We start from the raw sequence: 115,343 nt of genomic DNA on the forward strand, positions 1-115,343 counted from the left end.
CAACAGTACCCGTTGGAGTTACCCACATTCCAACATCGGTTCAATAGTAATACTGACACAGTTTATTTTACAGACCCCACACATCTCAATTAATACTGAAAAATTCAATTTCCCAACGTCTCAAATACGCCGGGTTCTAAAGATTTGTGTGATGAAAATGTTTGTGTTCCAGTCAACTGCATGATTCCCCTGAAAACATTGCTAATAATCGAAAAAACTTTTTAACGAACGATCAATGTTTGCAACGTTCGAACTCAAAAGGTGAGAAACGAAAAAGCTATGTTTTTACTTGTTGCATGTTTACGGTAAGTAACAGCCGGCGCTTCAATAGATGCTATCGGCGAAGGCGTTGTTACGACACATAACCATAAACAGCGTAATCATTATGCCTAAAATCAGAAACAATCCAATTCTCCAAAAAGTCACAGGAACTTTGGGTGAGACCGTTGTCATACGTCAAACCAAAAACGGACCAGTAATGGCCAATGCGCCAAGTAAGCCGGAAAAATATCATCCGACACAGATAGCTTCACAAAACAGGTTCCGCCATGCGAAAAACTACGGCAACAATTCAAAGGTCAACGAAAGCTTGCGGGCGATGTACGCAACCGGCATAACCAAAAAGAAGAACTCTGTCTACCAGGTTGCATTAACCGACTACATGAAAGCTCCGGAGATACGCCGGATTGAAACAGACGAGTACCGAGGCCAACCGGGGAATGAAATATTTATCTATGCTATCGATGACTTCAGAGTTACGTCGGTGACCGTTGTAATCATCAGTGCCGCCGGCAAAGAAATCGAACGCGGAGAGGCGGTATTATCTGAACGCGTCCGCGACTTTTGGATTTACACGACCCGATCGGAAATTTCTTCGTTAGCAGGCACGGCTATAACTGCAACAGCTAAGGATACGCCTGGCAATTCAGCAACACGAACCTTTACGTTCGATATCTGAACAGGCAATTCCAGTAGTTTCGAACGCCTACTTAGCAGCGCGTGGGGATTCTTTCAGGTACTGGATGATGAGTGAAGCGGCGTTATCCGAGGCAGAGCCCGTGTCGAGAACTTTGATGATGTCGTCGTAGGCAGCCACCATTTCACGGCGATATTCAGGATCAGAAACAAGTCTGCTAACTTCAGTATACAGATACGCTGCGGTCATTTCTGACTGGATGAGTTCCTTTACGATTTCACGGCCGGCGATCAGGTTGACCAGAGAGATGTACCTAACCGTGATCATGAATTTTGCAAAGCCATAGGTGACCGGGTTGGCCTTATAGACGACTACCTGTGGCACGCGGAACAGCGCTGTCTCTAACGTTGCCGTTCCTGAGGTGACAACAGCAGCCTTGGCATGAAGCAACAGATTATAGGTGTCTTCGAACACCATGGTAACATTGGAGATGTATGGGAGCTCGCCGTATAGCGAGTTGTCGAGGTTATTGACAGCTGCCACACAGAATTGCTGATTGCTCATTCGCTGCACCATCTTTTCCAGTTCCGGAACGATGTACATAAGTTCCTGCTTCCGGCTTCCGGGCAGCAGAGCAACATACGGCTTGTCGACCAGTCCATGCTTCGTAAGGAAGTTGTCGCTTTCGACGTGCTCTTTAACGGCATCCAGGACAGGATTACCGACGTAGTGGGCTTCCCAGTTAAACTTTTTGTAAAACTCTTTCTCAAATGGGAGAATGGTGAAGAGCTTATCCACGTGAGGTTTCAGCCAGAGCGCTCTTCCCGGCCACCATGCCCAATACTTTGGCAGAATGTAAAAGTAGACCTTGTAGTGATGTTTCTTTCCGTACTTGGCGATTTGAAGGTTAAAGCCGCCATAATCCACCAGTATGATAACGTCCGGGTTATACGCGGCAATGTCTTCGCGGCATCGGCGGATGTAACGCTTGATCTTGAAGGCATTCGTCAGGAGTTCGGCGAAGCCCATGATCGCCAGTTCGCGATAATGAACCGCCAGGTCTACGCCCTGCATTTGCATGTAGTCGCCGCCGAAACCACGAAAGACTGCCTCAGGGTCCCGCTGTTTCAGGGCCTTTACCAGATTACTTGCATGCAGGTCTCCGGAACGCTCGCCGGCAACGATGTAATACCTCATTCTCCAAAATATTCGACGTAGTTCCTGGGCGTTTCATACAGCCGTATGCTATGCAGCTGCCCGTATCCTGTTACCGACGGCAGATGTGCTGCAAGTATCTTCCAGATTTCGACAACGAGGGTTTCACAGCTGGCGAGCTTTCCCTTCATGAACTCGACATCCAGATTAAGGTTTTTATGGTCCAGTTTGTCAATAACCTCCTGCCGTATGAGATTACTGAGCTTTTTTAAGTCCACTACAAATCCCGTGAGAGGATCTGGCTTTCCCTTGATTGTGACGATTAAGTCAAAATTGTGCCCATGCCAGTTCTCGTTCGCACAGGGACCAAATACTTCGACATTTTTCTCTGGTGTCCAGGCTGGGTTATACAGCTTGTGCGCGGCATTGAAATGTTCCTTTCGGCTGACGTAAATCATGCATTCAACTTCATTACAAATATAGAATCCCTCCTACCCCTTACCAAACAGATTGGGACGCAACCCTCAGGACGTACGCGGAGCACAACACCGCAGGTTGCTGCAGCTGCCCCTCCACGCCGTTGGTTTTGGAGATGCGTGGTCTCGGCAATATCGCGCGGAAAGCGTCACCTTTTTGATGCCGTTTATCCACAATATTGGAGGATAGTTCGCCGATTATTAGCAGTTTGAACCCTTATTTTATTGCTGAACGTTGGACGATGAGATGTTTCTTCTTTGTGCTGCTCACCTGCGCTATTAGCCAGGTTTCGGCCCAAGCCCTCAAGGACATTACGATAGATCAATCCTCGAATGGGAAGGTACTTTCTACCTTTCTCCAGGATCTGGAAAAGGTGCATGATATAGACTTCGTTGGCGATATGAATCGCCTTGAAGCACTGACCGTGCAGGGAATAGAGAAACCCATGCGGCTGCTTGAATACCTCGATAGTTTTTCCGGGATAATTGACGTCGTAAAGATCAGCGAAAAGGTTATTGTTCTTGCCGACAAGAATACACTCAAAAACACCTTAACCAATACCAAGCCCCAATACCTGGTATTGTCAGAGGGATCTCATGGGAGCATTACCGGAACTGTATCAGATGCTCATTCTCAATCCACCCTGACCGGGGCACAGCTGTATTTTCCTGTTTCAAAAAAAGGAACTGCCGCTGATGAAAACGGTCAATTCTCTATCTCCACGCCAAACACACCATTGGTTGTAGCGCAGGTGAAGTTTGCCGGCTACGATGCCGAAACGCTGATCATCGGCTGGAGTAAGTACGCGACAGAAACACGTCTCACCGTAAAGCTTTTTCAAACCTCTAAAGAACTGGAAGGCGTAACGGTTACGGCCGAACGCATCAACGAAAATGTGGTAAGTCAGATTTCGGGTGTTGAACACCTTAGCATTGAGACGATAAAAACCATTCCGACGTTTATGGGTGAAGTTGACCCCATCCGAAGTCTCACTACGCTTCCGGGTGTGTCTACTGCTGGTGAACTCGCGTCAGGCTTCAATGTGCGGGGCGGTGAGTCAGGACAAAACCTTGTGCTTCAGGACGGCGCAACGATCTACAATCCATCACATCTGTTTGGATTTTTTTCAGCGTTCAACCCGGATATGGTTAGCGACATTACGCTGTACAAGGGCGCCGGTCCTGCCAGCTTTGGAAGCAGGATCTCGTCTGTTCTGAATGTTTCGCTGAAGAAGGGTGATGCAACCAGGCATAGCGTGTCGGGAGGAGTTGGCCCCGTAACGTCAAGGCTAACCGTTCAGGGTCCACTTATCAAGAATAAGTCATCGTATATGATCGGTGGACGCATATCCTACGTGAACTGGCTGTTGCATGCAACCGACGACATTCGCCTCAAGCGCAGCGCTGCCAATTTTCATGATATTACCGCGAAGGTGCTTCACACTTTCAATGACAAGAACTTCATCACGCTATCTGTCTATAACAGCTATGATGATTTCAGATTGGAAACGGATTCGGTATTCAGCTGGCAGACTTTTAATGCCACGCTGAAATGGGACCATACTTTCTCCGACAAATGGTATTCAACGGTTGCAGTAACCAGCAGCAATTATCGCAGTGATGTAGAGAGCCAGGATGAGATTGAAAAATTCAGCTATTACAACGCTATCCAAAGTTTCGGCGGACGATTTGATCTGACTTACGCTCCGGTCGAAGAGACCAAGTTCGTAACGGGCCTTGAATCTACTATGAGCCGCCTTGAGCCTGGCAAGCTGACACCAGCAGAAGAATCTCACAACATTCCTTTTCAGGACATGCAGGATCAGCGAATGATCGAATCGGCATTGTTCATTCAGGGCGACGCTAAACTAACGGATCGGCTATCCGTCTCAGCAGGACTTCGGTATTCATACTTTGTCCGCCTGGGCAGAGAAGACATTTATACATACGACTACAACAACATGAACGGCCGATATCCTTCGGTTGTGGATACTGTTCATTACGCTTCGGGGGCGGTGATATCTACCTACGATGGGCTCGAGCCCCGTCTTTCTGTGCGTTTCCTGGTTACGCCCAGTGCTTCGATGAAGGCCAGCTATTATCGGGGGTATCAATATGTTCATCTTATTTCAAACACTACTTCAACAACTCCTCAGGACTATTGGGTGGCAAGTGGTCCAATGCTGAAACCTCAAATGGGCGACCAGTACTCACTTGGTTATTTCCAGAACTTTGCGGACAATCTCTTTGAGTTTTCACTTGAAGGATTTTACAAGACGATAGACAACGCGGTTGATTACATAGAAGGGGCAGACATTACACTGAATCCGATTCTCGAAGCAGGTTTGTCACAGGGAAAGGGTAAAGCCTACGGTGGGGAGCTGTTTCTTAAGAAAACACGGGGAAAATTCAACGGATGGCTTTCATACACATACAGCAGGAGCTTGAGAAAGTTCGATGGCCAGGAAGCCACAGATATCGTGATCAACGAAGGCAAGTATTACGCATCGGCATTTGATCAGCCTCATAATGTATCGCTGGTGCTGAATTACCGAGTAGGGGTGCGTGGATTCTTTGCCACGAACTTTCATTATAGCACCGGCCGGCCAATTACGATACCCGTTTCAAAGTTCAGCTATGACGTTTATCTATCAGTGCTAAACTATTCGCAACGTAACGAGTATCGCATTCCGGATTATCATCGTCTTGACATCTCATTCACGCTGAAGGACAGGCCACACAAGCTTTCGCGCTATCGCAGCGAATGGGTGTTTTCTGTTTTCAATGTATATGGAAGGAAGAACGCATACTCAATTTCATTCGACCGGTATGGCAAGGCGAAGAAGCTTTCGGTATTGGGCTCAGTATTCCCATCAATAACCTACAACTTCAGCTTTTGAACATGATGAAGAATATTCGATTTGCAATGGTTATGCTGCTGGTTGTGGGGTGCATCGAACCTTATCAGTTCAAGATCACGGACACGGATCCTGGAATTGTAATCGAGGCGACACTCTCCGACAAATCATTCAACGATACAAAGAGCTATCCTTCGGATGGCAGATACTTTACAGTCAAGCTCAGCAAGTCGGGTGACGTTACCAACGTGAGGCCGGTCACGCTGAGTTACGCAACAGTAATCCTGACCAGTGACCAGGGGGAACAGTGGACGTATACGGAGGAGGATCCTATCAAAAAGCCAGGCATCTATAAACTGTTCAATGATGACTTTAAGGCAGCAGCTGGTGTTCGTTACAAGTTATCGGTTACGTCACCTGATGATGTGTTCATAGAATCGGACTGGCAGGAAATGCCAGTCAACGCTCCGGCTATTGGCCCTGTAACATTTCAGGAGACCACGACGCAGCGTATTATCCTTAATGCCGTGAGTGACGTTAAAGGTGTGACGTCGAAATTGGCTATCCCTGTTAATGAAACCGGAGAGACCATTTACTATCGCTGGAAGTTCTTACCTACCTGGTTGTACGATGCGCCGCTGGCGTCAACAACGGATGCAATGGTAAAATTCTGCTGGGCAACTACCAGTCTTTATCTTCGTGATTACACACTACAGGCAGATAACGAGGGAGGATACAACAAAGATCTGTTCTTTATGGACGTTGAACAGAACGAGCGGGTGCTTCATGAGTTTTCGGCTTTGATCGAACAACAAGTGATGACAGAAGATTATTACTACTTCTGGAAAGAGATGCAGGAGCTCAATAAGGCCGATGGCGTTTTTGCCACACCTCCTTACAATCTGAAGAGCAACTTTACTTCATCAAAAGGAAAGGCGTACGGCTATTTTGGAGTAGTGCGTGAACAAGGCACGCGCTGGTATTTCAATAGAACAGACCTTTCTTATAGCATTCCCAACTGGCTGCCCGAACAATGCGCAAATCCTTGCGGACCTGGATGCCCGCCTCCACCATGTTATAATTGTCTTCGGTATGAGGGTGGGGATGTGACCAACGTGAGGCCTTCCTGGTGGGGCCGATAGATCGGACTCGAACCACAGAATGGTTTTAGAAGAACTTTAAGGTGGTCCACTGGTAACGAACCCAAGCCGGAAAGAAGCGCAATAGAAATCAGGCAACAGACAAAACATATCGCGATTGCCGTCCTGGTTTTAGAAAAATCACCTTCAACTTCGGTGCATACTAACTCAGCGCGTGCCGTTCCTTATATCCAAAAGACTATCCCATCTTCTGAGCACGTAACAAAAAAGGGCTGCCTTTTCAGGCAGCCCTTTTTAAACTATTAGGCTAGCTCTACGTGGACGACTTACTTAGTGTCCCAGAAAAGCTTAGCTGCTGGAGAATCAGAGTTGTAACGGCCAGCTGCAGTAGTCCACTGATCACCATTTACAGTCTGCTCTATCACAGGATAGATCATACGTGTAGGAATTGTGAGAGCGGTAGGAATGCTAGGTCCGCTTGGAGGAGACAGCTTTGGAAAATCAAGTCTTCTCCATTCTGTCCAGGACTCCCAACCGCGGTTGTTCAATGAAATCCACTTTTGGGTTCCGATTTTTTCCTGCCATGTTAATCCGGATTTGTCATTTGTATAGTTCACCAAATCCTGTGCAAGATAAGTAGTTACCTCAGAAGCTGTGCCACCCCAATACAGGATTGATGTTTCAATACCGTAGTTATAGAAATCCTGAGCTGTGCTAAGGGTTCTTCCAGGAGCAGGGCCGAAAGTCATCGCAGGTACATTGTAACCGCGTTCTTTTGCCTCAGCAAGGTAGAAGCTTACTTCCGATGCATCGATGAACAGAGCTTCAAATGTCGGCTCGATAATTTTCGCACTTACGTGTGAAAAATCAGCGTACGCATTTGAGAATCCGTAATTGCCACCTTTGTAATCCTTATCGAGGTTAGGATCGCCGTCGTCGACTTTAGTGAAGAAGAACTTTCTTCTAGGGTCAAAACGATCATTCATCTTGTCAATAATGGTGTTTGCCATTACAAAGTCCTCGCGGCTTGAAAACAGCGGATTCAGGTTTGCTGAAACCGGGTTGTTGTTTGGCGGTGCACTGATATAAGGGAATTTAGCATTATCAGAGCTCAACAAAATGAGAGAACTTCCGCCGCCGGCGATAGCTGCCTCAACTACAGAACGAGACTTCGCAGCATCAACGTCTGCCAGCAACATACCCATTCTGAGCTTCAGAGAGTTAGCAAACAGCTTCCACTTTGCAGCAGAACCACCATAGATAACATCATTACCGTTAGTAAACGTGCCTGCATTTGTATTCAGCATGCCGATGGCAGCATCCAAACGGGTAAGCAAATCAGCATAGATGGTTGCAGCATTGTCGTAAACTGGAAGCACATTGTTTGGATCCAGGGCCTCAGTGTAAGGCACGTCACCGAATGTATTGACAAGGAAATTCCAGCAATACACTTCTGCAATTTCAACCAGCGCGAGCTGATTGGCCTTTAAGTCAGGCGCGAGAGTTGCGTCTTCGTTGATCAATTCTTTTGCTTCTTTCAAGTCAACAAGCGCATCGCGATAAGCTGCGTACCACTGATTCTGAGAATAGAGACGCTGTGTCATGTTATAGCGTGGCTCATCCAAATAAGTAGTTGTTGCCCAATACTGGACGAACATGCGGAAGTTGTTTGTATTTACGTTCGGTGTTGTAACGACATCGATGATCCCCTTAAGGGCGTTGGTGAACAACGTACGAGGAGGAACACTTGTGGCCTTCTTCTGATCAACATTCCAATTGTCAAGGTTCTCCACACACGCCGTCATCAGCACAATCGGAAGAATGAAAATGATTAATCTTTTCATATTCGTTCAGCTTAGAAGGTTAGTTTAACATTAAATCCATAGGATCTCAACATCGGATAAGCACCGCTCTGGTAGCCAGTAACGTTGGTGTTTCCTGAGCTAAGACCATCTTCGGGATCTGCATACTTCATCTTCTTGTCGATGATCCACAAGTTGCGTCCGATCAAAGAAAGATCAATTGCCTTGAAGGCTTTGCCAAGGCCGAGAGCGGCAACTGGCAATGAATAAGTGATAGTAGCTTCACGAAGTTTCACGTAGCTCGCATCATACACATACCATGCATGAGGTGCTCCAGAGTAACCGTTGGCAGCATAACCGAAAGGAAGCTGACCATCGCCATCCTGTGCTTCACCATATACAGTGTTAGCAGATCCGTCAGCCTGTACACCAGGGAGGAGGATACCACCACCTTCATCAACAGGAGTACGCTTATCAACGCCACGGTCGTTCAGACCTACGCTGTTAGGATACAGACCTGTTGCTTCGCCATACCACTGGTCAAGTGACCATATGTTACCACCCTTGCGGATGTCAACGAGGAAGCTAAGCGCCACACCTTTATAAGAAAGTGAGTTGTTGATACCGCCGATCCAGTCAGGCATCGCGTTACCAATGATAACGTTAGAAGCTGTAGTAGTCTGATAGTATCCAGCTGAGTTAACAGTACGCTCGCCGTTAGTATAAACGAAATCCTTACCGCGGATTACACCGAAAGGATATCCTTTAGCTGCGTTAAATGAAACACCACCCTGCACTGAAGATACACCGAGAGGATAGTTTGTTACTTCGCCAGATCCTTCGCCATAGAGATCAACAACCATGTTACGGTTGCGGGTATAGTTAAAGTTGATTGTCCAGCTGAAGTCATTTGTCTGGATAGGAACAACGTAGAGAGATGCTTCTATACCTTTGTTAGTGATCTCACCAGAGTTCACCCACTTACCAGTATATCCGGTCGCGCCACTTACAGTAACGTTAAGGATCTGGTCGAGTGATTTTGCTTCATAGTAAGTCAGGTCAACACCTAAACGGTTGTCGAAGAAATCGGCTTCTGCACCCACTTCCCAGCTTTTCGTGCGCTCAGGTTTAAGATCGGCGTTGTTCTTCGTGTTCGGCAATGAGAACAGAGGAATAGATCCGATACCTGTTGGTTTGTCATAGACATCAAACACCGCCTGTGGCTGGCCGGCATTACCAACTTCGGCATAGTTTGCACGGAGTTTACCGTTTGACAACCAGTCAGCGTCAATTATTTCAGAGAACACGAAGTTTGCTGCTCCTGAATAATACCAATATGAATCATGTGCTGCAGGAAGAGCAGTTGACTGATCTCTACGCACAGTTCCTTCGATGTAAGCCAGCTCTTTGTAACCGAGTGTCAGGTCAGCAAATATACCGTCAACACCTTCGCGGATATACTCTTCAGTAGGAGGGTTGATCGGGCTAAGAGAGTTGGACAGTGAATACAGACGTGGCACAACCAAACCGCCGTTTGTTGAAGCGCGGATAGATTCAGTCTTTGTGCGGCGAAGGTTAGTACCGACCAAGCCGGTGAAAGCGAAGTCTTCAGCAAACTTCTTTTTCACGGTGAACATCAGATCATAGTTCTGCTCGCTGTAACCGCGGTTATAGCGTCCGTAAGAGCTGGTTCCAGCGCTACCCACGGCAACGCGTTCTTCCTGGAAGTCCTGAGTACCATCGTACGCGGCACGACCTAACACGCTCAACCATGGAGTGATTTCGTAATTCAAACTTGCATAACCGAAGAAGTGGTTACGTGAATCGTTTGAATAGTTTTCATAACGTGACCAGTATGGGTTATCTGCATACAGCGGACCAGTTGCTGCTGCGTTCCAGTTCCAGGTTACGTTCTGACGATTGCGGAAGTAAGCTTCACGTTGTTCTTTGATGTCAACGTTAGTCTGCCACCACTGGCGGAAACCCTGGTTAGGGTTACGGCCGTTGTAACCTGTTCCGTAGCGTCCGACACCTTTAATGTTGGTATAGTTCGCAGAAGTCGTAATCGTCATCTTCTTAATCAACTCAGTTGATGCTGTGAAGTTGAACATGTTACGATCGATCGTGCTGTTAGGGAGCATACCCTTTTCGTCAACACGGGTATAACCTACTTTGTAAGTAGTTTTATCGGTACCTGCGCTGATACCAACGCTCTGGCTAGACGTTACAGCAGTTTCGAAGTAGCTGTTAGTAGGATCGTTAGCAGCTGCTACCCAGGGACGTGACTTGTGGTAATACTGTGAGGAAGGATCGAGGGCATCCCAGTGATAAACTGGCTGACCGTCAAACTTAGGACCATAAGAGGCATCATCACCGTATACTGGTGTTGGAAGTGATCCGTCATCAAAAGTTTTGTTAGCACCGAAGCGGGGAATATAACCAGCTCCGTACTCTTTCTGATACTTGGTGTAAGTGGTTTTGTCGATCTGACCCCAGGTAAGACCTGAGTTAAGAACAACATCAAAAGAGTTTTTACGACCTTTCTTGGTCGTGATCATGATTACTCCGTTAGCGGCTCGGGAACCGTAAAGCGCTGTAGCAGCAGCACCTTTCAGTACGTTCACGGAAGCAATGTTGTCAGGGTTGATGTCTTGCGCGGCGTTACCGTAATCTACACCCACACCACCAGTTTGCTGTGCAGTGGTGTTTGTAGAGGCGTTTGTTACGGGGATACCATCAATTACAAACAAAGCCTGGTTGCTGTTTGTAAGTGACTTGTAACCACGAATAACCACGTTTGTCGACCCACCCATGGTGTTGCTCGCCTTGATGTCGACACCGGAAACTTTACCGGAAAGGGAATTAACGAAGTTAGTTCCACGCGCGGCAGTGATTTTGTCGCCGCTAACCTGCTGGGCAGCATAACCCAGCTCATTCTTGTTACGCTCGATACCAAGCGCAGTAACTACTACTTCGCTCAATTGCGTTACATCTGCTGCCAAATTTGCGTCTACCACTGCACGACCTGCAATGTCGATCTCCTGGCTTTTGAGACCGATGAAAGTAAACACCAACACATTTCCACCCTCTGGCACTGACAGCGAATAAGAACCATCCGCATCTGTCACTGTTCCTGAAGTGGAACCTTTCACAACAACGTTAACCCCCGGAAGACCAGATCCGTCTTCGGCGGAGGTTACGCGACCCGTAACGTTTCTTTGTGCCAGCACGTCAGCTGCGCAAAAAGTGAATAACGTTACAAGGCATCCCAGTAGAATTCTCCTCATAATTTAGTTTGGTTAATGATAAAATAGGTGCTTAAACCTTTGGAGTTTAAGCGTTCAAACTTAGATCATTTTGTGTTTCGGGAAAAATTCAGATACACCATTTGGTGGTATGGCAGGCGTTATATAATACCGCTTATTGCTGTATTTTATTTCCTCACCCCTCGAAATAACCACCAAAATAAGTTCTATAAAAAAGATGTGACGCCTCCGGGACGAGGGAAACATTCAGATAAACGACTGATAATTAAGAAGATGATGGATATTTCGCAGATCTGAACGAAGGATGTGAGTTCAATGTAAGATTCTGAACTCAATTCGTCTGTTTTGCTGTTTGCCGGCATCGTTTTCGTTAGATGCTACAGGGCGGTCCGGACCGTAACCTTTCGTAAAAAGACGTGCCTTGTCGATGCCATGCTGTACCATAAAGTCGTATACCGACCTGGCCCGTTTCTCGGAAAGCTCGCGGTTATAGGACGCTGATCCCGAATTGTCGGTGTGTCCGCCGATCTCCACTTTGACCCTGGGATTCTCCTTTAGAAACCGCAGGATCTTCTGCAACTCAGGGCTGGACTTTTCCTTCAGTTCATACTTGTCGACGTCAAAAAAGATATTGTTGAGAACGGCGACCGAACCCGCCATAACTTTCTCGAGGTCTATATCTATCGCAATGGGCTCAAAGTCTGTTATTTCAGAGTAGTTGAAATTATAACTCTTAAAGAGGTAGCCCGCCTTCGTAACGTATAAAGCATATTCGTCGCCCTGAGTTAAAATAATCAGGTATTCGCCCGTCACGGAGTCGGAGGACACGAGCGATACAACTTCATCAGTCTTAATGTTAAGCAGTTCGATCCTGGCGCTTAGCGGGGACCTGGAAACTTTATCACGTATAACGCCCTTGACATAATTGCTCCGGAACCGCACCTGATTTGTCGGAGGTATCAGCACCTCGTAGATCTTGCTGCGCGAGTGGCCTGAGCCCAAAGTTTCCTCATGAGAATAATATCCCTTCTGTCCATCTGCAGTTATATATAAAGAGAACTGCTCGCCATTGTCATTGATCGGCTGTCCCAGGTTTTTTGGTGTTGTCCAGCCTGAGGAATCGCGATCGCAATAAAAGATGTCGTAGCCACCGAAGCCCGGGCGGCCGTTGGTAGCAAAGAATAGTGTTCTGTTGTTTGCGTGGATGAATGGAGAGATCTCATCGTAGGCCGAATTGATCTGCGGACCGGCATTAACGGCCTTAGTCCACTCTCCTTTTGAATCCTGGGTTGACACCCAAATATCACGCAGCCCCAGTCCCGCTTTCCGGTCAGATACAAAGTACAGAGTTCTGCCATCCGCCGAGAGTGAGGGCTGTGACTCCCAGGCGCTGCTGTTCACATTGCGGCCCAGGTTCCGGGGCTCGGACCAGTCGTTCCCAACTTTAATGCTTTCATAAAGGTCGCAGCTTCCAATGCCATCGCGACCGGTACACGTGGTGAGGATAAGCTTCCTTCCATCAGCAGAAATACTGCAGGTGCCCTCATTGAGAGGTGTATTGATATTCTTTGAAATGCTTTCTGCTCTCAACCATCGACCGCGGCTGCTTTTACGGGACACCACCAGGTTTTCATCATCGTTGGGGTTATCAGAAATGCGACGCGTAAAAATCAGCTGCGACTGATCGGCTGTAAGTACAGGAAAGTACTGTAATTCAAATTCATTGACCGAATCACTGAGCAGCTTCCTGCTGTATGGATTGGGATTGGCTTTGCTCTCGAGAGCAAACTCCGCGCTTTTATAAAGCATGTTTGCCCTATCCAGTCTCTGCTTGCTGGTCCGCTCATTATCAATAAACGACTTCAGCACTTTCATGGCTTTTTCATATTCACCTGTAAGCAAGTAGGGCTCTCCCATGGAGTACCAAAATGCCTTTTGCCTGTTAATGTCATCGGTTAGGGCCAGACCTTTCTCGAATTGTCTAAGAGCGTTCTGATACTGTTTCATTGAAAAGTACGTGAGACCAAGCCTAAGGTATGCCTCAACAAATTTGGGATCTTTGGCAAGTGCCTGGTTCAGCAGATTAATGGCCTGGTCATACTCACCGCGTACCCGAAAGTTGTCCGCGACAGTATAAAGCTCAATGGCCTTTTTGGATTTTGTACTCAACACAGGTGCGGGTTGCTGAGCAAGGACTACGCTCCACGACAAAATACCGATGAGTAGAGTGATCAATCGCACCATCTTCAAAAATAGAACTAAAAGTTAATGTTGGACACTGGATATTCCACGGACGAAAAAGCTAATAATGCATTAATCAGTTTATACCCATCAAAAGAAGCAAGGTCCTTAACGGCGATGTCTGCCTCCGTAACCAAACCCTTTTCAATCAAATATGCTCTCATGGTTCCTTTTAACAGTGGTTCTGCCGGAGTAAGCCATTTATCGTTTCGACGGAACACAATGTTGGCGATGGAACTGTCGGTGATTCGTCCGTTCTTTACTATAAGAATATCGTCGCATGAGCCCTTCTGATCAAAAAGCCCATTAATGACTTTCCTGTCCGCAAATTTGAACGGATAATCAACATCATTGTTTTCAATCATCCTTAGACTCTTTATTGTGCGTGGAGTGTAAGGAGCAAACTGCACTTCGGTTATTTCGCGGTCATATAGCACGCGGCATTTGACGTTTCCGGGCTGTTGCGTTGCCTGGGCGTGGATGTGCGCGTATAGGTCTATGGTTGTGCCCTCATGATGGGCCTGCAATGTCCGGTTCACACGCTCCTGATGCCAGCGCAACCGTTGTATTTGTCCGTCAACTATGGCGATGGATTCAAGAAACCGGGACATATATTTTATCAATAACTTCCTGATACTCCTTTTGCATCTCGCTGCGGGCGGTGATACCGCCTCCGCTTCTATAATAGTAGTGTCCGCTTTGCTCCTCGATGAACCTGATCATTACGCCGCTGTCGATTTTGCCATCGTCATAAATTCCAAATATACCGCTGTAATAGCCACGAGGCTCACCCTCAGACTCTGCAATGATCTGCATGGTCTTCTTTTTCGGTGCACCTGACACGGAGCCGGCGGGAAGCAGTGCGACCAGCAGGTCTCCGGGGCGGGAGAAATAGGCACTGGCAACGGTACCCCTGATGCTTGAGCTGACCTGGAGGAGTTCCCGATCCAAACTGGTAATCTTCTCGATGTATCGAAATCGCTCGACAACAACATCCTCAGCTACAGTGCTGAGGTCATTTCGGATGAGGTCCACTATCGTTACATGCTCTGCTAATTCCTTTTGGTCCTGAATAATAATCTCCGCGGCACGGGGTATTGATGCATCGATAGTGCCCTTCATAGGATAGCTACGGATCTCGTTGTTTTCTACCTGCACGAAAATCTCCGGAGAGAAAACGAGAAACCGGTCCTTATAAAGCAACTTGTATCTCGCATGACTGGAGTAAAACAAATCGCGCAGGGTCGCCGAGATGAGTACTTCTGTCTTTACCGTGAGATTCGTTAAGTATGAATCTCCGTATAAAAGGTGATCGTACACTTGCCTGAATTTGGAGTCGTATGCCTCTCTGGAAAGGGGCATCGGATGGAGTGCAGACTGGATGGCTCGATTTGTTCTAGCCGGAGCGTTGGTTCGGCCATTAACTTCAAACAGAATTTCAGCGGGATCAATTTCGTGCAGCGGAAAAATCTCCGGCCGCTGCATTTCGAAATCTACCATGAAAAGAAAGGGCACGCGGGCGGTTGCCAGGGAATTCATTCTGTCACTGAACTCATCAATGCGCATGATCCTTAAGGGATATTCATGTACTTATGAATTTGCAGGGACACCTGCCATTGGGGATTCTCTTTAACGAAATCGATGATGAGGGGCAGGACTTCATCATGTTTCGACCATTCTGGCTGAAGAAATAACTGACAAGACGGTCTGAGGCGACTAACAAAACCAGCAGCCCATTCGATGTCTGACTTATGATAGACAACAACTTTTAGTTCATCGGCCTGTTCAAACACTGAAGGATGGGGAGCCTTAAACTTCTTCGGAGAAAAGCACACCCAATCCCACTCACCACTCATGGGATATGCGCCGGAAGTTTCGATGTGGGCCCTGAGACCCTGTTCACGAATGGTTCGGGTCAGACCGGTCAAATCGTACATGAGCGGCTCGCCACCTGTTACCACCACGATCTTTGTGCGGGATGAGGATGCACGCGAAACCATGTCATTGATTTCCACCATTGGGTGCGCCGAGGCATCCCATGATTCCTTTACGTCACACCAGACGCATCCCACGTCACAGCCGCCGAGTCGTATGAAGTAAGCGGCTGATCCCTGAAATGCACCTTCGCCCTGGACGGTATAAAAGTCCTCCATGAGCGGCAGCGCGCTGGTACTTATTAGTTCCTTCGTCATCATGACGGTGGATGAAAAATGATTACGGATTCCTCAACTCTGCGGCGCGCAGGGTATTCAGCAAGAGCGATGCGATGGTCATTGGACCGACGCCTCCGGGAACAGGTGTAATGAATGATGCTTTGGGCGCTACGTTCTTAAAGTCGACATCGCCTTTGATAGCCCAGCCTTTTGGATATTCAGGACCCTCAACTCTCGTTGTGCCGATGTCGATGACGACGGCACCTTCCTTAACCATATCCGCTGTTACCAGTCCCGGCTTGCCCACGGCAACGAGGAGGATATCCGCAGAGCGGGTAAAAGAAGCGAGGTCCTTTGTATACTTATGACATATCGTAACTGTGGCATGGCCCTGTTCGGTGAGCATCATGCTAAGCGGTGCGCCTGCAATCCGGCTGGCTCCGATAACGACCGCGTGCTTGCCTTCGGTTACAATCCTGTAACGTCGAAGAAGCTCCATAACGCCGAACGGAGTAGCTGGCATCAATAGCGGATTCTTGGAAATGATGCTTCCAAAGTTATGGTTCGTAAATCCATCGACGTCTTTATCGGAACGGATGTTCTCCGTAATGCGCTCGACGGAAATATGAGCCGGTAGTGGCAACTGAACGATGAATCCATCAACATCGTCGTCGTTGTTCACGTGATCGATGTGCTTCATCAGCCTGTCTTCACTGATGGTATCGGCAAACCTCATCATCGTGTAATGAAATCCAACACTCTTGCAGGCCTTTACTTTGTTGTCGACGTAAGTCTGACTTGCACCGTCGTCGCCAACGAGTATAATCGCCAGGTGAGGAGTTTTCTTTCCAAGTTGCTTCCGCTCGGCTACGCGCTGCGCAATCTCAGTCTTTACGTCGCTGGAGACCTTGCGGCCATCGATGAGCGTATATGAGGTCGTTGTTTCTACCATATCAGATGCTGACGATCATTCAATTTTCAATACAGCCATAAATGCCTCCTGAGGAATCTCTACGTTTCCTACCTGGCGCATTCTCTTCTTACCCTTCTTCTGCTTTTCGAGGAGTTTTCTCTTACGTGAAATATCACCTCCGTAACACTTCGCCAATACGTTCTTCCGGATGGCGCTGATGTTCTCGCGCGATACGATCTTTTGACCGATAGCCGCCTGGATGGCGATCTCGAACATCTGGCGTGGGATAAGCTCCTTCAGTTTTTCGCAGAGTTTGCGTCCCCAGTCCTGGGCCTTGCTCCTGTGTACGATCGCACTCAGGGCATCGACCTTTTCGCCGTTAAGCATGATGTCGAGCTTCACCATATCCGACTCGCGGAAACCGATCAGGTGATAATCGAGTGATGCATAGCCGCGCGAGATAGACTTCAACTTATCAAAGAAGTCGAAGACAATTTCCGACAGAGGCATTTCGAAAGAAAGCTCTACCCTATCCGTTGTTAAGTACTGTTGATTTTTGATGATGCCGCGCTTATCCATGCAAAGGCCGATGATCGGACCGATGTATTCTGCCTTGCTGATAATCTGCGCTTTTATGTAAGGCTCCTCGATGCGATCCACTCTCGTAGGATCCGGCATTTCAGAAGGTGCATTGATGGAATGTTGCGTTCCATCGGTAAGGTATGCCTGGAATTGTACTGAAGGCACCGTCGTGATGACGGTCATATTGAATTCGCGCTCCAGACGTTCCTGGATAATTTCCATGTGGAGCATCCCGAGGAAACCGCAGCGGAAACCGAATCCCAAAGCTGCCGATGTCTCGAGTTCCCAAACGAGCGATGCGTCGTTCAGCTGGAGCTTCTCCATAGAAGCGCGCAACTCTTCAAACTCCGTAGTATCAACCGGATAGATACCCGCAAATACCATCGGTTTTACCTGCTCATACCCTTTCAATGCCGCTCCGGGATTGACCGCATTGGTGATCGTATCGCCGACGTGCACTTCGCGGGCGACCTTGATACCTGAAATAAGATATCCTACGTTGCCTGCGCTTATTTCCTGGCGGGGATGTTTATCCAGCTTCAAAACGCCGATCTCATCTACGCCGTATTCACGGTCTGTACCCAAAAACTTGATCTTCTCTCCGCTGCGGATCGTTCCGTTAAAAACGCGGAAGTAGATTTCAATACCGCGGAATGAATTGAACACGGAGTCGAAAATCATCGCCTGCAGCGGTGCTTTTGGATCGCCTTTGGGTGGCTTGATCCGGCTCACAACCGCTTCGAGGATTTCAGCAATGCCCTTTCCTTCTTTGGCACTCGCGCGCAGCACATCTTCGCGACGGCATCCAACCAGGTCGACAATCTCGTCTGTTACCTCCTCAGGCATGGCGTGAGGGAGGTCGATCTTGTTCATGACCGGGATGATTTCCAGGTCGTGTTCCAATGCGAGATATAGATTGGAAATGGTTTGAGCTTCAATGCCCTGGCTGGCGTCAACGATCAACAATGCGCCTTCGCAGGCGGCAATGGAACGGGAAACTTCGTACGAGAAATCCACGTGGCCCGGCGTATCGATCAGATTCAGAATATACTCCTTGCCATCCAGCTTATAGTTCATCTGGATCGCGTGCGATTTTATCGTGATGCCCTTTTCTTTCTCCAGGTCCATGTTATCGAGAACCTGTGCCTCCATTTGGCGCTCATTCAGAGTGCCGGTGAATTCAAGCAGCCTGTCAGCCAGGGTACTTTTACCGTGGTCGATGTGGGCTATGATGCAAAAATTGCGGATGTTTTCCATTTCGGCGCCTCTGAGTCCAGTCAGTTTTTTTAAGACTGCAAAAGTAGTAATTAGTCCTGAGTCCTTAGTCCTTAGTATTGAGTATAGCGCCAATAAGTGGGAAATAATTCGATAAGCCTCAGTCGCAAGTACTAAGGACTAAGGACCAATACTAAGGACTAAAGACTCAGGACTAAGGACTAATTCTTGTACACCACTCCCTCCTTCATTACAAAACTCACCGTCTCCATGGTCCTGATGTTTTTAACTGGATTTTCGTCAGTGCCAACGATGTCGGCAATCATTCCAGGCGCGATCGTGCCAATCTTGTCTGCCATGCCCATAATACCTGCGGGAACGGATGTGGCAGATTTGATTGCCTCCATGGCAGGCATACCCGCTTCCACCATGTAAGTGAATTCTTTGCCGTTGTCGCCGTGCGGATAAACGCTGGCATCTGTGCCAAAGGCGATTTTTACTCCCCGCTTGTAGGCTTTGGCGAAGGTTGCCTGGATCTGAGGTCCGATTTCGAGTGCCTTGGGAACCACCAGCGGGTGATAATATCCGGGTACCTTAGCCTGCTCAGCAACAAACTTTCCGGCAGAAATCGTGGGGACAAAATAGGTGCCCTTTTTGATCATCAGGTCCATGATTTCTTCGGTCATTTTTGTGCCGTGTTCGATAGTAGTTACACCGGCTTCGACGGCGCGCTTCATACCTTCGGCACCGTGGGCATGGGCCGCCACGTGAAAGCCATAGTCTTTAGCAGTTTCAATTATTGCCTTCAGTTCCTCCAGTGTGAATTGCGGACCGGAACCATCCTTGGCGATACTTAACACACCGCCCGTTGCTGTAATCTTGATCAAGTCGGAGCCGTCTTTATAACGCTGGCGGACTGCCTGGCGGGCGTCCTCGGGAGAATTGATAACTCCTTCTTTAGGTCCTGGATCGCCCATCAGATCCTTACGATACCCGTTGGTAGGATCTGCATGGCCACCAGTTGTTGCGATAGATTTTCCTGCGGTGAATATCCTGGGACCAACAACGATTCCCTGATTGATCGCATTCCTCAAAGCGACGTTTACGCCGGAGCCTCCAAGATCGCGGACCGTGGTGAATCCCGCCATCAGCGTCTTCTTTGCATTAACTGTTGAGCGGAATGCAACGTCGGCTTCATTGAGCGTAAACCGTTGCAGGGCCTGGTCCTTATTGGTTTCGCCCTCCAGATGGACATGCATATCGATCAATCCGGGCATGACAGTTTTGGAGGACAGATCGATAAGTTTGTCTGTGCCTGAAGCAGGCTTGAAACCTTTTTCGACCGATGTGATCTTGTTGCCTTCGATCACGAGCGTTACCTGCGACTGAACATCGTTGCTCTTACCATCGATGAGAGTTCCACAATGAACGAGAGTTTTTTGGGCGTACACGCCCGGGGCGACCAGCAATAAGCTGATCAATAGACTGCGAATAAGCATATCAATAGTTTAGGTTAGGTCAGAACAATTGAAGACTAAAATATTCGCTGTCGGGCAGGGAAGCAAAAAGAAGTACTATTTTAAATACTTGCTTATTTCTTTTTTAAGCGCAAGCTGCTCTTCCGCGGTCATTTCTATTGATTTGACGTGAAGCAACATATCAAACAGCACCTGGGAGTCATAGCCAAGGTTCTCTGCCATCTTCTTACAAAACAGCAGTTCCTCTCTGAACATCTTTTCGTCTGCCTTCATCAGTTGGACCATTGAAAGCAAGTAATTGAAGCGGTCATCTTCTGACAGGTCGCTGGGTAGTACGAGCGCATGCACACGGTCAAATAGCGGTTCGATTTCTGCAGCTTGCAGACCATTCGATTTTCCAATGTTAATTATATACTGCGTCTCCTGTTCTGCGATCGCGCCATCGATCTGCGCCAGGCTAATCAGGAGTTTTAATTTTTTGAGCGCTGACGTGTGTGGGGTTTCCATATCTAACAACCTAATGAACGAAATGACAAATAACGATAACTTTGTGGTTGATGAACTTCCTCGCACATATTTTTTTGTCCGGAGACAATCCACAGGTGATGGTGGGAAACTTCATTGGTGATTTTGTTAAAGGGAAAAATCACCTGCAGCAATTTGATGACGAAGTCGTTTTTGGAATCGAGCTTCATCGGTCCATTGATCATTATACCGATCATCATCCAATAGTCAAACAAAGCAAGACCCGCCTATGGCAGGGTTATCGTCACTATGCCGCCGTGCTGATCGATGTGTTTTACGATCACTTCCTGTCGCGTTACTGGGAGAAGTTTTGCAGGACGCCACTCACGCAGTATTCGACGAATACATATGCCGTTCTGAAATCGTTTGATTCCATCCTGCCGCACGAAGTACGCCAACTGTTGCCCTACATGACGCGACAGAACTGGTTGCTGAATTATGGCAACTTCGACGGGCTCCAGCAAACATTGAATGGCATGTCGCGACGAGCAAGTCACGAATCAAGAATGGACCAGTCACTTGCCGACCTTGAAGAAAACTACGATGCCTTTCGGGCGGAGTTCGATCAATTTCTTCCAGACCTCATACAACATTGCAATGCGATCCTTATTCAGGCGCAAAAGAAACCAATTATCTATCCGATTTAGACATTCATGCATAACGATCCAGAGCTGAGCGGAAAATTTCTAGGAACCATCTCCGCTGATTTTGTTAAAGTATCTGACTCACTACGGGAGGCGTCGTACCAGATACGAAAGGCCGGTTTTGACTATCCTATATTTGCCATTTGTAAGGAGCCGCAGCCCATCGGACAACTTCTTTTTGACCCGCTGCGCAATGGAACGACGTGGTATTACTATGCCTCTTTTGCCAACGAGTTCCTTCAGCGCGACCTGATTGCCAGCGATAAAGAAACTGATTTCAAAGACGCGTTTAAGGACCCTGATGAGTTCTGCTGCTTATTCGTGATCGACCCAACGTTCACGAGGTTTGTGTTCATCCCGTATCCTGAGGACTGATCTTATCAGGACCTGAAATGATCCCATCCCTGGGCACGCAGAGGAACGATGTTTCCCTGCTTGGTCACCAGCACATTTTCATCTTTACGTTCGTGGGCGTATCCGATGAAGTGTATGTCCGGGTGATTCTTGATCTTTTCCTGGTCCTCTTTATTGATTGTAAACATCAGTTCGTAATCCTCACCTCCATTGAGCGCACAGGTGAGCGGATCAAGTTTGAATTCGATGGCCGTTTCGTAGGCAGCTGTGTCGATGGGAATTTTATCGTCGTAGATCCGGAAGCCTACGCCGGAGGCGCGCGACACATGGAAGATGTCGGAGGCGAGGCCATCGGAGAGGTCGATCATTGATGTTGGTTTCACTCCAGCATCGAGAAGTTCGCTGACAATATCAGTGCGTGCTTCTGCTTTCAGAAGACGTCCAACCAGGTACTCGTACTTTTCGAGATCTGGTTGCATGTTTGGATCTTCCATGAAGACCTGCTTCTCTCTTTCAAGCACCTGAAGTCCGAGGAAAGCGGCGCCCAGGTCACCCGTTACACAGAGGATGTCGTTGGGTTTTGCCCCGTTCCGATAGACGACTTTATCTTTAGGTACGCGGCCAACCGCCGTAATAGAAATCACCAGCCCTGAAGTTGACGATGTTGTATCGCCTCCTACGAGATCGACTCCATAGTTTGTACAGGCGGATTGAATACCCTGATACAAAGCATCTATCGCCTCAATTGAAAAACGGCTGCTGATCGCGATGCTCACGGTAATCTGTTCAGCCTTGCCGTTCATAGCGGCGATATCGGATACGTTGACAGCAACAGCCTTGTAGCCAACGTGCTGTATCGGTGAATACGACAGGTCAAAATGTATTCCTTCGACGAGCATATCGGTTGAAACAAGCATAAAGTCCAGGCCTGCATCAATTACTGCAGCATCGTCGCCGATGCCGACTACGGATGAAGTATTGGTAAGCTTGAAATTGTTGCTGATGCGATTAATAAGGCCGAATTCTCCCAGCTGACTGATCTCCGAACGTTCCTGATCCATGCGATTTTGCGGTTATGAAAATGTGGTTCGCCGGAGCAAGCTGCGGCTCGGGTGCAAAAGTAAGATTTGGTCGAATATGAATGGTTTCCTTTTGGTGATGGCCGTATCTATACGTGATTTTTTATTCCTATGAGGCATTACCTGACATTGATTTTCGTCCTCATTTTCTGCCTGACAGCCTGCGGACCGAAGCCTTATTACAAGACGGCAAAGGGCAAGAAAAAGCAGAAATACTATAACGCACTCCAGTATGGTGGAGGCACCCAGGAAATTAAGCATCAGCGTTGATCATTTTGCCGAAAGGCCTTGAGGAATTCGGACTTAAAAACCTATTTTCTCCAGGTTTCCCGATGGCCATTTACGGTGCCGGGAAACGAATTTCAAAGGTGCTATTGTGACACTTTGTCACATGCCTTTTGTCTCCCGGCGCTCAACCGACGCTCAATAAAAGGTCAATCGAAGGTCAATAAAACCTAGACAAACTCTTGATTGAAGTTGCAGCCTGTCGCAAAAAGGGTCCCGCAGGTGTGTTTTCCTTACTTCCTTAGATCCAACGTCGTCCCAAACTGACGTAACGTCATGCTAGCTCAGAGTCCAGTGCCGCGGGTGTGAAATCTAGATAATCCAAAGACTCAGGACTAAAGACTCAGGACTAAGGACTCAGGACTCAGGACTAAGGACTCACAATGTCCTGGCACAGTTCGATCAGCACGCCGCCCGTTTGGCGTGGATGGAGAAAGGAGATCAACTTATTGTCGGCCCCCCGTTTAGGCTCAGGGTTTATGGGCTGAAAACCGGCTTTCTGATGTTCTTGCAGGCTTTCGCGGACGTCAGAGACCGCAAATGCCAGATGGTGTATGCCTTCACCGCGCTTTTCGATGAATTTTTCGATGGCTGAACCCTCGCGGGTGGATTCGAGCAATTCGATCTTTATACCGGACACATCGAAAAAGGACGTCCGCACACCCTCTGATTCCACCTCCTCGGTTTTATAGGGTTCTCTGCCAAGAAGTCTCGCAAATACTTTGTTAGCCTCCTCGAGGTTCCGTACGGCGATTCCGATGTGCTCCAGTTTTTCCATTATTGACTATCTTTGTAAGCCAAAAACGAAACTTTTTGGCTAATTAGAAAGTTTGGAATTTGAATCTTTACCCAATGACTGAAACGCTCAGCGACATGCATGTCGAAGCCGCACGAATCCAGCAGGAAATCAAGGACTACCTCGGTTTGAGGACTTCCGACCTGGTTTTTGAATATTCAAACGTAGACGGCAAGGTGAAGCTGGACCTGATCACGATCAACCCGCGTCACAACCAGGCGTTCCTGTTTCACAGTGAGCATGGGGCTGACAAGGTTGATGCCTTGAAGAAGATGTTGAATTACGTCCAGAAGTACAAAGAGAAGGAAAATTCTTATACGATCCAGTGGGTTGCAAAGGGTGATACGGAATTGCACACGTCGTACTTTAAGGCCAGCAATATCCTGAACGCGTTGCAAAAACTTTATTACGGCAGGGATATGAACACGATCACAGTATTCAGCGTCGTGTTGAATCCCATCTCTTAACACATTAAGAACTATGATTACGGTTACTGATAAAGCGAAAGAAAAGATCATCTCACTTCGGAAGGAAGAGGGACATGCCAATTATAACAATGTGCGCGTAATGGTGAAAGGCGGCGGTTGCTCGGGATTGATGTACGATCTCAACTTCGACGACGAGATCAAGCCTGCGGATCAGGTGTTCGAAGACAAAGGCATCAAAATCCTTGTTGACAAGAAAAGCCTCCTTTATCTGGTCGGTACAGTACTGGACTTTTCGGATGGCCTTAATGGCAAGGGATTTCAATTCATCAATCCTAATGCAACCCGCACCTGCGGTTGCGGTGAAAGCTTCGCTGTATAGTTGAATCACTATCCTGATACGACCGGCGTTTCATAATTATTTAAACGTCTTTATCCTTTATTTACTGAGAGGCCATCTGCCGCTCATGTATCTCAGTTTTTCGTTGCCTTCCGATCAATTTAGCAGACCGAACCAAAATTCATTACCTTGGTTTCTACGGTCCATTTACTCCCCCCCGATCGGACGCCTACATGACACACCTATTCTCCGTCGTTCGAAGGAACGATCAGCTTCAGACATCTTTCTGTAAAGTAATCTTTTCTCTGCTCCTCTCCTGTATTGGAGTGCTGGCTTTTTCGCAGTCCAACCATTCGCTCATTTTGTACAACAAGAACGAGATGCTGCTTGAAAATGCCCGTGTGGTAGACGTGATAACCGGAACCGTACTGGAGCAGCAGGCGATATACATTTCGAATGGAAAGATCAAGGCAATTGCAACACGTAAGAAGATCAAGGTCCCCAAAGGAATCAGCACACTTGACCTACAAGGAAAAACTGTGTTGCCCGGATTGGTGATGTTGCACGAGCACATGAATTACAACAATGGTGCAGGGGTTTGGCTATTTCAACCCGCAAGCTTTCCGAAGCTTTACCTCGCTGCCGGCGTTACGACGCTGCGTACTGCGGGAGCAGAGAATCCCATGTATGATCTTAATCTTAAGAGGCGCATCGACAAAGGCCTTGCTATCGGGCCGAGGATGTTCGTGACAGGTCCGATGTTTAACGACCCCTCCGGGGGATTTCTGGGTGATTTCGTTATCACTACTTATGAAGAGGCCCGTAAAGCGACAGCCTTTTGGGCGGAACAGGGATGTACATCGTTCAAAGTATATTCCGATATAAGCCGCAATGCATTGATGGGTGTTATTGATGAGGCTCATGCCCGGGGGCTTATCGTAACAGGTCATCTTGGAAAGATGTCCTGTTCAGAAGCAACTGAACTCGGCATCGACAACATTGAACACGGGTTTGCTTCGTGTGTCTCTGATCTAAATCTGGCATGGGACTCGATATGGCACATCGATAATCAGCAGAAGAAAGTAACAGACCTCATTAACCGGTTAGTTGCCCGAAATGTTGTTTTGACGGTGACGCCTTTCTCTGACAGTGATTTCGGAAACGTCAGCCTGTTTGATTATCTCAGTACAGATGAGCGGAAGCGGATAGAGGGTTATGTCAAAGAAAGGCCGCCTTTTATTCCGAAGGAACAGAACGAAGTTCAGTTACGTCCACTGGAAAAAACTTTTGTCACGAAGGGCGGCCACATTGTGTTGGGAGCCGACGCCGCTGACTTTGGTATCCTTCCAGGGTTTCAGGACCACAACGCAATGGTTAGCATGGTAAAAGGGGGATGGAAACCGATGGATGTAATCAGGATGGCCACTATCGATGGAGCCCGATTCCTGAAAGCAGAGGGAGAGCTTGGAAGCATCGAGGTTGGAAAAAGCGCTGACCTTATCATTGTCTCCGGCAAGCCGGACCAGACGATGGAAGATATCCGTAATGTTGATATCGTTTTTGAAAAAGGTGTCGGGTACGATTCAAAGGCACTTCGTGAAAGAGCTAAAGGGCTGGTTGGAAGGCACTGAAAATAATCATGGCTATACGCCTTTTAATCATGGCACTTTCACAACGGTTGCTATACACTTCAACTCAATAGCAATCGGAGTGGGCAATGCATTCACTTCAACTGTGGTTCTGCACGGTTTGTTTGTTGTGAAGTACTTCGCGTAGATCCCGTTGAATGTATTGAAGTCAGACTTCATGTTTGTCAGAAATACGGTGACGTCTATTAGATTGTCCCAATGAGAGCCTGACGCCTCGAGGATGAGACGCACGTTTTCAAACACCGCGTGACATTGCTCTTCTATATCGTAGGCAATGATATTACCGCCGTCATCAAGCGTTACTCCCGGAATTTTGGAACTTCCCTTCTTTCGGGGACCAACTCCGGAAAGAAAAAGCAACTCGCCCACTATGCGCGCGTGAGGATAGGGACCCACTGGTTCCGGTGCCTGATCAGCGTTGATATTCATGGTTTCACAGCAAACACCAGGCTGCCCCAATAACTTCTCCAATCGGCCGCGGGATCTTTGGAAGGCACCATCTTCACAACGCTTACCATCCATGAACCTGGATTGCTGATTTGCATTTCGATCATGCCATCCTTTTGAGTGTAGGCATTCTGAATTGTTGTGCGATTGTCAAAGCGGTTCCAGATACGAACCTTTGCACCGAACAATGGCTGACCATTAAAGAGAACAAGGAACTGACATTTGTCCGCCCTTTTCAATTCATAAGGGTTGCGTTGTGGTATCAATTCAATTGGCATGCCGACAATTTTCTTATAGATGTCATCGCGTGTTTCGCCTACCTGTAAAAACAATTTAGTGTGCCGTGAATAGTGTTCGCGAGCCTTGTTCCCCAGAGCCTTGTTCTTCTCACGCGAGGCGTAGACGTCGTCAAGTCCATCCTCCTGCAGATATTCATTGAATAGTTTCGCTTCAAGTTCAATGTATGCAGGGTTGCTTTGCATGGCCAGGAGTTTCGTGCCTGGAGTATTAAACCGAACAGAGAGAGTGCTGTTTTCGCGGTTAACGCTGTCGGCAAGACTGCGCACGCCATCACTTTCAATTGCCTGCAATGATTCGACGCGATGCACTTTCAAATCCCAGGGTTCGCCCATGAAATTCTCGCCCACCATGAACTTCAGCTGCGCCTTTTCACCCGTTTTTAAAAAATAACGGTCGGCCTGGAGCCAGAATTCATGTGCCTGTGCGGCCAGCAATACCATCAACAGTGCAAAAGTTGTAATCCAATGACGCATTCTACCTAGGATTGCATGATAGATTCAATTTCATCGGCCTCTTCGGGAATGTTTCTCATCAGATCGAACACGCCATCGTCCATGATCACAACGTTGTTTTCGATGCGAATACCAAAGCCCTCCTCACGGATATAGATGCCTGGCTCTACTGTCCACACCTGACCGGCGCGCATCTTGTGATACATACTGCCAACGTCATGGACATCGAGGCCGAGCTGATGGCCGGTGCCGTGCATGAAGTACTTCTGAAATAGTGGTTTGCTCTTGTCCTGGTGTTTCACGTCGTTTCTGTCAAGAAGGCGAAGGTCTATCAACGCAGACTCCATGACCTTCTGTACCTCACGATGGTAGTCGTAATATTTTTCGCCCGGCTTCAGCATGTTTGTTGCTTCGCGTTTTACATGGAGTACAGCATCATATACCTCGCGCTGACGTGGTGTGAATTTACCATTCACCGGTATTGTGCGTGTAAGGTCGGCGTTGTAGTTGGCATATTCGGCGCCAACATCCAGCAGCAGGACTTCGCCTGCCTGACACACCTGGTTATTTTCAATATAATGCAGTACACAAGAGTTTGCGCCAGATGCAATGATAGGTTCATAAGCGAAGCCTCTGGAACCGTTTCGTAAAAACTCGTGTGCCCACTCGGCTTCAATCTCGTATTCTTTTACGCCGGGCTTAACAAATTTCAGCACACGTTGAAATCCGCTTGCTGTTATATCACATGCGCGTTGCATCAGCTCCAGTTCAAATTTCGACTTAACGGAGCGAAGACGATGAAGGATTGGTGCGAGGCGCTCGTAGCGATGGAGCGGGAAACGTTCCATGCATGATTTGACAAAACGTGACTCACGCGTCTCAACTGACACGTCGGCGCGATAGTGGTCATTGGTATTGAGATACACATGCTCCACGTCGCCCATCACCATCAGCAGTTTAAATACCTGCCAGAATTCTGATGTCCACAACACGGTGTCGATTCCGGAGACTTCGCGTGCCTCTTCTTTGGTTAGCTTATGGCCTTCCCATGTCGCTATCAAATCGCTGGTTTCCCGGACAAACAGGATCTCCCGATATTTTTTGTCAGGCGCATCCGGGAACACAAGCAGTATGGTTTCTTCCTGATCAACACCAGACAAATAGAACAGGTCGCTGTTTTGTCTGAAGCGAAGCGTACCATCAGAGTTAGTGGGCATCACATCATTGGCATTGAGCACGGCGATCGAATTTGCTTTCAAATCCTTTACCAGATGCTTCCTGTTCGTCACGAAGAGTTCGTTATTTATGCTTTCGTATCTCATATCGAATCCATTAAATTGGAGCGGTGCAATTTAAACGTAAAACCTAATGAAGCCAACCTCGCTCGTCCTGAACACATTACTGCTTATACTTCTTACGGCGTCCCTGAGCAGCGCGCAATGGAAGTATGAACCCACGCCGGAAAACATCAAATCAAGAGAGTGGTTCCAGGATGCCAGGTTCGGATTGTTTATTCACTGGGGTGTGTATAGCGTCCTCGGCGATGGCGAATGGGTGATGAATCAACAGCAAATACCCATCAAGGCTTACGAAAAGATTCCAGCATTTTTCAATCCAACGGAGTTCGATCCAAAGGCCTGGGTGCAAATGGCAAAGAGTGCCGGCATGAAATACATCACCATAACCAGCAAACACCACGATGGCTTCGCCATGTGGAACAGTCAGGTATCGGATTATAATATTGTTAAGCGCACTCCATATGGGAAGGACGTCCTCAAAATGCTTGCAGATGAATGCCAAAAGGAAGGTATTAAACTGTTCTTCTACCATTCTCAATTAGACTGGCATCATCCAGACTATTTTCCGAGAGGAAACACGGGCGGAAGCTGGACTGGGAGACCGGAGTCCGGAGACTTCAATAAGTATCTCGACTATATGGATGCTCAATTGACCGAGTTGCTCACCAATTACGGTGACATTGCCGGCATTTGGTTCGATGGGATGTGGGATAAGAAAGATGCGGACTGGCGGTTAGAGAAAACTTATAAACTGATCCATCAGCTGCAGCCAGCGGCACTAGTGGGAAGCAATCATCATCGCGCGCCGTATCAGGGAGAAGATTTTCAAATGTTCGAGAAAGATTTACCAGGCCATAACACGACTGGTTTTTCAAGCGAACAGGTAGTGGGGGCTTTGCCTAAGGAGACCTGTGAAACGATAAATAACTCATGGGGATTTCATTTGAAGGATGATCAGCATAAAAGCAAGAAGGTCCTGGTTCAATATCTGGTAAAGGCGTCAGGATACGGCGCCAACTTTCTTTTGAACGTTGGACCGATGCCAAACGGGAAAATTCAGCCTGAACATCTGGTTTCATTAAAGGGAGTGGGTGAATGGCTTAATGTGAATGGAGAAACGATCTATGGTACTCGCGGTGGGCCACTCACTGCCAGAGACTGGGGAGTGACCACTCAAAAAGGGAACAAGGTTTATGTTCACATTCTGAATTGGTTCGATGAATCACTTACGTTGCCGTCGTGGGGAAAGAAGATCAAATCGGCAAAACTGTTTGCAGATAAGTCGCCCGTGAAGTTTCTGGAGAATGAGTACGGGATAACTATTAAGGTTCCCAGGGGAAAGCTGGACGAAATCGATACGATTATCGAACTTGAAATGAAGTAGGCTCTAAACAAAACAGCCGGCTTTGCAATCATCGCTGATGCAGAGCCGGCTGCTGTTAACTACACTGTTGTAAGTTTGTTATTTACCTTGCTATAACTCAGTGAGCGATAGGTTCAACCATCTTTTCGCTCATCAATTCTTTATCGAGGGGAACGTTGACCTGGTCAGTAGTTACCCAGTTCAAAAGAATAAATGTCATCAGAAGACCAGAGAAGAATCCTTCCAGTGCAACAATGAATGCAGCCATGTAGGGATTTAAGTAGCGTCCCATAGGTTCACGGGTACGAATCGCTTCCATAAATGACTGGTCGAGCTGCATATAAAGAAAAAGGAAAACTCCGAATGCGAGTGACGCTACGGCACCCGTTGCTACTCCCATGATCAGGCCCCTGAAGTAGTTGAGCCTGTCAGTATGCGTTTCTTTGAATTTGCGTAACGCTGCCCATATCCCTACCGTGAGGATGATAAGGTTGAGCAATCGAAGTTCCGCATTGTGCGCCAGGTCCAGAAACTTCATAAAGAAGAAGTAAGCGATCAGCGCCAGGGCTATGCGTAGGCCATAGTTTTCTGCTATCCGATTGGGATTCGACAATATGTTCATGGCTAGTTGAATTTTGGTATTAAGACAATTTACATCATTAAGTACATTTTCGAACGTTTTCTAAGCTAAAAAAACTAGTAAATTTGACGTCGGACCTGGCCCCTATCGTAGATGAAACCGCTGAAAATTGCAGCTGTCGTTGTGCTCGTAATTTGCCTGATCATGGCTATCGTAATCACGATACAACCGGACAAGGCCCACCTGGAACGGGAAATATTCATAGAAGCGCCCGACTCAGTTATCTTTCCATATGTCAGTAACTATAGAAAACTAAGTACGTGGTGGCCGTGGCCCAAAATGGATGCTGAGTTGAAACAAAGCTATGAAGGAGTTGATGGTACGCTTGGATCCAGGGTGTATTGGAGTGGCAGTAAAGCAGGCAAAGGCAGTATGACTGTGCAGGAGCTGATTCATAATAAAAAAGTGAAGAGCGTCATGGTTATCGCCAGCGAAAAGCAGTCTGCCATCAGCGAATTCACTCTCGAAAGCAAAGACAATGGAACAGCGGTACACTGGACCTATGACGGCGTAAATGACGGTCTCCCCGGAAAGGCTAAATGGATCGTGATGGGCACGCTGCTGAATAGCCAGTACGACCTTGGACTAAAAAATCTGAAAAAGATCATCGAGGACAAGCAGACCACAGCACCAACTAACTAATTTGGGGCATGGTAACTTTCGAGTCCTTCAAGCAGTCACTGAAAGAAAGCAACCCGCCGTCCAGTCTTCCGGTTCTCCTGAAAGCTATGTGGTTTGAGGGGAAAGGTGACTGGCATACAGCCCACGAGTTGGCGCAGGATGTACATACGCGCGAAGGGTCATGGATACATGCCTACCTACATCGGAAAGAGGGTGACGTTGGTAATGCAGGCTACTGGTACAGTCGTGCGGGAAGATCCATGCCAACGCAATCACTCGAGAAAGAATGGGAGTCGATAACGCGCGAGCTGTTGGCCGATCGCTGACCGACAATGATGATTATGGTTCTCCTTCATGAGGACGTGCCTGGATCTTTTTTTCACGCCAAAGTTCCAACTCATGCTTTCTTTCCGCCAGCTCTTCTTCAGTTGGTTGGTAATTCAGTAAGGAGATATCCGGCTGCCCGGCATCTGTCCAGGCGCTGAACCATAGATTCCCAGTCATCCGGATTGCAGCACGCATTCGTCGTTCGACCATACCGTGCAGGCGTCTGTGGTACGTCCTCGAAAAGCTTTCTGCGTAAACTTTCGTTGTTACCCGCCCTTTGCTTTCAAACGAGAATTTGCTGCCCGGCTGATCGTGGGACAATGATTTTTCAATATTCAGCACGGAATCGACGGCGGCATTCGATTCTGTAACCGCCTGCCAAACGGCTGAAAGCGGATCATTGACATATGTGGCTTTGCCAACAAGGAAATTGAAATCCCGGGCGAACATCTCTGGCAGGCGCGACTCCCAAAACGCGTGGATTCCATCCTGCCCGGTAAGCTGGCCGTTATAATTTTCAGTAGTGTGAAGGGGCACATGGGCATCGCCGACGTAGTGGCCCAATTCGGAAGACAGCTTTAGAATCCGAGCCGGATCTCTCAACAAAAACGCCTCCCGCAGGGAGAAATACATGCGGTTGACGTGCCATGGCAGAATTCCAAACGCCACGAGAGTGTCCTCTGTCAGCTCCTCTACAGCCTTATTCCAGTTTCTGGGGAGTTTGAATAACGCACTGTCTCCGTAATGGTCCAGGTCGATATAATGCCTTGGGGCCTCTTCCGGCACCGAGTGACGACGTCTGTCGGGGTTTACGGCCACCTCTCTTATATAGTCGAGATTTGCCTTATAAAAGCCGATCAGCCCATCAGGGAGGGTATAAACAGCCAATTCATTGATCTCCTGATGGGCATAGAAGCCCCATGAAAACCAAAATACTGATAAAGAGGCCACTAATGTGTACAACGACATTGTCGATCAGGTTTATTCAATGGCTAAAGATGGAGTTGAATGGATTTTGGAGCAAAATTTCCATCGAAGCAAAACCTATCAAAAAACCGTCAGGAAGGGCGGATTCGCATATTTGATGCACTTTGGCCTGGATTCCTTGTCTACAAAGCCTGTATTTTGTTTTGCAAATCCGGCAAATGCCTTTACCTTTGCACTCCTTTTAGTTACAGAAGCAAATGGCAAATCATAAGTCAGCAGAAAAGAGAATTCGGGCCAACGAAGCAAAGCGTGTTCGCAATCGCTATCAGCACAAGACCACCCGTACGGTGATCAAGAAGCTCAGAACTACTACTGTAAAGGGTGATGCAGTGGCTCTTTTGAAAGAGGCATCGTCGCTCATCGATCGTCTTGCCAAGAAGAATATCATCCACTGGAAGAAAGCGGCAAATCAGAAATCAAAGCTGACCCGCCTGGTGAACAAGCTTGCATAAGTAAGACGTTCATTTCAAGAATTATAGAAGCCCCACAGATTGTGGGGTTTTCCGTTTCCGGGCAGTCCCATTATTACTATTTCATTTGCGTTAATTAGCAGGCTGGCTGCTCATTGGACCACGTGCACGATCCGGTCTATTGCGCCTACGAAATCCGTTATGCCGTTAATTAACCTCGTTACCCATGATGACCACAGAAATCATTCCGCTCCGGGACTGGTCTCCGCAGGACCTTCCCCGGGAAAAGCTTCTTCGCAAAGGAACTTCGGCCTTGTCGGATGCCGAGTTGATATCCCTCCTATTAGGTTCAGGGACCCGTTCAATAAGCAGTGTTGAACTTGGCAGGCGTGTGCTTCATCACGCCAATAACAATCTTCATGATCTCGCGCGGATGTCCGTAAAGGACCTCGTGCGTGTCGGCGGCATTGGCCACAGCAAAGCAATGGCAATTGTTGCGGCTCTTGAGTTAGGGCGGCGGCGACGTGAGCTGAGCCCGGAGTCGCGTCCCCGCCTCAGCAAGTCGGCCGATGCGTTTGATCTCCTCAAACCGTTTTTGCAGGATATTCCTCATGAAGAGTTCTGGATCATTCTGGTGAACAGAGCCAACCGACTGATCAAAATTGGTCAGATAAGTCAGGGAGGTGTAGCCGGAACAGTTGCTGATCCAAAAATCATTTTCAAAATGGCCATTGAGGAACTGGCCTCAGGAATAATTCTTGCGCACAATCATCCTTCGGGTAATATCACTGCAAGTCAGGCGGATATAGAACTTACCCGAAAGCTTTCTGCGGGCGCCCGTCTACTGGAAGTGCAAGTTCTCGATCACATTATTTTGGCCGGTCAAAAATATTTTAGTTTTGCAGATGAGGGTATGATGTGAAATTGCAGGATGATTCAGTCGTTAAGTTTTAGATGAAGAGAAAGCATCCCATTATAATAGGATTGATCGTTATCGTTGTTCCAATACTGATTGGGCAGGTGATGACATCAAAGCGGGATCCCCAGCCGCTTGCATCCATCAGGAAAGAGTACCCTAAGCGCCCGCCTAACCCGATCCTTGAGAAAGTAATCGAGGAGTACGATGAGAAGCTAAATGCTCTGATGGAGAAAGCACAAACACCAGGGATTGCGGTGGCTATTGTGCATGACAGTACGATAGTATATCTGAAGGGTATTGGTGTTCGTTCTGTGAACGGGCCAGACTCTGTGGATGAAAACACCGTATTCAGGCTTGCGTCGGTTTCCAAGTGTTTCGCAGCCTTCCTGACCGGGATACTAGTGGAAGACAGCGTGCTGTCGTGGAACGATCATGTGTCGGATTATCTGCCCCGCTTTGCACTTGAAACGCCGGAAGAGACTCAAAAACTTACTATTCGCAACGTCTTATCGCACACCACCGGACTGCCTTATCACACATACACTAACATGGTTGAAGAGGGATCGCCACTGGATACGATGCTCTCATGGTTACGGAATGTTCGCATGGCATCGAAGGTGGGCAAGTCTTACAGCTACCAGAATGTTGCTTACAGCCTCGTGGGTCCGGTGATCCAGGCGAAGACAGGTAAGACGTATGAGCAGGAAATGATACAGAGAGTTTTCATTCCGCTTAATATGAAGACCGCGTCGATCGATTACAAGAGCATCATGGCAAACGCAAATGTTGCCCAGCCTCACCTCATGCGTCGCGGTAAGAAATTCGCCCAGGTAAAAATCAACGACACGTATTATAATGTAGCCCCTGCGGGAGGTATCAATGCAAGCATCTCCGATATGGCACAGTGGATGATCGCACTGCTGGGTAATCGTCCTAATGTTATTCGTAAATCCACCATCGATTCATTGTTTACTCCGGTGATCAGTGCGCCTTCCAAGAATCGGAATTACGGGCGCATGCATCGCCTGAGCAAGTCTTATTATGGAATGGGATGGCGGATTCTATATTATCCGAACGACACCCTGATGTACCATGGTGGATACGTGACGGGTTTTAGAAGCGAGGTTGCTGTAAATCCCCGCGACAAGATTGCGGTTTGTATTTTAGCAAATGCGCCAGGCGAAGTTGCCGATAACGGAATCCCTTTGTTTTTCGATTTGTTTGAACCCGCCAGGCAGAGTGTATTGCGGTATGAGGAAACGCAACGCCGGGTGCTGAACCGGCAGGCCAAAATTGATTGATTTGTTTGATTTGTTGATTTGTTGATTGAATCACTGTGAAACCTAAGAACATCATTCTACTCGGCGTAATAGCAGTTGTGCTCGCGGCGATCATCTATACATTCGTGGGCAGCCAGGACCAGGCAGCATACAGTTCGCAAATTGAAAAGGACAGAGAGGAAAGGGATAGCTATATGAAATCGTCGCCTGAATCGCCGTTTGCAAAAGAAACGGGCAGCTATGGTGGCCTAAAGTACTATCCACCGAACGTCCGGTATAAGGTGGTAGCAACACTTGACCTGGTTAAAGACAAACAGCCTGTTGTCCTGTCTACAAGCGACGGAAAGGAGCAGCATTATCTGCCATACGCATACGCATCTTTTGACCTTGATGGTTACAACAACAAGTTGCTGATCCTGGAGAATATGGATATGGGTCCTGAGCGCGGAAAACTGTTTCTGCCTTTTGGAGACGAAACCAGTGCCTCCGAAACGTATGGAGCCGGCAGATACCTTGATGTGGTAAAAACTCCTGGAAACAACTCTATCACACTTGATTTTAACAAGGCCTATAATCCGTACTGCGCCTATAACGACAGTTATTCGTGTCCTTTTCCCCCGTCGGAGAATCTCTTGAGAGTCGCAATTCGCGCCGGAGAAAAATCCTATCATTGATATCATTCTCAGAATCAGGTAGCTGACTCAATTCAGGTACAATCGACATTAGAATATTTCGTGTAAACGATTAGTTTTGCCGTCTTCAGATCTTGGTGAACAGCGCCTGGACTGATTTTACCCATGACCATTTCGTACAACTGGCTTAAGCAGTACATAGATATTCCGGAGAGCGCCGAGGAGATTGGACAAGTGTTGACGTCCGGTGGTCTCGAGGTCGAAAAAGTAATTCCGCATGAAACCATCAAGGGCGGGCTGAAGGGCCTTGTTGTGGGCGAAGTATTGACCTGCAGCAAGCATCCGAATGCGGACAAGCTGTCGCTCACGACAGTTGACGTTGGAAATGGAACTGTCCTGCCAATTGTTTGTGGAGCACCCAATGTGGCCGCCGGACAAAAAGTGATCGTTGCACTTCCTGGTACTACTGTTTTTCCAACGCAAGGCGAGCCATTCACGATTAAGTCGGCAAAGATTCGGGGAGAAAAATCTGAAGGGATGATCTGTGCCGAAGATGAAATTGGTTTAGGTCAAAGCCATGCGGGCATCATCGTATTAAATACCGATACACCCAACGGCACTCCCGCAGCGCAATTTTATGGCGTTCAGTCTGACTACATTATTGAAATAGGCCTTACACCAAATCGCGCTGATGCTGCTTCTCACATTGGTGTAGCCAGAGATGTTAAGGCATCCAAAGGACGAAAAATATCATGGCCCGATGTTGACCAATTCCGCGTTGACAATCGCGACCTCGTCGTTCCTGTCGAAGTAATTGACGTATCTGCCTGTCCACGGTATTCGAGCGTCACCATCGCTGGTGTAAAGGTTACTGACTCTCCCGAATGGCTGAAGCAGAGACTTACTGCTGTTGGCCTCGCTCCTATCAACAACGTCGTTGATGTTACGAACTTCGTATGTCATGAACTGGGCCAACCGTTGCACGCATTCGACGTTGATCGTATCGCCGGTGGTAAAGTCATTGTGCGGACATTACCGGCAGGAACCAAATTCGTTACACTTGATAATAAAGAGCGCACGCTTACTGCTACAGACCTTATGATCTGCAATGGCAAGGAAGAGGGTATGTGCATTGCAGGTGTGTTTGGAGGGTTGGGGTCAGGCATTACAAGCGAGACGAAGAACGTATTTCTTGAAAGTGCGTATTTCGCTGCTGATAGTGTGCGACGTACATCCATCAATCATCAGCTAAAGACCGATGCGTCTTTCCGCTTTGAACGAGGTGTGGATCCAAACAACACCGTTTATGCATTGAAGCGTGCAGCGTTGCTGATTAAGGAAATAGCAGGAGGAAAAATTTCGTCCGATGTTCAGGATTTTTATCCTCAGCCGATATCAAATCGCGAAATCAAAGTGACCGACAAGCATGTCGATCGCTTGATTGGAAAGCAGATACCGAGAACTCAGGTATTTGAAATTCTCCAACGGCTGGATATCCAGATAATTTCAGAAACAGCCGATAGCTATGTCGTTAGCGTAGCGCCTTATCGGGTTGATGTAATCCAGGAAGCCGATGTGATCGAAGAGATTCTTCGCATTTACGGCTTCAACAATATCGAACTGTCGAAGTTCGCCAGAACGGATTACCTCGCGGAGTTTCCAGTGAAGGACATTGATCGCTATCGCAGAAGTATCAGCGAGATGCTGACTGGCAGAGGCTTCTATGAGATTTGGACGAACTCACTGACGAATCAGGCCTATCAGACGAAGCACAATCTCGACTTCGGAGCGGAGCCGGTAGAAATCCTGAATAAGCTCAGTGAAGAACAAGGCATTTTGCGACAGACATTGTTGTTCACAGGTCTTGAGGTTTGCGCGTATAACATCAACAGAAAACAGCGCGAGCTAAAGTTGTTCGAGTTTGGCAAGACTTATCATAAGAAGGAAAAATACTTCGAGCAGGAGAAGCTTGCGCTATACACAACTGGAAATCGTGAACCTGAAAACTGGCAGCGTAATGCGCAGGCAGTAAGTTATCATGATCTCGCACAACAGGTTCAGCATGTATTTCTCAAATCAGGAATCAAGAATGCATCGCAGGAGATCATCAAGGATCAACTGTTTGAACATGGTGTTCGATTCATGCAAGGGAAAGAGGAAATTGGAAAATTAGGAAAAGTAAAAAGCTCATTGCTGAAAGATTTCGGCATCAAGCAGGAATTATTTTATGCCGAGCTCGACACTGCCTTGCTTTTCAAGTATGCAAATCCTAAGTTAGTAATTCAGGAAGTAACAAAATTTCCTGAAGTGAGAAGGGATCTTTCACTAGTTATCGACAAGAAGGTGAGCTACGATGAAATTCGAAAACTCATTAAGCAAACAGAAGGAAAGTTGATTACGAATGTTGTTGCCTTTGATGTATACGAAGGTGACAAGTTGCCGGAAGGCAAAAAGGCGTATGCTCTTGCGTTCACCTTGCAGGATGAGAGCAAGACTTTGACAGATGAAGTGATCGAGAAAACGATGGACAGGCTGATGAAGGCGCTCGAGTCTCAACTCGGTGCGATTATCAGGAAATAGTTGCTGGCTGAAGGTTGTGCTGCATGAAGTTAGATTGATTCAGCAAAGCTAGTTCGGATAAAGGATGGAGTTCGAAATATTCACCTTGGGGCTTCATCGATTGGGGACAATAATTGGAAAACGTGGCCAGGGCTAACACCCGCGCATAAAACTTTCACATGGATCAGGAACTGCTAAAAACCAATCTTCATGGGTTGGAGCGCAAGATTTTGGTGCTTATTAATGAGCACAAGAACACGAAGGAAGAACTCAAGGCTCTTAAGCGCGAGAATCAGTCATTAAAGGAGGCTATCCGGACGCGAGATGAACAGATATCAGGTTTTCATAATCAATTGAAAATCACTAAAATTGTAGATAGTTTAGGCCCGGAAGACGGAAGTGTTTCGGAGTTGAAGAAGAAGGTGGACGAATACATTCGCGAAATAGACAAATGCATCGCCCACTTAAGTAGATAATAGCAACCTGTACGTTAAATATTTCATGGAGGACCTCTCTATAAAGATCAAGATCGCGGACCGCGAATACCCGATGAAGGTAAAGAAGGCGGACGAAGAGCGGGTGAGAATAGCCGGGAAACTCATAAATGAAAAGATCAAGACTTACAGAGAGCAATTTGGGATAGACGACAAGCAGGATCTGCTCGCTATGGTGGCTTTTGATTGCCTCATTGACAAGATGACTGCTGAAGACACCTATCAGTCAATTGATCAAACGGTATTTGAGAAGATCAGCCAGATGAATCATCTGGTTTCCCAATCCATACTCTAACCCTTCCTTCACTCGCGAGTCCTTCCCTAGCCAAGGCGGCACCGCCCGGGCAGTTCATAATATATTTTTTATGTCAACAGAAGTCATAGTAATTGTGGCCAGTTTGATTGCCACAATCGTGCTGAGCCTGTTGTTCGGTTCTTTCCTTTATAAACGGAGACTCAAGAAAAACGAGGAAGACGCCCAGGCAAAAGCGAAGCTTATCATCAAGGAGGCTGAAATAGCAGCTGAAAACCTTAAGAAAGACCGCATCCTTGAAGCCAAGGAGAAGTTCCTCAAAATGAAATCCGAGTTTGAAGAGGAAACCAACAAGAAGAAGAGCCTGATCATCAGCAACGAACAGAAGATCAAGCAGCGCGAACAAACCCTCAGTAAAGAAATTGAAAGTCTTAAGCGTAAGGAAGGCGAACTGGACGACATTCGCACCGACCTTTCAGCCCAGCTTGAGCATACCCGGAAACGCAAGGAAGAACTCGACAAGTTTAACCAGCAGAAGATTCAGGTGTTGGAGAACATATCGAAGCTTACCGCTGATGAGGCACGCGAACAACTGGTTGCCTCATTGAAAGACGAAGCTCAAACCAGGGCATCCAGCTATGTGAAAGACATTATGGAGCAGGCAAAACTGACTGCTACCAAAGAGGCCAAGAAGATCGTAGTTGAAACCATTCAGCGCACGGCCACCGAACATGCAATTGAAAACTGCGTTTCAATATTTAACATCGAAAGCGACGATATCAAAGGTAAGGTAATTGGCCGCGAGGGGCGTAATATCCGGGCACTCGAGGCTGCGACTGGTGTAGAGATCATTGTTGACGATACTCCTGAGGCCATCATCATTTCCGGTTTCGACCCTGTGCGTCGCGAAATTGCGCGACTCTCACTTCATCGTCTTGTTCAGGACGGTCGTATACACCCTGCCCGCATCGAAGAAATCGTGGCTAAGACCACCAAGAACATCGAAGACGAAATCGTTGAAATCGGCGAGCGCACAGTGATTGACCTTGGCATCCATGGTCTGCACCCAGAGCTTGTGAAGATGGTTGGGCGCATGCGTTTCCGTTCTTCATATGGCCAGAACTTGCTTCAGCACTCCCGTGAGGTAGCTAACCTCTGTGCGATTATGGCCTCAGAACTTGGCCTCAATGTTAAGCAGGCCAAACGTGCAGGTCTTCTCCACGACATCGGCAAAGTGTGGCCGGAAGAACTTGAGAAGCCTCACGCGATCGTGGGTATGGAACTGGCTCAGAAGTATAAAGAGCATCCGGTTATATGCAATGCTATCGGTGCCCATCACGATGAGATAGAAATGACCAGTATCATTTCACCGATTGTTCAATCATGTGATGCGATCAGTGGTGCGCGCCCCGGTGCACGTCGCGAGGTAATGGAGCAGTATATCAAACGCCTCAAAGAGTTGGAACAACTTGGGCTTAGCTTCGATGGAGTAGACAAGTGTTATGCGATACAGGCAGGCCGGGAGTTGCGTGTGATTGTTGATGCTGAAAAGGCATCAGATGAACGCGCTGGCCAGTTAAGTTTCGATATTTCCCAAAAGATAGAACGCGATATGCAATACCCTGGCCAGGTTAAGGTCACGGTTATCCGTGAAATGCGCAGCGTGGCATACGCAAAATAATACGTAGTCAATACTCACTTCTTAATAGAGAGGCCGCTCCAACGAGTGGCCTCTTTGCTTTTCACGTCGAAAGCGTCGATGGAACAAGCCGGCTTGTCTATAATTTCAATATTATTCTGTGGGCGGTATCGCCTCGTTTCTATTTTTTTGTAGTTTCATTCGTTTGAACCACCTCGAACGCATGATAAGAAGTTTTACAACGGCTCTCCTGCTGCTTTTTATGTTTCAGGGCTCTGCGTATTGCCAGCAGGCAGGTGCTGATACACTATTTCTAAGCGCTTCGCGTCAGTATCAGAAGTCACTCTATGATGGTTCTATCGGTGGACAGTCCCGCCTCTTTAACGGTACAGAACACCGCGACTATCTGTCACAAGATGAAGAAAATCCATACTTCGGCATCGACGACTGGCAGTGGGGTTTTATCTATTATGATGATGAGCGCTATGACAGTGTCGCACTGTTCTATGATTTGAGCCGTGACCAGGTAATCACGGAACACATGCTTACCGGAGCGAAAATCGAACTTATTGCGAAGAAGATCTCGGCGTTTACCATGAACGGTCATTATTTCGAACGCCTCCACCGCGACTCGCTTGGTGTTATTTCTGAGGGATTTTATGAGAGGCTTTATAACGGAGACACCAAAGTATATGTAAGACGCACCAAGACTCTCAACTCAAGAGCGTCGGGAAATGAACTACTTTATACGTTTGAAGAACGAAACCGGATCTATCTGTTGAAAGATGGGATTTATCATCCGGTGAAGTCGAAGAAATCGGTATTAAGCGTACTTGAAGACAAGAAGCCTGAGCTCAGGGATATGCTGAAAAGCGAGAAAATAAAACTCAAGAAGGACCGGGAGCATGGAATTGTGAGAATGGCACAGACCTACGATTCAACCCCCAAATAGCGGTATGAAGAGACTTTACAGTTGGACAGTCATTTGCATACTTATCACGATTGCTGCTCTTCCTGCCAGCGCGCAGACTTTGCGTTTGATTTCAGGCACGTATGACAGTGTCCGATTCGAACAAATCGTGCTTGATATTGAAAAGCAAACTCCCTATCACTTTTATTACGATCACCGCGCTACCGACAGCCTGCGCGTAAGTATGTCATTTCAAAATAGTGAAGTAGCAGCTGTATTAGGGGAAATCTTTTCGGGTACGGACCTTCACTTCGCTGTTGATGGCCATAACAACATCTTCGTCACACAGGGACGTGAAATCATGGCAGCGCTTCCTGATGACTTTTTCAACCAGGGAGGTCCTCAGAACCGTATTCAGACCGGGCCAGCCTTCGACTACACAGAATACGAGAAACGCGAAAAGCAAAAGAAGCTGGCTGAGTCGCGTTTGTATTCCATTGGCCCCAAAAGCACAAACATGGTGGGCAACGGTACCATTGCAGGTAGTGTTCGCGATGCGGCCAGTGGCGAGCCCGTTATTGGCGCTGCCGTTTACGTAGAGAATCCAATGGTTGGAATTTCGACTGATCAGTTTGGATACTATTCACTGACGCTTCCCAAAGGCAGACATGAGCTGAAAATCAAGAGTATTGGAATGAAGTCGACTGTTCGGCACATCATGGTTTACGGCGATGGCAAACTTGAAATCGAGTTAGAGCAGGATGTTACGCCTCTCAAAGAGGTTGTTATTGAATCTGAAAAGGATGTTCGTGTAACCGGTGTTGCCATGGGCCTTGAAAAACTCGACATCAAAACGATGAAGAACATGCCGCTTGCACTTGGTGAAACTGATATCATGAAAGTAGTGCTCACATTACCTGGTGTGCAAACTGTTGGCGAAGGAACCGTTGGGCTTAACGTTCGTGGTGGCGCTACGAATCAAAATCTCATTTTATTCAATGATGCCGTTGTTTACAATCCTTCTCACTTGTTTGGATTCTTTTCGACGTTTAATCCTGATGTACTCAAGAACGTCGAGCTTTACAAGAGTGGAATCACGGCAGACTACGGTGGGCGACTCTCTTCAGTGCTTGATGTAAGCTCCCGTGAAGGTAATCTTAAGAAGATCTCCGGTTCAGGTGGTATCAGCCCTATTACCGGGCGGCTTACCCTGGAAGGTCCCATCATAAAAGACAAAACATCATTCCTGATAGGTGCACGCACAACCTATTCCGACTGGATCCTGACAAAGCTTGACGATCCAAGGCTTAACGACAGCAAGGCTTCCTTCTATGATGTGAATTTAAATATCTCTCATAAGTTTGGCGAGAAGGACAATCTGTATCTGTCAGGATACATGAGCCGCGATAAATTCAAACTTGATCAGGATACTTCGTATAGCTACAGCGACAGGAATGCTTCCGTGAAGTGGAAACACATTTTTAATAATCGATTGTTTGCTGTTCTCACGGGTGGATTTAGCAGGTATCAGTATGCTGTTCAAAGCGACGCGAATCCTGTGAACGCGTTCAATATGAATTTTGAAGTGAGGCAGCTCAATGGCAAGCTTGACTTCAATTATTTTCTTAATTCGAAGCACACCATTTCTGCCGGTCTGAGCTCTGTAAGATATCAGTTGAAGCCAGGCAATCTGCAGCCTGAGGGACCTGAGTCACTTGTGATGTCAGATGTACTGGAACATGAGCAGGGCCAGGAAAGTGCAGTTTACATCGGCGACAACTTTGAAGCGTCTCCAAAGCTTTCCCTGTATGCGGGTATTCGTTATTCGTACTATCAGTATCTCGGACCAAAGACGGTTTATACGTATCCTGCAGGAGCTGCACTGGATGCATCTGTGATCCAGGATACTTTGCACTATGACAAAGGAAAAAACATTGCGAGTTATCATGGTGCAGAACCACGCTTCTCGGCCCGATACAGCCTCACCGATAAGATGTCTGTGAAGTTCAGCTACAATCGTATGAGACAGTATATTCAGATGTTGTCCAACACCACGGCCATCACACCCACAGATATATGGAAGCTGTCTGACACTTACGTCAAGCCACAAATCGGCGACCAGTATTCTCTGGGCTTCTATGCGACGCTCCGGAAAAGTACAATAGACGTATCTGTTGAGGCTTATTACAAGACGATGGAGAACAGCCTCGACTTTAAGAATGGAGCATCGTTGTTGTTGAATCACCACATCGAAACCGATGTGGTGAACGCTCAGGGCAAGGCCTATGGCGCCGAGTTCATGATCAAAAAAGCAGCTGGTAAGTTAAACGGCTGGATCAGCTACACCTGGTCGCGCACGTTTCTGCAGGCAAAAAGTGATAATGAGTCAGAGACTGTTAATGAGGGCGCCTGGTATCCCAGCAGCTATGACAAACCACACGCCGTTAACTTTGTAGGTAATTACAAATTCAGCCGCCGATTCAATTTCTCGCTTAATACGACTTACAGTACAGGTCGTCCAATAACCCTGCCGTTGGCGAAGTATGAGCTGGGCGGCAGCACGCGACTTTACTATAGCGACAGGAACCAGTATCGTATACCTGACTATTTCAGAATTGACGTTTCAATCAACGTCGAAGGCAATCACAAAATAAAAAAGCTTGCGCACAGTTCATGGACTTTTGCTGTGTACAATCTTACTGGCCGGCGAAACGCTTACTCGGTGTTTTTCAGATCTGAAAATGGCCAGGTTAATGGCTATAAGCTGTCGGTATTTGGACAGCCTATTCCGACAATTACTTACAACTTCAAATTCTGATATGCGCGGCGAGTGGTCAAAGTTGTTATTATTTGTGTCTCTTGTATGCGGGGGCTGTTTGGATCCTTATTCTCCACCTGTCTCTGAAACCGACGTAGACATCCTTGTAGTAGACGGATTTTTCGATACCAATGGCGGCATAGCTACCGTTGTGCTGAGCAAGGCAATACCTCTTTCCTCGACAGAAGAAGCGGATGCCGAAACCGATGCAACGGTAACCCTACTCGATGACGCCGGTTCAAATTATCAGCTGCACGAAGACAGTGCCGGTCACTACAGCGTAACCGGGGTGCCTGTTCACACCGACGCACAGTACAGGATTCACATCCGGACACAAGCCGGTAATGAATATCAATCCAGCCTGATGGGGGTCTACCCTACTCCTCCGATCGATAGCGTTGGATGGATTACCGATGACGACGAACTGACCATACGGGTGAATACGCACGATTTTTCAAACAAGACGAAGTATTTTCGATGGACTTACGAAGAGACATGGGCCTACCATGCCGCTGTGCTGTCACAATACAAAGTTGTTGGCCGGAATTGGGTAGACCGTCAACCCGATGAGATGATCTTTTACTGCTGGAATTCGCAGCCCTCCACCAACATCATAATTGGTTCAACCGTGCGGTTGAGTGAGAACATCATTAGCCAGGCACCCCTTGCCTACATTAAAAAGGGTTCTCAGAAACTTGGCATGAAGTATAGCATCCTGGTATCTCAACGCGGACTCAGCGAAGAGGAGTATACTTATCTCGAACAGCTAAAAAAGACCACAGAAAGTGTTGGTGGCTTATTTGATCCGCAGCCCTCACAGGTACCTGGCAACATTCAGCGGCTCGATCCATCCACTCCGCTTGCTGTCGGATTTTTTGGTGTGGGTAACACAGTAAAGCAACGCATTTTCATTAGTATCTCTGACCTACCCGACGAATGGCAGTTTTCAGTTCCTCAGGGGGGATGTTATCCACCAGACACTGTGTGTGCCGCACCGGGTTCATTAAAGATTTGTACGATGACATTCGCCGATCTAAATGAAGGAGTGATGCTTGGAAGCGCGATTTATAAAGGCATATCACTCGTGGGTATTACTTTAACGTCACCTTCGTGCGCCGATTGCCGCACGCAGGGCGGAGTATTGACCAAACCTGATTTCTGGCCATAGACACTACACTATGAAATGGTCTTTTGATTTAAATGATTCCGTTGTCGCCAATTGCAGGGCCTGCTTCTTTCTGATTAGCCTCTTAGCATTAAGCACGCTTACATCCAAGGCACAGCAACAAGCATTGGATTCATTGATTGGGAAGTTCAAGTCCTATCGCGAAGTTGCCACAACAGAAAAAGTCTACGCGAGGTTCGATCAGGATGTTTGTCTCACAGGCGAAACGCTTTGGTTCACGGTGTACGCGGTTAATGCTTCTTCGCACGAGCCGTCAAAGATGAGCAAGGTGGCGTATGTTGAGGTGCTGGACAATGTCAATCATGCTACGCTCCAAACTAAGATCGCCCTGAACAATGGCATCGGCAGCGGTTCGCTGTTTATGCCAGCATCGCTTGTTTCAGGAAACTATGTGATACGTGTCTATACGGCCTGGATGAAGAATTTTGATCCGTCGTATTACTTCCATAAGGAGATTAGTGTGATTAACTCGTTCAGACGCCTGGACCAGGAGAAACGAACGGCAGCTAAAAAAACTGAGGTTGAGTTTTTCCCGGAGGGTGGCACGTTGATCAACGGTGTCCGTACACGCATTGCTTACCGCATAGTAAATCCTGGTGACTCGATAAGTCAACTTTCCCTGAAGATTATAAACGGTGATACAACCGTAGTCAAACCCGATCAATTCGGGATGGGAACATTTGAGCTAACAGCGAGCTCCGGCCAGCAACCCACAGCTTTTCTTTCAGGAAGCGACGGCCAGAAACAATTTGCGCTTCCTGCCTCTGCTGCTGCCGGATACAGTCTTGCCGTAAAAGACAGCACGCAGGATCTGATAGCTCTTAAGATTAGAAAAGTTAATGTTCAGGACGATGGACAAAATGTATTCATTGTAATTCATTCAAGAAACATTGTTTCGCTTGCGCGGGTACAACGGATTCGTGATGGCAAGGCGCTGGTAGTAGTTCCACGAAGCACTTTCGCTGAAGGAATATCACAAATAACCATGTTCGACGGATCGATGCAGCCAGTATGCGAGCGACTCTACTTCGCGCCCGTCAAACGTCAATTGGCTATAGCAGGCAAATTTACGCAGCAGCAGTATGGTGTTCGCCGGAAAGTGAGGATGGATATCGATGTGAAAGCCAGCAATGGTCCGGTGGCTGCCGCCAGCCTTTCCGTTGCCGTGTACCGCCGCGATTCACTGCGTCACAATACAAGTCGTATACTAAATTCTATATGGCTTGAGTCCGACCTGCAGAATGTTCCGGCGTTGCCTTCAGATTTTCTTTTGAATATTACACCGGAAAAATATGCTACACTGGAGAACATTATGCTGACCCATGGATGGCGCCATTTCTCCTGGTCGGATGTTTCAAAGGGTAAAACACCGACTATAACTTTTATTCCTGAATTGCGCGGGCATATCATCAGAGGAAAAGTTATTGATCCTGCAGGAAATCCAGAGCGGAACAAGCTTACCTATTTATCGGCGCCAGGAACAAACATTCAGGTGTACGGATCAATCAGTGATTCGAAGGGCAATGTTCAGTTTGAGATGAAAGACTTTAGCGGCTTCCGGCGGATCGCTGTTCAAACCAATCTATCGAAGGACAGTACAAGCCGTGTAACCATCACAAGCCCTTTCAGCGATCAGTTTGCCAGGTATAGTTTTACGCCCTTTTCGATCAGCCCGAAGCTTGCTGAAACGTTGGCAGCGCGAAGCTTCAGCATGCAGGTTCAGGACATATATTACCAGGACAAGGGGGTAAAAACCAGGAGCGTTGCTATTGACACCACGGCGTTCTATGGAAAAGCAGATGCCACTTATTACCTCGATGATTATACGCGGTTTCCTGTGATGGAAGAAATCATGCGTGAATATGTTCCCGGAGTACTCGTCAGAAAACGCCGTGATGGATTTCACTTCATCAACCTTGACGTTGTAAACAAAGGAACATTCTCCGAAGATCCATTCATCATGCTTGATGGATTGCCACTCTTTGATGCTGATAAGATTATGGCATACGATCCTCTTAAAGTTAAAAAGCTTGAGGTGGTAACGCGCCGATATTACATGGGTGTACTCTCGTTGCCTGGAATCGTGAGCTACACTACATATGCAGGAGATCTTTCAGGATTCACTATTGATCCTCATTGCCTTGTTATAGACTACGAAGGATTGCAGATGCAACGGGAATACTATGCGCCGAAATACGAAAATGCGAAGCAACGTGAGTCGCGACTGCCCGATCAAAGGGACAGACTATTCTGGGCGCCTTCAATTGTAACAGACAATCAGGGAAAGCAGTTTTTGGAATTCTACACATCGGATTTAACCGGCGACTACGAAGTGCTGATTGAAGGGATGAGCACCAAAGGAGCGGTTGGAAGTGCTGTGAACCGGTTCCAGGTCGTAAGCCTGAATGAATAGTGCTAAATAGTTAGTAAATTAGTTGTAAAGAGAATGTTATGCGCAATCGCATCGTCGTTCTGGCGTGTCTTGCTATTCTCGCCAGTTGTCTTGATCCTTATATACCGCCAATCAAACCGGGCGACGTCAACATCCTGGTAATCGACGGTTCATTGGACGCCACGGATGGAACAGCCTCTGTGGTGCTCAGCAGAGCCGTAACATTGGATCAGCCGGATGAATTTCCCTCCGTTCGCGGCGCGTTCGTCGCCATTGAAGATGGCAATGGTAATACTTATCCATTGGTCGAAGGCGACTCAGGTACCTATAAGATCGCCGCGGTACCAATTGATGACAAGGCGCACTATCGTCTTCATGTCATTACCAGCGCACGCGATGAATATTATTCCGAGTTTGTCGATCCCCTCCCAACGCCGGAAATCGACAGCATAACGTACATCGTCGATGAGAGCAAGCTTACCGTTAGGGTAAACACGCACGATGATTCAAATCAGGCCAAATACTTCCGCTGGACCTTTGATGAAACCTGGAACTACCATGCGGGTTTGTTATCTCAATATATCGTAATAGGCAAAGGTCAGCTGAGATTCCGAACACCGGACGAGATGATATATTACTGCTGGAATACAAAACCATCGTACGATATTGTTGCAACTTCGACAACACGATTATCAAAATCGGTTGTCAGCCAGTTCCCTGTGCAGTATATCACCGCTGGCTCGCTAAAGCTGCAAATGCGATATAGTATTTTGCTCAAGCAAAGGACGATCAGCGAAGATGAATACGAGTACCTCGAACAGTTACGAAAAACAACTGAAAGCATCGGAGGCCTGTTTGATCCGCAGCCCACTGCGGTAACCGGTAACATTAACCGCGTGATGCCCGCATCGCCCGTTGCCCTGGGGTATTTTTCCGTCGGCAGAACTACGAGTAAGCGTTTTTATATCAATGCTTCGGATTTACCTAAAGTCTACCGCGAGATCTATCCGCCGCTTGGCTGCATACCACCTGACACCGTTTGTGGCATGGCAGGCAATGGCTGCGCCATGACGATAGCTGATTTGCGTCCGGGAGACATTTTGGGAACGGCCGCTGTGAAGGGCTATGTTCTCACCAGCACACGATGTGCGGACTGTAGGGTTGAAGGTGGTGTCACGACAAAACCTGATTTTTGGGAAGATTGACGGCTGGAATTACACCCTATGACCATTCGCATCCTTTTGATCTCGGCGATTGTTCTCATGATTGGGTGCCTCGATCCGTATTACCCGGAGATTGAATCAGGTGAAGTCGACATTCTGGTCGTGGATGGAGGTTTAGACACCAGCACGGGTGATGCAAGCGTTACACTTAGCCAGGGCGTTGCGCTCTCAGAACCCGATAGCTTTGCCAGAGTAACGCATGCATTGGTTTCTATTGAAGATGCTCAAGGGACTGTTTATCCGCTTTCGGACAAAGGCGATGGCAGCTATACGACTTCCGGTATTCCAGTGTTTGACGATGCCGGCTACCGCCTGCACGTGGTCACACCTGGTGACTTTGAATATTACTCTGATGTTGTCTCACCGCGGTCAACACCACCAATCGATAGTATTACCTGGGTAACCGACGATAATCAACTTACAATCCGGGTTAATGCACATGATGCGACGGGCCAAACCAGATATTATCGCTGGAGCTACGATGAAACCTGGAACTACCACTCGTCAACACTTTCTCTTTACAAAGTTGTTGGCAAGTCAATTGTCGCGCGGACTCCTGAGGAAATTTACTTCTATTGCTGGCGTACTCAATCGTCTTCCTCGATCATCATTAACTCAACGTCAAGGCTACGGGAAGACATCGTCAGCCAGTTCCCTCTACACTATATCACTGCCGGTTCACAGAAATTCCAGATAAAATACAGCATACTCGTCAGGCAACAGGCGATCAGTGAGGACGAGTATCATTATCTGGAGCAGCTGAAAAAGACGACCGAAAGCATAGGTGGCCTGTTCGACCCACAACCAGGACAAGTGACAGGCAATATTAATCGTGTGAAGGCAAATGCTCCAATTGCCGTCGGATATTTCAGCGCAACCAATACGGTTTCAAAAAGAATCTTTATCAACAACGAGACACTACCCCTTGCATTCAGGGAAATATGGCCGCGACTGGGATGCAATCCTCCTGATACGGTGTGCGTCGTTCCGAACGCCTTCCGGTGTGTCATTAACTCGACCGAGCTTACGGAAGGGTACATCATCGGAATTTCACTAAAAGACGATGCTGGTTTTACGCTCACCAATGTCCAATGTTCTGATTGTAGGAGTGAAGGAGGTGTTTTAACGAAACCAGATTATTGGCCTTAAATGACATCTGTTACAGACGAGCAGACAACTACATCCGTCTTTTATTCTTTGCAGTACGGTCTGTTGATGAAAACTTTTCTTTTAAAAAGCCGGAGCCATATCCAATCATCTGAACAAGTGCAGATGGAACAGAAAGCAAAGCAACTTCCACATTACGGGTTTGCAGATATGAATGAATCAGGATGGCCGACAGGTAGAGTGTGAACCCGAGCGCTCCAATCGTAAACAGCGTCGTACTGATTAAGCCGAGAGGTAAGAGTGCAACAAGGGCGATAAGAAACAATGCCGGGAACCAGTGAGTGATCTTCACTTCATTAGGATGAGCCCGTCCAACCTGTACGCGCCCGCGTCCGAAGTTGCTCACCTGCCGGTAGAACTGCGCGAAGGTAGCCCTGCGTTTGTGATAGACAAATGCTTCAGTAATGAGTCCAACCTTCAGGCCGAGTTGACGCATTCTGATACTTAATTCGATGTCCTCAGCAAAGTGTGAAAAACGGAATCCTCCGGTCTGTTCAAACACCCGCCGCGACATACCCATGTTAAAGCTCCTTGGCTGGAAGGCGCCGATGTGGACGGCCTTGCCGCGTATCCCACCAGTTGTAAGGAACGATGACATTGTGTAGGCCATTGCCTGCTGCGTTGCTGTGAACCGTTCGTGAGCGCGGTCGGGGCCTCCCCAAGCATCCCAATTATTAATACGCAACGATGACTCCACTGCCTGGAAATATTCCGGAGGCAGCAGGCAGTCTGAGTCAAAAACTACAAGGTAATTGCCACGGGCATGTTCGAAGCCGAAGTTCCTGCTTGGGCCGGGACCAGAGTTGGGCTTAAAGAAGTATCGGATCTGCAGACTGTCGCGATACCTGTCTATTAACGTGTCGCATCGGATGGTGGAACCATCTTCAACAATGACGACTTCGAAATCACGATATGTTTGATTGAGCAGACTTGAAAGCAACTCGTCAATTTCTTCCGGCCGGTTATAGACGGGAACGATGATCGAGTAACGGGGCTGGCTCATGCAGGTGTCCTACCGGTGCGAATCATTCATGCATCAACATTCACTCCGACGGGCTTGTCGTCTATACCGATTTTCTCGATCACCAGGTATTCGCGCTTTGCGAACGACTGCATGGCGATCATTTCGGCAAGGAAGCCCGTCACAAAAAGCTGAACACCAATGACGACCGCCACAAGTGCCAGGTAAAAGATCGGCTGATTGGTAATGTCCCTTTTGTATGGTATTCGCGTAAAGTACAGGGCATCGAGCTTGTCCCAAAATAACTTCACCGTGAGGATGAAGCCGACAAAGAATGACACTGTGCCAAAGCTTCCAAAAAAGTGCATTGGCTTTTGGCGGAAGCGGCTTACGAAGGTGACGGAGATCAGGTCGAGAAAACCGTTTACGAACCGTTCAAGACCAAACTTTGTGTAGCCGTACTTCCGTTCGCGGTGCTGCACGACCTTTTCGGTGATGCGACCAAAACCTGCCCACTTGGCGATTACAGGAATGTAGCGGTGCATTTCACCGTACACGGTGATGTTCTTGACCACCGCAGACTGATACGCTTTCAGGCCGCAGTTGAAGTCGTGCAGCTTGATACCTGACAGTGCGCGCGTAACGTAATTAAAGAAGCGCGACGGTATCGTCTTGGAAATCGGATCGTGCCGCTTCTTTTTCCATCCGGAGACAAGGTGATATTTCTCCTGGACGATCATCCGGTACAACTCGGGAATCTCATCCGGGCTATCCTGCATGTCTGCGTCCATGGTGATCACCACTTTGCCATGCGCGATTCTAAATCCCGTTTGAAGCGCGGCAGATTTGCCGAAGTTTCTGTTAAAGCGTATGCCCTTTACGTTGGGATTGGCTTCGTTTAAATTTCCGATCTGTTGCCAGGTGCTATCCGTGCTGCCATCGTCGATGAAAATGACCTCGTAGGAAAAGTTATTTTCCTGCATCACGCGCACAATCCATTGCGTCAGCTCCGGGATGGATTCTTCCTCATCTTTGGCGGGTATTACAACGGATATGTCTGGTCTGATCATGAATTTAGCGTTGTTCCGGCGGTCTCTTTTGCGTAAAGATAGTAACGATCAGCACGGTTGCCATACAAAAGAATGACGCCACCACGGACCCAATAACCCAAAAAAGCTTCCTGGTAAAGCCGAGCGCCATCTCAATCTGATCATCGCCCATGCCTTTCTGCTGCATTTGAGAGTACTGGTCTTCATAGAATTCAGTCATGAGATTAGGATCAATGAAGGTAGCATAGACATAATTAAACAACATGCCCACGCCGACACCAATCAGCATATACCAAAAGCCAATTCCAATGCCCTCGCCATAGGTCATGAAACCGTGATTTCCCTCCTTGTATTCCTTATGAGCAAGAACAACCAGGATGATTGTCGTGGTCAACGAAACTGTCCAGCCCCATTTAAAGATGTAGGGATTCTGGCCTGCAAAATTCAGTACAAGGAAGAACACGATTCCGATCACTGCCGAAATCAATCCATACTTAATACCTACTGATCTTTTGTCTGCTGAAGGGTTTTCGATCTCGTCCATATAGAGGGAATTGTTTGTTACGAAGTTTTGGGCTGACGGCGCACGATCACCGACAGCACTATGTTCACAAAAAAGCCCAGCACCAGACCATGAATGAAGTAGGTGAAGGCCAATGTCGAAATATTAGTAGCCGGAAGTGACGCTAAATTACGGTCATAGGTATCTTTTCCCAACTTCTCAATATCGGCGGCACTGAAGCCCTTCAGATAGGTAGTCACCTGTTCGACATACTCGGTAACGAAATCGTGTTCTATGGATCCAAAGGCCCATATCAGGAGCGATGCCAGAACGGTTAGTATGAATATTACAACAAAGCCGCCAAGCATCGCCTGGGCGAAATACAAAACGCCATCCTGGTCATAGTCGCGAAATTCCTTCAAAGCAAAGAATACAAAAATCCCGAAAAGCAGTATCCGGAAGTCCAGGTATGGCGACACCACAAGGGGATGGCGGCCGAGGTAGAACATCACGACGACGAGCACGAAAGCAATTCCTCCGCCTATGAGGCCGTAGCGAAGTGCAATGCGCATCAATTTGTTTAACATGGCTCCTGATTTCTTCTGGGGTTTCCCTTGCGCTATTCCTCGATGCGGTTTCTTCCGTTGTTAAATACGGCAATAACCTTTCCCCTGACTTCGGTATTGAGCCATGGCGAGTTCCTCGATTTTGAGTGATTTGACTTTTCGTCAAACGCCCACGTCCGGGCCGGGTCAAACAGGGTCAGATTTGCTTTTGTATCTTCTTCGATGACCGGCACTTCGAGTCCCAATAGCTTCCGGGGATTGCTGGTCACTTTCGGGAGCAAAACATCCCAGTCGACGTTATTGCTGAGTCCCACGAGGTTGGCCCCAAACGTCTGGAGATTGATGATGCCAAAATCCGCGTGATCAAATTCAAGACTTTTGCTTTCATCTTCGTGCGGCGTGTGTCCCGAACAGATCACATCGATAGTGCCATCACGAAGACCTTTGATCAACGCATCATTGTCGGCCTTCTCCCGCAACGGAGGGTTTACCTTGTAATTCGTATCAAAACCAGAGAGGATACTGTCGTCGAGTAAAGGTTGGTAGGCCGCCACATCACAGGTTACCTGCAATTTCTTTTTTGCCTGCCTGATGAGATCGACTGATTTGGCAGAAGATAATTTTGAAACGTGCAGCCGGCCGCCTGCATAAGTAAGAAGTTCCAGGTTTCTGAGTAATGCAATATCCTCAGCAATCCGGGGCATTCCTTTAAGGCCCAACATTGTGCTGTTTATTCCTTCATGCATCTGGCCGAAAAGATTCAGCCAGGTATCTTCCGGATGATCGATCAGAAGGCCGTTGAATTTCTGAAGGTATTGAAGCGACTTCAGTAAGATATCGGTATGCCAAACCGGCTTTAGACCATCTGTGAATCCCACGGCCCCGGCGGCATGCAGGTCGAGCATTTCCGTAAGCTCTTCGCCCTTATTGTTTCTTGTTACAGCGGCCAGGGGATAAATCTGCACGAGATGGGTGTCGTTGTTACGCATGAGGTAACTCACCTCATTCTTGGTCTGGACGCACGGCGAAGTATTTGGCAAAACTGCCAGGCCAGTAAAACCTCCTGCTGCCGCTGCACGAGACACCGAGTCAAGGTCTTCCTTTTGTTCGAGTCCCGGATCGCCCACGAATGTGCTCAGATCGAACCAGCCCGTTGTAAGTTTCATGCCATCTGCCTTAATGGTACGATCTGCACTAAAGGCTTTGTCGCCGATCTCGGAAATACGGCCATTGTTGACAAGAACGTTCTTGATTTTTTTGTGGAACGAGGACGCCGAATCGATGATTTCGGCACCTTGGATAAGTATTTTCATTTAACCAGGGTTCAGTAAACCTCACAAGCGACCAGCAGTTGAGGCTGGACCTTGCCTGCTCACTCGATAAGTTGCTCACTTCATGAAACGAATGAGCAGTACTTCAGCCACAATGAAGAAGATGGCGATCAACAGCGCATACTTCCACAAAGGCTTGCCCAAATATCGCTCCTTTATTTCGTTACTGAAAGCCTCTTGCTTTCCGACCTTAAAAATTGTGACATTATCACCGCCCCCGAGCATTTGCTTGAACTCTTCGGCAGTAAACTGGTCCATCAGAGACTCTGACTTATCGAGGTTGAAGGCAATGAGGTTAACGGTGTCGCGTTTCATAACGACTTTATAAAATCCTTTGCTAACAGAGAATTTTGGAATATCGAAAATCACCTCTTCGTTTACCTTTCTCTGGGCGGGAACCACCTCTTCGGCTCCAATCCAGCGCAAAGGATCTTCTCCCCTAAGGCTATCCACATGAATGCTGATATTACTTTCACGAAGTGTATAATAAGGCTTGAACTCCTTCTTTCGTCCGCTCGCGGCTATCCGGTACATCACAGGTACGAACAGCGCGTGGTTAAAGAAATCGGTTTGTGCTGATACCAGGGCGCAGCTCATAACATATAACTGCCCGATCTGATTAAATCTTGAAATGAATGGCTGCTCATTACGAAAATGAAGGATCGCCGTTCTGTCGCTACCCCAGTCCAGAATCTTTGAGGCGTGGGGCATGGCAATGGCGACCGACTTTTCTTCAAATACATTTTCAAAGAAAGGGTTGGAGAAATCAGGACGAGCCAGTTCCGTTTGCTCTTTGGCCTGCATTGACCGTAGCGCGGGTAGCTGTAGGGTGGTTTTCAAATTTCCGGCGTCCGGACTGGGTCCAGGAATTAACATTACACTGCCGAAGTTACCAAGATAGCGGCGCAACGCACCGGCTAGAGCAGGGTCTAGGCTGTTGAGCCCATTGACCACAACCAGGTCGGCCTGATCAAGCAAACTATAATTAAAATTACTAACGGCATGACTCTGAAGTGCAAATATCCGGTCATTACCAAATACCCTTTGAACAGGTGTGGCGGCATTGTCGGCCTTGATTTCAACGACATTGATCCGGTTGGTAAAATTTAAGGCCAGGAAGAACTCGTTATCAAATGTTACGGGGAAATCATTGAAGAGTACACGCGCCTCATTAAGGCCTGCGAGCGTGGTTGCGATATCGAAAGTAACTTCCGCTTTTCCGCCTTGCGAGATACTAGTGCTGGCGGTACCCTCCTGTATATTATTCAGCATCAACCGAAGGTTGAGTTGATCGATGTCGCGGGTTCCGTCGTTTCTAACCACAACGTGCAACACGTTCCTGCCTCCACCTGCGGCGAATGGGTTTTCGAGATAGGCGGAATCAACAAACACATTTCCATGCTCACTGAATTGAATCGGGACCAGATGAATTTTCATCGAGCTGTCTCCGTGGACGGTGCCGGCAGTAGACTTTTGCAGATCGGCGATCCAGAAGACATCAGTACTTTTTACCCAACGGTCCTGACGTATACGATCCCTGATCTCCTGATATGTTCTGCTCACGGGCGACAGACGAATCTCCGTAAGCATGTCCAGGACTTCAGGCTTTGTTTTGAATGTGTTTGAGAATGGAGCAAAATCGTTGGTCAGCAGTTTATAACGGGTATCGGGAGGAAATACATCGACAATGTTTCGGGCAAAGTTTGTGGCCGCATCAAGGCCCCTGGTCTTCTCGTCGACCTGTGCGGACATGCTTTGAGAGTTATCGAGATAGAGAACTATGTTTCGGTTACTTCCGAGTTGTTCCCTCGCGGGGATTATGGGTTGACAAAAAGCAAAGATCAGGAACAGGAGGAACAGTAGACGCGAAGCTAAAATCAGGTAGTGCTTCAAACGCCGCTTTGCCGTGGTTGCCTCTTTGACGTCGCGCAGGAATCGGGTATTGGAAAAATAGACGCGCGTCGTCTTACGAAAATTAAACAGGTGAATGACTATCGGTATTGTCAGCGCGGCAAGGGCCCAGAGGAACGATGGATACAGAAACGTCATACGGACAAAACTAACGAAAATGATCTATGACACTAACGAAAAAGGTGTATCTGGTCGAGGTAATTTCCTTTGTCGCGCAATACCATGCCTGGCGCCGGGCCGGGAAAAACGCGCGCTGGATTTTTTTATTGCTTCCGATCGGGATATCTTCGGGTGGTTCGCCCATAGTGCAGGAAAAAACAAATTCAAACTTTAAGCAATGATCATCAATTCGATATCAGGCCCCCGGAATATTTCGACGGCCCTGATGTATTCTTTTGCGCAAAGACCCGACACGATGGTCGTCGACGAACCATTCTACGCTTACTATCTTCATGAAACGGGCATTGTGCATCCCGGAAGGGACGAGGTGCTGAGTAGCCAGCCGCAGTCGCAGTATGCGGTGCGAATGCAGCTGGAGACTATGTCGCACAACATATTGTTCCTGAAAAATATGGCCCATCATATGGCGGTGATGGACCAATCATTTGTTGACAACGTGACTAATCTCTTCCTGATCCGCAATCCCCGACAGATCATTGCCAGCTACGCAAATGTTATTGAGAAGCCTACGTTGAAGGATATAGGGATTGTGTATCAACATGAATTATTCACAAAACTGCTGGCGCAGGGTAGGCACCCCGTGGTACTGGACACCGGACTGCTTCTTGAGAACCCCGAGTCAGTTTTAACGCAGGCATGTGACCGTTTAGGTATCCCTTTTTTCCCGGAGATGATGACGTGGCCGTCGGGTCCGAAAACTTACGACGGAGTATGGGCGCCTCACTGGTATTCCAACGTTCACCGCTCGACGGGCTTCGAGAGGCAAGCTACGAGTGACAGGTCCCTACCCCCAGGCCTACACGACCTGAACGAACAGGCGCAATTTTACTACGAAGCATTAGCACCTTTTGCCGTGCGTCCTTGATTCATTCCCAAAATAGTACTTACTTTATATACGTCCACTCCAGGAGCCAACTAAGAATACCCAATCCCACAAGGCTTCCGTTCGGGTGCTACCATATGAGTTGTGCAGTTATGCTATTGATTAATTAACGTACCCTAGCGATAGGGTTGATACCTGTCTTCGAGATGTTACAACGATATAATACCAAGAACGATAATATCCTGATTCACGTCGGCGGAAAGCTTTTGCCGCGTAGTGAAGCAAAGGTATCGGTCTTTGATAGTTCAGTGCAGGGCGGTGATGCCGTATGGGAAGGGCTGCGCGTTTACAAGGGCCGTCGCATCATTTGTCTCGACAGACACCTTGATCGTCTACAGGCTTCGGCACACACTTTGGCATTTGCGGATATTCCAGAGAAGCAGAAAATAAAACAAGCCATCCATGAGACGCTTGAGGCCAATGGCATGGATGATGAAACTCACATTCGTCTGACACTTACGAGAGGAGAAAAGATAACATCGGGAATGGATCCTCGCCTTAATACGAAAGGCTCATGTTTGATCGTACTTGCCGAGTGGAAGCCAGTGGTGTATGACAACAGTAGGGGTATCCGCGTTGTCACTTCATCGCAACGGAGAAACAATCCGCAGTTCTTGGATTCTAAGATCCATCATAATAACTTGTTAAACAATATACTCGCAAAGATACAAGCGAACGTTGCGGGTGTTGACGCGGCCGTTATGTTAGACTGGCAAGGATTCGTTGCCGAGCTTCACGATACCAACATCTTTATGATTAAGGACGGCACAGTATTTACTCCTTATCCGGATGCCTGCCTTCACGGAATAACGCGAAGGCTCGTGCTCGAGATCTGCGAGGAGCTAAAGCTGCCGGTGCACGAGCGAAATCTTTCTTTAACCGAATTTTATACTGCTGACGAGGTATTCGCAACGGGGACGATGGGCGAACTTACGCCTGTGACGGAAATGGATGGAAGGGCAATAACGAATAAGTCGGGGAAGAACACTTTGAAACAGATACAGGATCACTTTATAAAGTTTATTCCGAAACTGTCTGAACCCTTATTAATGTAAACCTATGGCTAAAACAACGAAAGAACCCAAGCTGAAGCTCCTTTCTGGCGAGTCCTGGAAGGAACTTAAATTAAAGAAAGGCACAACCACCAAGCGGTATGCCGTGTCCGACAAAGGACGCATCGTCAGCTTCAAGTCGAAACTTGACGACGGTTATGTTTTAAAGCCTCGGCTCACGCAAGGCTATCCCAGCATTACCATCGGCCGGGAAGAAACGCGTCAAAACTATTACATCCACAGACTTGTGGCTGAATACTTCTGCAAGCCAGGAGCATCGGATGCAAACTTCGTTATTCACGTTGATCACAAAAAAGAGAATAACAAAGCTAACAATCTGAAGTGGGTAAAGCATGACGAACAGATCAAGCATGCCTTGAAAGATCCCAACGTTCTTGTGCGGATGAGTCCTGATGAAGGCCCCAAACTTACTGCCGATAAAGTGAAATCTATTAAAGTCGCCCTCTTCAAGAGCAAGAAGCAACCTACACTGAAGGCACTTGCAAAAAAATTCCGTGTATCTGACATGCAGATTCATCGCATCAAGACCGGAGAGAACTGGGGACATATAAAAGTCTAGAATACTCTTCCTTCTCCCCAAAAAAGCCACGCCTGGTTCCTGCGTTAACAGCAAGTTCCAAGCGTGGCTTTTTTACTTCCGGCCCAACGGCCGCCCTATTGGTCTCTGCAGACCGGAGTTTCTTTTAGGAAGACTCTACCTTCCGATGATATCCACTAGCCAGTTCGTTGTAAGGCAACTTCACAACCATCTCACGTCCTTCAACAGTAGCATTTACTCGCTTCAGGTCGATAAAATAAGGCTGTTGTTTATTGTACAATGAATAAGGCAAACGCATGGTCTTGCCAACTGACTCTATGTCCATCATATAGAAGATCGACACATGATCATTGTGAACTTCAACCTGGATGCGCTCTGCGTCGATACCCGGGATCTTTACCCGGATCTCGCGATGGTCATCGTGTTGGTTGAGTGTCACCTGCGGCTCGCTTCTTCCACCGTTCAACACGTTCATGATGTCTACGGAAGCAAGCAGGTCTAAATATTGACTTCGTTTCATAATCTGATTCTCCTTCATTGACCTTTGATCAAGGTCTGTACCATGAAATTAAGACAGACAAAACGTCACCAATTGGTAGCTCAATAAGCCATTATGCCAGACTATTTGCCTTCATAAGACTTTATGAGCGTATAATTTGACGCTTAAAATCTCAGTTTATAGAACGCCTCATTACAGATTGAGGTTCCTCTGCAGCAGTTGTTTCAGGTTTTTCCACACCCGCGAGGACCTGCTTTGCAACATATCCGAAGAATGTTGCAAAAACGGTCACGACCGATCCCAGAACGAAATACATATATTGAAGTGGTTGAGTATTCAAAGATGGCTGTTCTGACATTAGCACTTTTGAGCGCCTGCCTCTTTGGGTCACGGGCGTAATATCGGCAGGACTTTTGTCGTAAATCGGGCTATGCCGGTAGCATAAAGGCGGGCAAATATTCAACAACCCTTGTTATATTGTAGCCCTATTTCATTTAAAACCAACGAATTATGAGCGTACGCAAGCTGAAGTGTGTTTTTCTGATGATTTTAAGTGTTTTCAGTTTTAGCGTGGCAAGTGCCTTCGAACGGCAAACGTTAGCTGCACGCGATACCGCAAATGAAGATACGGCAAATGTCCCAAAAGACTGGTTTTTGAAGGATCCGGAAGCCGACCACCTGCAGGGAATCAGCGTAGAGAAAACTTACATGACTTTACTGAAAGGAAAGCCATCAAAAACAGTTCTCGTTGCAGTCATCGACTCTGGAATCGATATCGAACATGAAGATCTGCGGGATGTCATCTGGACAAACGCAGACGAGATACCTGACAACGGCATTGATGACGATAAGAATGGATACGTCGATGATGTTCACGGATGGAACTTCCTGGGAAACAAAGACGGAAGCAATGTGGACGAAGATACGTATGAAGTAACGCGTGAATACGCTCGTTTAAAAGCCTTATACGAAAACGTTGACGAAGCAAAAGTAAGTAAGAAAAACAAGGCTGAGTTTGCTCTGTGGCAGCGCGTGAAGGCCAAGTATGAACGTGATTTCAAGGCCAACAAAGACCAGTACGACCAGTATAAGCAGCAGCATGACCTCTATCAGAACGCCTATGTTACCCTTAGCTTCTGCGACAGCATCATCAGCAAAAGCATGGGCGGAAAAGCAATTATGAAGTCAAACCTGGCAGAGGTTAATTCTACAAACGATACCCTTCGATTCGCAAAGGAGACGCTGACAAAAGTTCTTGAAAACGTGGATGGAGACATTGCCGTTTCCGAATTCCTCAACGAGCTGAAAGGCTATCTCGGTCAACTGGAAGAAGGTCTTGACCATTATGGTACTGCCGTAAACTTCGGATACAACCTCGAGTTCAATTCGCGCAAGATCGTTGGTGACGATCCCAATAACTTATACGAAAAGGGATATGGCAACAACGATGTTGAAGGCCCTGATGCACGTCATGGAACGCACGTAGCTGGTATTATAGGTGCGAACCGTAGTAACGAGATTGGTATCAAGGGTATCGCTGATAACGTGCGTATTATGGTTTTACGTGCAGTTCCGAACGGCGATGAGAGAGATAAAGACATTGCCAACGCTATTCTGTATGCGGTCGACAATGGCGCCCAGGTAATCAACATGAGTTTTGGAAAGGCTTTCTCTCCTCAGAAGGAAGCTGTGGATAAGGCAGTAAAATATGCCGAATCGAAAGGAGTGCTGCTGGTTCATGCTGCTGGTAATGATGGCGACAACATCGATAAGGAAGAAAACTATCCTTCGAAGGTTTTAAAGAATGGCAGTGAAGTAAGAAACTGGCTTGAGATCGGTGCTTCTTCGTTTGGTGCAGACGAACACTTTGTGGCCACCTTCAGCAACTATGGCAAAAAGTCGGTGGATCTTTTCGCACCTGGCGTGGAAATGTACTCTACCGTACCTAACAATCAGTACGAAGATTTGCAGGGTACCAGCTTTGCTTCACCGGCTACTGCCGGTGTTGCTGCACTGCTGCTGTCTTACTATCCCGAATTGAATGCTGCTCAGATTAAAGATATCCTTCGTCAGTCAACCCGCAAGTTTGATGGCCTTAAGGTTACGAAACCCGGTACTGCCGAAGAGGTGCCGTTCTCAACACTTAGCTCAACGGGAGGGCTGGTGAATGCGTTCGAAGCTGTTAAGCTTGCAGAAACTTATAAGGCGTCGCCTAAGACGAAATAAGCGTTCACAACTTGTCCAATATCGCTCATCGACCGGTCTCAGATCGGTCGATTTTCATTTTATATCATTCCCTCCCAACCAAAAATACCACGCTGTGCGTGATGCTTTTTATTCAAAATTACCCATCTGAATACCGCATTCGAATGTAACCCTGCATTTATATCGCTGGAATCGGCTTTAGCTATGCAGTAAAAATCAGCCTTTACGCGTGTTTTTGCGCAGGGGAACGAGAGGTAGCTTTTCTACCGCTAAGCTCACACCCAAATGTTCAAGAACAGGATATTGCCCCTCATTACGCTGGTTCTCGTAATCACGTATTCAGATACTTTTGCTCTCGGCCCTGGCGTCTCTATTCCCAAAGCAGGTTTTTCCCTCCCGGATTCAATTGAAGAAGTTACTGTTCGTTACAAGCGCGCTAATAACCTCATACTTCTTCCAGTAACGATTAATGATAGTCTCCATGTAAATCTCATTCTTGACACAGGATGCCGAAACGTCGTGTTGTTTGGAAAGCGGTTCCTTAAGGAGTTCCAAATTAATCCTGATAAACGCGTGGAGTTTTCAGGACTTGGATCCGGCAACTCAATATCAGGAAGGATAGCACTTGGCAACAAGGTTGCCATTGATGCAGTGCTTGGAGAGCGCATCCCAGTAGTGATCGTTCCAAATCCAAATCTGTTTGGATCTTACTCTGGTGTCGACGGTATTATCGGATATGACATTTTCATCAAGTTTGAAATTGAACTGCACAACAGTCAGCAGCTAATCACTTTCCGGCCAGCTCAAACAGCACAGCTGCCTGACGACTATAACCTTATTCCTATACGCGTGGAGGATTCCCGCCCGATCATCCAGTCAACAATTTCAATACAGGGCAAGGAGGAATCAATGGACATTATGATTGACACCGGCTCGTCCCTCGGTCTGTTACTGAAGACCAACGAAGGAACCGCTCTGTTCAAGAATGTGAAACAGACCATACTTGGCCGGGGATTGAATGGTCCGATTGAAGGAGTTAACGTAAGGGCTGATGGAGTGCGACTGCACGATTTTCTTTTGCGGCGTGTGCCGGTGGGGGTTGTGCATTCTGCATGGTCCGGTATGCCCTCAATCGGAATGGATGTATTGGGGGAATATTCCCTCGTACTGAATTACTGTAAGGGATATGCCGGCCTGAAAAACAGCACAACGTCTGCCATAACCGAACTCAAACGATCGAACCGCACCGCCTACGCAGATTTTTAAAATCAGGGAGACAGCGTTATTTTTGTACCTTAAATCATTACGGAATGGCGCTGGATGTACAGACCCCGATACCAGTGGTTGACGGAACAACCATAACAAGGGAAGAGTTTTATCGCAACTATTATAAACCTCAAAAGCCGGTAATTCTTCGCGGTCTTTGGAAAAAGTACCCTGCTTACTCGAAGTGGACTATGGACTTTTTCAAACAATCTATGGGAAACATTGAGGTAGGCCTCTACGGCAATCGCAAAGAAGACATTTCAAAGACTCTTCAGGTTCCGAATGCGGTGATGCGATTCGACGAATACCTTGACCTCATCGAGCGTGAGCCAACTGATCTGAGACTTTTTCTATTTCCTGTATTCAAACACAAGCCTGAGCTGCTGAAGGATTTCGGATACCCTGAAATTGCCAGGGGATATATCAAGATTCCGTTCATGTTCTTTGGCCCGCCGAAATCAATTGTTCGGATGCATCAGGATATTGATATGAGCAACGTCTTCCTGACACAGTTCCATGGTCGCAAGCGTGTATTTTTGTTCGCACCCGATCAGTCAACATTGTTGTACAGGCTTCCATTCAATGTTCACTCAACGGTAGATGTCGACAATCCGGATTACGATGAATATCCAGGTCTGAAATATGTAAAGGGAATGAGTGCCACTATCGGTCACGGTGATACACTGTTTATGCCGAGCGGCTACTGGCACCACATGGAGTATCTTGATGGCGGTTTCGCTCTGGCTATCCGTACCATCGCGCATAGCCTGCCAATGAAGTTAGGAGGTTTGTGGAACCTGACGGTACAGCGGACTACCGATAACATCATGCGAAAAATCAATGATGAAAAGTGGTTCGACTATAAGAAGAAGCTTGCAAGAACCCGTGCTGATAGGGCCATCAGCGAATTAAGCTGAAATCGCCAATTCGGTAAACGTTTGTAAAAAGATTCAGGCTCGTAGCTCATCGACCACCCGGTCGATGGGCGGGGCTTAAACTACACGGCTATCGCGCCGATATAATTCTCAGCTTTGCGTCTTACACTTTCGTGAAACTCCGTGATCGCTTTCGTATGGAGTGCAGGATAGAGTTTGGTATCGCGGAAGTTGGAATCACTTCTATAAAGTGTATCGTGATGTACTTCGGTCGCACCGTCTTTGGTAGCCTTTAACGAAATCCATTGCGATCCCGCCGACGCACCTCCAACCATATAGCAAAGTTTGAACATCATCTCATCGTGATTTACCTCAGCAATCTGATGAGCAACTGCGATATTCAATGCGCCCCAAAGCAGACGCAGGTTGAGGATGATAATCTGGCCTTCTTCAATGCCGGAGCACTCATCGTGAATATAGTGGACACGATTTTTTCGGGTACAATATTGCACACCGAAGCTCACCATGTCACCAGTCCATGCATCACGGGGATGGATCTTCATGTAGGCATCCCAAACGAGATCCGGACGTTGTCGAACTACAAACTTCTTATGATGCTTATGGTACTGCCCCGCGTCCGCAGTGGTACAGCCAGCAGACTGCATACGTGTGAAACCAGATGTAGAATGAAGTCCAAAATTGTTAATGAATTTCCGAACCTTTTTCTGACGGATCTTTGCAAGATCGATGGCGCTGTGATGAGTTGAATTGTGCATCCGACTGATAAAAAAATAGAGACAGTTTAATAAAGTTAAGGCTTTTTTCGGGCTAAGCCTAACGTTGATGGATATGGCTCGGTTTTTGGCGGCGAACGGCAGGATTGATGGGCCCTTTGGTAAGTCGAAATATCTTGCGACCTAATGGGGGCCTTGCTAACTTCGGCCCCGCCTTGCGGAGATTCTGGTTATGAACGAGATATTTAAGCGCATATGGCACTGGCTTCATCCCTATTGGCGGAAGTTTCGCGAGGGAATTCAGCCAGCGCTTGAATACACAAACGGCATCATAAACCGCATCCGGGAATACTATCGTACGCATCCCCGGGCCCGAAAACTTACCCTTTTTCTGGGTCCTCCCCTCGCCTGCTTTCTCATTCTCATTACGGTTGTGCTCATTGATAGCCCAGGCAAAACGGAGCTTGGTCGCATTCAAAATCAGGTGGCCTCTGAGGTGTACAGTGCCGACAGCGTCCTTCTTGGACGATATTATACTCAGGATCGCACTGAAGTCAGGTACGAGGCCATAGCACCGTCGGTAATTGATGCCCTTATCGCAACCGAAGACGTTCGCTTTTATCAGCATGAAGGCGTCGATTATATAAGCCTCGGACGCGTATTGTTCAAATCGATTCTCCAGCAAGATGAATCGTCGGGTGGTGGCAGTACTATCACCCAGCAATTGTCGAAGAACCTGTATCCCAGAAAACGTTATTGGGTGTTGTCAATGCTGGTAAACAAACTCCGCGAAGTGATCACCGCCCGCCGCCTCGAAAAGTTATACAGCAAGAAGGAGCTGCTTACTATGTATCTCAACACGATACCATTTGCCGACAACACATTTGGCATACAGGCAGCGGCTCAGCGTTTTTATTCAACCACGGCTGCAGGACTTTCGACCGATCAGTCTGCCGTACTCGTTGGTATGCTTAAGGCCACAACATCATATAACCCAAGAGTATATCCGGAACGCGCCTTTCACCGGCGCAATGTTGTATTGAGTCAGATGGTGAAGTACAATTTTCTTCCAAAAAAATCCGCTGACTCTCTGTATGTAAAACCAATTGATCTTAAAATCAATAAGGTATCACATCACATGGGCCTGGCTCCCTATTTCAGAGAATATCTCAAGAGCGAACTTCTCACCTGGTGCAAGAACAACAAGAAAAGCGATGGCAATCCATACAACCTGTATACGGATGGACTGCGCATTTATACAACCATAAACTCCAAACTTCAAACGTATGCCGAAAATGCAGTTGCTGAACAGATGACTATTGTTCAGAAACAATTCTTCGAGCATTGGGGAAAGGAAAAACCCTGGAAGGGCAAGGAAGTAGTGGTTCAGGAAGCAATCCGTCGCAGCACCCGGTATAAGAAACTGAAGCTGCAGGGTATGAGTGAAGATGAGATCATGAAGGTAATGAAGAAGAAGGTACCTATGAGATTGTTTTCCTGGGACGGCGAACAGGAGGCTACTATAAGTCCGATCGATTCGATTGAGCACACCCTTCAATTTCTCAATGCAGGTTTCCTTGCTGTTGAACCGGGAAGTGGTGCCGTGAAAGCATGGGTAGGTGGTATTGACCACGACTATTTTCAATACGACCACGTGAAGATCACGACCAAGCGACAGGTGGGATCCACCTTCAAACCGATCGTATATGCCATGGCCCTGGAGAAAGGGATTCAACCTTGTGAACTGATTTCCGCAGGACAGCAAACCTACATCGACAAAGAAGGAGTAAAGTGGACGCCACGCAACACTCAGAACGATTACCAGGTAGAGTATACCATGCGGGGTGCATTGGCATATTCTGTCAATACAGTCGCTGTAAAACTTATCGATCAGGCAGGTGTTGACAACACTATCAAGCTTGCGCGAAAGATGGGGATCACAAGCGAGCTACCCGACGTTCCATCGATCGCGCTGGGATCATCATCCATCTCGCTGTTTGAGATGACGGGAGCGTATGCCTGCATCGCCAATGAAGGCGTTGCGTCACCGCCGTATTACATCGATAGTATTCAGGACCTGGAAGGAAATACATTCAATGAATTCAAGTCGCCGGGAAAAGGAGAACGCGCCTTCTCGCCTGAGACCGCACGATTGGTAACCCGCATGATGCAGAGTGTAGTTCATGAAGGCACAGCATCGAGATTGCGCTGGAAGTATGGCGTCTACAACGATGTGGCAGGTAAGACTGGCACTACGCAGGCAAACGCTGATGGCTGGTTCATGGCGATGACACCGAAACTCGTTATCGGCACATGGGTTGGCGCCGATGATCCACGTATTCGTTTCAGATTGACCGAACTTGGGCAGGGATCAAGTACGGCTCTTCCGATGGCCGCCTTCTTTCTTAAGCAGGTGAACAAAGACCCTGAGTTCAAGGAGATCTCCAATGCAAAGTTCAAGCCCCTTCCCTCTCAGTTGTCAGCAGAACTCGACTGCGATTTATATGAGTTGAATGCCGACCTCATGGAACAGATCAGACACACGGTAGAAAAACGCGATTCAATCATCCGCGCAGATACTACTGCAAAGCCACCGTTTGAAACGTTCCTGGAAGTTCTCTACAAGCGCAAGATGAAAATCATGCGCGCCAATAACCCCGACACTTCACGCACCAATCAGGTTCGCGTTCTTGGAGGAGAATAACTCTCTGAGTGACAGCGTCACCTAAACGTGTTTTACTGATTTTGCTTTGCTGCAGCGGCTGCCTTCGCTGCCTTCTTCTCCTGCTTCTTAAAGTAGCCTCGTAGCAGGAAATTATGTTTCAATGCAAGCATATTCGAGTCGAGCTTTGCTGAAGCCGACTCTGCGTTAGCAAGTGTAACCTTGAGCTGATTTGCAAAAGCAGTATCTGCAAGCAGCACGTTGACGGCATTGTTGCTATCATTGAGTTTGGCGACTGCCACGCGTAGTTGTTCAGTCAGCTCCTTTGTATTACTTCCGGCCGCGGCGACATTGTTGAGGGCCTGCTCGAACGTATACGCGTATGTAGTATCAGAGATTATTTTGGTGGCCAGTCCATTTCCGGAGTTTATCTGGGCAAGCATCTTTGTAAGATCAGCGGTCGCGCGGTTTGTGTTGTCACCCGCTGACTTCAGTGAGTGAACGACATCACGCAACTCCCGCGATAGTGGTCCTTCGTTTAACAATTCACCGACGAGGCCCTCTCCATTGTGGATGCGCGCAGTGATGTCTTTAATATCGTCGGTAAGACTGCGGGTGTTCGCCCCGACGTCTTTGGCAATGTTGATCAATTCCTGAGTGTCCGTGGGTGAAAATGTGTTGATGGTGTCATTGTCCTGAACAATAGCCGCAGCATTGCCTGGCCTTACAACGACGATCTTGTTACCGACTAAACCATCTGATCCAATAAACGCCGTTGCATTCTTCTTAATGAATTCGTTCTGTTTGTCGCGAAGTGCCATAGCAACAACTACCTCACCCTCCGACACAATTTGAACGTGCTTCACGGTGCCAATCTTTACACCCGACAACCAGACCTTGTCACCTTCCTTCAGTCCCTCTATGTTTTTGAACACCGCCATTATGGTGAACGTTCGGTTGAATATTGTGTTCTCACGCCCGATGTAGAACAGTGCGACGATAAACAGTAAGGTGCCTGTAAACACAAACGCACCGAGTTTAATATTTTGTTTTAGTTCTTCCGTTTGCATGAGAATAACCTTTAGTAGTTGAAGAACGCCTGTAGTTCTTTTGGATTCTGTTTTTTTAACTCTTCGAATGTACCTTCGACCTTGTTCGTTCCATCGAACAATCCGATCACGCGATCAGACACCTGATGCGCACAGGTGATGTCGTGGGTAATGATTATCGAAGCAGTTTGGTACTTACTACGAACAGTGAGAATGAGCTCGTTAATTTCTGCCGAAGTCTCCGGATCCAGACCAGCCGTTGGCTCATCATAAAGCATGATCTTCGGATTCAGAATAAGTGTTCTGGCGATGCCGATGCGTTTTTTCATTCCGCCTGATAATTCTGCCGGACGAAGATTTGCCGCTGACTCCAACCCGACATCCTGAAGGCTTTTCATCACCCTTTCATTGAGTTCCTTTCGGTCGTAAATTCCCAGATTTCGCTTAAGCGGAAATTCAAGATTTTCGCGCACCGACATGGAGTCATACAGTGCACTGAGCTGAAACGAGAAACCGACCTGAAGACGAAGTTCATTAAGTTCACGCGCGTTGAGCGACGGCACGTCGTAACCCAATACATTGATTGAACCCGAGTCCGGCTTGAGGAGTCCGACCATACATTTGATCAAAACTGATTTCCCGGTTCCGGACTTGCCAAGTATGACCAGGTTTTCGCGGTCATATAAGTCAAGATTCAAGCCGCGCAACACCTTACGATCGCCGAAACTTTTGTAGAGATCTCTTACGGTAACTACGGCCTCAGGAGCAGTAAAGCGAAGGGTCGATGATTTTTGATCCTGTGTATTCATCGCCTGAACAGATTAATGATTTGAAGCCCCAGCAGATCGACCACAAAGATGAGAATCATCGATACAACTACGGCCGTATTTGCAGAACGGCCAACACCAGTCGTCCCATTCTCTGAATGATATCCGGCATAGCAACTGACAATGCCGATAACAAATCCAAAGAAGGCTGACTTGATCATCGACGAATTAATATCGAGCAAAGTGATGACAGCAGATACTTCCGTATAGAACAGCTGAAAGCTGGAACCATTGATACTGTTCACCATAAAGTATGATCCGAACAGGGCCATCACGTCGGCAAACACAACCAGCAAAGGGAGCATTAACGTCGTTGCTACTACTCTGCTGACGACCAGGTATGAAAATGGTCTGGTACCCGAAACTTCCATGGCATCGATCTGTTCAGTCACTTTCATGCTTGCAAGTTCGGCGCCGATATTGGAGCCCAGCTTACCTGCGCAGATCAACCCTGTTATTAGCGGTCCAAGCGATCGCACAACGGCCTGCGATACCAGTGACGGAAGCCACGATTCGGCACCGAAAGACGCCAGCGAAGGCCGTGATTGTTTAGTGAAAACTATTCCCGCAAGAAAAGATGTAAAGGCGATCAGGAACAACGACCTGTTCCCTACCAGATAACATTGATGAAGAATCTCCCGTACTTCGAAAGGAGGAAGGAAGGCGTTCTTGAAAAAGCGGCTAACGAACTTATGGATATCCGCAATCTTGGCAAGGAACAACTTGAACTTCATTAACGTGAGATTACTTCAATGCTTCTTTAAAAGACGTGCCAGTCGTTGAGAAAGCACAATTTACTCAGACAGAAGCCTGTAATGCTAATTAAGAAAAGGAAATGTGGAGATTATTGCCCACTGGCCGTTGCCTTACGGCTCTTGCTCTTGTGAACCTTATCTGCCTCGTCGAGGGAGTGACTGCTGAAGAGGTCCTTTTCGTTTTCAGCCAGCGTTGAAAGCTTGATATAAAATCGCTTCAATGTTTCAAGTTCGTTCTCGGAGAGGTCTTCAATGTCAATCAATCGGTTGCTTGCCGATTTCTGGCTGGCGATAAGTTCGTTCAATTTCAACTGGATGGCCATCGTGTCTTTATTCTGCGATTGCTGAATTATAAACACCATGAGAAACGTAATGATCGTAGTGCCTGTGTTGATGACCAACTGCCATGTGTCAGAGAATCCGAATATAGGCCCGGTGATGGCCCATATCAATACAACTAAGAATGCGGTGATGAATGCGGCCGGTCGGCCTGTAGCGCGGGTTACAAATTTGGATACTTTGTCGAAGAAGGGGACGCGCTTGTTTTCTGCATGAAGATACACCTCGTCTGCCTCACTCTCGGAGGAGACGCCTGCCTGGCGCGGTTTATTCGGATCCATACTTGTTTTGTTATAGACGCTTCAGGATTTTCATCAACACCCGTTCATCCTGCGTGAGCCCGTCGATGGTGTCCTCACCCTCGGCAGCCTCAAGCTGACCGAGATATTTCTGAAGATTTTGCTCTTCGTACATTCGGATGATCACCGGATGTACATAGTATTTCTTACAGATCGTTCGGGTGTTGCCAAGCTTTGCGCTAACCTCATCCAGTGCCTGCAATACATTCTTTTTGATAATGCTTTGCGTAGTAGCCTGACCCAAAATCTTAAACGACGACAATATCGAAAGTGTTCCAGCCCAGGTACGGAAATCCTTTGCTGAGAAATCTTTGCTTGTCGTTTCCCTGATATAGTCGTTTACCATTCCGGAATCTATAGAGCAACGTACTCCGTCTTCATTGAAATACTGGAACAACTCCTTTCCCGGAATGTCCCGGCACGCCTTTACTATTCGGGCAAGGCGCTTATTCTTAAGAGTAATAGTATGAAATATGCCCTTCTTTCCCTTGAAAGAAAATTTCATCGTTGCCCCATTGATATCAACGTGTCCATCTTTTAGAGTGGTAAGACCATATGAGCCATAAAGTTTTTCATACTCACTGTTTCCTACTCGTATGAATGTTCGCTGCATCAGAGACACTACGGTTGCCAGCACCTTCTCACGCGATAGTTTCGAGTTGGAAATATCCTTCTCTATCCGTTCACGCAAGTGAGGAAGCTCTTTCCCGAATTCATAAAGCCGATGAAACTTTGTTTGATTTCTGATTGCACTCCACTGCGGATGATACTTGTACTGCTTTCGACCACGAACATCGTATCCGGTCACCTGAATGTGACCATTATCTTTTGTGCATATCCACACCCGTGTCCATGCCGGAGGGATGACCAGCTTGCGTATTCTGAGGAGCACGGCTGGATCGCGAATGATCACGTTATTCAAAGTGTAGCTGAAACCACTGCCTTTCTTCGCGCGCAGTATGCCAGGCGTTGAATCAGTAACATACAGGAGGCTCGCGGCCTCTGCAGTCCTTTTGTAATTACGGTGCATCTTGATTGACTCAAGACGCGTCATGGGCATTGGTTGCATATACTTACGGGTTCGATCCCGGCTGTGTTCCGTCTGGCACTACAAGGCTCAAAGCCGTGTAGCAAAAAGTCAGTAAGGCGGCGAAAACCATCGCCCAGTCATTCTGTATGTACCCCAGGCATATCCTTGTTAAAGTGACCATCGGCACCTCGGTACGACCGAGGGATGCTCGCGGATTCCAAAATCGGGACAACAGGGCCATAAAATTTAGAACAAAACGACTATTTCTTAGTGATCTCTTCGACAGCCCGTATAAAAGTGGCCAACTTTGCGTCGGAATAGGCGCCGTACGCATCCACCAAAGTTCCTTTTTTCCCGTCCGTCGTCTCGATCAGATACAGGATGGAGTTCTCATCCGGATCGGAATAACCCTCGAATCTGTAGAAGTTCGAGATCTTAACATCCTCCGGTGAATAGTGATTATCCTTGCCCGAAGTCAAGGCTCCGTTTTCAAATTTGAAGTCCTCCACAAAACCATCCTTAACGGCGTGGTTGAGCGCTTCAGACAGCGTTGACATTTTCAACGTCGCGTCTTGCTTTTGTGCTGCTGTTGTGTTCGGTGACATAACTTTGAAAGTTTTTTCTATCACAATCGAAAAAGCTTGCCAGCCTGAAATAGGCCGCTGGTTGATTTAAATAAGACACGTTGTGGAATTCTTACTACAACGATAACGTGATTGTGTTGATAAGTTGATCGCTTCAAATTACCTGTATATACTATCAGCGTGTCGTTTAACTGATACGTAACAAGCAATAACATTATCGGCCGAACCTGAAGTAATGAAGAAACTTATTTTCTCTTCCGGCCATGGCATCTGAAAGTATCTGCATTGCCATGATGCTGAATGTAATTCCATTGCCACCAAAGCCCAGTACAAAGAAGCTGTTGGGGTAATCGTGATGTGCGCCGATGTAGGGCAGCGCATCTTTTGTTACTCCGAATGTACCCGCCCAGGTGAAATCGGGAATAATGCTGAGACCAGGCACGAAAATTTTCAGTTGTTCGATAAGTGCCAATTCCTTTCTATCAATCAGTGCATCGCGTCGCAGAGCATTTTTGAACGGCACGTCAGCGCCTCCAACCAATAAACGATTATCGGGTGTGGACCTCAGATAGAGGTAAGGATCATCCGTATTCCAGAAAATATTCTCGCGCAACGGCGCGGGTATATCAAATGGTTCGCTCACGCAGGCATAAGTACTGATAAGATCCGCGACATTGTCTTTAAGAAAGGAAAGTGTCTCATAACCTGTAGCGAATACTATTTTGGAAGTGCTGATATGCCAACCGCCTTTGACGTGCACATCATTTCCCGAGGACTGATAGGCAATCGCCTCGATCTCAGTATGATCATATATACGCAGAGAATGGTTTGTGGCAGCATCGTCCAACAATGCATGCGCGAGACAATATCCATCAACGCATGCCGCTACAGCAGAACGAATAGCTCCAAATCCATGCACTCCATAGGTCCCGAGCAAATCCTTCTGATCTATCCATTCAACGTCAATACCAGCCGACTTACGGCTTGCAAGTTCTGCTTTCAGCGCCTCGCTCTGCTTTCGGTTGTGTGCAACGTATATGCTCCGTCTGCGTTCGAACTCACAGGCTATACGTCGGTCCCGGACAATCTTCTCCAATTTCAAAATAGCCTCGACGCCTCCGCGATAACAATCCCTTGCCTGTTCCTGACCAACCTTCTGCGTTAAATCAGTAAGTGACATGTCGATCTCATATTGAAGAAGGGCGGTAGTCGCACTGGTGCTGCCTAAGGAAACATCATTCCTGTCTATCAGGACGGTATTATATCCTTCGGTAGCGAACTGCCACGCCATGAGAGAACCAGTGATCCCTCCCCCGATTACCAGAACATCACAAGCAAGGTTGCTGCGAAGTGAGGGATACGAATTGATCAATCCGTTCTTCAGCAGCCAGTATGTTTCACAGGAACGAACACGCATGTTTAGAATGACAAATAGGAAATGGGAAAGTAGAATACTCTAAAACTGGGAGCAACAATCAAGAGGACAAGGTCAGCGGAAAACGGAACTGAGTAAGCCAGGCAGACACAAAAAAAGAAAGCCGGCAAGCAGCTTTCTTTTAGTGTCTCAAAGACATGTCATCCTATTCACCAAGCTCACCCTTCTTGGCCAGCTTTTTCATTTCATCGTTAGCGTAAATAGCGACTTCAACCCGGCGGTTCGACTTTTTACCAGCCTCTGTATCATTTGAAGCCAGCGGTTGTTTCTCACCATAGCCTTTGGTTGTAATGCGAGAAGTCGCCACCTGTTGTTCAACGAGATATGACTTCACCTCACCTGCTCTTTTCTCAGATAACGACTGATTGTAATTATCGTCACCGGTATTGTCGGTATGACCTTCAACAAGAATATTCGTGTCGTCATACTTCTTTAATGTACCGGCAAGTTCTGACAGATTCGTTTTTGTAGCTGATTGCAGGGAATACGAATCGAAGCCGAAGAGAAGACCGGAATCGAAAGTTATGAGGATACCTTCACCCACTCTTTCGACCGTTGCTCCTTTCAAGTCTTCTTTCAATTCTTCGGCCTGTTTATCCATATGTCGGCCGATCAATGCGCCTGCAGCACCACCGACTGCTGCTCCAATGATAGCACCAACAACAGTGTTGTCTGACTGGTGTCCTATCACTCCACCAATAGTGCCACCGACACCTGCTCCAATCGCACCTCCTTTTGTCGTATTCGAAGCCTTACAGCCACTGAATAGCTGCGCAACAACCAGCAGCATGATCGTTCCGCCGGAAGCGACGGTATTTAAGAAATTTCTTCTCATGACTGACAGTTTTATTCGTCCAGTTTATCCTTAACCCGCTCTTTTACTTTCTCAAACTCCACCTTCACTTCGTCAGCGGTATTTCGTGCACCCTGCTGAATGTCATCCCAGGTGTCGTCTGAGGCCTTATCTATTTCATCGAGTCGCTTTTCAACTTTATCGCGCTGGACGATTAAGTCCCTTTTTGACTCCTCAAGTTGATTCTTTGCATCTCCCGAAGCTTTATCCACTTTGGCAGATACTTTATCCAGACGATCATTGATATCGTCGCGCAGTGATTGCAAATCCTTTTTTATAGCATCGCGTTCATCACGAATATCCTGCGCTACACTTTCTTGTGCTTCCTCCACCTTTCTGTCTGAGCGTTCGCTGCATTGGAAACATAGAACACCCGCAATCAAAGAAGCGGCAATTGCTAGCTTGTTCATATAGCTTCTATCTCTCTTTTCAGTTCGTCCTTTGTTTTACCGAGCCTCTTTTGAAGGCGGCCGTACAGTTCATCCTCTTTTCCTTCTGTGAAGAGCAGATCGTCATCTGTAAGGTTGGCGTATTTCTGCTTAAGTTTTCCCTTTACTTCATTCCAATTACCTTTTATTGATAGCTTGTTCATGGTCTTTGTACTTTAATCGTTATATATTGAATTCAATTACATCTTTACTTTTTCACTCGCATGATTGATGGCATCTTTACTTCCGCGGGCGAGCTGATCAATCTTGTGATTGAATTGCTTACGCAAGACAGCAAGTGAATCATCAATAGAAGCCATCACATCGTCTTTCATTTTAAGAGATCCGCCGAGTAGTTTCCTCCTGGTCTTTGCGCCTGACGATGGTGCCAGTAAAACACCAATTGCAACTCCGATTGCCGCGCCTGCAATGAGGCCTCCGATCAGTTTCTTTGTATTTTTCATTTTGATATAATTTTATAGTGAGACACCTGAACTCAAGTCACCGCGAAGCAACGAACTACACTGAGTGTGGAGTACAGTTGCTAAGCGATGATCAAAGGTTCCTGATGAGATTAGAGAAAACTTTGTGCCACGTGTCAACTCACTTGTAAATGGCTTGAATGCGGTTGTTTTCGGGAAAAGTTGTCCACAGCGTGTATTCCACGTTCAACAATTTGGGTTCAACAATTTGGTATAGTCCGTACAGGATCATGATCAATTCGGAACGCAGATCCAACACCTATTGTTGAGTGTCCAACATTTAATGTTTAGTGTCAATATTTTATTGGCAGGCCTGCGAGCTGAATGCTCCAGGCATTTAAAGTGTCAAATACCAAGGTGAATTTCCACGCCACTCACACTTTTTCGTGGACTACATTCTACATCTCTATCCTCTGAAGCCCGTTTTTTGACGGAAAAAGCGGAATTGATTGAATTGGTACGAAGATAGTCTATGGTCTTGCGTATCTAAATCCACTAACAACCCATGGTAAGTTCACTAGCCTTCACCAACCAGGACGAACAATCCGTAAGATTTTTTAAAGAAGTTAAAAGTAATCTCGGCCTTCGATCAACGAAAAAGATCGTGCGCATTGTACGCGCGATTCTGTCGCAGCTTCGACGAACACTGTCGCCGGAGCAAACCAATATGGTAATTAAAACGCTACCCAGCTTGTTTCAACTGTTGTTCGTTGCAAACTGGAGATACGACGACACTCAGCAATCGATAATGCATCTTGATGAGCTGGTCGACCACCTGTATAAGGAGGACAGGAAACAAAAAAAATCTCTGTTCACTTCAGAAGTCGACACTCTAAATTCAGTAATACTGGTTATTACGAAGCTTGACAAATTCTTTGGAATTCTTGGATTGAACGTCTTCAGGTACTCCTTAACGCAGGAGTTAAAACAAGCTGTAGCGCAGGACGCATAGTCTTGCTTTAAACAGCAATTAGTCAGATAAACAAAACATAAACAAAAACAAACATGCTACGCTGGACTGTAATATTTCTGATCATTGCACTGGTTGCCGCCGTCTTTGGTTTCGGTGGAATAGCAGCAGGTGCTGCTTCAATTGCCAAGGTGCTGTTCTTTATTTTCCTTGTGCTTTTTGTGTTGTCGCTTATATTTGGAGCAACAATATTCAAACGGCGATGAAGGTATGGACGGGTGTGCATTTGGAATGCATGCCCGTCCATTTCATTTTTAAAGAAACGCTCTCAATTATGAATATGGAAAACGGAACTCCTATTATCAGCAATCCCAATCAGGAAGATAAATCGGGCAGGCCTACGTACGCTTCAGCCGCCTCAAGGAATTCCAGCACGATCGATCCGCGATCCATTGAGGTCGTATCCAATTCGCATTCACGATCGTTCTTGCAGCCGATCCTCAATCTCTTCCGCAGTATCTTCAAACGCGGTTGATCCCGAATTTTTAACTCTCTGCATTGTCCGTTCTCGATTCGAGTAGTTAATTTAACCCTGAATGATTCGGAAATGGACATGGAGAAAGTTTTTCATCAAGGCCCTTAAGGTCGTTGGTTACTCATTGCTCTCCATTGTTGTACTTTTGATCGTCATTGCCCTGGCCATTCAGATCCCGGCCGTGCAGAATACCATAGTTGAAAAGGCTGTTTCTTTCCTCGAAAAGAAGATAGGCACAAAAGTAAGCCTGAACCATCTCAGTCTCTCCTTTCCTAAGGCGGTCGTATTGGAGGGCCTTTATCTGGAAGATCAGAAAGCGGATACACTCCTTTACCTTGGACGGCTGTCAATTGACACAGATCTTTGGGCATTGACCCGAAACACTATTGAATTGAATGATGTTACACTGACTGATGCCGACATACGCATCAAACGTTCGGCGGTCGACAGCGCATTCAATTTTGACTACATCATTAAAGCGTTCTCAACGGGCGAGCAGCCTGCGGACACTACGGCGTCGAAACCCTGGACATTCAATATTGAGGATGTGAACCTTAAGGACGTTCGCGCACACTACCTCGACTCAATAGTCAAAATAGACACCAAAGTTCGCCTTCATCAGTTTGACGTTGGCGTCGACAGGTTTGATCTGAATGGACCGAGCATCACGATCGACGACATCGCGTTGAGTGACGTGCAGGCAAGTTATGTAAGCTGGCAGGTTCCGTCCGATAAAACTGACTCTGCGGGTACAGGCACCGTTACCCTGGCCGAAACAAACCCAGACACCAGCTCATTTAATCTCAGCTTTAAGACTATCAAGTTTGCTGACGTTTCCGCGGACTACAGACAAATCCCGCAGGGCCAGCACGCCAGGCTGAATCTGGGAACCTTACTCGTAACCGCTGAAGAGGTCGACCTTATCAGAAGAAAACTCGCACTTGAAAACGTTGAGTTGTCCAACACGTTTCTCTCCTATCAGCAGGCTGAAGGAATTGTATCGCCGGCGTCCCCACAGGCATCTGCCACGAAAAGCAATAAGAAGGCGAAGCACGCAACCAATAGGAATCATCTCCATTATCCAACGCAATCGGCAGCATCAAAAGTCATTTTAACAGCTGGTGCGTCGTTCGCCGACTCAGCTGATGCTTCCAATGCTTTTGACCTCGACTGGGATATTTCCCTGGCAAAACTTTCACTTTCGAACAACAATCTTCAATACTATGATTTCAATGTACCCCTCGCTCCGAAAGGTGTCGACTTCAGGCATTTATGGTTAACGAGACTAAGTATGGAGGCGGATGGACTAGCCGTTTCCGGTACTCAGGTGCAAGGAACGATAGGTTCTTTGGAGTTTTCCGAGCGAAGCGGATTGCAATTGACTCAAATGCAGGCACAAGTCAGGGCCGGAAATACCAGCGCTCAGTTAAAGGACTTGATCATCCGAACAGCAAATTCAAATATTGAAGGTTCAGTAAATGCCGCCTATCGTTCACTAAAAACAATTGCCGACGACTATCCGACGGCAAAGTTTGAACTGAAACTAAAGCCCTCTGTTGTCGCCATAGACGATGCGCTCATGTTTGCCCCAGGCGCGCTCGACTCCGTACCTGTTCACATTCCCAACGGAGGCGTTATACGTTTCCATGCAGATGCAAATGGAATGGTAAAAGACATCTCGCTCAGGGAGCTTGGGCTCTCTTATATGGACAGTACAGAAATCGTGGTCGGTGGTCGTGTAACGGGGCTGCCACACGCTGATCCACAATTTTCGGCCGATGTCAAACGTCTATACACAACGCGAAAAGAAATTGAGGCACTGCTGCCCGATAGCCTGCTCCCGACTGGTATCCAGCTGCCGGAATGGATTTCGCTTACGGGTAATGCGAAGGGCAGCGCAGCCAGTCCGGCAGCAAAGCTGCATTTAAAGACCAACCTTGGCGCCATACGCATCGATGGCAAATTCAAGAACCTTGATCAGAAGACGCCATCATATGATGCCAGGGTAGACATTGATCGATTTGATGCAGGGAGATTGCTTCGTCAGGCGGAAAAAATGGGCAGGCTCAGCGCGCATGTATCGGCAAGAGGAAAAGGATTCACAAAGGACAACATTAATTCCAAAGTTGATCTTGTTATCAAAGAGTTCCAGTATCAGCAATATGCGTATCGCGACCTGAATGTACATGGGACGCTTGTTAAGTATCTGTTTTCTGGAAAGGCCTGGCTCAACGATCCCAACCTGAATTTCACGCTTGATGGCGATCTCGACTATACAGGCGATGTTCCGTCATATGCACTAAAGTTTGATCTTAAGAATGCCGACTTTAAAGCCTTGCACTTTTCCGAGAGGCCGCTAAAGGCGCGCGGCATATTTGAATCCAATCTGGCTACCTCGGACTTTACTTCCATCAATGGCAACCTTGATATCCGTAAGTTCGGAATTTACAACGGCGACGCGCTTTACGCCGTCGACTCACTCCTGTTTGTTTCCATTGACCAGAAAGGAGAAAGCAAGATCAGCATCCGATCTGATATAGTTTCGGGTGACTTCGAAGGAACTATCAATCTTGTGGCCATGCCCGACGCTATTCGTCGCCACTTCAATAATTATTTTTCTCTTCACGACACAGCGTATAACCGGGCCGTAGATGTCCAGCGATTTAAGTTTGACCTGGTAATAAAAAACACTGAGCTCATCACTGAAATCCTGGTACCGGAGTTAGAGCCATTCGTGCCGGGCCGCATCGAAGGTGAGTTCGACAGCGAACAACACAAGCTCAACCTCCATGCGGATGTTTCCAGATTACAATACGGTGGCATCGGTCTCGATTCACTCATGCTCAATGTTACCTCCGACGAGAATGCAATGGACTATACACTCGGTCTTCGAAAGATCCGTTTCGATACATTGAGAATGGAGGCCCTGAGAGTAACAGGAAAAGTCGCCCATGATTCGATCCGCACGAAGTTGCTTATTCTTGATTCGCTGTTAAAGGACAAATACGCCTTAGGCGGCGCATTTTATAGTGAGAGTAATGCCATACAATTCCGTTTTCTAGAAGATGAGGTGGTAATGAATTACGCCCCATGGACGACGCCGGCAGACAACTACCTGCGCTTTACACCGAAGGGAATTCTGGCCCATAACTTTTCTATCACCAACATAAACGAGCGCATCTCACTGGTAACGCATGAGGAAAAGGAGGCACGAACAGCAATAGAGTTTAAGGACCTGAACCTGCAGAACATTACCAATATCGTCGAAGCTAAGGTACTCGTTGATGGCCTCATCAATGGAGATTTTATGCTTTCCGGCGAAGGAAGTTTTGAAACGGCATTGACGGTAAAAGAGCTTGAGATACTGGGTGTCGAGTGGGGAGATCTAGCTTTGAAGCTCGCTCATGAAAATACAGGTAAGTACCTCGTCGACCTCGGAATCAATGGAATCAACATGGAGTTTGGGGTTAAAGGAAACTACGTACCTGATTCAATAGCGTCTAAGATTGATTTAACAGCAGACATTTCGCGCATCAATCTCGTAGCGGTTGAACCCCTTACCGGGGGGCAACTGAAGAATTCATCTGGCAGCATTACCGGTGAGATGACATTGAAAGGGAGTCCAACTGCTCCTGAGATACGAGGTTTCCTGTCGTTTCAAAAGGCCTCTGTGGTTCCAAGCTTTGTTAATACCAAGTTTCTACTCCAGGATGAAAGGATAGCGTTCACTGCAGATGGTGTCGTGCTTGAGAACTTCAGAATCCTCGACGAACAAAACAATGCAGCCACCATCAAAGGAATTTTGAAGACGAAGGATTATGCAACGTTCAATATGGACCTTCGCCTGGATGCTAAGAACTTTCAGCTGTTGAATACGCAGCCGGATGAAAAGAATGCGCAGGTACCTAATGAGCTCTTCTATGGTAAAGTAGGCATCAATACAACGGCTACCATCGTTGGAACATTTACTGAGCCTAAGATCGATATGAACATTGATCTAAATGACGACAGCAAATTTACTTATGTGATACCACAGTCCGAGAAAGGTGTACTTGAACAGAAGGGCATCGTAGTGTTTAAAGATAAGGATGCAGCGAAGGATCCATTCCTTCGATCCATCGAGGCGAAGGACTCAGTGGGGTCGCGGTTTACGGGTATAGATCTTACGGCAAATATCGAGATAGATGATAAGGAGGAGTTGGGTATCGTAATCGATCCCGTGACCGGAGACAAGCTTGCTGTGAAAGGAAACTCAACACTTACGTTCGCGATGAACCCGACGGGTGAAATGACTCTTACTGGCCGCTATGAAATAACGTCGGGTACATATGATTTTACCTTTTACAGATTGCTGAAGAGGAACTTCAAAATTGAAAAAGGCAGTTCGATAACGTGGGCGGGTGATCCGCTTGAAGCCAATATGGATATTAAAGCTTCATATCTGGTCGAGACTTCGCCGTTAGAGTTGATGAGTAATCAGGTTACTTCAGACGAACAGCGAAACAATCTGCGTCAACGACTGCCCTTTCTGGTTTACCTGAACATCGACGGCGAATTAATGACGCCGGAGATTAGTTTTCAACTGGACATGCCGGAACAGAAGCGCAGCGCCGCTGCGGGTGCACCTTATGCACGTATTCAGGACATCAACACGCGGGAGTCGGATGTTAACAAGCAGGTATTTGCCTTGTTGATTCTGAAAAGGTTCGTGGCTGATGATGTCTTCGACAACCAATCCGGCGGATCAGTCGAAGCGACTGCCAGGCGTAGCGTTAGCAAGCTCCTCTCTGAACAGCTGAACCGGATGTCGGAAAACATCAAAGGCATAGAATTGACATTTGATGTCCGTTCGGATGAAGACTACTCAACGGGAGAGGCACAGGGACAGACTTCCGTGCAACTGGGTGTTCAGAAAACACTACTCGATGATCGACTGATCGTTAAAGTTTCCGGTAACGTAGACATCGAAGGGAACAAAAGCAATCAATCGTCATTTAGTGACTACATCGGTGATCTTGCTCTGGAGTATAAACTCACTCCCGACGGGCGCCTTAGAATAACTGGATTCAGAAACAGTGACTTTGATATCATATCCGGAGAACTCATCGAAACAGGCGCAGGTCTTATTTACATCAAGGATTATGATAAAGTAAAAGACCTTTTTAAAGCTAATGCAAAAAAGAAGTAGCCAAATTGTGTCGAAGACTGAAGCTGTGTGGCGAGCAACGCTACTGCTTTCACTCACGCTGCTGTGCGGCTGTACGGCTACTTCATTCCTGAAAGGAGACGAAAGTTTTTACGATGGCGCTGAGATCAGGTTTGACACTGAGGGCCGGCGCATCCGCAGGAAGAAGGCGATCGAAGCAGAACTTCAGGAACTGATCAACCCTAAACCAAACAAGAAGTTTCTGGGGATGAGAACAGGGGTATGGTTCTACTATGTTGCAGGCGATCCAAATAAGAAGAAGGGACTTGGCAACTTCATTCGAAGAAAGCTTGGCTCACCTCCGGTGCTGATGAAAGATGTTAACCCGCAGCGTACAGCAACAATGTTAGCGGGTCAATTGAACAACGATGGCTATTTCAAGTCGACTGTAAGCTCCGAAGTAAAAACAAAGAAGAAGGTCAGCAAGGTTATTTACAATGTAATTCTTAAGCCACCTTATCGGCTTGATACCATCCGTTTTCCGAGGCCGCGTGATAGCGTGTATGCTCCAATACTTCGGGAAGTAGCGGAAGAATCTCTACTTAAAAGACGTCAACGTTATGACCTCGAAAAGCTGCAAGCTGAACAGGCACGTCTTGAAGTTGCGTTGGAAGATCACGGCTTCTACTATTTCGACGACCGCTATTTGATCTTTGAAGCTGACAGCACGATTGGCAAGCGTAAAGTAAATCTCGATCTTAAACTTGAACCTGGCATCCCTCAACGTGCTAAACGAATTTATAAGTTTGGAAGAGTTAACGTATTTCCGGATTATACGCTCATACCGGATTCACTTGGACCAAAGGCCGACACAACTGTAGTTAATCGCTTTTACTACATCGATAAAAACCACAGGTTCCGCCCGGAGATAATTACTGATGTAATAAACATCAAAGAGGGCGAAACTTATACCCGGGAGGCACAACGCCTTACACTATCCCACCTGATGGGACTTGGAGTGTTCAAGTTTGTCAACATTAAGTTTTCGGAGCTTCACGCCGATTCTTCAAGGCTTGTAACAAATATTCAGCTGACCACGCTTCCCAAAAAATCGTTACGCGCAGAAGCCCAGGGGATATCGAAGTCGAATAACTTCGTCGGCCCGGGTTTGTTGTTAACATTCACCAATCGAAATTTCTTCCGTGGCGCTGAGTTGTTTCAGTTAAAGCTCAATGCGGGCTACGAATGGCAGCTTAGCCGTCAAAACGAGAATACGTTGAACTCGCTGGAGGTCGGGGCGGAATCGAGTCTTACTATTCCACGGTTCATTTCTCCAATCAGAATAGACTATAGCTCCCGTACTTATCTTCCTAAAACGATTATTAAGGCGGGTATAAATTTCCAGAATCGTGTTGGATACTATCGGTTAAGTTCTGCCAACCTTGCCTATGGATATATCTGGCGTGAGACGGCTGACAAGACCCATGAGCTTTATCCTGCGGACATAAGTTTCGTCCGAACCGACCGTAGATCAGATACTTTCGAGTCATTACTCGACACAAATCCAATCCTTAAGCAATCGTTCGAAAACCAATTTATTATTGGCAGCCGGTATTCGTTCACATATAACTCACAGCTGCACGAGGATCCGATGAGCCAGTTTGATAAGACACGCAAAGTCCGGGAACACAACTTCTTCTTTAACGGAAATGTTGATGTCGCCGGTAATCTGATTAACGCGATCCAAAAGATTGGAAGCAAGCAGGAAACTTCGTATGAGTTATTTGGACTTCCCTATTCTCAATATGTAAAGGGCGACGTCGATTTCCGATACTATTGGCAACTCGACAAGCGAAATAAGATTGCAACAAGGATAATCGTGGGTGCTGGTTATCCTTATGGAAACTCAAAAAAGATAATAAACGACACGGTCAGATACACGATGCCTTATATCAAACAGTTCGCGGTAGGTGGCTCCAATAGTCTACGTGCATTTCAGGCCCGATCGGTCGGTCCGGGAACATATTATATACGGAACGAGTATCCGGACGGTGAAAATCTGTTTGTTGATCAACGCGCTGACATTAAGCTAGAAGGCAATGCTGAGTTTCGATTTGATATTTACAAGATGTTCAAAGGGGCTGTCTTTGTCGATGCCGGAAATATCTGGACATTCAGAGACGAGCCCGAGCGCCCAGGTGGCAAGTTCAGCAATGCTTTCTTAAAGCAACTCGCTGTCGGTACTGGCGCTGGTTTACGCGTTGATTTCTCCTTCTTCGTCTTCCGCCTGGATGTGGCGTTCCCTATAAGAAAACCGTGGGTTAAGGATGCTGAAAACAATACACCACATCCCGAATGGGTAGTTAAAGATGTCGACTTTGGTAGCAGAGAATGGCGAAAGGAGAATCTTATATTTAATATCGCCTTTGGATATCCGTTCTAGAATTGGCTTACCCTGTTAGTATAGTGTCGCAATTCAAGGCGAAGAGATATTCCCTGCTTGAAACGTTTCAAGAAATCCGCAATTACTCCGAAAGCTTAAAGTGAATAGCGAACGTTGTTCCCTCATTCACTTTGCTCGTAACTTCCACCAAAGCACCATGCCCTGAGAGAATATTTCGGGTAGATGTTAACCCAAGCCCCATTCCTCCCTCCTTGCTGGTGAAGAACGGATCAAAAAGTCTCTCCAGATCGTCGGGTGGGATACCCTTACCGTTGTCAGCTATGAATACCACAACATTGCCAGGATTATTCTCGACGCGAACGCTCAGTATACCTGCCCCAGGATGCATCGCCTCAACAGCATTGATAACTATGTTAAGCAGGGCGATTTTCATTTTCTCCTTATCAACCAACAGCCTTGGAAGGTCTTTGCCTCGTTGACTTTCGAGCCGGATCTGTTTGAGATTCATACGATCCATTGCAAGGGCCAGTGTCTCGTCCAATATTTCATCTACAGTGACAAGCTGAAGATCCAGCTCACGAGGTCTTGACGAATTCAGCATCTCACCGATCAGCTGCTCAATGCGACCGGCATTGCGCTCGATAATGTCGCTGAACAATGTTACCGACTCATTATCCGAAGGCATCTCATCTTTTAGCTGCTCCAGAGCAAGGGTAAGATTGGTTAAGGGGTTGCGCACTTCATGAGCAATCATCCGCGCAATCTTTCCGGTCATCGATAATCTTTCTGCCAGCAGCATGTCCTTCTCGGCCTTCTTGCGCATGGTAAGATCGTGTACTATTCCCTGGTAGCAACAAAAGTCGGAGGCCTGATCAGGAATAAACACACAGTTCAGCAGACATATCTTCTTGTCACCGGAGCGGTTCACCAGCAACACTTCAAAATCCTTAATCTGCTCCGACTCATTCAAGGCATCGCGGCAGTATGCGTACGCGTCGGGATCTGCAAAAAGATCTTTAATCTCCAGCTTAACAGCATCCTCACGGGTAATGCTAAAGAAGCTAAGGAAGGCCGAGTTTACGTCAATGATATGCATCTTGTCGTTGGCGAGAAAAATCGGATCTATCGAACGTTCGAACAGCGAACGATACTTCTTTTCCTTCTCATCCAGTTCGCGAATAACTGACGACTGACTTAAAGCATATCGGATGCTCCTTTCCAGTAACGATGGGCTCAGTTCAGTCTTCACGAGATAATCCGCGGCGCCATAGCGGCTGGCGTCAAGGTCCACCTTCATGTCTCCCTGTCCAGTAAGAAGTATGCACGGCACGAGCACGCCTTTGTCCTGCACGAACTTGATGAGATCAAGTCCGTTCTCGCTGCCAAGTCTGTAGTCGATAAGAAATATGTCGAAGCGCTCGCGAAGCATTCGTTCGCGTGCATGCTGAGGATTGGCTACCCATTCGACTTTAAATCTGTAATATTCACTTTCACTCAGATATTCGCGTGCGAGAACGACGTCATCCTCGTCGTCTTCGACCAGCAATACCCTGATTTCCTGTGCTCCCGTCATGTCCCTTAGTCTACTGGTAATATAATGATAAATTCAGAGCCCACATTTTCCTCGCTCCGGGCGAAAATATGACCCTGATGATTGGAAACTATCTTTCTGCAAATAGACAAACCTATGCCAGTGCCTTCGTATTCGTTTCGTCCATGGAGGCGCTGAAATATGTTGAATATCTTTTCGGCGTACTTCTCCTCGAATCCAATGCCATTGTCGCGCACGATAAAACAGGCCCAGTCACGCGGCGCAACCGCCAGTTTGTATTCGCTATAGATGTCCGATGATCGCATAATCCGGCCTGAAATATTTACTATCGATTGCTGATCGGGTTTGTGGAATTTTATCCCATTGCTGATCAGATTTTGAAACAGACGTCTGATTTGAGTATGGTCTCCCATGATATCCGGAAGCGGCCCGACCTCCACCAGTGCATGTTCGCGACGGATCTGTTCGTTGATATCATCAAGCACCTCGTCCATCAAGGAAGGCATCGCCACGCGCTCAAACTGATTAGCGCTTCGACTGACGCGAGAAAAGAGAAGCAGGTCCTCAATCAACACCTGCATTCGCGCAGCTGCAGACTGCATTCGCTGAATGTAATCAACGCGAAGCGCATCGCCTTTTGCATGACTTTTAGTTGCCAGGTCTCCAAAAGCCCTGATCTTCCTCAATGGCTCCTGCAAATCATGCGACGCTACATAGGCAAACTGCTCAAGGTCTTCATTGGAACGCTTTAACTCCGACGTGTATTGCTTCAGTTGATTTTCGTAAAGCTTTCGCTCAGTGATATCAATAACGGTCCCCAGCACATCGGGCTGCAAAGTGTGAGTAGGTGCAGGCTTTAGCACCATCGCCAGATATGAAGTCTTGTTATTGACATCGATTCTATATTCAAGCCGGGATGTTTTTGGAGTCCACCTTAGGTCTGCGAGGAAACTGCGCATCGCAGGGCGATCTTCCAGATTCACATTGTCCGTAAAGGAGCTCCAGGATGGCGTATAGTCGAGAGGTGATTTTCCAAGAATGCGGTAAAGTCCGTCCGACCAGATTAATTCATCATTTTGTCTCATCCATCGCCAGCTGCCCATGTTCGCCACCTCTTCGGCATCCTTCAACAAGACTTCTCTTTCCTCTATGAGCATTCGCTGCATTTTCTGACTCGTGATATCAGAAAAGGTTACTACCAATCCATCTTCAAGCTTCACTGCCGTGATGTTGTACCAGGCGTTCATAACGTCGCCGGAAAACTGGCGTTCGATCTGACTCGGCACGGCTGATTCCACTGCGTCCCTGAACATCTCGAACAGTCCATCTGATTTCGCGCCAGGTGTTACCTCCAGTAGCTTTTTGCCCAGGAGCGTCTTCTCCTTAGAATACAACGTCGCCAGACTCACGGCATTTGCCAATATCCATTCAAAATCTACAATCTCATTCCTGTTGTCGCGAAGAGCGCGGAATGCCATTATACAATCAAGAGAATTGTCAATAACATTACGGAGTGTCTTCTGGGTAAACTCGCGAATGCCAACTTCTTTACGCATAGTTTGGATACTATCGCGAAGGCTGTCTTCTGCCTTCTTGCGTTTCTCCAGCTCATCCAGCACGCGCGTGAACAGAAATGCAATACCAGCGAGCGAAGCCAGTCCATAAAACAGCAGCGATACCGGCGCTACGTTTCTATTACCTGTTTCGCTTGTCGATCGTTGTTCAACAATTCTTTCCTCATCGGCTCTTATACGGCGGCCGAGAGAGCGAATCGCATCCATATTATCCCGACTCCTGGCAATCAGTCCCGTTTCGTATCGGTCCATGTAGAGCTCGCTCCTTTTCGCATTTGAAAGAATCTCTCCCACTATCCCAAACTGATTATCAATTAATACCTTCAGCGTATCTACGCGACTCTTCTGAACAGCATTTCGCGAGACAAGACTATCCAGCAACTTCAGAACACCAGGTAATTCCACCACCGACGTATGGTAAGGAACAAGCAAGACCGAATCACGGGTGAGCTGATAACCGTAATGACCAATCTCCGAGTCTTTGATTGAAGAGAGCAATCGCTCCAGTGTTTCCTGTACATCGGATGAATGCCGAATAACACGAACCTCTTTAATGTAATTATCAAGGCTTTTATACGTGATAAAATTCAATGCAATGAGAAACAAAACAATGCCCAGAAACAGAAGTTTAACATATCCACTCTTCATGTTGCTGCGGGTCTACAATTGGGGGAATTAATTCTATCTGACAACGAATTGGCGCAATGCGTCGCACTGATTGTGACGTCATACTTCAGAATTACGGCAAAATTTCTGTTTGGCTTAATATTTATTCCGGTGTCTTTGTTAAAACAACGTGATATATATATGAACTCAAAACGATTTAAACTATTATCATTATTCGCTCTGGTTGCCATAGTTCTGGCGGGAATTAGTGATGCAAATGCGCAGATACGTGCCGGTGTCAAAGGGGGCCTTAACGTGAGCAACTTGTACTCAGACGATATTGACGACAAGAACGCGCGATACGGATTCAATGCTGGTTTATACGGCCAGGTCTTTTCAACCGAAACCTTTGCCATACAACCAGAGTTGCTGTATTCGACGAGAGGTACAAGAGCTGAATACGGTGGGATCATCGATCAAACAGTAAAGTTTAACTTGAATTATCTGGACCTGCCGGTGTTAGCTGTTTTCAAGCTGGGCGATGCTGCAGAGATTCATTTGGGTCCTTACGTCAGTTATCTGTTGAGTTCGAATATCAAATACTCGGGCGATGTAGTCAATGGAACTGATGAGATTAATCGCGACAATCTTAAGCACTTCGACTTTGGTGTCTCCGGAGGATTCGGACTGAACTTTGGTCCAGCCCAAGTCGGCGCCCGGTACAATCTTGGCCTTACAGAAATCGCTGACAGCGACCTTGCCCGCAGGACGATTGGTGACGCCAAAAACTCCTGTGCTCAACTCTACCTCGCATTCAACCTCAACCAGGCCAAGTAGAGTGATATATGATTCAAACTTCAAAGGTTATCCGCCAGTGGCGGATAACCTTTCCGTTGTTCGTGCGCTCAAAACCTTGCCTTTCGCTTTACGACAAGCATCAGGCATTAATACTGTACAGCTTAAGCTTATTGTAAAGTGTCTTGCGATCAATTTTCAAAAGCTCCGCTGCCTTTGACTTATTATAGTTCACCTTCTCCAAAACTTCGATAATCACCTGCCGCTCCGCCGATCCGGCAATTGATTTAAGCAGGCCCACATTGTCCTCCACCAGTGCGCCGGCAGTAACTGTTGCCGAGTTAGACTGAATGATTTCATGCGGAAGGCTGTCCGATTCAATGGTATCACCGGTAGTAAGAAGAACAGCACGCTTCACCACGTTATTCAGCTCGCGAAGGTTGCCATGCCAGTAGTAGTTACTAAGCTGATCAGTCACAGCAGGAGAAAAAGACGTCACGTTCTTGTTCAGCGACTGATTGGCCTTCTCGAGGAAGTAGTTGCCAAAGACCATAATATCATCCTTGCGTTCGCGCAAAGGCGATAACTGAATCTTGAACTCGTTCAGACGGTGATAAAGATCTTCTCTAAACCTTCCTTCCTTCACCGCCTTATTGAGATCTTCATTTGTTGCGGCAATGATCCGAACATCAATAGCAATATCTTTGGTTGCACCAATGCGCTTAATGCGTCGTTCCTGAATCACACGAAGCAGCTTTACCTGGTTTTCATACGAGAGGTTTCCAATCTCATCGAGGAAGATTGTACCACCATCTGCTACTTCAAAGCTTCCGGGCTTATCACTGATCGCGCCGGTAAAAGCACCTTTGACGTGACCAAACAACTCGCTACCCGCTAGCTCTTTTGGCAACGCACCACAGTCTATTGCTATGAAAGGTTTATCTGATCGTTTACTAAACTGGTGAATAGACTGGGCGACAAATTCCTTCCCCGTTCCGGTTTCACCATGAATAATAACCGACATCTCAGCCGGAGCAATGAGCTCGATGTATTTTTGAACTGTTTGAGACTGAATGCTCTTTCCAACAATATAGTTATTGTTCGCATAGACATTCTTTCTTGGAGCCGTGCCTTTTGCCTTGTCCTCAACGGCAGGCTCAGCACGCTCAACCTGATTTCGCTTTTCGTTCTTAGCTATTGTTTCGCGGATCGTCACCAGCAACTCATCCGGATATAACGGTTTGGTTACATAGTCACTTGCTCCATAGCGGAACGTCTCCACAGCAATTCGAACGTCGGAATAACCGGTGATAATGATCACCGCAGCGCTGGGCTGAAGCAACTTTATCTTACGCAGCATTTCCACACCCGTATGGTCAGGAAGGCGATAGTCACAAAGGATGGCCGAGTACTGGTTCGAGCGCAGCAATTGCAAACCATCTTCGCCTTTGTGCGCCACGTTTACCTCATAATTGTTCTTTGTGAGAAAGCGCGATAATACAAGGCAAATGTCCTTGTCGTCATCAATGATCAATAGCTTGTGCATAAAATCAAATTACCAGTTCGTACGTTTAGATTATCAGTGTGTTAGGAAGTTGAGCTTCTGAAGCGATTCATCGATCGCTTTCTTTGTAAAAGGTTTTGCCAGGAACAGTGACGCCCCTTTTTGCAATGCTTTCATTTTTTCATTGTCATAGGCGCTGATGACGATAACCTTGGTCGGCGAATTGGATTCCTGCAGAACCTTGATCACGTCGTAACCGGAGCCATCAGCGAGATTCAGATCGACAAATAACAAGTCATACGGCGAAGCCGATAATTTGCTTACCGCCTCCGCCCTGGAAAGTGAATACGTAACGTCGTATCCCAGCTTCCGCAGGTACTGCGTAACCAGGAGACAAATCTCCTCTTCATCATCAACTACCAAAACTCTGCTCATTGCGGGGCGCGAATTATACAATCGTGGAAGGTAAAAATCATGCCATGCGGGTCCGCAATCCATTTTGGCCTTTCAGCATCTAATATGTAGAAAATATTCCACAGTTTTGAGGCACTCATACTCCATACTCTGGCATAAAAAGCCCTTGATTAACCCTTCCGAACAGGTTTATGGTGGCACGATAATCATAGTGGCCTGTTCAAAAACTTAATCAATCAAATAATCAATACTATGAGCAGTTTACTTTATGCCATCGCTGTGATCCTCGTGATCGCATGGGCACTTGGGTTCTTTGTATATAGCGCGGGTTCACTTATACATATCCTGTTAGTGATCGCCGTCATCGCTGTAATCTTCAGACTCATTCGCGGCGAGCGGGTTTAAACTAGTGGCTGTCATCGCCACCCCTAACCACTGTGCATGTGACGCTGACAGCCCTTCTTAAACTTTATGAAACGCAGCCTACCCTTCCGGACAATAGTAATCTCTCTCGTGGGATTGATTGTTCTTCTGGTAGTGGCAGACATCACATTATCCAAACTCGCGCTGAGAAAACTTAAGTCTGTATTCGAACAAGCGGGGATAACTGTGCGCACGGTCAACGTAGATTTGGTCACGCGTTCAGTATCGTTGAAAGGATTCGAATGGCGCACTGAAGAAAAAACAGACTCTCTCACTGAGGGCAACCGCCCGAAAGCCTTTTCCAAAGTTCAAATAAGCATAGAAACTATCCGGGCATCGTGGATCAATGTACTTGCCCTCGTTCGTAACAAAGAAGTTAACATAGGGTCTTTGACCCTTGCAGAAGGTAAGATTGTGGCGGATCGCAGGCTCCCGGACAAAACGAAGAATAATAATTCTCCTTCTACTGAAGAAAGCCCCCAGACGCGCCACCTGCCATTCAATCATCTTAGCATAGGCACTTTGTCTATTAAGAATGTTGAGCTCATAGTCCGACAGGACACTATCACAGAGCACAGAGCCTCCGTAGACCTCACCCTTCACAATGCCATTCTAGCTGAACCTGACCGTCTAGATGACGTCAATGCCTACACACTTGATGATTTTGACATTGCAGTGAAAGCGTACAAGATGACTGCCCAACGGAGCATGTACACGCTGGATGTGAAAGCAATCGCATTCAATAGCAAATCCAAAGAACTCACGCTAGAATCCATTGCCTTGATTCCCAGATATGGCAAATACAAATTTTCAAGGAGGCTAGGAAAGCAATTTGACCGATTTGTACTACGGGTTCCGAAGGTCGAACTGACCGGACTTGACATTAGCAAGATCCGCGACAGCATTATTACTGCCTCAAGCCTGAAAATCAAAAACGCCGACCTTTATGTGTTTCGTGACAAGCGTCTTCCTTTCATTAAGCATAATGATACGCCATTACCTGTCGAATTGATCCGAAAGCTGCGATTTGGATTCGCCCTTGACTCTCTCCTCCTGGTTGATACGAAGATCAAGTATGAAGAATTTCCTGAGAAAGGGTTTCAGACAGGCTATATACTCTTTGACAACCTGCAGGCCAACGTCGCCAAAGTAACCAACCGGGATTTCTATCCAGGTCACAAGCAGTCAGTTCTACATGTCACGTCGCGTGTGATGCAAAACGGGACGATCAAAGTCGACTTCACACTTCCTTACGATAAGGCGCAGGTCTATAATGCAAAGGGAAGAATATCCAATCTGCGTCTGGAAACTTTGAACCCAATGCTCGAGAGTCTCGCCTTCGTGAAAGTGGAGTCTGGACGTCTTAATGCATTGGATTTCGACTTCAGTTATGACAACGTCGCATCGCGCGGGAACCTGCTTGTCAATTATGAAAATCTTAAGATTGCCGGACTAACGAAGGACAAACAAGCCAAGGAGAATGATGTGAAATCATTTGCGCTGAACTTGTTTGTAAAAAAGGATAAAGGCAAAGAAGTGCCTGTAGAAAAGAGAAGCGGAAAGATCTACTATGAGCGCGATCAGCGCAGAGCAGTATTCAATGTTTGGGTGAAGTCATTGTTCTCAGGTGTGAAGTCGAGCGTTGTCGACCCTCCTTCCGAGCGAAAACCTCAGACTCGCAAAGAGAAACGCGATTCAATAAGGCATCTCCGGAAAGAGAACAGGGAAAAGAAAAAGAAGGAACGTCAGGAAGAGAAAAACGAGAAGCGCACGGAGAAATCTGATAGCGTTAACGTCATCACCTCACGCATATAGTGATCACTTATGTAGATACAAGTCTCCATCTGACCCAAAAACAACTTCAGGCCAATCTTAAAATGGAAAGGCTGCATCGTCGATCGCTCTAACACAATCAATCTATAAATCAAACTTAAACTAACTATGAAAAACTTCGGAATCGTTTTGCTTGTATTGGGCCTTATCATGACTGTGTTCACCGGCTTCAATGTAATCACCAAAAAAGAAGTGGTTGACCTGGGTCCTGTCGAGATTAACAAAGAAGAGAAGACACCAATCTATTGGTCGCCGATCACCGGAGCCGTACTGGCCGCCGCTGGTCTGGTTATTATCTTCGTCGGAAAACGTAAGTGATGATTGCGTCTAAGATGTTTACGTGGGTGCGGGACATTATCAATCAAATGTCCGCACCTGCGGCTTGAAGTTCGTTGAAACAGGAAAAAGATCGGGAAGTGTAGTAATGAAACGCAACTGCCACGCGGCAGGGAAAGGTGAATTCTTCCCATAATAACCCAACTCTATTGTGAATCCAGGTAAGACGAGATTTTCGTTCAGCATTCTTATGCCGGCCTTTACTGAATAAAACAAAGAGCGCCGGTCGATCAGGTCGTCTTTCGACAACAAATAGATATCGCCCCTGTAATACAATGTGAATTGAAACCCATAGAAATACCAGGGCATAAAATAATCTGATTCCAACCCGATAGATAGGCGGCGGTTTCCAACCGGAATGTTTCCCTGGTTGTCCCGCCATTTACCTGTCACGATAAGCGTTCGGTCCAGGATTCGGTTGTAGCCCCGGGTCCATTCGAAGAAAATGAAATTACGCATCTGTGTTCTGCGCAATCTGATAAGGTCACTAAACGCAGTTGCATTCAGCGAAAGCAAACCATCCTGACCCTTTCCATTTACGAGATATGTGCCGCCAGTTGCCAAAACGTTTAAATAGCCAACGCGTGGAAAGTACTTGCCCATCGTTAAATCAAGCTGAAAATAATTGCGGTCATTGAACTCACTAAACTCATGACCATACATGAATCCAACACCTGCACCTACTGGTATATCCTCTGTCCGCCCGAAGCCGCGTATCCGAAGACTTTTAAGGTAGTTTCGCTTGACGAGCCAGATATTTCCTGCAACCATCGTTCTGTCATGCAAAAAGACATTTGAATCACTTGACACAAATGGGCGCTGACTGTATTTACGTTCATTGACAAGAGCATTAAGTATCAGGTTAGTCCGTTTCCTGATCTGAAACGAACGACCACCCCAAATCTCAAACATCGTCAGTTGATGAGGTGTACGTAGCGTGTCATATCCATCGATATAAAAATTCTCGTGACTCTGATTGTAAGTAAGACCTCCGCCAACTTTTATTTCCGGCGTGAAGTAATCGCGACTGAAAGAAACACCAACGCGCTCCTGCATAAAGTTGTTCGTATATACCGCCTCGCCTTTGATGAAGCTTCCAAAAAGATTAGGATGACCCAATGCGAATTCCCATCCGTTGTGTGGCTGGTAATACTCGTTTCTATAGTATGATATGCGGGCAAGAGTACCCGTACCCCCAAGGTTAACATGAAACACGTCGAAGCGAAAGTCCTTCCAGGATCTCCTTGCACCTGCAAATCCCAATGAAGCAACGTCCTGGGTAGCGACCACAACATGGACCGCGTTCTTGTCCTTCTTGTCCCTGGACAGATAAATTCTCGCATCCCTCAACGGCCTGAATTGGCGCAATACTCTTTCGTTGTCAGCGAGGCGATAGGCATCTACCTCTTCGCCAGCTTTAATCAAAAGATTGCGCTGAACCAGGCGTGTGCGGGTGTCGCGGTGAACACGATTGACAAATACACCTACTTTCGTCGTGGCCTTTTGGAGCGTATCTATAACGGATCCCTCCAGGACATCTACCTGCCTTATCGAAATAGATTTGATCTTCATTCCCTCAAAGGGCTTGAAAACTTCCTCGCTTACAATGATTGAATTGACGAGACGCTCCTTGTTGCCATGCTTCTTCATCACCATGTTGAAGACGTCTTTGGTAACCTTCCCGGACGCTGCTCTCTGTTCCAGACTATCATAAAACATGGCAGCAATAGCTGAAGGATTTCTTCGGATTTTCACATGACGGGCCTGCCGGGCGGGCACTTTCACCGTGGTGTCCCGATGGGCCAGGAACGAGGTGTCACGCAGAATGACGAGATCGCCACGTTTAACTTTAAACGACCTTACTTCTTTGCTGGTATCTCCTTTCGCATTGCGCTTCTGCTGGGCCTTCAATGCTCCCACCGACACGAAAAATATTACAACAATCAAGAGGCATCGGTGCATCGCCTTGCGCATTTAATCTCATAAGTTATAGAATGATCCATCGAATTCACACGACGCGCTCTTTTCAAGTATGTCTCAACGGACTCTTTTCGACAGCGGTGGTTTCATTCTTCTCGTTCTTCTCCAGTTCAATGGTCTGTACCTTTACCGCCGTCTCGTAAGGTTCAATCTTGCTTCCTGATTCTTCAGCATATACCGAAGTAAGCTCAGCTCCAAACAGAAAAATAACCGTCGAGTAATAGACCCAAACCAGGACTATCACCAATGAACCGGCGGCACCGTAAGCTGAATTAAACGTGCTGTTGCCCAGATAAAATCCTATGAGATATTTTCCCAGACCGAAAAGTATTGTTGTAATCGCCGCACCCACCCATACATCACGCCATTTGATTTTTGCATCGGGAAGCACTTTGAACAACAGTCCAAAAATCACCGTCACAAGTGCCAGCGATATAACAATGTTGACCATATTCAGAACATACAACGTTATTCCGGCGAGCATCCTAGAGAGTATCTCCTGAAAGATCACGAGCACAGCATCGATCACAAGAGAAACGAGAAGCAGGAATCCGATGGAAGCCACCATGGCCAGCGACAATAATCTATTAAGCAGAAACTTGATCAGACCGCGTTTGGGTTTAGGCTTTATGCCCCAGATTTTATTAAGTGTTGTTTGCAGAGAAATGAATACAGTGGTAGCACTGAACGCTAGTGTAATGATACCCACCACTTTCGCGAAGGTACTGGTTGCATCAAAAGTTGCATGCGATAATATTGACCTGATCTCATTAGCGCTATCTGGTCCAATCAGGCGCCCGACCTGGCTCAGCAACTCCTCTTCTACAACGTTGCGTTCATAGAATGCGGCCCCTATAGCCAATGCTATTATTAGTACGGCCGGCAGAGAGAATATCGTGTAGAAAGCGATGGAGGAGGCATAAGACGCTGAATCATCCGCAATGAAGTTGCTGACTGTCTTTTTAAGTATTGTCCAGGAAGAAACTCCAAGATGTTTAAGACCCATCTCATTTGATTTTTACTGCGACGAAATCAAAACAAGAACTGCGCCTTGAATAAAGTTAGCCCCTATGCTCCGATCAATTCAAACACGCACAACACAATGTTTTAATGTAGAAATTGAAGCGGCGCGTGTGGACAATTTTACACAGCAGATGTCGTCATGAAACCAGTCTCATCGAATCTTATACCTGATAACGAGTCGGTTTTGCTGGCACGGAAATTAAGTCTGGCTGAATAAAATCATCCTTGTATGGATAAGACCGCAGACAATTCCCCATTCTATCTAAAGTTCGGAGTATCCCTTTTGGCCATAGGCTTATTAGCAGCGGGCGTGGTTCTCGGGCGGGACATTATCATTCCTATTCTGTTCGCCATTCTTCTCGCGACGCTGCTCCTTCCGATCGTAAAGTTTCTCAAATCAAAAGGTCTTCATAAGGTTCTCTCCATACTAATACCGGTGGTCCTCACTTTTGTGACCTTCGTTGCTATTCTGTATTTCCTTTCGACGCAGATCATGCACTTCCTCGACGATGCGCCAGCATTGAAGGAACGCTTTGTTACACTGGGACATTCTTTTCAAAAATGGGTAAACGAACACATGAACATCGCTGTCTCCAAACAAAACGAATACATTGAAGACACCGTCGCAGGCATAAAAGAAAAAAGCCCGCAGGTGGTAGGTAAAACGCTGGGCTCACTCACGGGCAGCCTTGCTTATGTCGTGCTCCTTCCCATTTATACCTTTCTTATTTTGTACTATCGGGAAACTATCAAGTACTTCATTGTCGGCGTATTCAAAAATGGAACAGAAGAAGAAGTACGCGATGTGCTGTTGCAATCAAGTACCATTGCGCAGAAATATGTAACAGGCCTGATGATAGAAACTACGATAGTATTCACTTTAAATACCATTGGCTTCCTCATACTGGGCATAAAGTATGTTGTATTTCTGGCCCTGCTCGCTGCATTGCTCAACCTCATTCCATACGTCGGTATGCTCGTCGCGAATATTTTCTGCATGGTCATTACGCTGGTTAGTTCTGAAGAACCTAAGCTCGTGCTGTGGGTGGGTGTTGTACTTGCCGTGGTTCAGATTATTGACAACAATTTTACAATGCCATGGATCGTTGGAAACAAAGTGCGGATAAACGCGCTTGTTACCATCGTTGGCGTTTTGGTAGGTGGTGCACTTTGCGGTATACCTGGCATGTTCCTCGCCATTCCTGGACTGGCAGTGTTGAAAGTAATCTTCGATAAAGTTCCTCAGCTTCGTCCATGGGGTGTACTGCTGGGTGATCAACTCCCTGGTGAATCAGACGAAAACAACACTGACGAAAAAAGTACAACGAAAAGACCACTTCGGATCCGAAGGCAGAAAGCAAAGTCACCTACATTCGAATAACGATTCTAAAACCGTTACGTTAAATAGGTGTACTGACGATGATGCCAGTAATGTAAGTGATGAAGTTGGCGCAGTAGTTGATGAGAAACAGAAAAGTATAAGAAAACAAACCAACATTATTATGAATACAACAACCAAATTCGTAGTGGGCATGGCTGCCGCAGCGGCTGCTGGAGCGATTATCGGAATGCTGTTCGCACCTGAGAAAGGTAAAGATCTTCAGAAGAAACTGGCTAACGGAACAAAGGATTGGTTATCCGAATTAGGATCGTTGATTGATATGGGCAAGGATGCCGTGGCCAAAGCAAAATCGAAATCTGAGAGTACCGCAGAAGAGATCGGTGCACAGCTGAAAGAGATGAGCAAGAACTGAAATTCAAATTCGGTACAATGGAAACGAGTGACAGGGAGCAGCAAAACGGAGTGGTTGATGCAGTGGGCGACTTGATTGAAACCTACCGCTGTTTCGTTAATGTCCGCATTGTCGAGAGCGCGGCGAGAGGGGGATCTGTTAGCATCTTTGGCATTTTAATTCTTGTCGTAGGTGTTTTCGTTCTCCTGTTCGCCGGGCTTGGAACCGCCTGGTGGATCGGCGATGCGATGCATAATATGAAAGCGGGTTTCTTTATAGTAGGCGGGTTTTATCTCTTCCTCCTGTTAATAGGTCTACTTACAGCAAACTCAACCATTCTTCCCTGGCTTCGGAATATTATCGTTCGCAACATCTATGAACAAGTTTAGCACATTCGATGAAGTGGTTGCTGAACGTAAGCGCCTCCAGGAAGATTTAAATCGGCAAAAAGGGTACTTGCGGTCGGAGTTTGTGGAGATACGCGAAAAAATTCAACCCGTGGCAAAGGTGTTATCGTTCTTTGCTCGTTCAGGCAACAATGGTCAAAGCACTGCTGGTACTCTTTTAAAGGCCGGATCAAACCTGGGCATCGATCTGCTGATCGGTCAGAAACTTAGAAAGGCAGGTTGGATTGCGCGACTTGTACTACCTCTGGTGATGAAATTCACTGCGCACAAAACTATTGACGCCGTGAGGAAATAAGTAAGGAAATAAAGGACTACGTCCCGGACGTAGTCAACCTCAATTGCACCGGCAAAGTTTTTACTTCTCGCAAGGTTGACCAGGCAGCTGCAGGCTAGCTGCGGAACCACTTCATGAACTTACCAAACCAGGTAGTTGGCTGTTCGTTCAGAATAGTCTCGTTTATTTGCTCCAGTGGCTCCTCAATCAATCTCGCCGCCTTGGTTGGAGGAGAATGCTTCACTCGCTTTTGGTAGTTCTGGGTTCGCTTCTCTTTTTCCTGTGCGGCTTTCTCCTTTCTGCGCTGAAGCTCCTCTTCGATTTCGCGCTCGCGTTGCGCAGCGATAGGATTCTTATAAGGCCGTTGTTCCCTTGGGTGCTTGTTTTGAGATCGACGCTTGTCATCGGGTCTGCGGCTTTCGCGGTTAAGGGGTCTGATATTCTCGGGACGAGAACCTGGACTTTCGGTACCAGGAGTTGTGGATGCGGTACCTTCACCTTCTGTCGATGCGGCTGCAGGTGCCTGCAACCCGTCAGCGTTCTCACCTGGCGCCGTCTCTTTTTTCCTCGGCTGAGGCAATTCGATTTTTCCTATCACCTTTAGGCCGGCAAGCTCGATTTTCGGAGCGCGAATAGTTTCGCTCTGGTCATTGGGCGTGGTTGTTAATGACGGCGTTGTTACTACCGGCTCAGAAGGTTGTTCTGGTGCGTTTGCTGGCTCCTCCGGTGGGTTCAATAAAGCCCGCTCATCTGCATTTTCAATGGGTGCATCGGAAATCTTTGCATCTGATGCCTGGGACTGCTCTTCAACAGTTTGTTTCGAATCGAAAATTTCCGACGGCGCAAAATGCGCATACAATGAACGAATGTGAACCTCTTCAAGCTTAACGTTGCTCCCCTCCTCTACTGCCAGATTCTGACCCGACAAGTATCGAACAACTTCGCCCTGGCTAACACCTAACTTCCGGGCGATCTGACCTAATCTCATAGCGAAATGCTTTGTAATTCAATTTGTTGGTTCAAATATAATACCCCGGGATCATTATGTCGATTTCCGGATATCATAAAGATCCCGGGCAACACCGTACTTAATCCTTTGAACATAAAGCCCCTGGCCAGGACGTACCGCAAAAGCTGCTTGTGCAAACCGTTGTTTCTTAAGTGAAGGCGTTCGGTTTTCCCTCTCAGCCAAATCATCACAACGCCAGACAAACTATCATTGCAATTGATTTAAAAATTGCTGACCTTAATCATATCACGAACCGTTGTGGCGGTTGACTATGTTGAGAGGAGCAGTTTTGATATCGGTGCTCATAACGATCGGGCTGATGTGCTGCCGGGCCGGCTCGATACTGATTCCCATGGATCAACATCAGCAAAATCACCTTAAAGCTTATGGCCTTGCCTTTCATGCCTTAAAAGAAGGCGTGTATGTAGACTGGCTTCTGAACTACAGAGGAGGCAGCTTTCTCATACCGTATAGCGAAGACGTTGCCAGTGAATGCGTGGTTCGTGGAGTTTCCTTCGAAGCCGTTTCCGACATCAGAACAAATAATATCCTCCAGGAAATCGCGAGCCCTTCAGTAAATATGAATGTCGTTCGCCTTGAAACCGCTCCGAGAATTGCTGTCTATTCCATCAAGAACGAACTGATTGCAGATGAAACAGATGCTGTGATTACAGTACTGGACTATGCCGAGATACCATACACAATCATTTACGACGACGAGGTACTCACGGATGCACTGGCCTCTTATGACTGGCTGCATTTGCATCACGAAGATTTCACAGGGCAGCATTGGCGTTTTATGTGGCGCGAGTCGGCCATCCTCGAATCAAAGATGCAGGAAGCCACAGCAACCAGACTCGGCTATTCATCTGTGTCACAAATGAAATCGGAAGTAGCGCACAAGATTAAAGGCTTCTGCGCAGGAGGCGGCTACCTGTTTGCCATGTGCTCCGGTGCCGAAACCTTTGATATCGCACTGGCCGCCGATGGCCTCGAATTTCTTGAAGGTTCTTTCGATGATGATGCACCAGACATTCAAAGTAAGCTGGATTATTCGAAGACTCTTGCCTTTGAAAATTTTACCCTCGAGTTCGGCAACAGCAGACGATTCTCTAACATCAATACAGGGCGGCCTGATTTTTTTGAAAGCAGCAAAGACTTCTTTCGCCTCTTTAGCTTCTCCGCCAAGTGGGACATCATTCCTTCTATGCTGACCCAGGATCACGAGTATGTCATCAAAGAATTCACAGGGCAAACAACATCCTTCCTCAAAACTCTCGTAAAACCGGAAGCGCTCGTTCTTGGGGAAAACGATGAAGCTGGAAACGTCCGATACATCTATGGTGAACTGGGCAAAGGGCACTGGACTTACTATGGTGGTCATGATCCCGAAGGATCACCTGGCAGACGAAGAGGTGTAACGGATCTCAATCTTTACCCGCACTCGCCCGGCTATCGTTTAATTCTCAACAATGTCCTGTTTCCTTCTGCCAAAAAGAAAAAGCAGAAGACGTGAGGTCCATTCGTAGCTTTAAGAGTGACGCGCATTGCGGTTATTATTGAATGCTTTGAGTCTCGTCTTGTGACAATTGCCCCCTACACTTTTGGATGAACATGCGTGAATATAAAAACGTGCAATGAAATAATTTGAATTGCGACAGTACATTCCAAATCATCAAATCAACAAATCAACAAATCAACAAATGATTTGTGCATAACTTAGTGCAAAAGTTGTGGAGTAATAAATGATATCTTTTTTGGATTGTCATTAGTTGAGAGGGTATCTTCATATCACCAATTAACAAACAAGTCACCGCGTAGGTCAGACAAAACAGGTAAACAAAATTTTGTTTCCTTCGGGAGATAAAACTAAAGAAGCCTGGAGAGTTTGATCGTGTCGGTGCGAATCTCAGGATCTCGCAACTGATTCGGAACATAAGATCATTCGCAAGGATGAACTTGGAGAAGAAAATCGTAAGATGCTTCAATCCAGTTTCAATGAGATGACTTAGTGATTGGATGTTGAGTGATTATTACGATAATCATGCAACGAAGACGGGAGCAGTCATTAACGTGGTTGCTCCCGTTTTCCTTTTTGGAGCAGCCTTAGAAATCTCTTGCCTACAACTGTTATTCCGACAACTTAAGCGGCTGGGTATTGTTCCGCGATACGTTTTGAGCTACTGACCTGGTTTGCGATTTGTTTCCAGAAATTGCTACTATTAAAACAATGCCAATCTGGGATTGGAAAGATTCGGAGCGATCTGCTCGATAATCACTGCGTTCACCTTTCGCATAAGCTCCTTTTGCACACCCATGATTACATCGAGCGGCAGTTGAAGTTCGCGGTGATAGATCTTGTAAATGAATTGCCACTCGGCACGGTCCATGAAACCATCGGCATTGGCCAGAACACAAAGCCAGGCAATGCAACGGATCTGCAAAGGCTTGGGCAGCCTCTTTAATTCAACGATACACTCCTTATACAAAGCGGCCAGATCCCGGTCCTGAAGGGCAGTAACTAAGCGATCGAATTCTGCTTCGCTGATTTGCTCGGCTTCCATCATGCGCTTTCCCAACGCGATTTCGCCTTCGTTAACCTTGCCGTCGCAGTGTATGAGCATGTAATACAAACGGATGATAATAGACTTGAAGCTCATGTTATTAACTCTTAACAAAATGATATCATTGAAAAACGTGCCACTGGACAAATAGCTTAAAACACCTCAAAAATGGCCTTACCGCACGATTTCTTTGCCAAACTGGGACACGGCATTAGAAAATTGGAAAATCGGTCAAGTAGGAAAATGGCGCAAAAAGTCAAAAAATGAACTTCTGGGTAAAAACAATCGCCTCACGGCTTTTGACGCCACTTCTTCTTATCACTGTTCAACATCTTACTGAATTTACGCTTTTCGCGGGACGATTTGGTAGGCTTAGTCTTCTTCCTCGTTTTTTCAACATTTAAGGCGGTAAGAAGGAGCGAATTCAGTTTTTCTTCAACATCCAGTTTGTTCTGAAGTTGTGACCGGGATGCCTGACCGGACAGGATTAACACGCCTTCCTTTGTAAGGCGGGTGGCAAGTTTCTTAAGAATGCGATCCTTCTCGTCCCCGTTGAGTAACTGAGAATCCCGCACGTTAAACCGCAGCGTGATCTTTGTACTCACCTTGTTCACATTCTGCCCGCCCGGGCCATCGCTTCTAGACGCAGTAAATTCAAGCTCGCTGTTGAGGAACTTTGCATCTAACTTCCGTAGCGTTTTCGACGACTCGTTCATATTTCTTTTCTCTTCATTCATTCTTTCAACGTTATTCCATCCCTGAGCACCGTTTGGTTCTCTATTCCAACTCGCACATTCACCAACTTCATTCGCCAGCAGTCAGTATTTATACTTCAAAGACGTCGACCATGAAGCCAGTTTCAAATATAAGGCGTCAGGTAATGCAGCGAATCATAATTACGATTTCCGGGAGAAGATTTGAAACTCCCGCCTTGGCAACATGCCGCATGTATCTGGCGATCACCATTTTTTTTAACTCTAAAACTTCGTAGCTTAAATCAAAGCAGTCTGACTGATATGAAAAAATGGGTCCTGATAGCGAGTGCTGTCATGGTTGTTCAGATCATTACCTTTGTCACCATCGCCGATCGTCAGCTTACTGGCAAACTCATGGACGACGATTGGTGCAGCGCCATCCATCATTTCTCCGATACAATTCTCGTAAAAGACTTCTATACTACCGACTGCATGACGGGCGACTCCTGGAGCTACAGATCGCAGCAACTTAGTTCTCACCCGTCGTTGATAAAATCAAAATTCAATGTACAATTTGTAAAGTTTCAGCGTCGATCAGATCTCGACTCGTTGTTCCAGGAACAACTCCAACACCAGCTGTTTTATGTAACATGGACGGCCCAACCGCAGCCATTGAGTATCCACGGTCCATTTAGTATTAAGACCTATGAATGGGTGAGAGTGGGTGGGGGTGACTTTTACGAACGCGTAGTAACCTACCGTTGGACGCTTTTTTACTGGAGGAAGACATGGGAGCGCATCAGTCATGATAGTAAAGAACAGTTCACAATGAGTACCACGTATAATTAAGTGGTGCACCAACCTTACACTACCAGTCATTCGCTTTGGCAAACCGTTGATCCTCATACTCTGGGATGATTGGCTGCAATTGGATAAGTTTGATTACAACCCCAATACGCCATGACCAAACCCGTTTCCCGCCGACAGTTTATTGCTGCAGGTAGCGCAGCTTTAGGTTTTGCCATCCTGCCGAACTTCATTTCACGCGCTGCGCCTAGCGATAAGGTTAGAATAGCCCACATAGGCCTCGGCGGCATGGGTAATCAGCATATGGACTGGTTTGCTGCATTGCCCGATGCGGAGATCGTTGCGCTATGCGATCTCGACAAAACGCATCTGGAAACCACACTCGCAAAGCTGAAGTCTTTGAAACCGGATACCAGTGCCGTTGGATATGAAGATTTCCGGCATGTCCTCGAAAGGAAAGACATCGACGCCGTAACAATTGCAACTCCGGATCACTGGCACGCTCAAATTGCCATGCTGGCCTTCGATGCCGGAAAGGATGTGTATGGCGAAAAGCCCCTCTCGTACGATGTTCATGAAGGACAACGAATGCTGAAGGCCCGAAAGAGACACAAGCGCATCTTTCAACTCGGCACGCAGATTCATGCAACTGATAATTACCATCGCGTTGTGGAGCTGATTCAATCTGGTGCCATTGGCAAAGTGCATACTGTTCGTCTTTGGAAGACCGGATTCTCACCAGGGATGGGCCATCCGACACCGACTGCTCCTCCTCCAACGCTTAATTGGGATATGTGGCTCGGACCAGCTCCTTACGTCGATTATTATCCTGAACGGTGCCATCTTAATTACCGATACTTTTTGGATTATTCAGGTGGAGTATTCGCTGACTTCTGGTGCCATATCGCTGACGTTGCATGGTGGGCAGTAAAGCCAACTGGCCTTAAATCTGTTACGGCACGAGGTGAAAAAACCGACGGTGTTGCCGATGCGCCGAAATGGGTCGATGCCGATTTTGAATTCGATAATCTCAAGGTTTACTGGACAACAACTCCACCCAATGTGCCTGGAGCTGCAGAACGTGGAATTGGTGCCTACTTCGAAGGCGATAAGGGAACGCTGATATGCGACTATAAAACCCGCTCACTGACAATCAATGGAGAAACCGTGACCGATATCCCAACCGTTGCACAGTCTATTGTGCGCTCACCAGGTCATCAGCAAAACTTTCTCGATTCAGTTCGCAGCAGGAATCAACCCGAGTCCAACCTGGAGTACGTCCGCGAAATGACTTTGCCCATGCACCTGGCGGTGATCTCGTGGCGTCTGAACCGGCCCCTGAAATGGAACGCTTCCCGCGAAGATTTTATCGACGACAAAGAAGCAAGTGCTCTGCTCTCGCGCAAGTACCGTAAGAAATGGGATTTGATTGGATAACCCAAAAGCATTTCACCGGACAAATTCCATGGCCACAAAGGAGCCATGAAACCCTTACCAGGTCAGGCAAGCTATTGTTTTCAATGATTATCAGACTGCAGCAGCAACGCACGAAGGCGGTCATAGGGCATGTCTACTTCAAGATACACAGGAGCGTCGTGAACACTTTGATAGTTCAACTCGACGATTGACTTCGTGGTGTTTTGAGGACTCTCATAGGCGCGTCCAATACTGGCCACATTAATCAATTCGGACTTGCTTCCAATTTCGTCCGACGTTTGCAATTCGATGAACTGGGTCATTGCTGCTGGATTTTGCACAAAGATAGAACAACCCGGATACAACACACGTCTTACCTGATGAGCCTGCTGTTACCTTTCATCATACAAAAGAGCGGCGTTTCGACTATTCGCATTATCTTGACAAACCTGGAAAGCATGTCCGCAGTGGATTTCGCTTCTTCCGGTAACTTATCATTCACTACAAATAGATTGCCCCAATGAAAACTACGTCGCTTCCCAAGGTTCTGATGTTATGCCTGTTCGCCATGCCATTGCTTTCATCTGCACAGGTCGGCGTTGGCACGAAGCCTATTAAAGGCGCAGAAGTCTATCTTGACGGTTCGCGCAAAATGCTGGACGACAAATGGACGTACTGGAAAGGTCCACGCCTGGCGGCAACTCTTCCAATTAAGTGGACTGTAGTGCCTGACCCGGTCGACAAAGGAACAGTGATTAGCAGCAACGATCCCGCCGGTGCTGGCGGCAAATACGGCGCGGCCGATATAGTTACCAAGAAGGAGTTTCGCGATTTCCGGGCGCATGTCGAATTCCTAATTGCGAAACCGGGAGGCAATAGCGGAGTATATCTTCAAAATCGTTACGAGATACAGGTCCTCGACGGAGATACTACAACGCATGGGCTAGCAGCCGTCATCAATGAAACGCGTTCTCCATATGAGTTATACAATGGCGTTGGCAAATGGAACTCGTATGATATCGTTTTTCGCGCCGCCCGCTTTAAGGATGGGAAGCTCACAGAAAAGGCGCGCGTGACATTATACTTCAACGGCAAGAAAGCGCACACCAATCATGAGATCAGCCAGGTTTGGGGTGGTCCAAACTCCGGTATCGATGGTGGCAATGATGGCGGAAAAGGCATCACAGATGTTCCAGGCGGCCTCAAACTTCAGGCCGAGGGACATGACGTATTCTATCGCAATGTCTGGATTAAGGAACTCGACCTGAAGCAGCCCAGCACAGACTTCTAGCCTCTAATACGCCAAACAGAGGTGCAGAACCCCTGTTTGACCATGTCATCCATCGGCCGTTTTTGTCTGTTCGTCGGCCGGGAGTCCGCATTCAAAGCCGCAAACGGCAATCTCCGCAACTCTGGGGTACTGTTTCTTCCTCAGAATCAGGTATTTTCGTGGTTTAACCAGAAAGAGGATGATACGATCAGTGATGCTTGTCTTGCTTTTTGCCATTACGACGGCTTTCCAATTTACCTCGGTTCGCAACGGGGACAATAGTAACTCCGAATTCCCTGCAACCGCAGCGTCACTGGTCAACACCGCAAGCTCGCAAGCCCTCGCAATAACATCTCGTCCCTTAGGCTTCATCAATGGGTTCTTTTCCGACGAACTCGTATTCGAGGATTCAATTCAGTCTCTCTACCGTTCCATCAACCTTGAAGAGTACAATCTGTCTTATAAAGTTTTCAAGTATGCGATGACGGGGTATTTCAACCTCAGTCAGCAAGGAAAGCTCAGCGACAAAAAGATGATTTCGATCATCGACTTCAGCAAGAAAAGCACACTTAAAAGATTCTATACTATCGATCTTGAAGCTCTCGCTGTCAAGTTCTTTACCTACGTGAGTCACGGAAAGAATACCGGCGAAGACGAAGCAAAGTCGTTTTCAAATGTTGTGCACTCCAATCAAAGCAGTCTTGGATTCTATGTAACGGGTGAGACCTATGTGGGCAGTAAGGGCTACAGTCTCAAACTTGATGGCATGGAGAAGGGATATAACGACAGGATTCGCGAACGCGCCGTCGTAATTCACAACGCTGAGTACGTAAGCGAAGCCTGGATAAAAAAATATGGCCGGTTAGGAAGAAGTCAGGGTTGTCCTGCGCTGCCCGTTGAGCTTGGGAAAAAGATCATCGATGTTGTGAAAGAGAAAACCATGGTCTTCGCCTATTTCGACGACGAGCAATACCTGCGATCATCTTCTATCCTTGATGCATCGTCTTTGATTCAGACGCTTACGGCGTCCGCAAAGGTTCAGGATTAATCCCCGGCCCTTCTCCTGCTCTACATACCTGCAGCAGAAACTGCTACGCTTGTCACCGGCACTGGCTTAGAAACCATCAATTGCTTCAGCTGCGCCTTGTCGTGACCATAAATGTCCTCCCGGAACTGAAGCAATCCTTCATCATCCACCCAGGCCGTCTGATAAGTGAGATACACTGGATATCGTTTCTTCAATATGATCGTCGCAGGTGACGATCCGCTCATCGCCTTCAAAATTCTGGTTGCATCCCAACCCTGCTGATCCTTAAGGAGGTATTCAGCAAGCTTCGCCGGCTCGTGAAGCCTGATACAACCATGACTCAACGCACGATAGTCCTTTGTGAAGAGTCTTCTCGAAGGAGTATCATGAAGATAGACACTCAGGTTATTAGGCATCATGAATTTCACTGAACCCAGTGAGTTGTCAGTACCGGGATTCTGAACCACGCGCAGCTGATAAGGATTGATATTAGGATCTTTCCAGTTTTCAAGCGCCGGGTCGATCTGTACATCCTGTTTATAGATCACAAAGTTCTTTTCTGAGTAATAAGTAGAATCTTTTCTCAGGTTAGGGATGATCTCGTTTTTGATGATACTGGTTGGAACGGTCCACGTCGGACTAAATACAATGTGATTGAGCTGATCGTTGAATATCGGAGTTGGAGTTGTTGAACTTCCTACAATTACACGCATGTCGAAAGCGCGGGTAGCTCCTTCATAAACAGTGAGCTTATAGTCTGGAATGTTTACGAGCAGATAGCGGTCGTTTGCGATTGCCGGCATCCAGCGTAAACGGTCCATGTTAACGGCAATCTGCGCTACGCGATCCGAAATCTTTTGGTTCATATAACGCAGTGTCCGATCTCCTATCACACCATCGGCCGTAAGACCGTGACGTTTTTGAAACAGCTGTACCGCGGCTACAAGCTCCGAATCATAGAATAACGAATCCTGCTCCTGAGCAACAGTTGTCGCCGCGTGTCCACTTACGACAGCTGAACTGTCGTTATGAGATACCTGAGATGTAGAAAACTTACCATTCAGATATTGAAGTTTTTTCCGGAGCAACGGTATAGCTACACTTCGCTCGCCGGGTTTAATTGACGAAGGGATGCTGACCGGATCAATATCATATTGCTGTACACTTCTGTAAAATACCAACGCCTCCTGTAAGCGGGCATACTGCTCATTCTGAGGTTGTACACGCTTAACGGCCGCACGAAGATCTTCGGCTGTTGCAGCACTGGTTACGAAATCAACGTCTTTCGCTACTACGCCAGGTAAACGCCTCCAAACGCTTTTTCCATTGGCAACGGAAATCACCCTGCCCTCGCCAACGTGAGTGGTGAACAACAGGAAGCGATCAGTAAACGCCATATCCAGCTCAACAATCGAATTGGCATTTGGCTCCTGCTTATAAAGATCAGCGATACGCTGTTCGAGGCTGCTGTCGAGATAAGCTGCAGGGTCTAAACCATGGACTGCTGCCTCTTTAAGCATGTTATAGGCCTCATAGAACAATGGCGATGGGCCACGATCCAAAAACCATGTTGTCTGATACCCCTTGATTTTATAGAATGATGCTGTCTTGGCAACTATTTCCTGGCGCCAATTGGATTCAACAGACGCTATCCGGCTTTTCAGAGGTGAGATAACGGTATCCAAAGGCAACGACTTCAGGGGAATCGATACAGCCTGCATTGCCGAATCCTGCTTCGCTGGTGTGCCGGAGGCCGACGGAGCAACCTTGTGACTACACGACGAAAGCACTGCCCCCGCAGTCATCAGGACTACTGTACCTCTCAACCAATTACCCCTCTTGTTCATAATGGCTCTGAATTTCTAATTTCCTTACCGGACGCCAGCTGTATACGTGGTGCATATCCCGTCCGTTGCGTGATATAGAGAAAAAAGTGTACCAATTTGTGGGATTCGAGCGTCCCGGAAAGGGCCTTCCAAAATTGTAGAAATGTGGAATTCTGAACCCATCGCTCCGCCACAGCTGCAGTAGTGGCAGGCTTCCCGAACGGAGAGTGTGCAAGTCGCGCAGGGCGGTCCAAATTTGGAAAAGACGGGACCAAAATCGTCTCCCGTCAGCTCCTATTAAAAGACACAAGTCGGTTACGTGCTTCATCCTAACCCTTCCACTGTTCAACCATCAACTCCCCCGTCTAAATTTTACAGGTCCATCCCCTGGATCCTGATCTACTATTAATAGGATGATCTACTAATTCCTGTATTCAATTTTTGACAACAAACTAGGCAAGTCGCATTGCAATCGTTAATCTTTATTCGTGCCGATGTGTAAGCGCCAAAATTCTCACAATTAACCAAACGGCGGATGTAAACGATGAGTGGATGGAGACGGCAGTCTGTCGGATCGGTACTTCAGGAAACGTTAGAAAAATGGGAACAACCAGACGCGTATTGAGTAAAGGAATCTACTGCAAACGTTGACTGATTTTAACAAAAACCATCACACGTTTGCGCTATACGCAGACCACCCGTTTTTGACAATTTCCCTCTCACTTTTTATGCAATCGTTGTTTCACCTAATAAATACGGTTTCCTTACAGCGGCCGAACCGCACTTTGCGGCAGCCGTATATTTGTATCATAAACACAGAAAAAAATAGATACTAATATGAAAACAAGATCAATCGTTCTGGCCGCCCTTCTTCTCGTTAGTGCATCGGGCGCATTTGCTAATGCTGATCCTTCTAACGCAGCTCTGGCTGTTATCGCACCTAAAGGCTCTGAAGTAGTAAAGGTGATTTACAAAGGCGCAACTGGTAAGATTAAGTTGAACATCTACGATGCTTCTTCAACACTGGTGTTCTCTGAATCACGCAACGTACAACAAGGTTTCATTCTTCCTTTGAACTTCGCAGGTCTTTCTGCTGGTACTTATACTGTAGAGTTGGTTGACGCTTCTGGTGTAAAAACTGAAAAAGTAAACTATCAGCCTGCTAAAGCTACTCCTGCTAACGTACACGTAGCAAAGCTTGCTCAGGAAGGCAAATACCTGTTGTCTGTTGGAAATGCTAACGACCTCGTTACCATCCACATCTTCGATGCTAACAACAACCTGATCCACACAAGCACTAAAGATTCAGCTGGTAGCTTCGCACAGATATTCAACATGCAGAGTGTTGAAGGTGGCGCTACTTTCGAAGTAATCAACGCTGCTGGTATCTCTACTATCGTTCGCATCTAATTGCAAGCGTAGTTACAAAAGCATTAATCTAAATTGAGCAATAAAAAAGGGCTGTCGAAAGGCAGCCCTTTTTATTTATTGATAGGTTGATTTGATGATTTGAAAGGCCTGGGCTTGATTAGCGTATCAGAACCTTATATAGCATCATTATTAAAGCAGCTTAGTCCATTCTAAAGCATAACTACTTTGCCGGTACGGACGGATTCGTCGCAGGCGAAGGCAATTCGCAGACTGTTTACACCGTCCTGCATGTGATCAGATAAGTCAACGTCCTTGGCAATGGCATTAAGGAAGAAACGTTGTTCCCTATTGCATAGCTCCTGGTGGTCAGGCTCGTCACTTAAATCAATCCACTCATCTTTTTTCGCAAACTCGTCTGACTGATCCAGATCAGCGTAATGATAACGCAACGATTCAGCTTTTGAATGGGCCTCAATTGAAGCAGATTGCCCCGCGCTTCCGGCGTTCTTTGCAACTATCGATACGCAGCCTTTCGGACCAATTACATCCTTCACAAAGAAAGCCGTCTCACTGATCATCGGTCCCCAACCGGCTTCATACCAACCCACCGATCCGTCCTCAAAGCGTATCTGCAATTGCCCATAGTTATAATTCCCCGCAGGTATCTCCTCTGTAAGTCGGGCGCCAATCGCATATACCTGAACCGGCTTTGAGCGGGTCATCTGACACATTACATCAATATAATGCACACCACAGTCAACGATCGGACTAAGACTGTCCATCAGGTTCTTATGAACGGTCCACATATAGCCATGACTTTGCTGGTTGAGATTCATGCGCATCACCAGGGGCTTGCCCAAAGAATGCGAAAGCTCTACGAATTTCTCCCACGATGGATGATGTCTTAAGATATAGCCAATCACCAACTTCTTATTGGCCTTCCTGGCAGCTGCAACAACTCTTTCGGCCCCGGCAACTGTAGCTGCCAGAGGCTTCTCAATAAAGACATGGCAACCTTGTTCGAAGGCCATGATTGCATACTGCTCGTGAGTATCCGGATAGGTGGAGATACACACCGCATCTGGCCTGGTTTGCTTGAGGGCAGATTCATAAGAATCGAACAATGGATACTTATTGCCAAGTTTGGCATTCAGCACTTCTTTGCTTTTGCCGGTTGAAACAAGACCGCAGATTTCAACGCCGTCGGTAAGATGATATGCCGTGGCGTGAGAAGCCCCCATGTTGCCGCATCCCACGACAAGGACTGTTAGTTTTTTATTAGCCATGCTCAAATATATGCGGTCTTAGGAAAGATTTTATGGAATCTTCACGAACGGCATCTCACTACCGTTCACATGATTGCCAACGGTTTCATAGCGAAGTTTTATTACTTTCGTAGCCTCGAACCGGCTCAAAAAACAACACCTATGAATCGCAGAGATGCCCTCAAAACTGCAGGCGCTGCCGCAGCGCTCTCAGTCGCAAGTCCCCTCGCCAAGGCAGAAAAGCCTGTGAAAGCATCCGAAAAGTTCAAGCTTTCGCTTAACACCAGTACCATCATGGGGCAAAAGCTCGGTGTTGAAAAATACATCGACATCGCCGCGCGTGCCGGCTATGATTGTATCGAGCTGTGGACGGGAGATGTTAAAGAATATCTTTCAAAAGGCGGAACGCTGAAGGCACTTAAGAAACTGCTCGACGACAGCAAGGTACCCGTCGTGGATGCCATTGGGTTCGCACCCTGGATGGTTGACGATGAGTCTCAGCGCAAAGCGGGCTTGGTTCAGCTCAAAGAAGAAATGGAAATGATGGCCGCACTGGGATGCCCGAGAATGGCTGCTCCCTCTGCCGGCATCAAACAAACTGATACACTCGACATGTTTATTGTCGGCGATAGGTTCAAGCAGATTATTGAATTAGGTCGTACTACAGGCGTAACACCTCAATTGGAATTCTGGGGCGCATCGCGTTTCTACCATCTTGGACAAGTGCTGATGGCCGCTGCAGTAGCCAACGATCCCGGTGTACGCATTCTTGCGGACGTATATCACCTCCACCGCGGAGGATCAGGATTTGACTGCCTGAAGATGGTTGATGGTAGCCTCATCGAAATCTTCCACATGAACGACTATCCCGATACCATCGCCCGTGAAAAGCTGGAAGACAAAGACCGCGTTTATCCCGGCGATGGCGTTGCGCCGCTTACTTCAATACTAACAGATCTCAAGAACATGAAAGGGCCGAAGATCCTTTCACTTGAATTGTTCAATCGTGAATACTGGGCACAAGACCCCTTGCAGGTTGCAAAGACGGGCATTGAAAAAATGCGCAAAGCGATTGCTGCTGTGGCGTGACCTGGTTCTATCGTGCCTGATTCGCTGGCATATTGCCAGAGAACTCAACGGTGAACTTTAACGCGATCCGGAATTAACGTCGTCCAGGCTTCTTGCCTTTTGATTTGCCATCGGCAACAGGAAGCTCTTTCACGAATTCAACAATAAAGGCAACATCCTGACCGATGTAATTGGCATGACTCTGCGTAGTGTGCAGGGATGGAATAGTAAACGTTACTTCATCAGTTGTTGTGCTCAGCTCCTCTTCTTTGATAAACTCACCACGCCAAGTATGGTACAGACGCAACTTGTATTTGCCACTGCGTCCTGCGGCGATGGAAATCTGATCGCCCGCCACATCAGCTACAGGATCCACAACCCAGCCAAAAATTACGGAACCTCCCTGCATGGCAAAACCTTCAGCGCCAGCGATCTTTACCGGCACGCGAACCGGATTGGTCATACGGCCAAATGGAATATTATCGGTGAACTTGCGGATCCATAACAATTGCTTCGATGCGATAACATCATTCAGTTTACTGCTATACGCCCACCAGAACGGAGTCATCGCTGCACCTGTCGTCAATGAAACCCAAAGCGCATTGTGATGTGCAGCAATGTATCCCGGCATTCCAGGCTCATAAAACGTGTGATCCCATCCCGTTTCTCCAATGATCACAGGCTTCTTATAACCGTCCCAGATGGTTTTGATCTGATTAGCATAATTAAGATAGCTGTCCTTTACAGGATGTGTGGTAGCTGAGTCGATGGTGCCTGCGTGATTGATCGGATAACCCTGCGCCTCGTAAATCTCTCTTGCCGCTATGTCTGTTGCCTGATAGCCATCGTGAAAGAATTCTTTCAAACCACCGCTTCTCGTGCCGGTAGTGGGATGGTTATAGGGATCGTTCGCCTTGAAGTAATCATGCACATTCTTTGTCCAACGGCCTGCCTGGACGCTGTCGCCGGAAACCCAGCCATCTGTTCCATTAATCTCATCAACAATAAACCATATTGCCAGAGAGCGGCTGTATCCCCATCGCGCAATGAAATACCTATAGAGCTTCTCCTGATACTTCCATGCGGCCGTGCTTCGAAAAAATTCACGCGACGATGTGACCTGCTGATAAGGATTGGTATGCCATCGGATATTGAATCCGCCCCATACGGTCTCCGAAAGAAATGAATGAAACCAAAGGTTCAGGCTGATGAGGATCTCCCGCTCTTCGCACAATGCAAACAGATCATCGATCCGTCCGCAGATGTCCTGATCGTAGCGCCCTACTCCGCTGCCCATTGTCTCGAGCGGTGTAATGAAATTGCTGATGAAGTTTACGCCTTTGCTTTTCAGGTCATCAAGGTTCTCGCCAGTAACCTTCCCGTTGTACCACAGGCCTACTCCATAAAACGGACTTCCATTGCCGTATTCCAGGTAGCGTTTATTGTCGGCAATGCGAACAGGCCCCTTGAACTTTGATGGGATTGCCCTTAAGGAATATTTACTGCTGGTTGATTCGCCATGCCGGTCGCGTACGTGAACCGTGTATGTCCAGGTTCCCGTTTCGTTTGGTGAAAAGCGAAGTTTCCACATCGTCCCGAAAGTGTATTGATAAAATCCGGGGATGTTCCATTTTTTGCCTGATGGCGAGACGAATGTCGCCATGATGTCAATGTCCTCAGGATCGAAGGGG

104 protein-coding genes (1 of these 104 running past the window's edge) are annotated in these 115,343 nt (G+C 47.1%); 53 read left to right on the forward strand and 51 right to left on the reverse strand.

Going from position 1 to position 115,343, the window contains the following annotated elements:
* Positions 1-385 precede the first annotated feature (385 nt).
* A complete protein-coding gene (locus tag WBG78_RS21120; protein WP_337328477.1) occupies positions 386-958 on the forward strand; it encodes a hypothetical protein in 573 nt (190 codons plus the stop codon).
* Positions 959-985: 27 nt separating this feature from the next.
* Here WBG78_RS21120 and lpxB read toward each other — a convergent pair whose 3' ends face one another.
* Both lpxB and WBG78_RS21130 read right to left on the reverse strand, forming a co-directional pair.
* Positions 986-2,113, reverse strand: coding sequence for a lipid-A-disaccharide synthase (lpxB, locus tag WBG78_RS21125; protein ID WP_337328478.1), 1,128 nt, complete (start codon positions 2,111-2,113; stop codon positions 986-988).
* Entirely contained in the window at positions 2,110-2,529 is a 420-nt protein-coding gene (locus WBG78_RS21130) for a 6-pyruvoyl trahydropterin synthase family protein (protein ID WP_337328479.1), read from the reverse strand. The genes lpxB and WBG78_RS21130 overlap by 4 nt, the downstream gene beginning before the upstream one ends.
* A 260-nt stretch (positions 2,530-2,789) precedes the next feature.
* Here WBG78_RS21130 and WBG78_RS21135 point away from each other — a divergent pair, with 260 nt between their 5' ends.
* Together WBG78_RS21135 and WBG78_RS21140 are read left to right on the forward strand one after the other, a co-directional pair.
* A complete protein-coding gene (locus WBG78_RS21135) occupies positions 2,790-5,447 on the forward strand; it encodes a TonB-dependent receptor (RefSeq protein WP_337328480.1) in 2,658 nt (885 codons plus the stop codon).
* A gap of 2 nt (positions 5,448-5,449) precedes the next feature.
* Positions 5,450-6,547, forward strand: coding sequence for a DUF4249 domain-containing protein (locus tag WBG78_RS21140; RefSeq protein ID WP_337328481.1), 1,098 nt, complete (start codon positions 5,450-5,452; stop codon positions 6,545-6,547).
* A 284-nt stretch (positions 6,548-6,831) separates the two neighbouring features.
* Here the strand turns inward: WBG78_RS21140 and WBG78_RS21145 are convergent, their stop codons facing one another.
* The 10 genes from WBG78_RS21145 to WBG78_RS21190 all read right to left on the reverse strand — a co-directional run bounded on the left by WBG78_RS21145 (position 6,832) and on the right by WBG78_RS21190 (position 20,662).
* Positions 6,832-8,349: a SusD/RagB family nutrient-binding outer membrane lipoprotein gene (locus tag WBG78_RS21145; RefSeq protein WP_337328482.1), complete on the reverse strand. Its 1,518-nt coding sequence runs from the start codon at positions 8,347-8,349 to the stop codon at positions 6,832-6,834.
* 11 nt (positions 8,350-8,360) lie between these two features.
* Entirely contained in the window at positions 8,361-11,594 is a 3,234-nt protein-coding gene (locus tag WBG78_RS21150; protein WP_337328483.1) for a SusC/RagA family TonB-linked outer membrane protein, read from the reverse strand.
* Between the two features lie 291 nt (positions 11,595-11,885).
* Positions 11,886-13,817, reverse strand: coding sequence for an OmpA family protein (locus WBG78_RS21155; protein WP_443092793.1), 1,932 nt, complete (start codon positions 13,815-13,817; stop codon positions 11,886-11,888).
* A 14-nt stretch (positions 13,818-13,831) separates the two neighbouring features.
* Positions 13,832-14,425: an aminotransferase class IV family protein gene (locus WBG78_RS21160; RefSeq protein WP_337328485.1), complete on the reverse strand. Its 594-nt coding sequence runs from the start codon at positions 14,423-14,425 to the stop codon at positions 13,832-13,834.
* Positions 14,409-15,380: an aminodeoxychorismate synthase component I gene (locus WBG78_RS21165; protein WP_337328486.1), complete on the reverse strand. Its 972-nt coding sequence runs from the start codon at positions 15,378-15,380 to the stop codon at positions 14,409-14,411. The genes WBG78_RS21160 and WBG78_RS21165 overlap by 17 nt, the downstream gene beginning before the upstream one ends.
* A 5-nt stretch (positions 15,381-15,385) precedes the next feature.
* Complete coding sequence (locus WBG78_RS21170; RefSeq protein ID WP_443092795.1) at positions 15,386-16,006, reverse strand: 7-carboxy-7-deazaguanine synthase QueE; 621 nt, start codon at positions 16,004-16,006, stop codon at positions 15,386-15,388.
* A 22-nt stretch (positions 16,007-16,028) separates the two neighbouring features.
* The gene (locus WBG78_RS21175) at positions 16,029-16,919 is read right to left on the reverse strand and encodes a bifunctional 5,10-methylenetetrahydrofolate dehydrogenase/5,10-methenyltetrahydrofolate cyclohydrolase (RefSeq protein WP_337328488.1); all 891 of its coding nucleotides are present in this window, start codon (positions 16,917-16,919) and stop codon (positions 16,029-16,031) included.
* 15 nt (positions 16,920-16,934) lie between these two features.
* Positions 16,935-18,719 carry a translation elongation factor 4 gene (gene lepA, locus WBG78_RS21180; RefSeq protein ID WP_337328489.1) on the reverse strand — a complete coding sequence of 595 codons (1,785 nt, stop codon included), beginning with the start codon at positions 18,717-18,719 and terminating at the stop codon, positions 16,935-16,937.
* A 179-nt stretch (positions 18,720-18,898) separates the two neighbouring features.
* Positions 18,899-20,176 (reverse strand): metal-dependent hydrolase family protein, encoded by a 1,278-nt coding sequence (locus WBG78_RS21185; protein WP_337328490.1) that lies wholly within the window; start codon positions 20,174-20,176, stop codon positions 18,899-18,901.
* Positions 20,177-20,251: 75 nt separating this feature from the next.
* Positions 20,252-20,662, reverse strand: coding sequence for a hypothetical protein (locus WBG78_RS21190; protein WP_337328491.1), 411 nt, complete (start codon positions 20,660-20,662; stop codon positions 20,252-20,254).
* Between the two features lie 50 nt (positions 20,663-20,712).
* On the opposite strand from WBG78_RS21190, the gene WBG78_RS21195 reads away from it, so the two are divergent.
* Together WBG78_RS21195 and WBG78_RS21200 are read left to right on the forward strand one after the other, a co-directional pair.
* Entirely contained in the window at positions 20,713-21,327 is a 615-nt protein-coding gene (locus WBG78_RS21195; protein WP_337328492.1) for an acyl carrier protein phosphodiesterase, read from the forward strand.
* A gap of 6 nt (positions 21,328-21,333) precedes the next feature.
* Entirely contained in the window at positions 21,334-21,699 is a 366-nt protein-coding gene (locus WBG78_RS21200; protein WP_337328493.1) for a hypothetical protein, read from the forward strand.
* A gap of 5 nt (positions 21,700-21,704) precedes the next feature.
* Here the strand turns inward: WBG78_RS21200 and thiL are convergent, their stop codons facing one another.
* On the reverse strand, positions 21,705-22,739 hold the full coding sequence (thiL, locus tag WBG78_RS21205; RefSeq protein ID WP_337328494.1) for a thiamine-phosphate kinase: 1,035 nt from the start codon (positions 22,737-22,739) through the stop codon (positions 21,705-21,707).
* 129 nt (positions 22,740-22,868) lie between these two features.
* Here thiL and WBG78_RS21210 point away from each other — a divergent pair, with 129 nt between their 5' ends.
* Positions 22,869-23,027 (forward strand): hypothetical protein, encoded by a 159-nt coding sequence (locus tag WBG78_RS21210; RefSeq protein ID WP_337328495.1) that lies wholly within the window; start codon positions 22,869-22,871, stop codon positions 23,025-23,027.
* 385 nt (positions 23,028-23,412) lie between these two features.
* Here the strand turns inward: WBG78_RS21210 and mce are convergent, their stop codons facing one another.
* Positions 23,413-23,820, reverse strand: a complete 408-nt coding sequence (mce, locus tag WBG78_RS21215; protein WP_337328496.1) for a methylmalonyl-CoA epimerase — start codon at positions 23,818-23,820, stop codon at positions 23,413-23,415.
* A 74-nt stretch (positions 23,821-23,894) separates the two neighbouring features.
* Between mce and WBG78_RS21220 the strand changes: the two genes are divergently transcribed.
* From WBG78_RS21220 to WBG78_RS21230, 3 genes are all read left to right on the forward strand, one after another.
* On the forward strand, positions 23,895-24,305 hold the full coding sequence (locus WBG78_RS21220) for a hypothetical protein (protein WP_337328497.1): 411 nt from the start codon (positions 23,895-23,897) through the stop codon (positions 24,303-24,305).
* A 13-nt stretch (positions 24,306-24,318) separates the two neighbouring features.
* On the forward strand, positions 24,319-24,645 hold the full coding sequence (locus tag WBG78_RS21225) for a HesB/IscA family protein (RefSeq protein WP_337328498.1): 327 nt from the start codon (positions 24,319-24,321) through the stop codon (positions 24,643-24,645).
* A gap of 191 nt (positions 24,646-24,836) precedes the next feature.
* Positions 24,837-26,234 (forward strand): amidohydrolase family protein, encoded by a 1,398-nt coding sequence (locus WBG78_RS21230; protein WP_337328499.1) that lies wholly within the window; start codon positions 24,837-24,839, stop codon positions 26,232-26,234.
* A 27-nt stretch (positions 26,235-26,261) separates the two neighbouring features.
* Here WBG78_RS21230 and WBG78_RS21235 read toward each other — a convergent pair whose 3' ends face one another.
* From WBG78_RS21235 to WBG78_RS21245, 3 genes are read right to left on the reverse strand one after another with little or no spacing between them, the layout of a single operon-like run.
* A complete protein-coding gene (locus WBG78_RS21235; protein WP_337328500.1) occupies positions 26,262-26,681 on the reverse strand; it encodes a RidA family protein in 420 nt (139 codons plus the stop codon).
* Entirely contained in the window at positions 26,678-27,472 is a 795-nt protein-coding gene (locus WBG78_RS21240; RefSeq protein ID WP_337328501.1) for a DUF4198 domain-containing protein, read from the reverse strand. The genes WBG78_RS21235 and WBG78_RS21240 overlap by 4 nt, the downstream gene beginning before the upstream one ends.
* 5 nt (positions 27,473-27,477) lie before the next feature.
* Positions 27,478-28,773: an aminopeptidase P family protein gene (locus tag WBG78_RS21245; RefSeq protein ID WP_337328502.1), complete on the reverse strand. Its 1,296-nt coding sequence runs from the start codon at positions 28,771-28,773 to the stop codon at positions 27,478-27,480.
* 46 nt (positions 28,774-28,819) lie between these two features.
* Between WBG78_RS21245 and WBG78_RS21250 the strand changes: the two genes are divergently transcribed.
* On the forward strand, positions 28,820-30,133 hold the full coding sequence (locus WBG78_RS21250) for an alpha-L-fucosidase (RefSeq protein WP_337328503.1): 1,314 nt from the start codon (positions 28,820-28,822) through the stop codon (positions 30,131-30,133).
* 97 nt (positions 30,134-30,230) lie between these two features.
* Here the strand turns inward: WBG78_RS21250 and WBG78_RS21255 are convergent, their stop codons facing one another.
* On the reverse strand, positions 30,231-30,734 hold the full coding sequence (locus tag WBG78_RS21255) for a DUF4199 domain-containing protein (RefSeq protein ID WP_337328504.1): 504 nt from the start codon (positions 30,732-30,734) through the stop codon (positions 30,231-30,233).
* A 111-nt stretch (positions 30,735-30,845) separates the two neighbouring features.
* Between WBG78_RS21255 and WBG78_RS21260 the strand changes: the two genes are divergently transcribed.
* Positions 30,846-31,394 (forward strand): SRPBCC family protein, encoded by a 549-nt coding sequence (locus WBG78_RS21260; RefSeq protein ID WP_337328505.1) that lies wholly within the window; start codon positions 30,846-30,848, stop codon positions 31,392-31,394.
* An 8-nt stretch (positions 31,395-31,402) separates the two neighbouring features.
* Positions 31,403-31,699, forward strand: coding sequence for a hypothetical protein (locus WBG78_RS21265; RefSeq protein WP_337328506.1), 297 nt, complete (start codon positions 31,403-31,405; stop codon positions 31,697-31,699).
* Between the two features lie 13 nt (positions 31,700-31,712).
* Here the strand turns inward: WBG78_RS21265 and WBG78_RS21270 are convergent, their stop codons facing one another.
* Positions 31,713-32,669, reverse strand: a complete 957-nt coding sequence (locus tag WBG78_RS21270) for a zinc dependent phospholipase C family protein (RefSeq protein WP_337328507.1) — start codon at positions 32,667-32,669, stop codon at positions 31,713-31,715.
* Here WBG78_RS21270 and WBG78_RS21275 point away from each other — a divergent pair.
* From WBG78_RS21275 to WBG78_RS21345, 15 genes are all read left to right on the forward strand, one after another.
* Complete coding sequence (locus WBG78_RS21275) at positions 32,656-32,898, forward strand: hypothetical protein (protein ID WP_337328508.1); 243 nt, start codon at positions 32,656-32,658, stop codon at positions 32,896-32,898. The genes WBG78_RS21270 and WBG78_RS21275 overlap by 14 nt on opposite strands.
* Positions 32,885-33,139: a 30S ribosomal protein S20 gene (rpsT, locus tag WBG78_RS21280; RefSeq protein WP_337328509.1), complete on the forward strand. Its 255-nt coding sequence runs from the start codon at positions 32,885-32,887 to the stop codon at positions 33,137-33,139. The genes WBG78_RS21275 and rpsT overlap by 14 nt, the downstream gene beginning before the upstream one ends.
* Positions 33,140-33,323: 184 nt before the next feature.
* On the forward strand, positions 33,324-34,019 hold the full coding sequence (gene radC, locus WBG78_RS21285; protein WP_337328510.1) for a RadC family protein: 696 nt from the start codon (positions 33,324-33,326) through the stop codon (positions 34,017-34,019).
* A gap of 32 nt (positions 34,020-34,051) precedes the next feature.
* Positions 34,052-35,317, forward strand: coding sequence for a serine hydrolase domain-containing protein (locus WBG78_RS21290; protein WP_337328511.1), 1,266 nt, complete (start codon positions 34,052-34,054; stop codon positions 35,315-35,317).
* A gap of 35 nt (positions 35,318-35,352) precedes the next feature.
* Positions 35,353-35,970 (forward strand): DUF1684 domain-containing protein, encoded by a 618-nt coding sequence (locus WBG78_RS21295; RefSeq protein ID WP_337328512.1) that lies wholly within the window; start codon positions 35,353-35,355, stop codon positions 35,968-35,970.
* Between the two features lie 123 nt (positions 35,971-36,093).
* Entirely contained in the window at positions 36,094-38,508 is a 2,415-nt protein-coding gene (pheT, locus tag WBG78_RS21300; RefSeq protein ID WP_337328513.1) for a phenylalanine--tRNA ligase subunit beta, read from the forward strand.
* A 158-nt stretch (positions 38,509-38,666) separates the two neighbouring features.
* On the forward strand, positions 38,667-38,963 hold the full coding sequence (locus tag WBG78_RS21305; RefSeq protein ID WP_337328514.1) for a hypothetical protein: 297 nt from the start codon (positions 38,667-38,669) through the stop codon (positions 38,961-38,963).
* A gap of 25 nt (positions 38,964-38,988) precedes the next feature.
* Entirely contained in the window at positions 38,989-39,276 is a 288-nt protein-coding gene (locus WBG78_RS21310; protein ID WP_337328515.1) for a cell division protein ZapA, read from the forward strand.
* A gap of 70 nt (positions 39,277-39,346) precedes the next feature.
* Entirely contained in the window at positions 39,347-40,915 is a 1,569-nt protein-coding gene (gene rny / locus WBG78_RS21315; RefSeq protein ID WP_337328516.1) for a ribonuclease Y, read from the forward strand.
* A 181-nt stretch (positions 40,916-41,096) separates the two neighbouring features.
* A complete protein-coding gene (locus tag WBG78_RS21320) occupies positions 41,097-41,825 on the forward strand; it encodes a hypothetical protein (protein ID WP_337328517.1) in 729 nt (242 codons plus the stop codon).
* 4 nt (positions 41,826-41,829) lie between these two features.
* Entirely contained in the window at positions 41,830-44,601 is a 2,772-nt protein-coding gene (locus WBG78_RS21325; RefSeq protein ID WP_337328518.1) for a TonB-dependent receptor, read from the forward strand.
* A gap of 1 nt (position 44,602) precedes the next feature.
* Positions 44,603-45,769: a DUF4249 domain-containing protein gene (locus WBG78_RS21330; RefSeq protein WP_337328519.1), complete on the forward strand. Its 1,167-nt coding sequence runs from the start codon at positions 44,603-44,605 to the stop codon at positions 45,767-45,769.
* A 10-nt stretch (positions 45,770-45,779) separates the two neighbouring features.
* Complete coding sequence (locus WBG78_RS21335; RefSeq protein ID WP_337328520.1) at positions 45,780-48,200, forward strand: hypothetical protein; 2,421 nt, start codon at positions 45,780-45,782, stop codon at positions 48,198-48,200.
* Between the two features lie 38 nt (positions 48,201-48,238).
* Positions 48,239-49,384 carry a DUF4249 domain-containing protein gene (locus tag WBG78_RS21340; protein WP_337328521.1) on the forward strand — a complete coding sequence of 382 codons (1,146 nt, stop codon included), beginning with the start codon at positions 48,239-48,241 and terminating at the stop codon, positions 49,382-49,384.
* A gap of 18 nt (positions 49,385-49,402) precedes the next feature.
* The gene (locus WBG78_RS21345; protein WP_337328522.1) at positions 49,403-50,551 is read left to right on the forward strand and encodes a DUF4249 domain-containing protein; all 1,149 of its coding nucleotides are present in this window, start codon (positions 49,403-49,405) and stop codon (positions 50,549-50,551) included.
* Positions 50,552-50,579: 28 nt separating this feature from the next.
* On the opposite strand, the gene WBG78_RS21350 is transcribed toward WBG78_RS21345, so the two are convergent.
* The 6 genes from WBG78_RS21350 to WBG78_RS21375 form a co-directional block, all read right to left on the reverse strand.
* The gene (locus tag WBG78_RS21350) at positions 50,580-51,572 is read right to left on the reverse strand and encodes a glycosyltransferase (protein WP_337328523.1); all 993 of its coding nucleotides are present in this window, start codon (positions 51,570-51,572) and stop codon (positions 50,580-50,582) included.
* Between the two features lie 26 nt (positions 51,573-51,598).
* Positions 51,599-52,600, reverse strand: a complete 1,002-nt coding sequence (locus tag WBG78_RS21355; protein ID WP_337328524.1) for a glycosyltransferase family 2 protein — start codon at positions 52,598-52,600, stop codon at positions 51,599-51,601.
* A gap of 4 nt (positions 52,601-52,604) precedes the next feature.
* The gene (locus tag WBG78_RS21360) at positions 52,605-53,123 is read right to left on the reverse strand and encodes a DUF4199 domain-containing protein (RefSeq protein WP_337328525.1); all 519 of its coding nucleotides are present in this window, start codon (positions 53,121-53,123) and stop codon (positions 52,605-52,607) included.
* A gap of 17 nt (positions 53,124-53,140) precedes the next feature.
* Positions 53,141-53,668, reverse strand: a complete 528-nt coding sequence (locus WBG78_RS21365; protein ID WP_337328526.1) for a DUF4199 domain-containing protein — start codon at positions 53,666-53,668, stop codon at positions 53,141-53,143.
* 32 nt (positions 53,669-53,700) lie between these two features.
* A complete protein-coding gene (locus tag WBG78_RS21370) occupies positions 53,701-54,960 on the reverse strand; it encodes a dihydroorotase (protein WP_337328527.1) in 1,260 nt (419 codons plus the stop codon).
* A 75-nt stretch (positions 54,961-55,035) separates the two neighbouring features.
* The gene (locus tag WBG78_RS21375; protein ID WP_337328528.1) at positions 55,036-57,027 is read right to left on the reverse strand and encodes a vWA domain-containing protein; all 1,992 of its coding nucleotides are present in this window, start codon (positions 57,025-57,027) and stop codon (positions 55,036-55,038) included.
* Between the two features lie 199 nt (positions 57,028-57,226).
* On the opposite strand from WBG78_RS21375, the gene WBG78_RS21380 reads away from it, so the two are divergent.
* From WBG78_RS21380 to WBG78_RS21390, 3 genes are all read left to right on the forward strand, one after another.
* Positions 57,227-57,934: a sulfotransferase family protein gene (locus tag WBG78_RS21380; RefSeq protein WP_337328529.1), complete on the forward strand. Its 708-nt coding sequence runs from the start codon at positions 57,227-57,229 to the stop codon at positions 57,932-57,934.
* Between the two features lie 164 nt (positions 57,935-58,098).
* Positions 58,099-59,007, forward strand: a complete 909-nt coding sequence (locus WBG78_RS21385) for an aminotransferase class IV (RefSeq protein WP_337328530.1) — start codon at positions 58,099-58,101, stop codon at positions 59,005-59,007.
* Between the two features lie 4 nt (positions 59,008-59,011).
* The gene (locus WBG78_RS21390; RefSeq protein WP_337328531.1) at positions 59,012-59,584 is read left to right on the forward strand and encodes an NUMOD4 domain-containing protein; all 573 of its coding nucleotides are present in this window, start codon (positions 59,012-59,014) and stop codon (positions 59,582-59,584) included.
* A 124-nt stretch (positions 59,585-59,708) separates the two neighbouring features.
* Here WBG78_RS21390 and WBG78_RS21395 read toward each other — a convergent pair whose 3' ends face one another.
* Positions 59,709-60,083, reverse strand: coding sequence for an Hsp20/alpha crystallin family protein (locus WBG78_RS21395; RefSeq protein ID WP_337328532.1), 375 nt, complete (start codon positions 60,081-60,083; stop codon positions 59,709-59,711).
* A 489-nt stretch (positions 60,084-60,572) separates the two neighbouring features.
* On the opposite strand from WBG78_RS21395, the gene WBG78_RS21400 reads away from it, so the two are divergent.
* The 3 genes from WBG78_RS21400 (at position 60,573) to WBG78_RS21410 (ending at position 64,450) form a co-directional block, all read left to right on the forward strand.
* A complete protein-coding gene (locus tag WBG78_RS21400; RefSeq protein WP_337328533.1) occupies positions 60,573-62,288 on the forward strand; it encodes a S8 family peptidase in 1,716 nt (571 codons plus the stop codon).
* 264 nt (positions 62,289-62,552) lie between these two features.
* Complete coding sequence (locus WBG78_RS21405; protein WP_337328534.1) at positions 62,553-63,533, forward strand: aspartyl protease family protein; 981 nt, start codon at positions 62,553-62,555, stop codon at positions 63,531-63,533.
* A gap of 44 nt (positions 63,534-63,577) precedes the next feature.
* The gene (locus tag WBG78_RS21410) at positions 63,578-64,450 is read left to right on the forward strand and encodes a cupin-like domain-containing protein (protein WP_337328535.1); all 873 of its coding nucleotides are present in this window, start codon (positions 63,578-63,580) and stop codon (positions 64,448-64,450) included.
* Positions 64,451-64,530: 80 nt separating this feature from the next.
* Here WBG78_RS21410 and WBG78_RS21415 read toward each other — a convergent pair whose 3' ends face one another.
* Positions 64,531-65,184, reverse strand: coding sequence for a hypothetical protein (locus tag WBG78_RS21415; RefSeq protein ID WP_337328536.1), 654 nt, complete (start codon positions 65,182-65,184; stop codon positions 64,531-64,533).
* A 190-nt stretch (positions 65,185-65,374) separates the two neighbouring features.
* Here WBG78_RS21415 and WBG78_RS21420 point away from each other — a divergent pair, with 190 nt between their 5' ends.
* Positions 65,375-67,846: a transglycosylase domain-containing protein gene (locus tag WBG78_RS21420; protein WP_337328537.1), complete on the forward strand. Its 2,472-nt coding sequence runs from the start codon at positions 65,375-65,377 to the stop codon at positions 67,844-67,846.
* A gap of 32 nt (positions 67,847-67,878) precedes the next feature.
* On the opposite strand, the gene WBG78_RS21425 is transcribed toward WBG78_RS21420, so the two are convergent.
* The 11 genes from WBG78_RS21425 to WBG78_RS21475 all read right to left on the reverse strand — a co-directional run bounded on the left by WBG78_RS21425 (position 67,879) and on the right by WBG78_RS21475 (position 75,867).
* Positions 67,879-68,874: an MlaD family protein gene (locus WBG78_RS21425; protein ID WP_337328538.1), complete on the reverse strand. Its 996-nt coding sequence runs from the start codon at positions 68,872-68,874 to the stop codon at positions 67,879-67,881.
* A gap of 11 nt (positions 68,875-68,885) precedes the next feature.
* Positions 68,886-69,662, reverse strand: coding sequence for an ABC transporter ATP-binding protein (locus tag WBG78_RS21430; protein ID WP_337328539.1), 777 nt, complete (start codon positions 69,660-69,662; stop codon positions 68,886-68,888).
* Entirely contained in the window at positions 69,659-70,414 is a 756-nt protein-coding gene (locus WBG78_RS21435; protein WP_337328540.1) for an MlaE family ABC transporter permease, read from the reverse strand. Before WBG78_RS21435 ends, WBG78_RS21430 begins: the two co-directional genes overlap by 4 nt.
* Before the next feature lie 110 nt (positions 70,415-70,524).
* Positions 70,525-71,055, reverse strand: a complete 531-nt coding sequence (locus WBG78_RS21440) for a low affinity iron permease family protein (protein WP_337328541.1) — start codon at positions 71,053-71,055, stop codon at positions 70,525-70,527.
* Positions 71,056-71,065: 10 nt separating this feature from the next.
* Positions 71,066-72,142, reverse strand: a complete 1,077-nt coding sequence (locus WBG78_RS21445) for a DNA topoisomerase IB (RefSeq protein WP_337328542.1) — start codon at positions 72,140-72,142, stop codon at positions 71,066-71,068.
* Positions 72,143-72,363: 221 nt separating this feature from the next.
* Positions 72,364-72,708: a hypothetical protein gene (locus WBG78_RS21450; protein WP_337328543.1), complete on the reverse strand. Its 345-nt coding sequence runs from the start codon at positions 72,706-72,708 to the stop codon at positions 72,364-72,366.
* Between the two features lie 193 nt (positions 72,709-72,901).
* The gene (locus tag WBG78_RS21455; RefSeq protein WP_337328544.1) at positions 72,902-74,104 is read right to left on the reverse strand and encodes an NAD(P)/FAD-dependent oxidoreductase; all 1,203 of its coding nucleotides are present in this window, start codon (positions 74,102-74,104) and stop codon (positions 72,902-72,904) included.
* Positions 74,105-74,267: 163 nt separating this feature from the next.
* On the reverse strand, positions 74,268-74,957 hold the full coding sequence (locus WBG78_RS21460) for an OmpA family protein (RefSeq protein WP_337328545.1): 690 nt from the start codon (positions 74,955-74,957) through the stop codon (positions 74,268-74,270).
* An 11-nt stretch (positions 74,958-74,968) separates the two neighbouring features.
* Complete coding sequence (locus WBG78_RS21465) at positions 74,969-75,385, reverse strand: hypothetical protein (RefSeq protein WP_337328546.1); 417 nt, start codon at positions 75,383-75,385, stop codon at positions 74,969-74,971.
* Positions 75,382-75,567 (reverse strand): CsbD family protein, encoded by a 186-nt coding sequence (locus WBG78_RS21470; RefSeq protein ID WP_337328547.1) that lies wholly within the window; start codon positions 75,565-75,567, stop codon positions 75,382-75,384. The genes WBG78_RS21465 and WBG78_RS21470 overlap by 4 nt, the downstream gene beginning before the upstream one ends.
* Positions 75,568-75,603: 36 nt before the next feature.
* Positions 75,604-75,867, reverse strand: coding sequence for a YtxH domain-containing protein (locus tag WBG78_RS21475; protein WP_337328548.1), 264 nt, complete (start codon positions 75,865-75,867; stop codon positions 75,604-75,606).
* Positions 75,868-76,390: 523 nt separating this feature from the next.
* Between WBG78_RS21475 and WBG78_RS21480 the strand changes: the two genes are divergently transcribed.
* The 4 genes from WBG78_RS21480 (at position 76,391) to tamL (ending at position 84,919) form a co-directional block, all read left to right on the forward strand.
* Positions 76,391-76,837, forward strand: a complete 447-nt coding sequence (locus WBG78_RS21480; protein WP_337328549.1) for a DUF2267 domain-containing protein — start codon at positions 76,391-76,393, stop codon at positions 76,835-76,837.
* A gap of 53 nt (positions 76,838-76,890) precedes the next feature.
* Positions 76,891-77,061: a DUF1328 domain-containing protein gene (locus WBG78_RS21485; protein ID WP_337328550.1), complete on the forward strand. Its 171-nt coding sequence runs from the start codon at positions 76,891-76,893 to the stop codon at positions 77,059-77,061.
* A 330-nt stretch (positions 77,062-77,391) separates the two neighbouring features.
* Positions 77,392-82,518: a translocation/assembly module TamB domain-containing protein gene (locus tag WBG78_RS21490; RefSeq protein WP_337328551.1), complete on the forward strand. Its 5,127-nt coding sequence runs from the start codon at positions 77,392-77,394 to the stop codon at positions 82,516-82,518.
* 7 nt (positions 82,519-82,525) lie between these two features.
* Positions 82,526-84,919, forward strand: a complete 2,394-nt coding sequence (gene tamL / locus WBG78_RS21495) for a translocation and assembly module lipoprotein TamL (protein WP_337328552.1) — start codon at positions 82,526-82,528, stop codon at positions 84,917-84,919.
* A gap of 82 nt (positions 84,920-85,001) precedes the next feature.
* Here the strand turns inward: tamL and WBG78_RS21500 are convergent, their stop codons facing one another.
* Both WBG78_RS21500 and WBG78_RS21505 read right to left on the reverse strand, forming a co-directional pair.
* The gene (locus WBG78_RS21500) at positions 85,002-86,453 is read right to left on the reverse strand and encodes a hybrid sensor histidine kinase/response regulator (protein WP_337328553.1); all 1,452 of its coding nucleotides are present in this window, start codon (positions 86,451-86,453) and stop codon (positions 85,002-85,004) included.
* A gap of 5 nt (positions 86,454-86,458) precedes the next feature.
* Entirely contained in the window at positions 86,459-88,654 is a 2,196-nt protein-coding gene (locus WBG78_RS21505; RefSeq protein WP_337328554.1) for a sensor histidine kinase, read from the reverse strand.
* Positions 88,655-88,813: 159 nt separating this feature from the next.
* Between WBG78_RS21505 and WBG78_RS21510 the strand changes: the two genes are divergently transcribed.
* On the forward strand, positions 88,814-89,449 hold the full coding sequence (locus WBG78_RS21510; protein ID WP_337328555.1) for a porin family protein: 636 nt from the start codon (positions 88,814-88,816) through the stop codon (positions 89,447-89,449).
* A 100-nt stretch (positions 89,450-89,549) separates the two neighbouring features.
* Here WBG78_RS21510 and WBG78_RS21515 read toward each other — a convergent pair whose 3' ends face one another.
* Both WBG78_RS21515 and WBG78_RS21520 read right to left on the reverse strand, forming a co-directional pair.
* A complete protein-coding gene (locus WBG78_RS21515; RefSeq protein WP_337328556.1) occupies positions 89,550-90,953 on the reverse strand; it encodes a sigma-54-dependent transcriptional regulator in 1,404 nt (467 codons plus the stop codon).
* Positions 90,954-90,986: 33 nt separating this feature from the next.
* Positions 90,987-91,346 (reverse strand): response regulator, encoded by a 360-nt coding sequence (locus WBG78_RS21520; protein WP_337328557.1) that lies wholly within the window; start codon positions 91,344-91,346, stop codon positions 90,987-90,989.
* Between the two features lie 231 nt (positions 91,347-91,577).
* Between WBG78_RS21520 and WBG78_RS21525 the strand changes: the two genes are divergently transcribed.
* From WBG78_RS21525 to WBG78_RS21535, 3 genes are all read left to right on the forward strand, one after another.
* Positions 91,578-91,730 (forward strand): lmo0937 family membrane protein, encoded by a 153-nt coding sequence (locus tag WBG78_RS21525; protein WP_337328558.1) that lies wholly within the window; start codon positions 91,578-91,580, stop codon positions 91,728-91,730.
* A gap of 66 nt (positions 91,731-91,796) precedes the next feature.
* A complete protein-coding gene (locus tag WBG78_RS21530; protein WP_337328559.1) occupies positions 91,797-93,563 on the forward strand; it encodes a DUF748 domain-containing protein in 1,767 nt (588 codons plus the stop codon).
* 126 nt (positions 93,564-93,689) lie between these two features.
* The gene (locus WBG78_RS21535) at positions 93,690-93,899 is read left to right on the forward strand and encodes a hypothetical protein (protein WP_337328560.1); all 210 of its coding nucleotides are present in this window, start codon (positions 93,690-93,692) and stop codon (positions 93,897-93,899) included.
* Between the two features lie 39 nt (positions 93,900-93,938).
* Here WBG78_RS21535 and WBG78_RS21540 read toward each other — a convergent pair whose 3' ends face one another.
* Positions 93,939-95,879 carry a hypothetical protein gene (locus WBG78_RS21540; RefSeq protein ID WP_337328561.1) on the reverse strand — a complete coding sequence of 647 codons (1,941 nt, stop codon included), beginning with the start codon at positions 95,877-95,879 and terminating at the stop codon, positions 93,939-93,941.
* Positions 95,880-95,943: 64 nt separating this feature from the next.
* On the reverse strand, positions 95,944-96,903 hold the full coding sequence (locus WBG78_RS21545; RefSeq protein WP_337328562.1) for a YihY/virulence factor BrkB family protein: 960 nt from the start codon (positions 96,901-96,903) through the stop codon (positions 95,944-95,946).
* A 246-nt stretch (positions 96,904-97,149) separates the two neighbouring features.
* Between WBG78_RS21545 and WBG78_RS21550 the strand changes: the two genes are divergently transcribed.
* The 4 genes from WBG78_RS21550 (at position 97,150) to WBG78_RS21565 (ending at position 99,355) form a co-directional block, all read left to right on the forward strand.
* Positions 97,150-98,301: an AI-2E family transporter gene (locus tag WBG78_RS21550; protein WP_337328563.1), complete on the forward strand. Its 1,152-nt coding sequence runs from the start codon at positions 97,150-97,152 to the stop codon at positions 98,299-98,301.
* 121 nt (positions 98,302-98,422) lie between these two features.
* A complete protein-coding gene (locus WBG78_RS21555) occupies positions 98,423-98,674 on the forward strand; it encodes a YtxH domain-containing protein (RefSeq protein WP_337328564.1) in 252 nt (83 codons plus the stop codon).
* A gap of 17 nt (positions 98,675-98,691) precedes the next feature.
* Positions 98,692-99,042: a hypothetical protein gene (locus WBG78_RS21560; protein WP_337328565.1), complete on the forward strand. Its 351-nt coding sequence runs from the start codon at positions 98,692-98,694 to the stop codon at positions 99,040-99,042.
* Positions 99,029-99,355: a hypothetical protein gene (locus WBG78_RS21565; protein WP_337328566.1), complete on the forward strand. Its 327-nt coding sequence runs from the start codon at positions 99,029-99,031 to the stop codon at positions 99,353-99,355. The genes WBG78_RS21560 and WBG78_RS21565 overlap by 14 nt, the downstream gene beginning before the upstream one ends.
* Positions 99,356-99,449: 94 nt before the next feature.
* Here WBG78_RS21565 and WBG78_RS21570 read toward each other — a convergent pair whose 3' ends face one another.
* On the reverse strand, positions 99,450-100,322 hold the full coding sequence (locus tag WBG78_RS21570) for a hypothetical protein (RefSeq protein WP_337328567.1): 873 nt from the start codon (positions 100,320-100,322) through the stop codon (positions 99,450-99,452).
* A 292-nt stretch (positions 100,323-100,614) separates the two neighbouring features.
* On the opposite strand from WBG78_RS21570, the gene WBG78_RS21575 reads away from it, so the two are divergent.
* Positions 100,615-101,859: an asparagine synthetase B gene (locus WBG78_RS21575; RefSeq protein WP_337328568.1), complete on the forward strand. Its 1,245-nt coding sequence runs from the start codon at positions 100,615-100,617 to the stop codon at positions 101,857-101,859.
* A gap of 706 nt (positions 101,860-102,565) precedes the next feature.
* Here WBG78_RS21575 and WBG78_RS21580 read toward each other — a convergent pair.
* A complete protein-coding gene (locus WBG78_RS21580) occupies positions 102,566-103,003 on the reverse strand; it encodes a tellurite resistance TerB family protein (RefSeq protein ID WP_337328569.1) in 438 nt (145 codons plus the stop codon).
* A gap of 194 nt (positions 103,004-103,197) precedes the next feature.
* Entirely contained in the window at positions 103,198-103,644 is a 447-nt protein-coding gene (gene arfB, locus WBG78_RS21585; protein WP_337328570.1) for an alternative ribosome rescue aminoacyl-tRNA hydrolase ArfB, read from the reverse strand.
* A 279-nt stretch (positions 103,645-103,923) separates the two neighbouring features.
* On the opposite strand from arfB, the gene WBG78_RS21590 reads away from it, so the two are divergent.
* Together WBG78_RS21590 and WBG78_RS21595 are read left to right on the forward strand one after the other, a co-directional pair.
* Positions 103,924-104,451 carry a hypothetical protein gene (locus tag WBG78_RS21590; protein ID WP_337328571.1) on the forward strand — a complete coding sequence of 176 codons (528 nt, stop codon included), beginning with the start codon at positions 103,924-103,926 and terminating at the stop codon, positions 104,449-104,451.
* Between the two features lie 111 nt (positions 104,452-104,562).
* Positions 104,563-105,846: a Gfo/Idh/MocA family protein gene (locus WBG78_RS21595; protein WP_337328572.1), complete on the forward strand. Its 1,284-nt coding sequence runs from the start codon at positions 104,563-104,565 to the stop codon at positions 105,844-105,846.
* An 80-nt stretch (positions 105,847-105,926) separates the two neighbouring features.
* Here the strand turns inward: WBG78_RS21595 and WBG78_RS21600 are convergent, their stop codons facing one another.
* Complete coding sequence (locus WBG78_RS21600) at positions 105,927-106,148, reverse strand: hypothetical protein (RefSeq protein ID WP_337328573.1); 222 nt, start codon at positions 106,146-106,148, stop codon at positions 105,927-105,929.
* 227 nt (positions 106,149-106,375) lie between these two features.
* On the opposite strand from WBG78_RS21600, the gene WBG78_RS21605 reads away from it, so the two are divergent.
* Together WBG78_RS21605 and WBG78_RS21610 are read left to right on the forward strand one after the other, a co-directional pair.
* Complete coding sequence (locus WBG78_RS21605; protein WP_443092796.1) at positions 106,376-107,116, forward strand: 3-keto-disaccharide hydrolase; 741 nt, start codon at positions 106,376-106,378, stop codon at positions 107,114-107,116.
* Between the two features lie 178 nt (positions 107,117-107,294).
* A complete protein-coding gene (locus WBG78_RS21610) occupies positions 107,295-108,143 on the forward strand; it encodes a murein L,D-transpeptidase catalytic domain family protein (RefSeq protein WP_337328575.1) in 849 nt (282 codons plus the stop codon).
* A gap of 20 nt (positions 108,144-108,163) precedes the next feature.
* On the opposite strand, the gene WBG78_RS21615 is transcribed toward WBG78_RS21610, so the two are convergent.
* On the reverse strand, positions 108,164-109,969 hold the full coding sequence (locus tag WBG78_RS21615) for a L,D-transpeptidase family protein (protein ID WP_337328576.1): 1,806 nt from the start codon (positions 109,967-109,969) through the stop codon (positions 108,164-108,166).
* A gap of 816 nt (positions 109,970-110,785) precedes the next feature.
* On the opposite strand from WBG78_RS21615, the gene WBG78_RS21620 reads away from it, so the two are divergent.
* Positions 110,786-111,358 (forward strand): T9SS type A sorting domain-containing protein, encoded by a 573-nt coding sequence (locus WBG78_RS21620; protein WP_337328577.1) that lies wholly within the window; start codon positions 110,786-110,788, stop codon positions 111,356-111,358.
* Between the two features lie 170 nt (positions 111,359-111,528).
* On the opposite strand, the gene WBG78_RS21625 is transcribed toward WBG78_RS21620, so the two are convergent.
* Complete coding sequence (locus tag WBG78_RS21625) at positions 111,529-112,605, reverse strand: Gfo/Idh/MocA family protein (RefSeq protein WP_337328578.1); 1,077 nt, start codon at positions 112,603-112,605, stop codon at positions 111,529-111,531.
* Between the two features lie 141 nt (positions 112,606-112,746).
* Here WBG78_RS21625 and WBG78_RS21630 point away from each other — a divergent pair, with 141 nt between their 5' ends.
* On the forward strand, positions 112,747-113,673 hold the full coding sequence (locus WBG78_RS21630) for a sugar phosphate isomerase/epimerase family protein (protein ID WP_337328579.1): 927 nt from the start codon (positions 112,747-112,749) through the stop codon (positions 113,671-113,673).
* 73 nt (positions 113,674-113,746) lie between these two features.
* On the opposite strand, the gene WBG78_RS21635 is transcribed toward WBG78_RS21630, so the two are convergent.
* Positions 113,747-115,343: the 3' portion of a DUF5060 domain-containing protein gene (locus WBG78_RS21635; protein WP_337328580.1), read on the reverse strand. Its footprint extends 167 nt past the window's final position; the window shows 1,597 of its 1,764 coding nt (coding positions 168-1,764); its start codon lies off the right edge, out of view; the stop codon is at positions 113,747-113,749.

Source organism: Chryseolinea sp. T2, from assembly GCF_037203685.1.
Classification (GTDB): Bacteria; Bacteroidota; Bacteroidia; order Cytophagales; family Cyclobacteriaceae; genus Chryseolinea.

Excerpts from the sequence above, each read along its gene's own strand:
- WBG78_RS21450 (WP_337328543.1), bottom strand. The coding sequence starts at position 72,708 with ATGTCACCGAACACAACAGCAGCACAAAAGCAAGACGCGACGTTGAAA.
- WBG78_RS21155 (WP_443092793.1), bottom strand. The coding sequence starts at position 13,817 with ATGGTGCGATTGATCACTCTACTCATCGGTATTTTGTCGTGGAGCGTA.
- WBG78_RS21340 (WP_337328521.1), top strand. The coding sequence starts at position 48,239 with ATGCGCAATCGCATCGTCGTTCTGGCGTGTCTTGCTATTCTCGCCAGT.
- WBG78_RS21610 (WP_337328575.1), top strand. The coding sequence starts at position 107,295 with ATGATACGATCAGTGATGCTTGTCTTGCTTTTTGCCATTACGACGGCT.
- WBG78_RS21140 (WP_337328481.1), top strand. The coding sequence starts at position 5,450 with ATGATGAAGAATATTCGATTTGCAATGGTTATGCTGCTGGTTGTGGGG.
- WBG78_RS21490 (WP_337328551.1), top strand. The coding sequence starts at position 77,392 with ATGATTCGGAAATGGACATGGAGAAAGTTTTTCATCAAGGCCCTTAAG.
- WBG78_RS21580 (WP_337328569.1), bottom strand. The coding sequence starts at position 103,003 with ATGAGCTTCAAGTCTATTATCATCCGTTTGTATTACATGCTCATACAC.
- WBG78_RS21520 (WP_337328557.1), bottom strand. The coding sequence starts at position 91,346 with ATGAGCAGAGTTTTGGTAGTTGATGATGAAGAGGAGATTTGTCTCCTG.
- WBG78_RS21190 (WP_337328491.1), bottom strand. The coding sequence starts at position 20,662 with ATGGAAACCCCACACACGTCAGCGCTCAAAAAATTAAAACTCCTGATT.
- WBG78_RS21455 (WP_337328544.1), bottom strand. The coding sequence starts at position 74,104 with ATGCGTGTTCGTTCCTGTGAAACATACTGGCTGCTGAAGAACGGATTG.
- WBG78_RS21175 (WP_337328488.1), bottom strand. The coding sequence starts at position 16,919 with ATGGTAGAAACAACGACCTCATATACGCTCATCGATGGCCGCAAGGTC.
- lepA (WP_337328489.1), bottom strand. The coding sequence starts at position 18,719 with ATGGAAAACATCCGCAATTTTTGCATCATAGCCCACATCGACCACGGT.
- WBG78_RS21135 (WP_337328480.1), top strand. The coding sequence starts at position 2,790 with ATGAGATGTTTCTTCTTTGTGCTGCTCACCTGCGCTATTAGCCAGGTT.
- lpxB (WP_337328478.1), bottom strand. The coding sequence starts at position 2,113 with ATGAGGTATTACATCGTTGCCGGCGAGCGTTCCGGAGACCTGCATGCA.
- WBG78_RS21630 (WP_337328579.1), top strand. The coding sequence starts at position 112,747 with ATGAATCGCAGAGATGCCCTCAAAACTGCAGGCGCTGCCGCAGCGCTC.
- WBG78_RS21260 (WP_337328505.1), top strand. The coding sequence starts at position 30,846 with ATGAAACCGCTGAAAATTGCAGCTGTCGTTGTGCTCGTAATTTGCCTG.
- WBG78_RS21240 (WP_337328501.1), bottom strand. The coding sequence starts at position 27,472 with ATGCGTCATTGGATTACAACTTTTGCACTGTTGATGGTATTGCTGGCC.
- WBG78_RS21345 (WP_337328522.1), top strand. The coding sequence starts at position 49,403 with ATGACCATTCGCATCCTTTTGATCTCGGCGATTGTTCTCATGATTGGG.
- WBG78_RS21270 (WP_337328507.1), bottom strand. The coding sequence starts at position 32,669 with ATGTCGTTGTACACATTAGTGGCCTCTTTATCAGTATTTTGGTTTTCA.
- WBG78_RS21615 (WP_337328576.1), bottom strand. The coding sequence starts at position 109,969 with ATGAACAAGAGGGGTAATTGGTTGAGAGGTACAGTAGTCCTGATGACT.
- WBG78_RS21350 (WP_337328523.1), bottom strand. The coding sequence starts at position 51,572 with ATGAGCCAGCCCCGTTACTCGATCATCGTTCCCGTCTATAACCGGCCG.
- radC (WP_337328510.1), top strand. The coding sequence starts at position 33,324 with ATGATGACCACAGAAATCATTCCGCTCCGGGACTGGTCTCCGCAGGAC.
- arfB (WP_337328570.1), bottom strand. The coding sequence starts at position 103,644 with ATGAATGAAGAGAAAAGAAATATGAACGAGTCGTCGAAAACGCTACGG.
- WBG78_RS21445 (WP_337328542.1), bottom strand. The coding sequence starts at position 72,142 with ATGCAACCAATGCCCATGACGCGTCTTGAGTCAATCAAGATGCACCGT.
- WBG78_RS21470 (WP_337328547.1), bottom strand. The coding sequence starts at position 75,567 with ATGAACAAGCTATCAATAAAAGGTAATTGGAATGAAGTAAAGGGAAAA.
- WBG78_RS21530 (WP_337328559.1), top strand. The coding sequence starts at position 91,797 with ATGAAACGCAGCCTACCCTTCCGGACAATAGTAATCTCTCTCGTGGGA.
- WBG78_RS21355 (WP_337328524.1), bottom strand. The coding sequence starts at position 52,600 with ATGATCAGACCAGACATATCCGTTGTAATACCCGCCAAAGATGAGGAA.
- WBG78_RS21170 (WP_443092795.1), bottom strand. The coding sequence starts at position 16,006 with ATGACGAAGGAACTAATAAGTACCAGCGCGCTGCCGCTCATGGAGGAC.
- WBG78_RS21290 (WP_337328511.1), top strand. The coding sequence starts at position 34,052 with ATGAAGAGAAAGCATCCCATTATAATAGGATTGATCGTTATCGTTGTT.
- WBG78_RS21545 (WP_337328562.1), bottom strand. The coding sequence starts at position 96,903 with ATGGGTCTTAAACATCTTGGAGTTTCTTCCTGGACAATACTTAAAAAG.
- WBG78_RS21550 (WP_337328563.1), top strand. The coding sequence starts at position 97,150 with ATGGATAAGACCGCAGACAATTCCCCATTCTATCTAAAGTTCGGAGTA.
- rny (WP_337328516.1), top strand. The coding sequence starts at position 39,347 with ATGTCAACAGAAGTCATAGTAATTGTGGCCAGTTTGATTGCCACAATC.
- mce (WP_337328496.1), bottom strand. The coding sequence starts at position 23,820 with ATGGAAAAACTGGAGCACATCGGAATCGCCGTACGGAACCTCGAGGAG.
- WBG78_RS21605 (WP_443092796.1), top strand. The coding sequence starts at position 106,376 with ATGTTATGCCTGTTCGCCATGCCATTGCTTTCATCTGCACAGGTCGGC.
- WBG78_RS21560 (WP_337328565.1), top strand. The coding sequence starts at position 98,692 with ATGGAAACGAGTGACAGGGAGCAGCAAAACGGAGTGGTTGATGCAGTG.
- WBG78_RS21185 (WP_337328490.1), bottom strand. The coding sequence starts at position 20,176 with ATGCTTATTCGCAGTCTATTGATCAGCTTATTGCTGGTCGCCCCGGGC.
- WBG78_RS21515 (WP_337328556.1), bottom strand. The coding sequence starts at position 90,953 with ATGCACAAGCTATTGATCATTGATGACGACAAGGACATTTGCCTTGTA.
- WBG78_RS21435 (WP_337328540.1), bottom strand. The coding sequence starts at position 70,414 with ATGAAGTTCAAGTTGTTCCTTGCCAAGATTGCGGATATCCATAAGTTC.
- WBG78_RS21245 (WP_337328502.1), bottom strand. The coding sequence starts at position 28,773 with ATGAGATACGAAAGCATAAATAACGAACTCTTCGTGACGAACAGGAAG.
- WBG78_RS21150 (WP_337328483.1), bottom strand. The coding sequence starts at position 11,594 with ATGAGGAGAATTCTACTGGGATGCCTTGTAACGTTATTCACTTTTTGC.
- WBG78_RS21525 (WP_337328558.1), top strand. The coding sequence starts at position 91,578 with ATGAGCAGTTTACTTTATGCCATCGCTGTGATCCTCGTGATCGCATGG.
- WBG78_RS21625 (WP_337328578.1), bottom strand. The coding sequence starts at position 112,605 with ATGGCTAATAAAAAACTAACAGTCCTTGTCGTGGGATGCGGCAACATG.
- WBG78_RS21305 (WP_337328514.1), top strand. The coding sequence starts at position 38,667 with ATGGATCAGGAACTGCTAAAAACCAATCTTCATGGGTTGGAGCGCAAG.
- WBG78_RS21335 (WP_337328520.1), top strand. The coding sequence starts at position 45,780 with ATGAAATGGTCTTTTGATTTAAATGATTCCGTTGTCGCCAATTGCAGG.
- WBG78_RS21220 (WP_337328497.1), top strand. The coding sequence starts at position 23,895 with ATGACTGAAACGCTCAGCGACATGCATGTCGAAGCCGCACGAATCCAG.
- WBG78_RS21415 (WP_337328536.1), bottom strand. The coding sequence starts at position 65,184 with ATGCACAATTCAACTCATCACAGCGCCATCGATCTTGCAAAGATCCGT.
- WBG78_RS21380 (WP_337328529.1), top strand. The coding sequence starts at position 57,227 with ATGATCATCAATTCGATATCAGGCCCCCGGAATATTTCGACGGCCCTG.
- WBG78_RS21265 (WP_337328506.1), top strand. The coding sequence starts at position 31,403 with ATGGTAACTTTCGAGTCCTTCAAGCAGTCACTGAAAGAAAGCAACCCG.
- WBG78_RS21570 (WP_337328567.1), bottom strand. The coding sequence starts at position 100,322 with ATGAGATTAGGTCAGATCGCCCGGAAGTTAGGTGTTAGCCAGGGCGAA.
- WBG78_RS21325 (WP_337328518.1), top strand. The coding sequence starts at position 41,830 with ATGAAGAGACTTTACAGTTGGACAGTCATTTGCATACTTATCACGATT.
- WBG78_RS21430 (WP_337328539.1), bottom strand. The coding sequence starts at position 69,662 with ATGAATACACAGGATCAAAAATCATCGACCCTTCGCTTTACTGCTCCT.
- WBG78_RS21485 (WP_337328550.1), top strand. The coding sequence starts at position 76,891 with ATGCTACGCTGGACTGTAATATTTCTGATCATTGCACTGGTTGCCGCC.
- WBG78_RS21330 (WP_337328519.1), top strand. The coding sequence starts at position 44,603 with ATGCGCGGCGAGTGGTCAAAGTTGTTATTATTTGTGTCTCTTGTATGC.
- WBG78_RS21410 (WP_337328535.1), top strand. The coding sequence starts at position 63,578 with ATGGCGCTGGATGTACAGACCCCGATACCAGTGGTTGACGGAACAACC.
- WBG78_RS21575 (WP_337328568.1), top strand. The coding sequence starts at position 100,615 with ATGTTGAGAGGAGCAGTTTTGATATCGGTGCTCATAACGATCGGGCTG.
- WBG78_RS21540 (WP_337328561.1), bottom strand. The coding sequence starts at position 95,879 with ATGCACCGATGCCTCTTGATTGTTGTAATATTTTTCGTGTCGGTGGGA.
- WBG78_RS21590 (WP_337328571.1), top strand. The coding sequence starts at position 103,924 with ATGAAAAAATGGGTCCTGATAGCGAGTGCTGTCATGGTTGTTCAGATC.
- WBG78_RS21145 (WP_337328482.1), bottom strand. The coding sequence starts at position 8,349 with ATGAAAAGATTAATCATTTTCATTCTTCCGATTGTGCTGATGACGGCG.
- WBG78_RS21130 (WP_337328479.1), bottom strand. The coding sequence starts at position 2,529 with ATGATTTACGTCAGCCGAAAGGAACATTTCAATGCCGCGCACAAGCTG.
- WBG78_RS21440 (WP_337328541.1), bottom strand. The coding sequence starts at position 71,055 with ATGGATCCGAATAAACCGCGCCAGGCAGGCGTCTCCTCCGAGAGTGAG.
- WBG78_RS21555 (WP_337328564.1), top strand. The coding sequence starts at position 98,423 with ATGAATACAACAACCAAATTCGTAGTGGGCATGGCTGCCGCAGCGGCT.
- WBG78_RS21595 (WP_337328572.1), top strand. The coding sequence starts at position 104,563 with ATGACCAAACCCGTTTCCCGCCGACAGTTTATTGCTGCAGGTAGCGCA.
- WBG78_RS21230 (WP_337328499.1), top strand. The coding sequence starts at position 24,837 with ATGACACACCTATTCTCCGTCGTTCGAAGGAACGATCAGCTTCAGACA.
- WBG78_RS21505 (WP_337328554.1), bottom strand. The coding sequence starts at position 88,654 with ATGAAGAGTGGATATGTTAAACTTCTGTTTCTGGGCATTGTTTTGTTT.
- WBG78_RS21600 (WP_337328573.1), bottom strand. The coding sequence starts at position 106,148 with ATGACCCAGTTCATCGAATTGCAAACGTCGGACGAAATTGGAAGCAAG.
- WBG78_RS21395 (WP_337328532.1), bottom strand. The coding sequence starts at position 60,083 with ATGAAACGAAGTCAATATTTAGACCTGCTTGCTTCCGTAGACATCATG.
- WBG78_RS21165 (WP_337328486.1), bottom strand. The coding sequence starts at position 15,380 with ATGCGCATTGATGAGTTCAGTGACAGAATGAATTCCCTGGCAACCGCC.
- WBG78_RS21235 (WP_337328500.1), bottom strand. The coding sequence starts at position 26,681 with ATGAATATCAACGCTGATCAGGCACCGGAACCAGTGGGTCCCTATCCT.
- WBG78_RS21510 (WP_337328555.1), top strand. The coding sequence starts at position 88,814 with ATGAACTCAAAACGATTTAAACTATTATCATTATTCGCTCTGGTTGCC.
- WBG78_RS21500 (WP_337328553.1), bottom strand. The coding sequence starts at position 86,453 with ATGACGGGAGCACAGGAAATCAGGGTATTGCTGGTCGAAGACGACGAG.
- WBG78_RS21535 (WP_337328560.1), top strand. The coding sequence starts at position 93,690 with ATGAAAAACTTCGGAATCGTTTTGCTTGTATTGGGCCTTATCATGACT.
- thiL (WP_337328494.1), bottom strand. The coding sequence starts at position 22,739 with ATGGATCAGGAACGTTCGGAGATCAGTCAGCTGGGAGAATTCGGCCTT.
- WBG78_RS21365 (WP_337328526.1), bottom strand. The coding sequence starts at position 53,668 with ATGTTAAACAAATTGATGCGCATTGCACTTCGCTACGGCCTCATAGGC.
- WBG78_RS21480 (WP_337328549.1), top strand. The coding sequence starts at position 76,391 with ATGGTAAGTTCACTAGCCTTCACCAACCAGGACGAACAATCCGTAAGA.
- WBG78_RS21120 (WP_337328477.1), top strand. The coding sequence starts at position 386 with ATGCCTAAAATCAGAAACAATCCAATTCTCCAAAAAGTCACAGGAACT.
- rpsT (WP_337328509.1), top strand. The coding sequence starts at position 32,885 with ATGGCAAATCATAAGTCAGCAGAAAAGAGAATTCGGGCCAACGAAGCA.
- WBG78_RS21210 (WP_337328495.1), top strand. The coding sequence starts at position 22,869 with ATGAGGCATTACCTGACATTGATTTTCGTCCTCATTTTCTGCCTGACA.
- WBG78_RS21160 (WP_337328485.1), bottom strand. The coding sequence starts at position 14,425 with ATGTCCCGGTTTCTTGAATCCATCGCCATAGTTGACGGACAAATACAA.
- WBG78_RS21195 (WP_337328492.1), top strand. The coding sequence starts at position 20,713 with ATGAACTTCCTCGCACATATTTTTTTGTCCGGAGACAATCCACAGGTG.
- pheT (WP_337328513.1), top strand. The coding sequence starts at position 36,094 with ATGACCATTTCGTACAACTGGCTTAAGCAGTACATAGATATTCCGGAG.
- WBG78_RS21310 (WP_337328515.1), top strand. The coding sequence starts at position 38,989 with ATGGAGGACCTCTCTATAAAGATCAAGATCGCGGACCGCGAATACCCG.
- WBG78_RS21620 (WP_337328577.1), top strand. The coding sequence starts at position 110,786 with ATGAAAACAAGATCAATCGTTCTGGCCGCCCTTCTTCTCGTTAGTGCA.
- WBG78_RS21385 (WP_337328530.1), top strand. The coding sequence starts at position 58,099 with ATGTTACAACGATATAATACCAAGAACGATAATATCCTGATTCACGTC.
- WBG78_RS21390 (WP_337328531.1), top strand. The coding sequence starts at position 59,012 with ATGGCTAAAACAACGAAAGAACCCAAGCTGAAGCTCCTTTCTGGCGAG.
- WBG78_RS21320 (WP_337328517.1), top strand. The coding sequence starts at position 41,097 with ATGATAAGAAGTTTTACAACGGCTCTCCTGCTGCTTTTTATGTTTCAG.
- WBG78_RS21425 (WP_337328538.1), bottom strand. The coding sequence starts at position 68,874 with ATGCAAACGGAAGAACTAAAACAAAATATTAAACTCGGTGCGTTTGTG.
- WBG78_RS21460 (WP_337328545.1), bottom strand. The coding sequence starts at position 74,957 with ATGAGAAGAAATTTCTTAAATACCGTCGCTTCCGGCGGAACGATCATG.
- WBG78_RS21255 (WP_337328504.1), bottom strand. The coding sequence starts at position 30,734 with ATGAACATATTGTCGAATCCCAATCGGATAGCAGAAAACTATGGCCTA.
- WBG78_RS21375 (WP_337328528.1), bottom strand. The coding sequence starts at position 57,027 with ATGACGTTTCTGTATCCATCGTTCCTCTGGGCCCTTGCCGCGCTGACA.
- WBG78_RS21465 (WP_337328546.1), bottom strand. The coding sequence starts at position 75,385 with ATGAACAAGCTAGCAATTGCCGCTTCTTTGATTGCGGGTGTTCTATGT.
- WBG78_RS21370 (WP_337328527.1), bottom strand. The coding sequence starts at position 54,960 with ATGAAAATACTTATCCAAGGTGCCGAAATCATCGATTCGGCGTCCTCG.
- WBG78_RS21475 (WP_337328548.1), bottom strand. The coding sequence starts at position 75,867 with ATGAAAAATACAAAGAAACTGATCGGAGGCCTCATTGCAGGCGCGGCA.
- WBG78_RS21420 (WP_337328537.1), top strand. The coding sequence starts at position 65,375 with ATGAACGAGATATTTAAGCGCATATGGCACTGGCTTCATCCCTATTGG.
- WBG78_RS21565 (WP_337328566.1), top strand. The coding sequence starts at position 99,029 with ATGAACAAGTTTAGCACATTCGATGAAGTGGTTGCTGAACGTAAGCGC.
- WBG78_RS21405 (WP_337328534.1), top strand. The coding sequence starts at position 62,553 with ATGTTCAAGAACAGGATATTGCCCCTCATTACGCTGGTTCTCGTAATC.
- WBG78_RS21400 (WP_337328533.1), top strand. The coding sequence starts at position 60,573 with ATGAGCGTACGCAAGCTGAAGTGTGTTTTTCTGATGATTTTAAGTGTT.
- WBG78_RS21200 (WP_337328493.1), top strand. The coding sequence starts at position 21,334 with ATGCATAACGATCCAGAGCTGAGCGGAAAATTTCTAGGAACCATCTCC.
- WBG78_RS21225 (WP_337328498.1), top strand. The coding sequence starts at position 24,319 with ATGATTACGGTTACTGATAAAGCGAAAGAAAAGATCATCTCACTTCGG.
- WBG78_RS21360 (WP_337328525.1), bottom strand. The coding sequence starts at position 53,123 with ATGGACGAGATCGAAAACCCTTCAGCAGACAAAAGATCAGTAGGTATT.
- WBG78_RS21250 (WP_337328503.1), top strand. The coding sequence starts at position 28,820 with ATGAAGCCAACCTCGCTCGTCCTGAACACATTACTGCTTATACTTCTT.